Annotated in this window: 106 protein-coding genes and 4 tRNA genes (2 of these 110 cut by a window edge); 53 read left to right on the forward strand and 57 right to left on the reverse strand. The window is 59.2% G+C overall.

Annotated elements, in window-relative coordinates:
* The 5 genes from msrP to P3G59_RS24545 form a co-directional block, all read right to left on the reverse strand.
* Nucleotides 1–188, reverse strand: partial view of a protein-methionine-sulfoxide reductase catalytic subunit MsrP gene (gene msrP / locus P3G59_RS24525; protein WP_277759306.1) — the start only. It extends 826 nt beyond the left edge of the window; 188 of the gene's 1,014 nt are visible here — the first part of the coding sequence; its start codon is at nt 186–188; its stop codon lies beyond the left edge, outside the window.
* A 63-nt stretch (nt 189–251) separates the two neighbouring features.
* Nucleotides 252–1,109: a CDP-diacylglycerol--serine O-phosphatidyltransferase gene (gene pssA, locus P3G59_RS24530; RefSeq protein WP_277759307.1), complete on the reverse strand. Its 858-nt coding sequence runs from the start codon at nt 1,107–1,109 to the stop codon at nt 252–254.
* Nucleotides 1,110–1,257: 148 nt separating this feature from the next.
* Nucleotides 1,258–2,274, reverse strand: coding sequence for a ketol-acid reductoisomerase (gene ilvC / locus P3G59_RS24535; RefSeq protein WP_277759308.1), 1,017 nt, complete (start codon nt 2,272–2,274; stop codon nt 1,258–1,260).
* Nucleotides 2,275–2,322: 48 nt separating this feature from the next.
* A complete protein-coding gene (ilvN, locus tag P3G59_RS24540) occupies nt 2,323–2,814 on the reverse strand; it encodes an acetolactate synthase small subunit (protein WP_003176102.1) in 492 nt (163 codons plus the stop codon).
* Between the two features lie 2 nt (nt 2,815–2,816).
* Complete coding sequence (locus P3G59_RS24545) at nt 2,817–4,541, reverse strand: acetolactate synthase 3 large subunit (protein WP_277759309.1); 1,725 nt, start codon at nt 4,539–4,541, stop codon at nt 2,817–2,819.
* 399 nt (nt 4,542–4,940) lie between these two features.
* Here P3G59_RS24545 and P3G59_RS24550 point away from each other — a divergent pair, with 399 nt between their 5' ends.
* Nucleotides 4,941–5,357, forward strand: a complete 417-nt coding sequence (locus tag P3G59_RS24550; RefSeq protein WP_277759310.1) for a DUF4124 domain-containing protein — start codon at nt 4,941–4,943, stop codon at nt 5,355–5,357.
* Between the two features lie 110 nt (nt 5,358–5,467).
* On the opposite strand, the gene P3G59_RS24555 is transcribed toward P3G59_RS24550, so the two are convergent.
* Genes P3G59_RS24555 through mrcB form a run of 3 tightly spaced genes read right to left on the reverse strand, consistent with a single transcriptional unit; the run spans nt 5,468 to nt 8,893 of the window.
* Entirely contained in the window at nt 5,468–5,803 is a 336-nt protein-coding gene (locus P3G59_RS24555) for a YqcC family protein (protein ID WP_201231345.1), read from the reverse strand.
* Nucleotides 5,803–6,552, reverse strand: coding sequence for a hypothetical protein (locus P3G59_RS24560; protein ID WP_277759311.1), 750 nt, complete (start codon nt 6,550–6,552; stop codon nt 5,803–5,805). Before P3G59_RS24560 ends, P3G59_RS24555 begins: the two co-directional genes overlap by 1 nt.
* 16 nt (nt 6,553–6,568) lie before the next feature.
* Entirely contained in the window at nt 6,569–8,893 is a 2,325-nt protein-coding gene (mrcB, locus tag P3G59_RS24565) for a penicillin-binding protein 1B (RefSeq protein ID WP_277759312.1), read from the reverse strand.
* 118 nt (nt 8,894–9,011) lie between these two features.
* On the opposite strand from mrcB, the gene P3G59_RS24570 reads away from it, so the two are divergent.
* From P3G59_RS24570 to P3G59_RS24585, 4 genes are all read left to right on the forward strand, one after another.
* On the forward strand, nt 9,012–10,568 hold the full coding sequence (locus P3G59_RS24570) for a bifunctional aminoglycoside phosphotransferase/ATP-binding protein (protein WP_277759313.1): 1,557 nt from the start codon (nt 9,012–9,014) through the stop codon (nt 10,566–10,568).
* A 90-nt stretch (nt 10,569–10,658) separates the two neighbouring features.
* The gene (locus P3G59_RS24575) at nt 10,659–11,003 is read left to right on the forward strand and encodes a pentapeptide repeat-containing protein (RefSeq protein WP_007909940.1); all 345 of its coding nucleotides are present in this window, start codon (nt 10,659–10,661) and stop codon (nt 11,001–11,003) included.
* Nucleotides 11,004–11,289: 286 nt separating this feature from the next.
* Nucleotides 11,290–11,562 carry a TfoX/Sxy family protein gene (locus P3G59_RS24580; protein ID WP_003228231.1) on the forward strand — a complete coding sequence of 91 codons (273 nt, stop codon included), beginning with the start codon at nt 11,290–11,292 and terminating at the stop codon, nt 11,560–11,562.
* A 16-nt stretch (nt 11,563–11,578) separates the two neighbouring features.
* Nucleotides 11,579–12,379, forward strand: a complete 801-nt coding sequence (locus P3G59_RS24585) for a cyclic nucleotide-binding domain-containing protein (protein WP_277759314.1) — start codon at nt 11,579–11,581, stop codon at nt 12,377–12,379.
* 227 nt (nt 12,380–12,606) lie between these two features.
* Here the strand turns inward: P3G59_RS24585 and P3G59_RS24590 are convergent, their stop codons facing one another.
* Genes P3G59_RS24590 through P3G59_RS24605 form a run of 4 tightly spaced genes read right to left on the reverse strand, consistent with a single transcriptional unit; the run spans nt 12,607 to nt 16,153 of the window.
* Nucleotides 12,607–13,458, reverse strand: a complete 852-nt coding sequence (locus P3G59_RS24590; protein WP_277759315.1) for a ChaN family lipoprotein — start codon at nt 13,456–13,458, stop codon at nt 12,607–12,609.
* Between the two features lie 21 nt (nt 13,459–13,479).
* The gene (locus P3G59_RS24595; RefSeq protein WP_277759316.1) at nt 13,480–14,247 is read right to left on the reverse strand and encodes a heme ABC transporter ATP-binding protein; all 768 of its coding nucleotides are present in this window, start codon (nt 14,245–14,247) and stop codon (nt 13,480–13,482) included.
* Entirely contained in the window at nt 14,247–15,230 is a 984-nt protein-coding gene (locus tag P3G59_RS24600; RefSeq protein ID WP_277762200.1) for an iron ABC transporter permease, read from the reverse strand. Before P3G59_RS24600 ends, P3G59_RS24595 begins: the two co-directional genes overlap by 1 nt.
* 50 nt (nt 15,231–15,280) lie before the next feature.
* Nucleotides 15,281–16,153, reverse strand: a complete 873-nt coding sequence (locus P3G59_RS24605) for an ABC transporter substrate-binding protein (RefSeq protein WP_277759317.1) — start codon at nt 16,151–16,153, stop codon at nt 15,281–15,283.
* Between the two features lie 166 nt (nt 16,154–16,319).
* Between P3G59_RS24605 and P3G59_RS24610 the strand changes: the two genes are divergently transcribed.
* Entirely contained in the window at nt 16,320–16,637 is a 318-nt protein-coding gene (locus P3G59_RS24610) for a Rieske (2Fe-2S) protein (RefSeq protein ID WP_277759318.1), read from the forward strand.
* On the opposite strand, the gene sfsA is transcribed toward P3G59_RS24610, so the two are convergent.
* Nucleotides 16,634–17,347 carry a DNA/RNA nuclease SfsA gene (gene sfsA / locus P3G59_RS24615; protein WP_277759319.1) on the reverse strand — a complete coding sequence of 238 codons (714 nt, stop codon included), beginning with the start codon at nt 17,345–17,347 and terminating at the stop codon, nt 16,634–16,636. The two genes, P3G59_RS24610 and sfsA, sit on opposite strands and share 4 nt — an antisense overlap.
* Entirely contained in the window at nt 17,347–18,519 is a 1,173-nt protein-coding gene (locus tag P3G59_RS24620) for a pyridoxal phosphate-dependent aminotransferase (RefSeq protein ID WP_003228248.1), read from the reverse strand. The genes sfsA and P3G59_RS24620 overlap by 1 nt, the downstream gene beginning before the upstream one ends.
* Before the next feature lie 334 nt (nt 18,520–18,853).
* Between P3G59_RS24620 and dksA the strand changes: the two genes are divergently transcribed.
* The 16 genes from dksA to P3G59_RS24700 all read left to right on the forward strand — a co-directional run bounded on the left by dksA (nt 18,854) and on the right by P3G59_RS24700 (nt 39,870).
* Nucleotides 18,854–19,297: an RNA polymerase-binding protein DksA gene (gene dksA / locus P3G59_RS24625; RefSeq protein ID WP_008080850.1), complete on the forward strand. Its 444-nt coding sequence runs from the start codon at nt 18,854–18,856 to the stop codon at nt 19,295–19,297.
* Between the two features lie 197 nt (nt 19,298–19,494).
* Nucleotides 19,495–20,391: a tRNA glutamyl-Q(34) synthetase GluQRS gene (gene gluQRS, locus P3G59_RS24630; protein WP_277759320.1), complete on the forward strand. Its 897-nt coding sequence runs from the start codon at nt 19,495–19,497 to the stop codon at nt 20,389–20,391.
* Between the two features lie 77 nt (nt 20,392–20,468).
* Nucleotides 20,469–20,645, forward strand: a complete 177-nt coding sequence (locus P3G59_RS24635) for a hypothetical protein (RefSeq protein WP_003176118.1) — start codon at nt 20,469–20,471, stop codon at nt 20,643–20,645.
* Complete coding sequence (locus tag P3G59_RS24640) at nt 20,629–23,583, forward strand: sensor histidine kinase (protein ID WP_178087436.1); 2,955 nt, start codon at nt 20,629–20,631, stop codon at nt 23,581–23,583. The genes P3G59_RS24635 and P3G59_RS24640 overlap by 17 nt, the downstream gene beginning before the upstream one ends.
* Before the next feature lie 22 nt (nt 23,584–23,605).
* Complete coding sequence (locus P3G59_RS24645) at nt 23,606–25,039, forward strand: sigma-54 dependent transcriptional regulator (protein ID WP_277759321.1); 1,434 nt, start codon at nt 23,606–23,608, stop codon at nt 25,037–25,039.
* Between the two features lie 733 nt (nt 25,040–25,772).
* Entirely contained in the window at nt 25,773–27,173 is a 1,401-nt protein-coding gene (locus tag P3G59_RS24650; protein ID WP_277759322.1) for a polynucleotide adenylyltransferase PcnB, read from the forward strand.
* Nucleotides 27,174–27,176: 3 nt separating this feature from the next.
* On the forward strand, nt 27,177–27,662 hold the full coding sequence (gene folK / locus P3G59_RS24655) for a 2-amino-4-hydroxy-6-hydroxymethyldihydropteridine diphosphokinase (RefSeq protein WP_277759323.1): 486 nt from the start codon (nt 27,177–27,179) through the stop codon (nt 27,660–27,662).
* A 396-nt stretch (nt 27,663–28,058) separates the two neighbouring features.
* Nucleotides 28,059–28,859, forward strand: coding sequence for a 3-methyl-2-oxobutanoate hydroxymethyltransferase (gene panB / locus P3G59_RS24660; protein ID WP_277759324.1), 801 nt, complete (start codon nt 28,059–28,061; stop codon nt 28,857–28,859).
* Nucleotides 28,856–29,716 (forward strand): pantoate--beta-alanine ligase, encoded by an 861-nt coding sequence (panC, locus tag P3G59_RS24665; protein WP_277759325.1) that lies wholly within the window; start codon nt 28,856–28,858, stop codon nt 29,714–29,716. Before panB ends, panC begins: the two co-directional genes overlap by 4 nt.
* Nucleotides 29,717–29,927: 211 nt before the next feature.
* Complete coding sequence (gene panD, locus P3G59_RS24670; RefSeq protein ID WP_003205654.1) at nt 29,928–30,308, forward strand: aspartate 1-decarboxylase; 381 nt, start codon at nt 29,928–29,930, stop codon at nt 30,306–30,308.
* Between the two features lie 231 nt (nt 30,309–30,539).
* The gene (gene pgi, locus P3G59_RS24675) at nt 30,540–32,204 is read left to right on the forward strand and encodes a glucose-6-phosphate isomerase (protein ID WP_277759326.1); all 1,665 of its coding nucleotides are present in this window, start codon (nt 30,540–30,542) and stop codon (nt 32,202–32,204) included.
* 228 nt (nt 32,205–32,432) lie between these two features.
* The gene (gene acs, locus P3G59_RS24680) at nt 32,433–34,370 is read left to right on the forward strand and encodes an acetate--CoA ligase (RefSeq protein WP_277759327.1); all 1,938 of its coding nucleotides are present in this window, start codon (nt 32,433–32,435) and stop codon (nt 34,368–34,370) included.
* Nucleotides 34,371–34,421: 51 nt separating this feature from the next.
* Nucleotides 34,422–35,294, forward strand: coding sequence for an oxygenase MpaB family protein (locus P3G59_RS24685; protein WP_277759328.1), 873 nt, complete (start codon nt 34,422–34,424; stop codon nt 35,292–35,294).
* Nucleotides 35,295–35,404: 110 nt separating this feature from the next.
* Nucleotides 35,405–36,421 (forward strand): class I SAM-dependent methyltransferase, encoded by a 1,017-nt coding sequence (locus P3G59_RS24690; RefSeq protein WP_277759329.1) that lies wholly within the window; start codon nt 35,405–35,407, stop codon nt 36,419–36,421.
* A 204-nt stretch (nt 36,422–36,625) separates the two neighbouring features.
* A complete protein-coding gene (locus tag P3G59_RS24695) occupies nt 36,626–39,574 on the forward strand; it encodes a DUF748 domain-containing protein (RefSeq protein ID WP_277759330.1) in 2,949 nt (982 codons plus the stop codon).
* Nucleotides 39,574–39,870 carry a DUF2845 domain-containing protein gene (locus P3G59_RS24700; protein ID WP_277762201.1) on the forward strand — a complete coding sequence of 99 codons (297 nt, stop codon included), beginning with the start codon at nt 39,574–39,576 and terminating at the stop codon, nt 39,868–39,870. Before P3G59_RS24695 ends, P3G59_RS24700 begins: the two co-directional genes overlap by 1 nt.
* A gap of 285 nt (nt 39,871–40,155) precedes the next feature.
* Here the strand turns inward: P3G59_RS24700 and P3G59_RS24705 are convergent, their stop codons facing one another.
* Together P3G59_RS24705 and P3G59_RS24710 are read right to left on the reverse strand one after the other, a co-directional pair.
* Nucleotides 40,156–40,512, reverse strand: coding sequence for a BON domain-containing protein (locus P3G59_RS24705; RefSeq protein WP_242207033.1), 357 nt, complete (start codon nt 40,510–40,512; stop codon nt 40,156–40,158).
* A gap of 296 nt (nt 40,513–40,808) precedes the next feature.
* A complete protein-coding gene (locus tag P3G59_RS24710; RefSeq protein WP_277759331.1) occupies nt 40,809–41,246 on the reverse strand; it encodes a pilin in 438 nt (145 codons plus the stop codon).
* A 225-nt stretch (nt 41,247–41,471) separates the two neighbouring features.
* Between P3G59_RS24710 and pilB the strand changes: the two genes are divergently transcribed.
* From pilB to yacG, 5 genes are read left to right on the forward strand one after another with little or no spacing between them, the layout of a single operon-like run.
* Complete coding sequence (gene pilB, locus P3G59_RS24715; protein WP_277759332.1) at nt 41,472–43,172, forward strand: type IV-A pilus assembly ATPase PilB; 1,701 nt, start codon at nt 41,472–41,474, stop codon at nt 43,170–43,172.
* Nucleotides 43,173–43,174: 2 nt separating this feature from the next.
* Nucleotides 43,175–44,392 (forward strand): type II secretion system F family protein, encoded by a 1,218-nt coding sequence (locus P3G59_RS24720; RefSeq protein WP_277759333.1) that lies wholly within the window; start codon nt 43,175–43,177, stop codon nt 44,390–44,392.
* A gap of 1 nt (nt 44,393) precedes the next feature.
* On the forward strand, nt 44,394–45,266 hold the full coding sequence (locus P3G59_RS24725; protein ID WP_277759334.1) for an A24 family peptidase: 873 nt from the start codon (nt 44,394–44,396) through the stop codon (nt 45,264–45,266).
* On the forward strand, nt 45,263–45,886 hold the full coding sequence (gene coaE / locus P3G59_RS24730) for a dephospho-CoA kinase (RefSeq protein WP_277759335.1): 624 nt from the start codon (nt 45,263–45,265) through the stop codon (nt 45,884–45,886). Before P3G59_RS24725 ends, coaE begins: the two co-directional genes overlap by 4 nt.
* Nucleotides 45,883–46,083, forward strand: a complete 201-nt coding sequence (gene yacG / locus P3G59_RS24735) for a DNA gyrase inhibitor YacG (RefSeq protein ID WP_007959585.1) — start codon at nt 45,883–45,885, stop codon at nt 46,081–46,083. The genes coaE and yacG overlap by 4 nt, the downstream gene beginning before the upstream one ends.
* A gap of 5 nt (nt 46,084–46,088) precedes the next feature.
* On the opposite strand, the gene P3G59_RS24740 is transcribed toward yacG, so the two are convergent.
* Nucleotides 46,089–46,304, reverse strand: coding sequence for a hypothetical protein (locus tag P3G59_RS24740; protein WP_277759336.1), 216 nt, complete (start codon nt 46,302–46,304; stop codon nt 46,089–46,091).
* 65 nt (nt 46,305–46,369) lie between these two features.
* Nucleotides 46,370–47,059: an energy-coupling factor ABC transporter permease gene (locus P3G59_RS24745; protein WP_277759337.1), complete on the reverse strand. Its 690-nt coding sequence runs from the start codon at nt 47,057–47,059 to the stop codon at nt 46,370–46,372.
* A 191-nt stretch (nt 47,060–47,250) separates the two neighbouring features.
* Here P3G59_RS24745 and P3G59_RS24750 point away from each other — a divergent pair, with 191 nt between their 5' ends.
* From P3G59_RS24750 to P3G59_RS24770, 5 genes are all read left to right on the forward strand, one after another.
* Nucleotides 47,251–47,877 carry a DUF1780 domain-containing protein gene (locus P3G59_RS24750; RefSeq protein WP_008078503.1) on the forward strand — a complete coding sequence of 209 codons (627 nt, stop codon included), beginning with the start codon at nt 47,251–47,253 and terminating at the stop codon, nt 47,875–47,877.
* Nucleotides 47,874–48,401 (forward strand): MOSC domain-containing protein, encoded by a 528-nt coding sequence (locus P3G59_RS24755; RefSeq protein ID WP_277759338.1) that lies wholly within the window; start codon nt 47,874–47,876, stop codon nt 48,399–48,401. The genes P3G59_RS24750 and P3G59_RS24755 overlap by 4 nt, the downstream gene beginning before the upstream one ends.
* A 51-nt stretch (nt 48,402–48,452) precedes the next feature.
* Complete coding sequence (locus P3G59_RS24760; RefSeq protein ID WP_003228304.1) at nt 48,453–48,626, forward strand: DUF3094 family protein; 174 nt, start codon at nt 48,453–48,455, stop codon at nt 48,624–48,626.
* Between the two features lie 63 nt (nt 48,627–48,689).
* Nucleotides 48,690–49,988, forward strand: a complete 1,299-nt coding sequence (locus P3G59_RS24765) for an NAD(P)/FAD-dependent oxidoreductase (protein WP_016986237.1) — start codon at nt 48,690–48,692, stop codon at nt 49,986–49,988.
* 283 nt (nt 49,989–50,271) lie between these two features.
* Entirely contained in the window at nt 50,272–50,679 is a 408-nt protein-coding gene (locus P3G59_RS24770; RefSeq protein WP_277759339.1) for an EF-hand domain-containing protein, read from the forward strand.
* Nucleotides 50,680–50,742: 63 nt separating this feature from the next.
* Here the strand turns inward: P3G59_RS24770 and P3G59_RS24775 are convergent, their stop codons facing one another.
* From P3G59_RS24775 to rluD, 8 genes are all read right to left on the reverse strand, one after another.
* On the reverse strand, nt 50,743–52,368 hold the full coding sequence (locus P3G59_RS24775) for a methyl-accepting chemotaxis protein (RefSeq protein ID WP_277759340.1): 1,626 nt from the start codon (nt 52,366–52,368) through the stop codon (nt 50,743–50,745).
* Nucleotides 52,369–52,532: 164 nt separating this feature from the next.
* Nucleotides 52,533–52,609, reverse strand: a tRNA-Pro gene (locus P3G59_RS24780).
* 97 nt (nt 52,610–52,706) lie between these two features.
* Nucleotides 52,707–52,782, reverse strand: a tRNA-Lys gene (locus P3G59_RS24785).
* Between the two features lie 5 nt (nt 52,783–52,787).
* A tRNA-Pro gene (locus tag P3G59_RS24790) sits at nt 52,788–52,864 on the reverse strand.
* 9 nt (nt 52,865–52,873) lie between these two features.
* Nucleotides 52,874–52,949: transfer RNA gene (locus P3G59_RS24795), tRNA-Asn, on the reverse strand.
* 297 nt (nt 52,950–53,246) lie between these two features.
* Nucleotides 53,247–55,811, reverse strand: coding sequence for an ATP-dependent chaperone ClpB (gene clpB, locus P3G59_RS24800; RefSeq protein WP_007909871.1), 2,565 nt, complete (start codon nt 55,809–55,811; stop codon nt 53,247–53,249).
* A gap of 263 nt (nt 55,812–56,074) precedes the next feature.
* Complete coding sequence (gene pgeF / locus P3G59_RS24805; protein WP_277759341.1) at nt 56,075–56,824, reverse strand: peptidoglycan editing factor PgeF; 750 nt, start codon at nt 56,822–56,824, stop codon at nt 56,075–56,077.
* Nucleotides 56,821–57,783, reverse strand: a complete 963-nt coding sequence (rluD, locus tag P3G59_RS24810) for a 23S rRNA pseudouridine(1911/1915/1917) synthase RluD (protein WP_122592797.1) — start codon at nt 57,781–57,783, stop codon at nt 56,821–56,823. The genes pgeF and rluD overlap by 4 nt, the downstream gene beginning before the upstream one ends.
* 151 nt (nt 57,784–57,934) lie before the next feature.
* Between rluD and P3G59_RS24815 the strand changes: the two genes are divergently transcribed.
* From P3G59_RS24815 to P3G59_RS24830, 4 genes are all read left to right on the forward strand, one after another.
* On the forward strand, nt 57,935–58,951 hold the full coding sequence (locus P3G59_RS24815; RefSeq protein WP_007909854.1) for an outer membrane protein assembly factor BamD: 1,017 nt from the start codon (nt 57,935–57,937) through the stop codon (nt 58,949–58,951).
* Between the two features lie 127 nt (nt 58,952–59,078).
* Nucleotides 59,079–59,321 (forward strand): PP0621 family protein, encoded by a 243-nt coding sequence (locus P3G59_RS24820; RefSeq protein WP_093434843.1) that lies wholly within the window; start codon nt 59,079–59,081, stop codon nt 59,319–59,321.
* The gene (locus tag P3G59_RS24825) at nt 59,311–60,900 is read left to right on the forward strand and encodes an ATP-binding protein (protein ID WP_277759342.1); all 1,590 of its coding nucleotides are present in this window, start codon (nt 59,311–59,313) and stop codon (nt 60,898–60,900) included. Before P3G59_RS24820 ends, P3G59_RS24825 begins: the two co-directional genes overlap by 11 nt.
* On the forward strand, nt 60,897–62,243 hold the full coding sequence (locus P3G59_RS24830; protein WP_277759343.1) for a sigma-54 dependent transcriptional regulator: 1,347 nt from the start codon (nt 60,897–60,899) through the stop codon (nt 62,241–62,243). Before P3G59_RS24825 ends, P3G59_RS24830 begins: the two co-directional genes overlap by 4 nt.
* A gap of 131 nt (nt 62,244–62,374) precedes the next feature.
* Here the strand turns inward: P3G59_RS24830 and thiO are convergent, their stop codons facing one another.
* The 7 genes from thiO to P3G59_RS24865 are packed head-to-tail and all read right to left on the reverse strand — an operon-like array spanning nt 62,375 to nt 69,139.
* Nucleotides 62,375–63,475 (reverse strand): glycine oxidase ThiO, encoded by a 1,101-nt coding sequence (thiO, locus tag P3G59_RS24835; RefSeq protein ID WP_277759344.1) that lies wholly within the window; start codon nt 63,473–63,475, stop codon nt 62,375–62,377.
* A gap of 56 nt (nt 63,476–63,531) precedes the next feature.
* A complete protein-coding gene (locus P3G59_RS24840; protein WP_277759345.1) occupies nt 63,532–63,933 on the reverse strand; it encodes a type IV pilin protein in 402 nt (133 codons plus the stop codon).
* Nucleotides 63,934–63,948: 15 nt separating this feature from the next.
* Nucleotides 63,949–67,032, reverse strand: coding sequence for a PilC/PilY family type IV pilus protein (locus tag P3G59_RS24845; protein ID WP_277759346.1), 3,084 nt, complete (start codon nt 67,030–67,032; stop codon nt 63,949–63,951).
* Nucleotides 67,019–67,498, reverse strand: coding sequence for a PilX N-terminal domain-containing pilus assembly protein (locus P3G59_RS24850; protein WP_277759347.1), 480 nt, complete (start codon nt 67,496–67,498; stop codon nt 67,019–67,021). Before P3G59_RS24850 ends, P3G59_RS24845 begins: the two co-directional genes overlap by 14 nt.
* An 11-nt stretch (nt 67,499–67,509) precedes the next feature.
* Complete coding sequence (locus P3G59_RS24855) at nt 67,510–68,223, reverse strand: prepilin-type N-terminal cleavage/methylation domain-containing protein (RefSeq protein WP_277759348.1); 714 nt, start codon at nt 68,221–68,223, stop codon at nt 67,510–67,512.
* Nucleotides 68,220–68,669, reverse strand: coding sequence for a type IV pilus modification protein PilV (gene pilV / locus P3G59_RS24860; protein ID WP_277759349.1), 450 nt, complete (start codon nt 68,667–68,669; stop codon nt 68,220–68,222). The genes P3G59_RS24855 and pilV overlap by 4 nt, the downstream gene beginning before the upstream one ends.
* Nucleotides 68,666–69,139, reverse strand: a complete 474-nt coding sequence (locus P3G59_RS24865) for a GspH/FimT family pseudopilin (protein ID WP_277759350.1) — start codon at nt 69,137–69,139, stop codon at nt 68,666–68,668. The genes pilV and P3G59_RS24865 overlap by 4 nt, the downstream gene beginning before the upstream one ends.
* 130 nt (nt 69,140–69,269) lie before the next feature.
* Here P3G59_RS24865 and P3G59_RS24870 point away from each other — a divergent pair, with 130 nt between their 5' ends.
* A complete protein-coding gene (locus tag P3G59_RS24870; RefSeq protein ID WP_277759351.1) occupies nt 69,270–69,824 on the forward strand; it encodes a GspH/FimT family pseudopilin in 555 nt (184 codons plus the stop codon).
* On the opposite strand, the gene ispH is transcribed toward P3G59_RS24870, so the two are convergent.
* The 6 genes from ispH to murJ form a co-directional block, all read right to left on the reverse strand.
* Nucleotides 69,796–70,740 (reverse strand): 4-hydroxy-3-methylbut-2-enyl diphosphate reductase, encoded by a 945-nt coding sequence (ispH, locus tag P3G59_RS24875; RefSeq protein ID WP_277759352.1) that lies wholly within the window; start codon nt 70,738–70,740, stop codon nt 69,796–69,798. The two genes, P3G59_RS24870 and ispH, sit on opposite strands and share 29 nt — an antisense overlap.
* A 151-nt stretch (nt 70,741–70,891) precedes the next feature.
* A complete protein-coding gene (fkpB, locus tag P3G59_RS24880) occupies nt 70,892–71,329 on the reverse strand; it encodes an FKBP-type peptidyl-prolyl cis-trans isomerase (RefSeq protein ID WP_277762202.1) in 438 nt (145 codons plus the stop codon).
* 7 nt (nt 71,330–71,336) lie between these two features.
* Nucleotides 71,337–71,849, reverse strand: a complete 513-nt coding sequence (lspA, locus tag P3G59_RS24885) for a signal peptidase II (RefSeq protein WP_007909836.1) — start codon at nt 71,847–71,849, stop codon at nt 71,337–71,339.
* Nucleotides 71,842–74,673 (reverse strand): isoleucine--tRNA ligase, encoded by a 2,832-nt coding sequence (gene ileS, locus P3G59_RS24890; protein WP_277759353.1) that lies wholly within the window; start codon nt 74,671–74,673, stop codon nt 71,842–71,844. Before ileS ends, lspA begins: the two co-directional genes overlap by 8 nt.
* 13 nt (nt 74,674–74,686) lie before the next feature.
* Nucleotides 74,687–75,625 carry a bifunctional riboflavin kinase/FAD synthetase gene (gene ribF, locus P3G59_RS24895; RefSeq protein ID WP_008078544.1) on the reverse strand — a complete coding sequence of 313 codons (939 nt, stop codon included), beginning with the start codon at nt 75,623–75,625 and terminating at the stop codon, nt 74,687–74,689.
* A 129-nt stretch (nt 75,626–75,754) separates the two neighbouring features.
* The gene (gene murJ / locus P3G59_RS24900; RefSeq protein ID WP_277759354.1) at nt 75,755–77,293 is read right to left on the reverse strand and encodes a murein biosynthesis integral membrane protein MurJ; all 1,539 of its coding nucleotides are present in this window, start codon (nt 77,291–77,293) and stop codon (nt 75,755–75,757) included.
* A gap of 252 nt (nt 77,294–77,545) precedes the next feature.
* On the opposite strand from murJ, the gene rpsT reads away from it, so the two are divergent.
* Nucleotides 77,546–77,818 carry a 30S ribosomal protein S20 gene (gene rpsT / locus P3G59_RS24905; RefSeq protein WP_003228351.1) on the forward strand — a complete coding sequence of 91 codons (273 nt, stop codon included), beginning with the start codon at nt 77,546–77,548 and terminating at the stop codon, nt 77,816–77,818.
* Between the two features lie 194 nt (nt 77,819–78,012).
* On the opposite strand, the gene P3G59_RS24910 is transcribed toward rpsT, so the two are convergent.
* The 5 genes from P3G59_RS24910 to rplU all read right to left on the reverse strand — a co-directional run bounded on the left by P3G59_RS24910 (nt 78,013) and on the right by rplU (nt 81,853).
* Nucleotides 78,013–78,480 (reverse strand): CreA family protein, encoded by a 468-nt coding sequence (locus tag P3G59_RS24910; protein WP_007909822.1) that lies wholly within the window; start codon nt 78,478–78,480, stop codon nt 78,013–78,015.
* Nucleotides 78,481–78,490: 10 nt separating this feature from the next.
* On the reverse strand, nt 78,491–79,609 hold the full coding sequence (gene proB, locus P3G59_RS24915) for a glutamate 5-kinase (protein ID WP_026000682.1): 1,119 nt from the start codon (nt 79,607–79,609) through the stop codon (nt 78,491–78,493).
* Nucleotides 79,610–79,829: 220 nt separating this feature from the next.
* Nucleotides 79,830–81,053 carry an Obg family GTPase CgtA gene (cgtA, locus tag P3G59_RS24920; protein WP_277759355.1) on the reverse strand — a complete coding sequence of 408 codons (1,224 nt, stop codon included), beginning with the start codon at nt 81,051–81,053 and terminating at the stop codon, nt 79,830–79,832.
* 193 nt (nt 81,054–81,246) lie between these two features.
* Nucleotides 81,247–81,504 (reverse strand): 50S ribosomal protein L27, encoded by a 258-nt coding sequence (gene rpmA / locus P3G59_RS24925; protein ID WP_007909818.1) that lies wholly within the window; start codon nt 81,502–81,504, stop codon nt 81,247–81,249.
* Nucleotides 81,505–81,538: 34 nt separating this feature from the next.
* Complete coding sequence (gene rplU, locus P3G59_RS24930; RefSeq protein WP_003176051.1) at nt 81,539–81,853, reverse strand: 50S ribosomal protein L21; 315 nt, start codon at nt 81,851–81,853, stop codon at nt 81,539–81,541.
* A 239-nt stretch (nt 81,854–82,092) separates the two neighbouring features.
* On the opposite strand from rplU, the gene P3G59_RS24935 reads away from it, so the two are divergent.
* The 3 genes from P3G59_RS24935 to P3G59_RS24945 all read left to right on the forward strand — a co-directional run bounded on the left by P3G59_RS24935 (nt 82,093) and on the right by P3G59_RS24945 (nt 84,012).
* Entirely contained in the window at nt 82,093–83,061 is a 969-nt protein-coding gene (locus tag P3G59_RS24935) for a polyprenyl synthetase family protein (RefSeq protein ID WP_277759356.1), read from the forward strand.
* A 145-nt stretch (nt 83,062–83,206) separates the two neighbouring features.
* Nucleotides 83,207–83,548, forward strand: coding sequence for a zinc ribbon domain-containing protein YjdM (locus P3G59_RS24940; protein WP_277759357.1), 342 nt, complete (start codon nt 83,207–83,209; stop codon nt 83,546–83,548).
* A 206-nt stretch (nt 83,549–83,754) separates the two neighbouring features.
* Entirely contained in the window at nt 83,755–84,012 is a 258-nt protein-coding gene (locus P3G59_RS24945) for a hypothetical protein (protein WP_064118734.1), read from the forward strand.
* A gap of 131 nt (nt 84,013–84,143) precedes the next feature.
* Here P3G59_RS24945 and P3G59_RS24950 read toward each other — a convergent pair whose 3' ends face one another.
* The 3 genes from P3G59_RS24950 to P3G59_RS24960 form a co-directional block, all read right to left on the reverse strand.
* A complete protein-coding gene (locus P3G59_RS24950; RefSeq protein ID WP_093098187.1) occupies nt 84,144–84,761 on the reverse strand; it encodes an FKBP-type peptidyl-prolyl cis-trans isomerase in 618 nt (205 codons plus the stop codon).
* 122 nt (nt 84,762–84,883) lie between these two features.
* Nucleotides 84,884–85,189, reverse strand: a complete 306-nt coding sequence (locus tag P3G59_RS24955; protein ID WP_008078563.1) for a DUF6482 family protein — start codon at nt 85,187–85,189, stop codon at nt 84,884–84,886.
* A gap of 135 nt (nt 85,190–85,324) precedes the next feature.
* Nucleotides 85,325–85,813, reverse strand: a complete 489-nt coding sequence (locus tag P3G59_RS24960) for a TIGR00645 family protein (RefSeq protein ID WP_123535368.1) — start codon at nt 85,811–85,813, stop codon at nt 85,325–85,327.
* A gap of 160 nt (nt 85,814–85,973) precedes the next feature.
* Here P3G59_RS24960 and P3G59_RS24965 point away from each other — a divergent pair, with 160 nt between their 5' ends.
* Nucleotides 85,974–87,803: a hypothetical protein gene (locus tag P3G59_RS24965; protein ID WP_277759358.1), complete on the forward strand. Its 1,830-nt coding sequence runs from the start codon at nt 85,974–85,976 to the stop codon at nt 87,801–87,803.
* Nucleotides 87,804–87,839: 36 nt separating this feature from the next.
* On the opposite strand, the gene P3G59_RS24970 is transcribed toward P3G59_RS24965, so the two are convergent.
* Together P3G59_RS24970 and P3G59_RS24975 are read right to left on the reverse strand one after the other, a co-directional pair.
* Nucleotides 87,840–88,154, reverse strand: a complete 315-nt coding sequence (locus P3G59_RS24970; protein ID WP_007909799.1) for a hypothetical protein — start codon at nt 88,152–88,154, stop codon at nt 87,840–87,842.
* Between the two features lie 312 nt (nt 88,155–88,466).
* Entirely contained in the window at nt 88,467–90,905 is a 2,439-nt protein-coding gene (locus P3G59_RS24975; RefSeq protein ID WP_277759359.1) for an ATP-binding protein, read from the reverse strand.
* A 301-nt stretch (nt 90,906–91,206) separates the two neighbouring features.
* On the opposite strand from P3G59_RS24975, the gene P3G59_RS24980 reads away from it, so the two are divergent.
* The 4 genes from P3G59_RS24980 (at nt 91,207) to P3G59_RS24995 (ending at nt 94,781) form a co-directional block, all read left to right on the forward strand.
* Nucleotides 91,207–91,695: a DUF3015 domain-containing protein gene (locus tag P3G59_RS24980; protein WP_007909797.1), complete on the forward strand. Its 489-nt coding sequence runs from the start codon at nt 91,207–91,209 to the stop codon at nt 91,693–91,695.
* 95 nt (nt 91,696–91,790) lie between these two features.
* Entirely contained in the window at nt 91,791–93,644 is a 1,854-nt protein-coding gene (locus P3G59_RS24985; RefSeq protein ID WP_277759360.1) for a DUF4105 domain-containing protein, read from the forward strand.
* A 214-nt stretch (nt 93,645–93,858) separates the two neighbouring features.
* Nucleotides 93,859–94,215, forward strand: coding sequence for a hypothetical protein (locus P3G59_RS24990; RefSeq protein ID WP_016986195.1), 357 nt, complete (start codon nt 93,859–93,861; stop codon nt 94,213–94,215).
* Nucleotides 94,216–94,286: 71 nt separating this feature from the next.
* Complete coding sequence (locus P3G59_RS24995; RefSeq protein WP_277759362.1) at nt 94,287–94,781, forward strand: GreA/GreB family elongation factor; 495 nt, start codon at nt 94,287–94,289, stop codon at nt 94,779–94,781.
* Here the strand turns inward: P3G59_RS24995 and gdhA are convergent.
* Both gdhA and ettA read right to left on the reverse strand, forming a co-directional pair.
* Nucleotides 94,778–96,115 (reverse strand): NADP-specific glutamate dehydrogenase, encoded by a 1,338-nt coding sequence (gdhA, locus tag P3G59_RS25000; RefSeq protein WP_277759363.1) that lies wholly within the window; start codon nt 96,113–96,115, stop codon nt 94,778–94,780. The genes P3G59_RS24995 and gdhA overlap by 4 nt on opposite strands.
* Nucleotides 96,116–96,462: 347 nt before the next feature.
* Nucleotides 96,463–98,127: an energy-dependent translational throttle protein EttA gene (ettA, locus tag P3G59_RS25005; protein WP_038361738.1), complete on the reverse strand. Its 1,665-nt coding sequence runs from the start codon at nt 98,125–98,127 to the stop codon at nt 96,463–96,465.
* A gap of 285 nt (nt 98,128–98,412) precedes the next feature.
* Here ettA and morA point away from each other — a divergent pair, with 285 nt between their 5' ends.
* The 5 genes from morA to P3G59_RS25030 all read left to right on the forward strand — a co-directional run bounded on the left by morA (nt 98,413) and on the right by P3G59_RS25030 (nt 106,938).
* The gene (morA, locus tag P3G59_RS25010) at nt 98,413–102,261 is read left to right on the forward strand and encodes a cyclic di-GMP receptor MorA (RefSeq protein ID WP_277759364.1); all 3,849 of its coding nucleotides are present in this window, start codon (nt 98,413–98,415) and stop codon (nt 102,259–102,261) included.
* A 253-nt stretch (nt 102,262–102,514) separates the two neighbouring features.
* Nucleotides 102,515–103,768: a serine hydroxymethyltransferase gene (gene glyA / locus P3G59_RS25015; protein WP_236428360.1), complete on the forward strand. Its 1,254-nt coding sequence runs from the start codon at nt 102,515–102,517 to the stop codon at nt 103,766–103,768.
* Nucleotides 103,769–104,104: 336 nt separating this feature from the next.
* The gene (locus tag P3G59_RS25020) at nt 104,105–105,418 is read left to right on the forward strand and encodes a C4-dicarboxylate transporter DctA (RefSeq protein ID WP_277759365.1); all 1,314 of its coding nucleotides are present in this window, start codon (nt 104,105–104,107) and stop codon (nt 105,416–105,418) included.
* Between the two features lie 85 nt (nt 105,419–105,503).
* Nucleotides 105,504–106,208 carry a FadR/GntR family transcriptional regulator gene (locus tag P3G59_RS25025; protein ID WP_277759366.1) on the forward strand — a complete coding sequence of 235 codons (705 nt, stop codon included), beginning with the start codon at nt 105,504–105,506 and terminating at the stop codon, nt 106,206–106,208.
* 19 nt (nt 106,209–106,227) lie between these two features.
* Nucleotides 106,228–106,938, forward strand: coding sequence for a GntR family transcriptional regulator (locus tag P3G59_RS25030; protein WP_277759367.1), 711 nt, complete (start codon nt 106,228–106,230; stop codon nt 106,936–106,938).
* Nucleotides 106,939–107,036: 98 nt separating this feature from the next.
* Here P3G59_RS25030 and yjiA read toward each other — a convergent pair whose 3' ends face one another.
* The 3 genes from yjiA to P3G59_RS25045 form a co-directional block, all read right to left on the reverse strand.
* Nucleotides 107,037–108,008, reverse strand: a complete 972-nt coding sequence (gene yjiA / locus P3G59_RS25035) for a GTPase (RefSeq protein WP_277759368.1) — start codon at nt 108,006–108,008, stop codon at nt 107,037–107,039.
* Nucleotides 108,009–108,171: 163 nt separating this feature from the next.
* Nucleotides 108,172–108,369, reverse strand: a complete 198-nt coding sequence (locus P3G59_RS25040) for a YbdD/YjiX family protein (protein WP_003228401.1) — start codon at nt 108,367–108,369, stop codon at nt 108,172–108,174.
* 15 nt (nt 108,370–108,384) lie between these two features.
* Nucleotides 108,385–110,451: a carbon starvation CstA family protein gene (locus P3G59_RS25045; protein ID WP_242206996.1), complete on the reverse strand. Its 2,067-nt coding sequence runs from the start codon at nt 110,449–110,451 to the stop codon at nt 108,385–108,387.
* Nucleotides 110,452–110,611: 160 nt separating this feature from the next.
* Between P3G59_RS25045 and P3G59_RS25050 the strand changes: the two genes are divergently transcribed.
* Nucleotides 110,612–110,980, forward strand: coding sequence for a PilZ domain-containing protein (locus P3G59_RS25050; protein WP_277759369.1), 369 nt, complete (start codon nt 110,612–110,614; stop codon nt 110,978–110,980).
* Nucleotides 110,981–111,089: 109 nt separating this feature from the next.
* Here the strand turns inward: P3G59_RS25050 and radA are convergent, their stop codons facing one another.
* From radA to katB, 3 genes are read right to left on the reverse strand one after another with little or no spacing between them, the layout of a single operon-like run.
* Nucleotides 111,090–112,457 (reverse strand): DNA repair protein RadA, encoded by a 1,368-nt coding sequence (gene radA, locus P3G59_RS25055; RefSeq protein WP_007909773.1) that lies wholly within the window; start codon nt 112,455–112,457, stop codon nt 111,090–111,092.
* A 45-nt stretch (nt 112,458–112,502) separates the two neighbouring features.
* Nucleotides 112,503–113,048, reverse strand: coding sequence for an ankyrin repeat domain-containing protein (locus P3G59_RS25060; protein ID WP_277759370.1), 546 nt, complete (start codon nt 113,046–113,048; stop codon nt 112,503–112,505).
* 59 nt (nt 113,049–113,107) lie between these two features.
* Nucleotides 113,108–114,649, reverse strand: a complete 1,542-nt coding sequence (gene katB, locus P3G59_RS25065; RefSeq protein ID WP_277759371.1) for a catalase KatB — start codon at nt 114,647–114,649, stop codon at nt 113,108–113,110.
* Between the two features lie 286 nt (nt 114,650–114,935).
* On the opposite strand from katB, the gene mscL reads away from it, so the two are divergent.
* Nucleotides 114,936–115,343, forward strand: partial view of a large-conductance mechanosensitive channel protein MscL gene (gene mscL / locus P3G59_RS25070; protein WP_007909770.1) — the 5' portion only. Its footprint extends 6 nt past the window's final position; the window shows 408 of its 414 coding nt (coding positions 1–408); its start codon is at nt 114,936–114,938; its stop codon lies off the right edge, out of view.

The following is a 115,343-nucleotide window of genomic DNA, read 5'->3' on the forward strand; positions in this document are numbered from 1 at the left end:
GCAGGCGCTTTACCGGGTTCGACATCGGCGTACCGCACGGCATCGTCGGCATTGGCCCAACGTGGCAGGCTACTGACGGCGATACCGGCAGCAGTGGCCCCGAGCAATTGGCGGCGAGAGAGATAGATGGACTCAGGCGTGACATCCGACTCATGGCAGTCGGACGCTTTGGGGACTTTGATCAGCATGGCAACTCCGCAGCTTTGGAGGACAGATGCACCAATAGACTGCGGAGTATGCGTGAAATTACATCACTCGGCTTTTTTGTGCCGACGAAGATGCAACAGGTACTGCACCGGGCCGGACGCCGCATAGGCGAGGAACACCAACAGCAGAATGCGCGGCGGGTCGCTGAACACAACCGCAAACACCAGCACTACCGCCAGGATCGCCACGAACGGTACGCGCCCTTTCAGATCCAGCTCTTTAAAGCTGTTGTATTTGATGTTGCTGACCATCAACATGCCGGCAGCCGCCACCATCAGCGCGACCAGGAACGACATCTTCGAACCCTGAATCCCATAATCGCTGAACGCCCAGACAATCCCCGCCACCACTCCGGCCGCTGCCGGACTGGCCAGACCAATGAAGTAACGTTTGTCAGCCGTGCCGACCTGCGTGTTGAAACGCGCCAGACGCAGCGCCGCGCCCGCCACATAGATGAAGGCGACCATCCAGCCAACCTTGCCCATGTCGCCCAATGCCCAACCGAACGCCAGCAATGCTGGTGCAACACCGAACGCGACCATGTCCGACAGCGAGTCGTACTCGGCGCCGAAGGCACTTTGCGTATTGGTCATGCGCGCGACACGGCCATCCAGGCCATCGAGCACCATGGCAACGAAAATAGCGATCGCGGCGAACGCGAAATACTTGCTCGCATTCGCCGAATCACCGGCGCTCGACGCCGCCTGGGCGCTCATCGAGTTGATGATGGAGTAAAACCCTGCGAACAGGTTCGCAGTGGTGAACAGATTCGGCAGCAGATAGATACCACGATGCCGGACTTTACGACCTTCTGCGTCGTGCCCTTCTTCGATGTGTTCATCGATGGGCAGCAGGCTTTCGGCGTCAGAAGCCTTGTTCGGCTCTTCGGGACGTTCGCTCATGGACATTACCTTGCAACGGTTTGGAGAAAATTCGACAGGTGCTTGAGGACGACAGTTCGGCCACAAACGCTGCAGCTTTATACCAGAACCACCGGCTCAAACGAAAAAACGCGGCCGAGGCCGCGTTTTTCGTACAAGGGACGACGACTTAGTTTTTGGCTTTGTCGACGATCTTGTTGGCACCGATCCACGGCATCATGGAGCGCAGTTGCTCGCCGATGATTTCGATGCCGTGAGCGGCGTTGTTACGACGCTTGGCGGTCATCGAAGGGTAGCCGGTTGCGCCTTCGCTGATGAACATTTTGGCGTATTCGCCGTCCTGAATACGTTTCAGGGCGTTGCGCATGGCCTGACGGGATTCGGCGTTGATCACTTCCGGACCAGTCACGTACTCGCCGTATTCAGCGTTGTTGGAGATCGAGTAGTTCATGTTGGCGATACCGCCTTCGTACATGAGGTCAACGATCAGCTTCAGTTCGTGCAGGCACTCGAAGTAGGCCATTTCCGGCGCGTAGCCAGCTTCAACCAGGGTCTCGAAACCGGCTTTTACCAGTTCAACGGTACCGCCGCACAGAACGGCTTGTTCGCCGAACAGGTCGGTTTCAGTCTCGTCCTTGAAGGTGGTTTCGATGATGCCGGTACGACCGCCACCAACGCCGGCAGCGTAGGACAGTGCAACGTTTTTGGCGTTGCCCGAGGCGTCCTGGTAGATCGCGATCAGGTCAGGGATACCGCCGCCCTTCACGAACTCGGAACGTACGGTGTGGCCTGGAGCTTTCGGCGCGATCATGATCACGTCGAGGTCGGCACGCGGCACAACCTGGTTGTAGTGGATCGCGAAGCCGTGGGAGAAGGCCAGGGTGGCGCCTTTCTTGATGTTCGGCTCGATTTCGTTCTTGTACAGCGAGGACTGGAACTCGTCCGGGGTCAGGATCATGACCAGGTCGGCAGAAGCAACAGCGGAAGCAACGTCGGTCACTTTCAGGCCGTGAGCTTCAGCTTTGGCAACAGTGGCCGAACCTTTACGCAGACCAACGGTAACGTCGACACCGGAGTCTTTCAGGTTGCACGCTTGGGCGTGGCCCTGGGAACCGTAACCAATGATGGCAACTTTCTTGCCCTGGATGATCGACAGGTCGCAGTCTTTATCGTAGAAAACTTTCATGAATTTCCCCTTTATATCCAGGCCGTTCAGGCCATTCGCTAATTTGGTTTAGATGCTGAGTACTTTGTCGCCGCGGGCAATACCGGTCACGCCGCTACGGACGGTTTCCAGAATCGATGCGGTGCCGATGGACTGAATGAAGCTGTCGAGCTTGTCGCTGGTACCGGTCAATTGAACGGTATACACGCTGGCACTGACATCGACGATCTGTCCACGGTAAATATCGGTGGTGCGTTTGATCTCGGCGCGCTGGGCGCCAGTGGCCTTGACCTTGACCAGCATCAGTTCGCGCTCGATGTGAGCACTTTCCGACAGGTCCACCAGCTTGACCACTTCGATCAGCTTGTTCAGGTTTTTGGTGATCTGCTCGATGACTTCATCGTGGCCAACGGTGGTCAGCGTCAGACGCGACAAAGTCGGGTCTTCAGTCGGCGCCACGGTCAGGCTTTCGATGTTGTAGTTGCGCTGTGAGAACAGGCCGACTACGCGAGACAAAGCGCCGGGTTCGTTTTCCAGAAGCAAGGAAATAATGTGCCGCATGATTAAGTACGCTCCGTCTTGCTCAGCCACATATCGCGCATCGAGCCGTCTTTGATCTGCATCGGATAGACGTGCTCGCTGGTGTCGACCGAAATATCGATCACCACCAGGCGATCCTTCATGGCGAACGCTTCTGCCATCTTCGACTTCAAATCTTTCGATTCGGTGATGCGTACGCCAACGTGACCGTAGGCTTCAGCCAACTTGACGAAGTCAGGCAACGATTCCATGTAGGAGTGCGAGTGACGGCTGCCGTAGCTCATGTCTTGCCACTGACGCACCATCCCCAGAACACCGTTGTTGAGGATGACGATTTTCACTGGCAAGCCATATTGCAGGCAGGTCGACAGTTCCTGGATGTTCATCTGGATACTGCCTTCACCGGTGACGCAGGCAACGTCGTCATCCGGGAAGCTCAACTTGATGCCCATGGCCGCCGGGAAACCGAAGCCCATGGTGCCCAGACCACCGGAGTTGATCCAGCGATTCGGCTTGTTGAACGTGTAGTACTGCGCCGCGAACATCTGGTGCTGGCCCACGTCGGAAGTGATGAAGGCATCGCCCTTGGTCACTTCGCAGAGGGTTTCGATCACGGTCTGCGGCTTGATCTTGCTGCCGTCGCCCTTTTCGTAAGGGAACAGGCCGCGATCGCCGCGCCATTCATCCACCTGCTTCCACCAACTGGCCACGGACTCCTTGTTCGGTGTCTCGCCGATTTCCTTGAGGATCGCGACCATTTCGGTCAGCACGCTCTCGACCGGACCCACGATCGGCACGTCGGCCTTGATGGTCTTGGAAATCGAAGCCGGGTCGATATCGATGTGGATGATCTTGGCGTTCGGGCAGAACTTCGCCGCGCCGTTGATCACGCGATCGTCGAAACGTGCGCCGACCGCGAGGATCACATCAGCATGGTGCATCGCCAGGTTGGCGGTGTAGCTGCCGTGCATGCCGAGCATGCCGATGAACTGACGATCAGTGCCCGGGAAACCGCCCAGCCCCATCAAGGTGTTGGTCACTGGCAGGTTGAGCATTTTTGCCAACTCGGTCAGCGGTGCGGAACCGTTGCCCAGAATGACGCCGCCACCTGAATAGAGCACTGGGCGCTTGGCCGCCAGGAGCATTTCTGCCGCCTTGCGGATTTGCCCCGAGTGACCGCGAACGGCCGGGCTGTAGGAACGCAGCTTGGCTTTCTTCGGGAAGATGTATTCGAACTTCTCGGCCGGGTTGGTCATGTCTTTCGGGATATCGACCACGACCGGGCCCGGACGACCGGATTGCGCCAGGTAGAAGGCTTTCTTCATGACTTCCGGGATTTCCGAAGCGTGTTTGATCATGAAGCTGTGCTTCACGATCGGCCGGGAGATACCGATCATGTCGGTTTCCTGGAACGCATCGGTGCCGACCATGGTGCTTGGCACCTGACCGGAAATGATCACCATTGGAATCGAGTCCATATAGGCGGTCGCGATACCGGTAATGGCGTTTGTGGCGCCAGGACCGGACGTCACCAATACCACGCCGGCTTTACCGGTGGCACGGGCATAACCGTCAGCCATATGGGTTGCCGCTTGTTCGTGACGAACCAGGATGTGAGTCACTTCCGGTTCTTTGAACAGGGCATCGTAAACATGCAGGAGAGCACCACCCGGGTACCCGTAGATATATTTGACGCCTTCGTCACGCAAAAAGCGGACGAGCATCTCACCGCCAGATAAAAGCTCCACGTTGTTCACCTCTAAAACGCCAGAATACCGTCCACAAAAAAGGGGCGGGTCTTAATAGGTTTACTTCTCGGCAGAGCATGAGCGACGGTAGTCGCCGACTACGTCAGCACTGACTGAGCAAGTATTGGGATCGTCCCAAGTGTTGCGGGCCTTTCCCACCCAGCGCGAGGTAACGCGTTGCGGGTGTAACAGGTCGGCGCGGATGTGCGCCTCATGATCTACCGAGTGGGTCTGCTTCTGGCAGTCCCTCTACAGCGGACTTTGGATTCTTCTGTTTCGCCCTCTCCAAGTCAAGCCGTCTATGTGGTTAATTGTGGGTAAGCACATGAGAACGCAAGAAAAAACCTGAAAACCGCTACTCTGTTAGTGTCAATTGCGCACTTTTGCCAAGGATTCAGCATGCGAACGCTCCTCCTCACTCTGCTGATCGGCCTCAGCCCATGGTGCATGGCCGCTCAAATCTACAAATGGGTCGACGCCCAGGGCGTCACGCACTTCGATGCGCAGCCGCCACCGGGTCAGCCGTCAACAACCTTGCAGACGCCCTCCTCGCCCGCGCCGAAACCGGCGGCCATGCCGGGCAGCGGCGTGCTGGGTGATCAGAAGGCTATCGATGACAAGGTGAGGAAACAGGTGGCTGACCAACAGGCGCAGCTCAAGCAGTTTTGCGAGCAGGCGCGGACGAACCTTGCGCAATTGCAGAACAATCCGCGTTTGAGGGAAGAGGTGGAGGGACAGTTGCGAAGGCTGGATGATGCGCAGCGGCAGGAACGCATCGCCGAAGCTCAGAAGCAGATTGCGCAGAATTGTGAATAGACGCCTGTAGGAGCTGCCGCAGGCTGCGATCTTTTGATTTTAAAGATCAAAAGATCGCAGCCTGCGGCAGCTCCTACATTGATCCGGTGTCCGTTCCAGAAAGGACTGGATCAGCGCGAGGCAGTGATCAGCAGATCAAACTCTTTGAGCAACACCTGAAGCTGACGATCCTTGCCCTGCAGATTGCGCTGGGCGAAGACCATTTCTGCCATTTCCTGAATACCCGAAGCATTCGGCAACGGCAGATCCTGTTCGAGGATCATCTTCATCCGTGGCAGGAAGATCCATTGCAGCCACTGCTCGAAGTCCAGGGTATCGACCGAAAACGGCTCGACACTGCTCAGCGCTTCGGCCGACGGCGAAACCTCATCCCACCAGCCTTGTGTGCGCAGCTCTCGCTCGATCAGCAACAACTGATCAGCGATTTTCGGGAAACGAGCATCCATCACAGCGAAACCTTGGCCTTCTGACGGGCCTGAGCGGCGCCGGCGGAATCGCCTTGTTTCTCACGGGCCTGAGCGATGATTTCCCACAGATTGGCTTGCAGGTCCGGGCGGCCGTTGGCCATGGTCAGCGCGCGGCGGGCAAACTGCTCGGCTTGCGGTGCGTCACCTTGAGCCATGCGCACCTGCGCCAGACGATAAAGCACTTGCGGCTCACGCGGGGCGACGCGCTGGGCACGCTCCAGGCTGGAGGAGGCGCCGTTGAGGTCGCCGCCGGCCTGTTGCTGTTGCGCGGTGGTCAGCAAAGCGAGCACCGGGCCGTCCAGTTGTTCGTCGGCCGACAGGCCGCCGCCACTGCTGGCGGAAGGAATCCCGCTCGGCGTCGATGGCATGCTGTAGCTGCCGGAGTTGATCGGCGCGGACTCAGCCGGCGAAGGATTATACGGCCCCGCCGTGATACCGCCGGATGCCGGGCCCGGCACGATGGGTGAAGCGCTGATCGGTGTCGACACGGCAGCGCCGCCACCCGGCACCATCACAACCACACCCGTATCGCCTTGTGGAATGGCCTGAGTCTGGCCCTGCGCAGGACGCTTGACCGTCGTTTGACGGAAACCGCCATTGGCCGAAATACGCTCGCTGTTGGACACCGCAGTACCGGAATCAACCACCGGGATCGAACCACGCTGTACGGTAGAGCAGCCGCTGAGCAAAGCCACGGCGGTCACCGCTGGAATCAACCACTTGTTCACTTGAAACCCTCTTTGCTTAATTCATCCAGCCCTTGACCCAATCCATCACCGACTCGCCGGAAGCAGGCGTTTCGCCCGCACACGCGGCGCCGGGTGGCGGTTCGCTGCCGCGAATATACGGCATCTGCACTGCCCCCGGGCAATTGGCATCGGAGCCCTGCCCGGTACGCGAATCGACCCACGCCTGCACGACGTTGTCCGGTTGCGGCATGTCCAGCGGTAGCGGATCGGCCTTGCGCATGAAACTGGTCCAGACCTGCAGCGCACCGGTCGCACCGGTAAATGGCGTCTTGCCGTTATCGTCGCGCCCCAGCCAGACCACCGCCAGCAGGTCCTGACTGAATCCGGCGAACCAGCTGTCACGCGAATCGTTACTGGTACCGGTCTTGCCCGCCAGCGTCAGCGTCTTGGGCAACACGTTGTAAACCGAGCTGCCGGTACCTTCACGCATCACGCGCTGCATGGCGTTCTGGATCAGATAAATGGACGCCGGATCGAAGCGCTGCTCAATCTGGAATGGATAACGCTTGAGCGGCTCACCCTCAGCAGTCAGAACACTGCGAATCCCGCGCATCGGCGTATTGAAACCACCGTTGGCCAGCGTCTGGTACATGGTCGCCACTTCGATCGGGGTCATGCCGCCCGCGCCGAGAAGCATCGACGGGAATGCCGGGAACTCACGCGTCACGCCCAGACGACCGAGGGTTTTCAACACATTCGGCACACCGACTTCCAGTCCCAGACGCGATGTCGACAGGTTGTAGGAATGCGCCAGCCCCTGATAAAGGAACACGGTGCCGTGGGAGCGGCGATCATAGTTCTGCGGTTTCCACACCTGCCCATTCGCGCCTTTGACCGACAACGGGTCGTCCGACAGCCAACTGGTCAGTGTGTACTGGCTCGGTTTCTCCAGCGCAGTCAGATACACCGCCGGCTTGATCAACGAGCCGATCGGTCGCACGGCATCCAGCGCACGGTTGAAACCGGCATAACTGGCCTGACGGCTGCCGATCATTGCCTGGACTTCGCCGGTCTCCGGATTGGTCACGACCATCGCCGCTTCGACATCATCGGAGCCTTTGCGCCCGGCCAGACGTTTAAAGGTATCGTTGACCGATGCTTCGGCCTTCATCTGCAGGATCGGGTCGAAACTGGTGAAGATGCGCAGGCCTTCTTCGGTCAAGTCTTCGTCGCGATAGTCTTCACGCAACTGACGTTTGACCAGATCGATAAAGCCCGGGAACGAGCTGTCGGCCAGTTTGCCGCGAGTGGTCACGCCCAATGGCATGTTCTTCGCTGCGGCCACTTGCTCGGCAGTGGCGACGCCTTGTTGCTCAAGCACGTCCAGCACCAGGTTACGCCTCTCCAGCGCGCGCTCCGGGTTGCGACGCGGGTTGTAGTAGGACGGGCCTTTGACCATGCCGACCAGCAACGCGACCTGATGCAGTTTCAGTTCGGACAATGGCTGACCGAAGAAGAACTGGCTGGCCAGACCGAAACCGTGCACCGCACGCTGGCCATCCTGCCCGACGAAGACTTCATTGAGGTAGGCCTCAAGGATTTCCTTCTTGTCGTAATGCAGCTCCAGCAGCATCGCCATCATGGCTTCGGTGAGCTTGCGGGTCAGGCTGCGTTCGTTGGTCAGGTAGAAGTTTTTCACCAACTGCTGGGTCAGCGTACTACCGCCCTGGGTCATCTTGCCGCCAGAAGTGTTGACCCAGACAGCGCGGGCAATCGACTTCGGCGACACGCCCCAGTGACTATAGAAATCACGATCTTCTACAGCGACCAGGGTTTCGAGCAGGTACGGCGGCACCTGATCGAGCTTGATCAGAATGCGGTCTTCGAGATTCTTTGGATAAATGCCGCCGATCATCAACGGCTCGAGGCGCACCACGGACAACTTCGAACCATTGGTCGCCGACAGTTCGGCGACGTAATCGCCGGAGAAACGCACGCGCACCGGCTGCGGTTTTTCCAGGCCTTCATAGAACTGGAAGCCACGGGTATTCAGATCGACCGTATTGCCACTGACGGCTGCGGCGCCGGGGCCATTGCTGACCGCCTCACGGCGATAGCCAAGGGCATCGAGTTCGGTCAGGAAATCGTCCTTGCTGAGCTTTTGTCCGACGAACAGCTCGAGCGGCCGCGCGTAGACCTTGGCCGGGATGGTCCAGCGCTTGCCGGAGAACTTCTCCTGCACCACGGCATCGAGGTAAACGGCGAAGCCGGCCAGCACGACAAGGCCGACCAGACTGAGTTTAATGGCCCAGCTCAACCACGGGCCAAGGCCCTTGGAAGGTGGTTTTTTCTTGGTACGGGGGGATCGAGTTCGAGTCATGGCGGCGGATTATACGCACTTTATTCATACTCAACAGGAGCGCTCCGAGGTTTGCGTCAGGCTGGCGAGCGGCCATAATGGCGGCCTCGAATTTCCCCCAGTCTCTGAAGGATCGCCCGTGAGCCAGTCACTGATCGCTGCCCTGCAAAACCCGGCCCTCTACCCGCACCCTGTCGAAGGGTTTCAGGTCATCGAAACCCATATCTCGTGGGTGATCCTCACCGGTCCCTTCGCTTATAAAGTGAAGAAGCCAGTGAATTTCGGCTTTCTCGACTTCACCGGCCTCGAGTCGCGCGCACATTTCTGCGCTGAAGAGCTGCGTCTGAACCAGCGTCTGACTGATGATTTGTATCTCGAAGTGTTGCCGGTGACCGGCAGCGTCGAAGCACCGCAACTCGGCGGTGAAGGCCCGGCGATCGAATATCTGCTGAAAATGCGCCAGTTCCCACAGACCGGTCTGCTCAGCACTCTGCAAGCCAACGGCGAACTGACCACCCAGCACATCGACGAGATGGCCGCGCAAATCGCCCGCTTCCACCTCACCGCGCCAAAAGTCCCGGCCGAACACGACGCCGGCACCCCGGACAGCGTGATGGCGCCGGTCTCGCAAAACTTCGAGCAAATCCTGCCGTTCCTCAGCGACAAAAACGATTTGCTGCAACTCGATGCACTGAAAGCCTGGGCCGAAAGCAGCTTCGAACGTCTCAAGCCATTGTTCGCCCAGCGCAAAACCGCAGGTTTTACCCGTGAATGCCACGGCGATATCCATCTGGGCAACGCCACCGTCATCGACGGTAAAGTGGTGATCTTCGACTGCATCGAGTTCAACGAACCGTTCCGTTTCACTGACGTCTGGGCCGACACCGGTTTCCTGGCGATGGACCTGGAAGACCGTGGCCTGAAATCCCTGGCGCGCCGCTTCATCAGCCAATACCTGGAATTGACCGGCGACTACCAAGGCCTGGAAGTGCTGAACTTCTATAAAGCCTACCGTGCACTGGTTCGCGCCAAGGTTGCGCTGTTCAGCATGCCCGCGGACGCGACGCCGGTGCAGCGCGCCACCACCCTGCGCCAGTATCGCAACTACGCCAACCTGGCCGAAAGCTACAGCACCATTCCTTCGCGCTTCATGGCCATCACCCACGGCGTTTCCGCTGTCGGCAAGAGCCACGTGGCCATGCGCCTGGTCGAAGCGCTGGGCGCGATCCGCCTGCGTTCCGATGTTGAACGCAAGCGCCTGTTCGGTGAGCAAACCGTCGCCAACGACGTACAGGCCGGCATCTATAGCGCCGACGCCAGCGCGGCGACTTACGCACGCCTGCATGAGATTGCTGAAATCATCTTGCACGCCGGTTTCCCGGTGGTGATCGATGCCACTTACCTCAAACGCGAGCAACGCGAAAACGCGGCGAAAATTGCTGAAGCCACCGGCACGCCATTCCTGATCCTCGACTGCAACGCACCGCAAGCGGTGATCGAGAGCTGGCTGGCGATTCGTCAGGCGGACAAACAGGATCCGTCCGACGCCACCCTGGCCGTGATCGAAGCGCAACAGGCCAACCGTGAACCGTTGACGCCGGAAGAAATCCTGCGCAGCAAACGCGTGCAGACCAATGAATCCGGCACGCTGGACACTGTGGTCGCGCAGATCCGTCAGCGCCTGCCAGGCCTGTAAGAAACTATTTCGGCCGTGAAGCCCTCGCTTGCTTCACGGCCGTCAAATAGTGGCACTATACTGGCGTCATAAAACCAACGGTGATATGACATGAGCCAGCCGAAACTTCTCGACACCCCGCTATATGCCTTGCTGCACAAAGACGACATCACAGGTTTCAACAAGGAGCGTCCGCAGGACGGCCCGATCGACATGGTCGGCGGCGATTTCCGTGGGCTCGATTTACGTGAACTGAACGCCGATGGCGTGGATTTCCGGGACGCGTACTTCCGTTCCGCCGATCTGCGTGGCATCGATTTCCGCAATGCGTCGCTGGAGGGCGCGAGCCTGGCTCACGCGCAGATTTCCGGGGCGTACTTCCCGCCGGAGCTGAGTGCCGACGAGATTCTGATGTCGATGAATTTTGGTACGCGCTTGCGTTATCGCACGCGCTGATCGCCTCATTATTCCCTGACACAACGCCGTCCCTGCAGGAGTGAGCCTGCTCGCGATAGCGGTTTAGAATTCAACACATGTGTGCCTGCAAGTCCGCTATCGCGAGCAGGCTCACTCCTACATTGATTTGTGTTCCCCCCTCCTCATCTGCGCTCGCAGCCCTTAAAAGCGCCCTTTCTTAGAAGCGTTTGCGTTGAATCCGACCAAACAACCACGCTTTTCCTACTGATGGCTACACTCCTGAGAAGCTCGCCCACGCACCATTCGGCCGTCGCAAGGAGGCTTGATGAATGATGAACTGCAACACCTGAAGAATCTTGGCAAGACGTCGGCGCAATGGCTGCATGCCGTGGGCATCCACAGCGCCTCGGACTTGCGTCGCCTGGGCGCGGTGGACGCCTACCGGGCCGTGCGTACCCGCGGGTTTCGCGCATCGAAGGTGTTGTTGTATGCGATTGAAGGCGCGCTGATGGATGTGCACTGGAACGACATCCCCGCCGAACGCAAGGACGCCCTGAACAAGCAGCTTGAAGCCATTTCCTCACGCCACAAGAACTGAACGGGCTTAGACCGTTATGTATTTACTGGGGGAACAATCGGCTTGGGCCGATGCCTTGATCAACCGTTTGCAGAGCTTGCCTGCACTGTGGTTACGCGACCTGACGCCTTGCGGGCCGCCTCTGGAGCTGGAAGCGTCGGATGATTTGCTCGCGCAGTTGCCCGCCGACCAGTTATTCCTGCTCAATGAGGGTGGGATCAGCGGCTGTATCGCCGCCCGCCCGCTGTTTTATTGGCAGGAAGGTGATTTGATCGGCCTTCAGCAAGGTGAGAACTGGGCTGATTGCCGTTTATGCAATGAAGGGGCATTGCGCTTGACGCCCTATCGGCGCAGTGAGGTTTTCCAGCATTTGTATGCCGATGCTCGTCGGGCAGACCAGTTTCTGGAGTATCTGCTGGGACAAATGGCAATCCTCGCCAATGCGGTCGCAGAACTGAAACCGCGCGAATTTCGCAGCACCAATGGTTTCAAACGGGTTGAAGCAGGTGCAACACTGATCAACCAAGGTGACGCGGCAGACCATGTATTTGTGATCATCGACGGGCATGCCGAAGCGTTTGTCGACGGGCAGAAAGTCGGAGACGTGCCCAAGGACGAGATTTTCGGTGCCATGGCCGTGTTCACCGGCGAGCCACGCAGTGCCACGGTCATCACCCGAGAACCGAGCACCATCATGCTGATTCCCGGTGAACAATTCTTGAGCATGACCCGCACCAATCCGAAGATCGCCCACAGCTTGATCGAGAGCATGGCGCGGCGGATCGGCCAATTGAATCGGCAGATCACACAAATACCCCCACCTGAAGGCCAGCGTTGAAACCCCGTGTTTACCGGGTGTTCCGGCCATTTACCAGACGAATTCAAAGAAACGGAAAAACAGTTGTTGACTCGGTAATGAGAATCGCTATGATTATCACAACTGATCGCGAGATCAGTCGATATTCTGAAAAGCCCTTGGTTCGGACTCTCAGATTATCTCCTCATCAGGCTAATCACGGTTATTTGACCCGGTTTTTACCGGGTCTTTTTTTGCCTGTGGAAACGTCATTTGCCGAACTGCTTGCGCATCTGTTCGCAGTAATCCTGCTTTGGGGTGGCGGGTGTGTACCAAACGTAATCGGCCATCCCGGCAGTCACCTCGCCGCCCTGCTCTGCCAGCATCAAAACCGTGGGCGCTTCAGTGGCGCCCAAATCCACAACATGTAACGGCACGCCAACGTCCTTGCGCGCATGCCACGCCCCGGCGAATAACACAGAAGGTTTCGCTGCAGCCAACAGGCGCTCGGCCATACGCCGATCACGTTGTTGCTGAACGGCGAGCATCGCCGGCATCTGTGATTCGGGCAGCAAGCCACAGTGAGAATCACCGATCTGCTCCAGTAGCATTTGCTTCACCGACTCCGCGTTACTGCGCGCACCACCAAGAACAGGAGGATTGCGATAGAAGGCACGGATTTCGCTATTTTCAAGATTGGCCGCCAGCAACGGATAAGGCTGCGCGAGGGCGAAACGCACGATCGGCCCGTAGAGATTCCAGTCCCAGCCATCCTGCCAGGCCAGTGCAGCGGGAAGATCAGTGGGTGGCGAGGCAGACTGGCGAACGGCGTCGATTTTGGCTTGCTGATCCGGTGTGAGCATTTCCAGCAACAGACTGCCTTGCGGTCTTTGCTCGCCGAGCGACTGCAAAATCCATAACTGCGCGGCGTGATGATCGGCGTTGTCATGCTGCTCGCCAATAATCACCCGTTCAGCTACAGCAAGCCGGTTGACCAACTCTTGCGCCGTCAGCACCTCTGCGCTGCGCAGGTCGCGAATCTCGCCATTGATCGGCGGTGGCGCAACCCCATGCTGACACCCCGCAAGCCACAACACCGCCAAAAGCCACAAACCACGCATGCCATCACCTCGATGATTCAATCAGCGGGCGATGATCAGCGGATGCCCGCGCTCCGGGTGCGGCTGCACCAACACTTCGAGACCGAATACGGCCTGGAGCGTGTCCGGTCGCAAAACCTGCTGCGGAGTATCCAGCGCCACCGGGCGCCCGCCTTCCAGCAGCAGAATGCGATCACAATAGCGCGCAGCCAGATTCAGATCATGCAGGATCACCAATACCGCGGCGCCACGATCGGCAAACTCGCGCACCGCCTGCAACGTGGTGTGCTGATGCAGCGGATCAAGCATTGACGTGGGTTCATCCAACAGTAACGTCTGCCCGGCCTGACCAGGCCAAAGCTGCGCCAGCACCCGCGCCAGATGCACGCGCTGACGCTCGCCACCGGACAGCGCCAGATAACTGCGGCCACTCAAGTGCCCGGCATCCGCCGCGGCCAAAGCGGCAGCGATGATTTCGTCATCACGCACCCGACCACTTTGCCAAGGCAAACGGCCCATGCCGACCACTTCTTCGACGCGAAAGGCAAAATCCAGCGTCGACACCTGAGGCAACACTGCCAGTCGTTGCGCACGCTGCGGGCCAGTCCAGTGACTCAACGCCTGCCCGTCGAGCGAAACCCCGCCCGTGCTCGCCGCCAACTCACCGCACAAGGCGCCCAGCAAGGTACTTTTGCCTGCACCGTTCGGCCCCAGCACACCGAGTACTTCACCCGGTTCAAGCTGCAGCGTGACATTGTTGAGCACAGTCTTGCGACCACGCTGAATGTGCAGATCGTTTGCACGCAACATCAGGCGCGCCCTCGTAACAACAGATAGAGGAAGAACGGCGCACCGATAAACGCGGTGACAATACCGATCGGCAATTCTGCCGGCGCCAGCGCCAAGCGCGCGACCAGATCAGCCAACAGCAGCAGGCTTGCCCCCGCCAATACCGATGCCGGCAGCAAGACTTTGTGGTCCGGCCCCGCCAGCAAGCGCACCAGATGCGGCACCACCAACCCGACAAAACCGATCATCCCGGCTGCTGCCACGGCCGCGCCAACACCCAATGCTGTGCAAAACACCAATTCACGCTTGAGCCGCTCGACATCAATCCCCAGATGCCCGGCCTCGGATTCGCCAAGCAGCAAGGCATTCAACGCTTTAGCCCGACGCGGCAACCACAGCGCGACACCGGCGCTGATGATCAGCAATGGCCACAGCCGCGCATAACTGGCGCCATTGAGGCTGCCAAGGTTCCAGAACGTCAGCGTGCGCAATGTCGCGTCATCCGCCAGATAAGTGAACAGGCCGACGGCCGAACTGGCCAGCGCCGTCAGGGCAATCCCCGCGAGCAACATGGTCGCGACATTGGTTTGGCCGTTGCGGCGCCCCAGTCGATAGACCAGCGCCGTCACCCCTAACCCACCGAGAAACGCGCAGACCGACAACAGATACGGTCCAAACCATTCCGGCAGGCCGCCAAAAAACGAGCCGCCGACAATCGCGATCGCCGCGCCCAATGCCGCACCGCTGGAAACACCGACCAGCCCCGGATCCGCCAGCGGGTTACGAAACAAGCCCTGCATTGCCACACCGGACAACGCCAGCACGCCGCCGACCGCCAGCCCGAGCAAGGTACGCGGCAAACGAATCTGCCCCAGGATCAGCTCCGCCTGCTCCAGCCCGCCTGGCGCCAATGGCACGCCGAGCATGCGTAACGCCGCGCGTAATGTGTCGAACAGCGGCAGGCTGACCGGCCCGAGTGCCAGCGACAGCCAGATCGCCAGCAAACACAGGAGCGTCAGGCCAATGAACAAGGCACGGGGTTTTACCAGTGTGGTCATTGGCCGCTCTGGGCCGGGTAGAAACCGTCAGACAGGGTTTTCAAGGCTGCCGGCAGTCGGGGTCCGAGTCCGCCAACCAGCAAGGTCGGATCCAGTTCCAGCACGCGCCCGGCCTTGGCCGCGCGGCTTGAATTGAGAATCGGGTTTTCCTTGAACAGCGCCGCTTTCGCCGCCTCACCAGTCAGCGCACGATCGGCGAATACCAGCACTTCAGGATCAAGGCTGGCGAGGGATTCCACGGAAAACGGCTTGTAACCCGTGTGAGTTGCCAGATTATGTCCGCCGGCCTGTTGCAGCAGCCAATCAGCGGCGGTGTCCTTGCCGGCGATCAACGGTTTGCCACCGGCATGCCCGAGCAACAGCAGCACACCCGGGGCTTTGTGTTTGGCCTGAGCTTCGGTAACCCGCGCCTTCTGTGCATCAAGCTGCTGTTGATAACGTTGCAGCAACTGCGCAGCCTGCGGCTCGGCGCTGAGCAACTGACCCAGGTGAGTCAGGTTTTTCTCCAGCGTCGGCAGATCCGGTTGCGCCGAGAACAGTTCAACCTGCACCTTGGCTGCCTTCACCTGCGCCAATACCGGCGGCGGCCCCATCTCTTCCGTGCCGATCAGAATGTCCGGACGCAGACTGAGAATGCCCTCAGCCGAAAGGCTGCGCTGATAACCAATGCTCGGCAGCGCTTTCAGCGACTCGGGATGCTGACTGGTGGTGTCGACGCCGACCAGTTTCGACTCGCCGCCCAACGCACTGACCCACTCCGACAATGCGCCGCCGGCACTGACCCAGCGTTGCGGCAAATCAGCCGCTGCCGCCTGGTGACTGACCAGAAGTCCGACACACAGCACGGCAATGCGGGTACTCAGGCGCATACACAGCTTCCTTGAATAAGGTTTTTCCCGGGCATCAGGATGGCAGGCCAAGTATCCTCGACATCTGCCAGCCGCCCTACGGACGAAGGCTGCCATTTGATAATTGTTTGCATTTAAACGTCAAGCTCGGACATATCCAGACACGAGCCGACACTAGAGGATAGTCATGAAGTTTCTCTGCGCGGGCGCCGATCTGGCTGAAGCGAAAAGCCGTGGTTTTGAGATCGACGGGAACAAACTGTTCGCCGTGCGCCGCAGCGGCCAGGCGTATGTCTACCTCAATCGCTGCCCGCATCGCGGGGTCGGGCTGGAATGGCAGCCCGACCAGTTTCTCGACCCGAGCAACAGCCTGATCCAGTGCGCCACCCACGGCGCACTGTTTTTGATCGAAGACGGAGAATGCGTGGCCGGGCCTTGTGCCGGGCAATCACTCACCGCCATCAATTGCCGCGAAGACGCGCAGGGGTTGTGGATCGATGTTTAACCGTTGAGCAGCACGTCGAGGCGTCGGTCGATGACCATTTCTTCATGGCTCAAACGCACACCGTACGCCAGCACCTCGACGCCACAAGCCACAGCTTCCCTCAATGCCTGGGCGTAGGCCGGATCGATTTCTTCGGCGGGTCGCACCGCGTCAATCTCGCTGAGATTGACGCAATACAACTGCACCGCCCGTATCCCGTCCCGCGCCAGATGCGCCAATTCCCGCAGATGCTTGGCGCCGCGCTGGGTCACGGCATCGGGAAACGCCGCCACAGCTGTACCGTCGAAACCCAGGGTGACGCTTTTCACCTCTACATAGGCCGGGCCGCTGGGGTATTCGAGGCGGAAGTCGATACGGCTCTTTTCCTGCCCGTACGCGACTTCACGCTTCAATGCGGTAAAGCCGTTCAACTCGGTGATAACGCCCGCCTGCAGCGCCTCTTCAACCAGACCGTTGGCCCGTGCCGTATTCACACAAAACAAGCGGCCTTGCGGGGTTTCACCAACTTCCCACGTACCGGGCAATTTGCGTTTCGGATCGTTGGAGCGACTGAACCACACCTGCCCGCCCTCGACCTGACAATTGAGCATCGAGCCGGTGTTCGGGCAGTGAATGGTCAGCAACTCGCCGCTAACGGTTTCGATATCGGCGAGAAAACGCTTGTAACGACGAATCAGACGCGCTTCTTCAAGCGCTGGATAAAAGCGCATCAGCCTTGCCAGCTCTTCAAGCCACGCGCGATTCGTTCCACCGCTTCTTGTAAGCGAGGGAGGTTTTGCGTGTAGGCAAAACGCACATGATGGCTGGCCTGATAACGTCCGAAATCCAGACCCGGGGTGAAGGCAACGTGTTCGGTTTCGAGAAAATGCCGGCAGAACGCGAAGGCATCGCCGCCGAACTGGCTGATATCCGCGTAAAGATAGAACGCGCCTTCAGGCTCTACGGCGATGTTGAAACCCAACTCACGCAACGCCGGCAGGAGGAAGTCGCGGCGACGGCCGAATTCGGCGCGGCGCTCTTCCAGAATAGCGATGGTGTCCGGCTCGAAACAGGCCAGCGCCGCGTACTGGGCCATGCTCGGCGCACTGATGTAAAGATTCTGCGCCAGTTTCTCCAGCTCACTGACGGCGGCATCCGGCGCCACCAGCCAGCCAAGTCGCCAGCCGGTCATACCGAAGTATTTGGAGAAACTGTTCAACACGAAGGCGCTGTCATCAACTTCCAATACGCTCGCCGCATCGGTGCCGTAAGTCAGGCCGTGGTAGATCTCGTCCACCACCAGATGACCATGGCGAGCCTTGATGGCTGTGGATAACCCGGCCAGTTCGTCACGGGTCAGGATGGTGCCGGTCGGATTGGCCGGCGAAGCGACCAATGCACCGACGCTGTCGTGATCCCAATGCCGTGCGACCAGATCCGGGGTCAGTTGATAACGCACCTCCGGCCCCACCGGCACCAGTTGCGCCGCGCCTTCGACCAGTCGCAGAAAGTGCCGGTTACACGGGTAGCCCGGATCCGCCAGCAGCCAGTGTTTACCTGGATCGACCAGCAACGCGCTGGCCAGCAACAGCGCGCCGGAACCGCCCGGCGTGATCAGAATCCGCCGCGGATCGATGTTCAGGCCATAGCGCGATTGATAAAACCCGGAAATGGCTTCGCGCAGCTCGGGAATGCCACGTGCGGCGGTGTAACGGGTCTTGCCCGCCGTCAGCGCAGCCTGGCCGGCACGGATGATCGGCTCGGCCGTGGTGAAGTCTGGCTCGCCGATTTCCAGGTGGATCACGTCATGACCTTCAGCCTGTAACTCATTGGCCCGCGCCAGCAGCGCCATCACATGGAACGGTTCGATCGCACGACTGCGCGCACTGTAAGGCTGAGCCATTGGTTTTCCTTCGGCAGGGAAAAAGAGACGATTCTACCCATCTGCCGGAACGAGCGAGAACCCGCAGCGGTCACAGCCTCAAGAACGCTGGACTGTAACGATACGCACGTACGCTCCAGGATTGACTAAAATCAGTGATTGAACAGGTCTTCAACACCACCAGACACGGCTTGCCAAACATTTGCAAGCGCCACCCGCCGGGGCCTCGACATCCGGGAGTAGCGCAGGCTGAATTGATCTGGTAAGTTCGCCCGCTTGCAGCCGCAGGGCCGGCAGGTGTCGGTGATGGAGCAATCCTGCGCAATGGATTACAAGAGTAGAGGCGGTCCATTTCATGCCCACCCAAGCAAAGCAACAGCAGAATCAGACGATCAGCGGTTTCGAACCTTATGTTCCGGCCAAAGGTGAGGAGTACATGGGCGCCCCGATGCGCGCGCACTTCACCAAGGTCCTGAACAAGTGGAAACAGGAGTTGATGCAGGAAGTCGACCGCACCGTTGACCACATGAAGGACGAAGCTGCCAATTTCCCGGATCCGGCCGACCGTGCCAGCCAGGAAGAAGAATTCGCCCTCGAGCTGCGCGCCCGCGACCGCGAACGCAAGCTGATCAAGAAAATCGACAAGACACTGCAACTGATCGAAGACGAAGAGTACGGTTGGTGTGATTCGTGCGGCGTCGAGATCGGCGTAAAACGCCTTGAAGCACGCCCTACAGCCGACATGTGCGTCGACTGCAAGACACTGGCGGAAATCAAGGAAAAGCAGGTCGGCAAGTAATCTCGACCTGAACGAAAAACGGAGCGTGCGAACGCTCCGTTTTTGTTTCTGCCTTTTGCCTTATATCCCCTGTGGGAGCGAGCTTGCTCGCGAAAGGGCCAGATGCCTCAACATTCATGTAGCAGACACACCGCCTTCGCGAGCAAGCTCGCTCCCACAGGTGTTGTGTACACGCTCTGAAAAAGTACTGTTGCCCCATGACTGCCAAAAAATCCCCCGCCTACATCGGCCGCTTCGCCCCAACCCCCAGTGGCCACTTGCACTTCGGCTCGCTGGTTGCCGCCCTCGCCTCCTACCTCGATGCCCGTTCGGTCGGCGGTCGCTGGCTGGTGCGCATGGAAGATCTCGATCCGCCCCGTGAAGAACCCGGTGCGCAAGCCGCGATCCTCAAGGCGCTGGAGAGCTATGGCTTCGAATGGGATGGCGACATGGTGCGCCAGAGCGATCGACATGACGCCTACGCCGATGTGCTCAACAGCCTGTTCAATCATGGTCTGGCCTACGCTTGCACCTGCTCGCGCAAACAGCTCGAAGCGTACAACGGCATCTATCCGGGCCTGTGCCGCAATGCCGGCCATGATCAGCAAGATGCGGCGATCCGCCTGCGCGTGCCGGAACTGGAATACCACTTCGTCGACCGCGTACAGGGCGAATACCGCCAGCATCTGGGCCGCGACGTCGGCGATTTCGTGATCCGCCGCCGCGATGGCCTCTATGCCTATCAATTGGCCGTGGTCCTAGACGATGCCTGGCAAGGCATCACCGACATCGTCCGCGGTGCCGACCTGCTCGATTCGACCCCGCGCCAGCTTTACCTGCAAGAACTGTTGGGCCTGCGCCAACCGCGTTACCTGCACCTGCCGCTGATCACCCAGCCGGACGGCAACAAGCTCGGCAAGTCATACCGCTCGCCGCCGCTGGAGGTCGATCAAGCGACCCCGTTGTTGCTGCGAGCCCTGCGCGCACTGGGGCAAAACCCCGGCACCGAACTGGCCCACGCCTCACCACAAGAACTGCTCAACTGGGGCAGCGCACACTGGGATGCCACGAAGATCCCGCGCACACTGACGCTGCCCGAAGCGCAACTGCTATGACGACACTTGCAGTCGTGCGCCCATCCGTTACCATCGCCGCACGTTTTCGGGCACGCGCATAAAAAAGAGAGGCCGGGATGTACATCTATCGCTTGGTCCTGCTTTTAGTCGTGGGGATCTACCTGTTTTCCCCCGCCATCATGGATTGGTGGATCGACGCTACGGGCGCCTGGTATCGCCCCTATCTGCTCTGGCTGATCCTGATTGTCGTGACCTTCATCCTGCAGAGCCAAAAAGATGCCGATGAGCTTTAGCCTGACCCAGATGATCCTGATCAGCGCCGCATACCTGGCGGTGCTGTTCGGCGTTGCCTGGATCAGCGAACGGGGCATGATCCCGCGCGCGATCATTCGCCACCCGTTGACCTACACTTTGTCGTTGGGGGTTTATGCCAGTGCCTGGGCGTTTTACGGCACGGTCGGCCTCGCCTATCAGTACGGCTACGGCTTTCTGTCCAGTTATCTCGGCGTGTCCGGCGCGTTTCTGCTGGCCCCGGTATTGCTCTATCCGATCCTGAAAATCACCCGCACCTATCAACTGTCGTCGCTGGCGGATCTGTTCGCGTTCCGCTTCCGCAGTACCTGGGCGGGCGCGCTGACCACGATCTTCATGCTGATCGGCGTGCTACCGCTGCTGGCCTTGCAGATTCAGGCCGTCGCCGACTCCATCGGCATCCTCACCGGTGAACCGATCCAGAGCCGAGTGGCATTGGCTTTCTGCGCGCTGATCATCCTGTTCACGATTTTCTTCGGTTCCCGACATATCGCCACCCGTGAAAAGCACGAAGGGCTGGTGTTCGCGATTGCCTTTGAATCGGTGATCAAACTGGTCGCCCTCGGCGGCGTTGGTCTGTATGCGCTGTACGGCGTGTTCGACGGCCCGCAGCAACTTGAGCTGTGGCTGCTGCAAAACCAGACCGCTCTCGCCGCGCTGCACACGCCATTGCAGGAAGGCCCTTGGCGCACGTTGCTGTTGGTGTTCTTCGCCTCGGCGATCGTTATGCCGCACATGTATCACATGACTTTTACCGAGAACCTCAATCCGCGGTCTCTGGTGAGTGCGAGCTGGGGTTTGCCGCTGTTCCTGCTGCTGATGAGTCTGGCGGTACCGCTGATCCTGTGGGCCGGCCTCAAGCTCGGCGCAACGACCAATCCGGAATACTTCACCCTCGGCATCGGCATCGCCGCCAACAGCAAACCGCTGGCCTTGCTCGCCTATGTCGGCGGTTTATCGGCGGCCAGCGGGCTGATCATCGTCACCACGCTGGCGCTGTCGGGCATGGCGCTGAACCACTTGGTGCTGCCGCTTTATCAGCCTCCGGCCGAAGGCAATATCTACCGCTGGCTGAAGTGGACACGCCGGGCGCTGATCGTCGCGATCATCATGGCCGGTTTCGGTTTCTACCTGATGCTCGGTGCCGAACAGGATCTGGCCAACCTCGGCATCGTCGCGTTTGTCGCCACGTTGCAATTCCTGCCCGGCGTGTTGTCGGTGCTGTACTGGCCGACGGCCAACCGTCGCGGTTTCATCGCGGGTCTGCTGGCGGGGATTCTGGTCTGGGTGGTGACCATGCTGTTGCCGCTGGTCGGCAATCTGCAGGGTTTCTACATCCCGCTGCTGAACATGATTTATGTGCTCGACGACACCAGTTGGCACATGGCCGCAATCGCCTCGCTCGCCGCCAACGTCTTGATGTTCACTTTGATTTCGCTGTTCACTAACGCCAGCCCCGAAGAGGCCAGCGCCGCCGAAGCCTGCGCTGTGGATAACGTTCGTCGCCCACAGCGCCGCGAACTGCACGCTGCCTCGCCGCAGGAATTCGCCACCCAACTGGCCAAACCGCTGGGCGCCAAGGCTGCACAAAAAGAAGTCGAGCAAGCGCTGCGTGACCTTTATCTGCCCTTCGACGAACGCCGCCCTTATGCCCTGCGTCGTTTGCGTGACCGGATCGAAGCCAACCTCTCCGGCCTGATGGGCCCGAGTGTGGCGCAAGATATGGTCGAAACCTTCCTGCCGTACAAGGCCGGTGGCGAAAACTACGTGACCGAAGACATCCATTTCATCGAAAGCCGCCTCGAGGATTACCACTCGCGTCTCACAGGTCTGGCCGCTGAACTCGATGCGCTGCGCCGTTATCACCGCCAGACCCTGCAAGAACTGCCGATGGGCGTCTGTTCGCTGGCCAAGGATCAAGAGATCCTGATGTGGAACAAGGCCATGGAAGAACTCACCGGGATCGCCGCGCAGCGCGTGGTCGGCTCGCGCCTGAGCACCATTGGCGAGCCGTGGAAGGAATTGCTGCAGGGTTTCATCAATCTGCCCGACGAGCATTTGCACAAACAGCACCTGGCCCTCGACGGCCAGACCCGCTGGCTGAACCTGCACAAAGCCGCCATCGATGAACCGCTCGCACCGGGCAACAGTGGCCTGGTATTACTGGTCGAGGATTTGACCGAAACCCAGATGCTCGAAGACAAACTGGTGCACTCGGAACGCCTGGCCAGCATCGGTCGCCTCGCGGCCGGTGTAGCCCACGAAATCGGCAACCCGATCACCGGCATCGCCTGTCTGGCGCAGAACCTGCGCGAAGAACGCGAAGACGACGGCGAACTGACGGAAATCAGCGGGCAGATTCTTGAACAGACCAAACGGGTGTCACGCATCGTCCAGTCACTGATGAGCTTTGCTCACGCCGGCAGCCATCAGCACAGCGATGAACCCGTGTGTCTGGCCGAAGTCGCCCAGGACGCCATCGGCCTGCTGGCGCTGAACCGACGCAACTTCGAAGTGCAGTTCTACAACCTGTGCGATCCCGATCACTGGGTCGAAGGTGACCCGCAGCGGCTCGCCCAGGTCCTGATCAATCTGCTCTCCAACGCCCGCGACGCCTCGCCGCCGCACAGTGCGGTTCGGGTCAAGAGCGAAGCCGGCGAACACACGGTCGATCTGATCGTGGAGGACGAAGGCAGCGGTATTCCGAAGAACATCATGGACCGATTGTTCGAACCCTTCTTCACCACCAAGGATCCTGGCGAAGGCACCGGTCTGGGCCTTGCACTGGTCTATTCCATCGTTGAAGAGCATTATGGACAAATCACCATCGACAGCCCGGCTGATGTACAAAGCCAACGCGGCACCCGTATCCGGGTGACCTTACCGCGTCATGTCGAAGCGACGTCCGCTGTGAACTGAGACCGTCGAGAGTATCGAATCAATGCCGCACATTTTGATCGTCGAAGACGAAACAATTATCCGCTCCGCCTTGCGCCGCCTGCTGGAACGCAATCAGTACCAGGTCAGCGAAGCCGGTTCAGTGCAGGAAGCACAAGAACGCTTCACCATTCCTACGTTCGACCTGATCGTCAGCGATCTGCGCTTGCCGGGCGCGCCGGGCACCGAGCTGATCAAGCTCGGCCAGGGCACACCGGTGCTGATCATGACCAGCTACGCCAGCCTGCGTTCGGCGGTCGACTCGATGAAGATGGGCGCGGTGGACTACATCGCCAAGCCTTTCGACCACGATGAAATGCTTCAGGCTGTCGCGCGGATCCTGCGTGATCGCCAATCGGCACCGGCTGCCGGCGAAGCGGTTGCCAGCAAACCGGCCAATGGCAGCGGCAAATCCGCCGTCGACAATAGCAACGGCGAAATCGGCATCATCGGCTCCTGCCCGCCGATGCAGGATCTGTACAGCAAGATCCGCAAAGTCGCGCCGACCGATTCCAACGTGTTGATCCAGGGCGAGTCCGGCACCGGTAAGGAACTGGTGGCCCGCGCCCTGCACAACCTGTCGAAACGCGCCAAGGCGCCGATGATCTCGGTGAACTGCGCAGCCATTCCGGAAAGCCTGATCGAATCCGAACTGTTCGGCCACGAAAAAGGTGCGTTTACCGGTGCCAGCGCCGGTCGCGCCGGTCTGGTTGAAGCGGCGGACGGCGGCACGCTGTTCCTCGACGAAATCGGTGAGCTGCCACTGGAAGCTCAGGCCCGCCTGTTGCGCGTATTGCAGGAAGGCGAGATTCGCCGGGTCGGCTCGGTGCAGTCGCAGAAAGTCGATGTGCGCTTGATCGCCGCGACCCACCGCGATCTCAAGAGCCTGGCAAAAATCGGCCAGTTCCGTGAAGACCTTTATTACCGTCTGCACGTGATCGCGTTGAAACTGCCGGCGCTGCGCGAGCGCGGCGCTGACGTCAACGAAATCGCCACTGCTTTTCTCGCTCGCCAGAGTGCGCGCATCAACCGTACCGACCTGAAATTTGCTGCGGATGCCGAACAGGCGATCCGTCATTATTCCTGGCCAGGTAACGTGCGTGAGCTGGAGAACGCGGTCGAGCGCGCAGTGATTCTGAGCGAAAGCCCGGAAATCTCCGCCGATCTGCTGGGCATCGACATCGAGTTGAGCGATCTGGAAGACGACGAGTTCATCGGTCTGCCGCCACAGGCGGGTAACGCCAGCAATAGCAGCCACGAGCCGACCGAAGACCTGTCACTGGAAGACTACTTCCAGCACTTCGTTCTCGAGCATCAGGACCACATGACTGAAACCGAACTGGCGCGCAAACTGGGCGTCAGCCGTAAATGCCTGTGGGAACGCCGTCAGCGCTTGGGCATTCCGCGGCGCAAGACCGGGGTCGCCAGCGAGAGCTGAACGTTACCTGTCGAGTGTGCGGGTAACGCTTGAACCGGTTAAAAAACTGTTACCTCAGTTCTTTCACGTAACAGAAGCCGGGGTTATCGGTAACGAAACCCCGGCTTTTTTTCGCCCCGAGAAAACGGTTATATCGACCTAACCCCTTGTTTTATTGGGTTTCGCAAAAGTTGGCACGCCCCCTGCTATATGTTTGGTACAAGAACAATAACAAGCAATGCACAAGACAATAAAAATAAGACGAATCGACTCACGCACAATAAAAACAAGACGGCGAGAGGCGCAGCTAACTGATTCTTTTGGAGAGGCGTTGTATTTGGGGCTTGCCCCACGACCAGGCCGAGAACAACAAAAACTGTCCTAAGACAGAGCCTGTACTGGTTGGATCGAGAGATCACTGCAATTCAGCGACCAAAGCAATCCGTTTGCTCTTGGCTCCCGATTGGGAGGGTCACGAAGGAAACACTTCGTGGCGAGGGCACTCAACAAAAACAAGAAGCCCGAATCAATAATAAAAAGAGCACGCAACTACTTCTTGGGGAGCTTCGGCTCCCCTTGTAGTTTCTCCTCCCGGCAAAATCCTCCCTTTTTATCGCGCGCGATGCCTGTAGCCTGCGGCTTGCAGCTCAAATCGGCCGTGTCCTACACCATCCCCCGACTAAATGCTAGAATCTGCGCCCATCATGCGGTCATTCTTTGGTATGGCCGAACATTCCTTCAAACAGTGCATCCCATGCTGAAGAAGTTGTTCCAGTCATTCCGAACTCCCGTGCGTCGTACGCAACACATCCGCAGCACCCCTGAAGTGCTCAACAGCGGCCAACATTCGCTGCAGAAAACGCAATTCAGCCGCTATGCGGTGAATATCGTCGAACGCCTGCAAGGTGCCGGTTACCAGGCTTATCTGGTCGGCGGTTGCGTGCGTGACATGTTGCTGGGCATCACGCCCAAGGACTTCGACGTCGCCACCAGCGCCACCCCTGAGCAAGTCCGTGCCGAATTCCGCAATGCGCGGATCATCGGTCGCCGCTTCAAACTGGTGCACATCCATTTCGGTCGCGAAATCATCGAAGTCGCAACCTTCCGCGCCAATCACCCGGTCAACGAAGACGACGAAGACAGCAACCAGTCTTCGCGTAACGAAAGCGGGCGGATTCTGCGCGACAACGTTTACGGCACTCTGGAGGAAGACGCGCAACGCCGCGACTTCACCATCAACGCCCTGTATTACGATCCGGTCAGCGAGCGCATCCTCGATTACGCCAATGGCGTACACGACATCCGCAATCACCTGATCCGCCTGATCGGCGATCCGAAGCAGCGCTATCAGGAAGACCCGGTGCGCATGCTGCGTGCCGTGCGTTTTGCCGCCAAGCTCAACTTCGGCATCGAGAAGCACACCGTGCAGCCGATCCGTGAACTGGCGCCGATGCTGCGCGAGATCCCGTCGGCGCGTCTGTTTGAAGAAGTGCTCAAGCTGTTCCTCTCCGGACACGGCGCGATCACCTTCGAAATGCTGGTCGATCTGCAGTTGTTCGCCCCGTTGTTCCCGGCCAGTGCCGATGCGCTGGAACACAACCCGGAGTACACCCACACGCTGATCAGCGAAGCGCTGACCAACACCGACCTGCGCATCAAGCAGAACAAACCGGTGACCCCGGCGTTCCTGTTTGCCGCGCTGTTGTGGCCGGCTTTGCCGGCTCGCGTGCTGCGTCTGCAAGAACGTGGCATGCCGCCGATTCCGGCCATGCAGGAAGGCGCGCACGAACTGATCGCCGAACAGTGCCAGCGCATTGCGATTCCGAAGCGTTTTACCATGCCGATCCGCGAGATCTGGGACATGCAGGAGCGGCTGCCACGCCGCAGCGGCAAACGTGCCGATCTGTTGCTCGATAACCCGCGTTTCCGTGCCGGTTACGACTTCCTGCTGCTGCGTGAAAGCGCTGGCGAGGAAACGGATGGCCTGGGCGAATGGTGGACGGACTATCAGGACGCCAACGACAGCGAGCGTCGCGACATGATCCGCGACCTCAGCGGCAAGGGCGATGATGCCAGTGGCGCGCCGCGCAAACGTCGCCGCAGCAGCGGCTCCAAGCGCAAGCGCGCCGGGGCTCCGAGCGCATCGAGCGAGTAACGCATGGAACGCATCTACATCGGCCTGGGCAGCAACCTCGCTGACCCTGCCGAACAACTGCGCAGCGCCGTCGAGGCGCTGGGGCGATTGCCGCAGACGACCCTCGCCGGTGTTTCCGCCTTCTATCAAAGCGATTCGTTGTTGCCCGGCCAGCCGCGTTACACCAACGCGGTAGCCGCGCTCGACAGCACGCTTGCCCCGCTGCAATTGCTGGATGCGCTGCAGGCGATCGAAAATGATCAGGGCCGCGAACGCCTTGAGCGCTGGGGCCCGCGTACGCTGGATCTGGACATTCTGCTGTTCGGCGATCGACTGATCGACGAGCCACGCCTGAAAGTCCCGCATTACCAGATTCAGGAACGCGCATTCGTGCTCTACCCCCTCGCCGAACTGGCCCCGCAAGATTTGCGTCTTGCCGATGGCCGCACCTTGTCCGATCTGCTGGCAGCCTGCCCGTTCGTCGGCCTGGAACGCCTCCCCCACGCCTGACACAAATCCCCTGTAGGAGCTGTCGAGTGAAACGAGGCTGCGATCTTTTGATCTTTCAAATCAAGATCAAAAGATCGCAGCGTTGCGCAGCTCCTACAAAATGCAGCGTTCAACATTCAATTTTTGTCGGACAAAAATCCGGCGAATCAGCCCCGCCGCAGCGCTGAATCGCATCAGTAACGCCGGTAACACTCCCCTCGTAACAATGCGGTAACACACGCAATTGACTTCCTGTTGGCTCATCACGACTATAGGCGTCCCGCTGCCGCCAACCCGGCACATACGGGCGCAATCCAGGCCTTATAAGCACGACAAAAGAGCGTGCGCCTGAGTAGATGAAGAATCACGCGCGTTACTCGCAGTAGTTTCCAGAGCGCCTGAACGAGGATTTTTTACATGCCAGCCATCACCCTGACCACGCTCCAGAAACTCAAGCAGGAAGGCCAAAAGATCACCATGCTGACCTGCTATGACGCGACCTTCGCCCACGCCTGTAACGAGGCCGGTGTCGAAGTGCTGCTGGTGGGCGACTCCCTCGGCATGGTCTTGCAAGGTCACGACAGCACGTTGCCGGTGACCACCGCAGAAATGGCCTACCACACCGCCTGCGTCAAACGCGGCAACACCAATGCCCTGATCCTCGCCGATTTGCCGTTCATGGCCAACGCCACCCTCGAGCAAACCCTGAGCAACAGCGCCATATTGATGCAGGCCGGCGCGCACATGGTCAAAGTCGAAGGTCAGTTGTGGCTGGCCGAATCGATCCGTCTGCTCGCCGAACGCGGTGTGCCGGTGTGCGCGCACATGGGCCTGACCCCGCAAGCGGTGAACATTCTCGGTGGCTATAAAGTGCAGGGCCGTAACGAGAACCAGGCACGGCAGATGCGCGCGGATGCGATTTCGCTGGAACAGGCCGGTGCGGCGATGCTGCTGCTGGAATGCGTGCCGAGCGAACTGGCTGCAGAAATCAGCCAGGCGGTAAAAATTCCGGTCATCGGGATTGGCGCCGGTAATGCCGTTGACGGCCAGGTATTGGTGCTGCATGACATGCTCGGCCTGTCGATCACTGGCCACGTGCCGAAGTTCGTGAAGAACTTCATGCACGGCCAGGACAGCATCCAGTCTGCGCTGAAGGCCTATGTCAGCGAAGTCAAAGCCACCACGTTCCCTGGTATCGAACACGGATTCTCTGCATGAACACCGTTAAAACCGTACGCGAACTGCGCGCCGCTGTTGCACGCGCTCGCAGCGAAGGCAAGCGCATCGGCTTCGTGCCGACCATGGGCAATCTGCACAGCGGTCACGTTGCCCTGATCACCAAAGCCACCCAACGCGTGGATTTCGTGGTCGCGAGCATTTTCGTCAACCCGCTGCAATTCGGCGCCGGCGAAGACCTCGACAAGTACCCGCGCACCTTGGCGGCGGATCAGGAAAAACTGCTCGAAGCCGGTTGCTCTCTACTGTTCGCGCCAACTGTCGAAGAAATGTACCCCGACGGCATGGCCGGACAGACTCGCGTCAGCGTGCCGCAGTTGTCCGAAGGCCTGTGCGGCGCCAGCCGTCCGGGGCACTTCGAAGGTGTCGCGACTGTCGTCAGCAAACTGTTCAACATGGTCCAGCCGGATCTGGCGATTTTCGGCCAGAAGGATTACCAGCAACTGGCGGTGATCCGCGCGCTGGTGCACGACTTGAACATGCCGATCCAGATCATCGGCGAGCCGACCGTGCGTGCCGCCGACGGCCTGGCGCTGTCGTCGCGCAATGGCTTCCTCAGCGAAGAACAGCGCGCGGTGGCCCCGGTGGTTTATCGCAGCCTGAGCGCGATCGCAGAATCGATCGAGCAAGGTGAGCGCGACTTCCCGGCACTGATCAGTGCTCAGCTGCAGCAGCTGGAAGCGGCAGGGCTGCGTCCGGATTACCTGGAAATCCGCCATGCGCTGACCTTGCGGCCGGCGGTGGCTGAAGACCGTGATCTGGTGATTCTGGTGGCAGCGTTTCTCGGCACCACGCGGTTGATCGACAACCTGCACCTGAACCTCGATACCCCGGTTTAACCAACACCGCAATATCCCCTGTGGGAGCGAGCCTGCTCGCGAATGCGGTGTGTCATTCAGCACAAATGTTGACTGACACACCGCATTCGCGAGCAGGCTCGCTCCCACAGTGGTTTTCGGTGTTATGAGAATTGCATTTCAAGCCTTATTGCCGCCCCCAAAGCCTTCGGGCACACTGCCCGCCGTTCGATTCCAACCCGGGAACACCCTCATGCACGCGATCATGCTCAAGGCCAAACTGCACCGCGCCGAAGTCACTCATGCGGTGCTCGATTACGAAGGTTCGTGCGCCATCGATGGCGAGTGGCTGGACTTGTCCGGCATCCGTGAATACGAGCAGATCCAGATTTATAACGTCGACAACGGCGAGCGTTTCACCACCTACGCGATTCGTGGCGAAGAAGGCTCGCGGATGATCTCCGTCAACGGCGCCGCTGCGCACAAGGCCAAGGTTGGCGACCGCGTGATCATTTGTGCCTACGCCCATTACAGCGAAGCCGAGCTGGTCAATTTCAAGCCGCGCATGCTCTACATGGCACCGGGCAATGAGTTGAGCCACACCAGCAACGCCATCCCGGTTCAGCTCGCCTGATCGCGAAATCGCCCCGCTCCCCCTCCGTTTGTCGGCCAGTTCCCGGTCTCGATGTTAAAAAAGTACAGGGATCTGGTCAGACAAAGTCAAGACAGAACGCAGCGCGAGGTTTACTGTATTCGCCCTGTGTCCAGAAATCGTGTCGACGCAGTTGATCCCATGCCCAAACATGGCGTGCCGGGTCTGTTCAGTGTTCAAAAGGCCGTTCAAGTAAAAAGGAAAACCGCAGCGATGGCGTACTACCGCACTCCTCATGACGTTACCGCTCTGCCTGCCTGGCAAGCGTTGAAAGATCACCGCCAAGCCATGCAGGATTTCAGCATGCGCGAAGCGTTCAACGCCGATCCGCAGCGCTTCAATCAGTTCACCCTCAGCAGCTGCGGACTGTTTCTCGATTATTCGAAGAATTTGATCAACGCCCAGACCCGCAATCTGCTGGTGGGTCTGGCCAATGAAGTCGACCTGAAGGGCGCAATCAAAGCGTTGTTCGACGGCGAAATCGTCAACTCCTCCGAAGGCCGCCCGGCGCTGCACACTGCCCTGCGCCGCCCGGTAGGCGATAAGCTGTCGGTCAATGGCGTCAACGTGATGCCGGAAGTCCACAAGGTTCTCAACCAGATTACCGATCTGGTCGGCCGCATTCATGACGGTCTGTGGCGTGGCTACACCGAAAAGCCGATCACCGACGTGGTGAACATCGGCATCGGTGGCTCGTTCCTCGGCCCTGAGCTGGTTTCCGAAGCGTTGCTGTCGTACGCGCAGAAAGGTGTGCGTTGCCATTATCTGGCGAACATCGACGGCAGCGAATTCCACGAGCTGACGCAAAAGCTGCGCGCCGAAACCACGTTGTTCATCGTTTCGTCGAAGTCGTTCAACACCCTCGAAACCCTGAAGAACGCCCAGGCTGCGCGCGCCTGGTACCTGGCGCAGGGCGGTTCCGAGGCCGAGCTGTATCGTCACTTCATCGCCGTATCGAGCAACAACGCCGCGGCCGTGGCGTTCGGTATTCGCGAAGAGAACATCTTCCCGATGTGGGACTGGGTCGGCGGTCGTTACTCGCTGTGGTCGGCCATCGGTTTGCCGATCGCCCTGGCCATCGGCATGTCCAACTTCAAGGAATTGCTCTCCGGTGCCTACACCATGGACCAGCACTTCCAGACCGCGCCGTTCGAACAGAACATGCCGGTGCTGCTGGCTCTGCTCGGGGTGTGGTACGGCAACTTCTGGGGCGCGCAAAGCCACGCGATCCTGCCGTACGACCACTACCTGCGCAACATCACCAAGCACTTGCAACAGCTGGACATGGAATCCAACGGCAAGAGCGTGCGTCAGGACGGCACGCCGGTGTCGACCGATACCGGTCCGGTGATCTGGGGCGGCGTCGGCTGCAACGGCCAGCACGCTTACCACCAGTTGCTGCACCAAGGCACCCAACTGATCCCGGCCGACTTCATCGTGCCGATCGTCAGCTTCAATCCGGTCTCCGACCACCATCAGTGGCTGTACGCCAACTGCTTGTCGCAGAGCCAGGCGCTGATGCTCGGCAAGACCCTGCCGGAAGCCGAGCAAGAGTTGCGCGACAAGGGCATGAGCGAAGAGCAGGTGCACGCACTCGCGCCGCACAAGGTGATCCCGGGCAACCGTCCGAGCAACACCATCGTGGTTGAACGCATCAGCCCGCGTCGTCTTGGCGCATTGGTCGCCATGTATGAACACAAAGTGTTCGTGCAGAGCGTGGTCTGGGGCATCAACGCTTTCGACCAGTGGGGCGTGGAATTGGGCAAGGAATTGGGCAAAGGCGTTTACAACCGTCTGGTCGGCAGCGATGAAACCACCGCTGATGACCCTTCCACCCAGGGCCTGATCAACTACTTCCGCGGTCGTCACCGCGGGTGATAGGCTGAAGGGGCGGTTTGCCTGCCCCTACAGCTTGCAACATCGACAGTTCCACGGCACCGGGCCAATCGCAGAATCGGTGGCGTACGCGATCCCTGTAGGAGCTGCCGAAGGCTGCGATCTTTTGATCTTGATCTAAAAAACAGGATCAAAAGATCGCAGCCTTCGGCAGCTCCTACGAGGGTCGTACAGCTCCCCTCTTGTCGCACACAAGAATAAGGAACCGTCATGTTCGATATCAGCACGTTCCCCAAAGCCGATGCCGTCCGCCGGGCTGCGCAATTGAGTCAGGAAGACTATCGGCGCCTGTACCGCGAATCCATTGAACACCCCACAGCCTTCTGGGCCGAACAGGCCACGCGCTTTCTCGACTGGAGCACGCCGTGGCAGACCGTTCAACGCTATGACCTGAAAACCGGTGAAGCCGCCTGGTTTGTCGGAGGCAAGCTGAACGTCAGCTACAACTGCATCGACCGCCACCTGGAAAAGCGTGGCGATCAGACTGCCCTGCTCTGGGAAGGCGACGACCCGGCCGAATCGGCACAAATCACTTACAAAAAACTCCATCACCATGTCTGCCGCCTGGCCAACGTGTTGAAAAGCCGTGGCGTAAAGAAAGGTGACCGGGTGTGCATCTACATGCCGATGATCCCCGAAGCCGCCTACGCCATGCTTGCCTGTGCACGAATCGGCGCGATCCATTCGGTGGTATTTGGTGGCTTCTCTCCGGATTCCCTGCGCGACCGCATTCTCGACGCCGACTGCCGCACGGTGATCACGGCTGACGAAGGCGTACGCGGCGGCAAGTTCGTGCCGCTCAAGCAGAACGTCGACAAAGCCCTGCAAAGTTGCCCGGACGTCAGCACCGTCGTGGTGGTCGAGCGCAGCCAAGGCCACGTCGATTGGGTCGAGGGCCGCGATCTCTGGTATCACCAGGCCGTGCGCGATGTCAGCGACGATTGCCCACCGGAACCGATGGACGCCGAAGATCCGCTGTTCATCCTCTACACCTCGGGCAGCACCGGCAAACCCAAAGGCGTGCTGCACACCACTGGCGGCTACCTGCTGCAAGCGGCAATGACCTTCAAGTACGTGCTCGATTACCGCGATGGCGAAGTGTTCTGGTGCACCGCCGACGTCGGTTGGGTCACCGGCCACAGCTACATCGTCTATGGCCCGCTGGCCAACGGCGCGACCACGTTGATGTTCGAAGGTGTGCCGAGCTACCCGAGCAGCGCACGATTCTGGCAGGTGATCGATAAACACAAGGTCAACATTTTCTATACCGCTCCGACGGCTCTTCGCGCGTTGATGCGTGAAGGTGCCGAACCGTTGAAGGAAACGTCGCGCGTCAGCCTCAGATTACTTGGCAGCGTCGGTGAGCCGATTAACCCGGAAGCGTGGGAATGGTATTTCAATGTGGTCGGCGAACAGCGCTGTCCCATCGTCGATACCTGGTGGCAGACCGAAACCGGCGGCATCATGCTCAGCCCGCTGGTCAGCGCACAGCGGATCAAACCGGGCTGCGCCACCCAGCCGATGTTTGGCGTGCAACCGGTGTTGCTCGATGAGCACGGCAAGGAAATCAAAGGCGCCGGCAGTGGCGTGCTGGCGATCAAGTCGAGTTGGCCGGCGCAGATCCGCAGCGTCTATGGCGACCCACAGCGGATGGTCGACACCTATTTCAAACCTTACCCCGGCTATTACTTCACCGGCGACGGCGCGCGCCGCGATGAGGACGGCGATTACTGGATCACCGGGCGCATCGATGACGTGATCAACGTCTCCGGCCACCGCATTGGCACGGCTGAAGTGGAAAGCGCATTGGTGCTCCACGACAGCATCGCCGAAGCCGCCGTGGTCGGTTACCCGCACGACGTCAAAGGTCAGGGCATCTACGCATTCGTCACGCCCATGAACGGCGCCGAACCGAATGACGAATTGAAGAAAGAACTGCTGGCCCACGTCAGCAAGGAAATCGGCAGCTTCGCCAAACCGGACCTGATCCAGTGGGCGCCGGCCTTGCCGAAAACCCGCTCAGGCAAGATCATGCGGCGCATTCTGCGCAAGATCGCCTGCAACGAACTCGACAGCCTCGGCGACACCTCGACCCTGGCCGATCCGAGCGTGGTGCAAGGCCTGATCGACAAGCGCCTCAATCAGTAACGCTGCGGGCGCGTACAACTGGCCGCGCCCGCCCTTCTTCACTGAGTGCTCATGGAATTCATCCGTAGTCGCATCGAACAGCAACTCATGAGCCTGACCGGGCTGTCCCTCGGTCAACTCGATCTGGAAAACCCCAAGGGCGATCCCGGTCTGTTTGGCCCCGACTCGATCAGTTGGCAGGTCCACGGTGATTTCAGCAGCATGTTGATCGGTGGTATCAGCGCGCTGTTGCTGCAAGCTTTGCATCCGCTGGCGTTGGCCGGAGTTTGGGATCACTCGAACTTTCGTGAAGACATGCTCGGTCGCTTGCGGCGCACCAGCCAGTTTGTTTCCGGCACCACCTTCGGATCGCGGCGGGATGCCGACTGGCTGATCGAGAAGGTACGCACCATTCATCTGCAAGTGGTCGGCACCGCGCCGGACGGCCGGCCTTACGCCGCCAGCGATCCGGATTTGTTGACCTGGGTGCACGTGGCCGAAGTCAGCAATTTTCTCGCGGCGCATTTGCGTTATCGCAATCCGCAGTTGTCGGGGGCGGATCAGGATCGTTATTACACGGAAATCGCCGTAATTGCCGAACGCCTCGGCGCGCGGGATGTGCCGAAATCAAGGCAAGCCATCGCCGCCTATCTGCAACGCATGCGCCCGCAGTTGCTGTGCGATGAGCGCAGCCGTGAGGTTTTGCGCTTGTTGCTCGACGCACCGGCGCCGAGTGTTCTGGCGCGACCGTTTGGCGATCTGATGATGAAGGCCGGCATCGATCTGCTGCCGGACTGGGCCAGCGACATGCTTGATGTCCATCAGAGTTCGCTGCAACGCCAGTTGATTCGCGCCAGCGTCAAACGCAGCGCACCGATGCTGCGCTGGGCGATGCGCAATGGTTCGGTGCAACGAGCGAAACGCCGGATGGGACTGCTTCGCTGACGCTCAGAGCTGCAAGCTGCAAGTTTTGAGCTTGAGGCTTGAAGCTTGGAGCTTGCAGCTCAGTAACTGCTAAACTCCCGCGCCCCAATTCTCTCCAGCAAGGCGCCCGCATGTCTTCCTTGAATCAGGCGCTGCGCGCCGCCCTCGATCAACGCCAGGACTTGCTCACTGTGCTGCACAGCCAGGGCACCGATTGCTATCGGCTGTTCCACGGCAGCCAGGAAGGCGCCGGCGGCCTGACTATCGACCGCTATGGCCCGCAACTGCTGGTACAAAGCTTTCACCAGACGCTGGAACGTGACGACCTGCTGCAACTGCACGCCCTGGTCAATCAGGCCCTGGGCCTGGAAACCCTGCTGGTCTACAACGACCGCTCCCGTGGCAACTCGCGTATCGACCGCGAAGACACAGTCTACAAAGCCGAAGACGCTGCGCTGGTTGATATGGTCGGTCACGAATGGGGCCTGAATTACCGCGTACGCGGCCGCCACGCCGGGCAAGATCCGCTGCTGTTCCTCGACCTGCGCAACACGCGTGGCTGGGTCAAGGATCACGCCAAGGGCAAATCCGTGCTCAACCTGTTTGCCTACACCTGCGGCGTCGGTCTCAGTGCAGCTGCCGGTGGCGCGAGTGAAGTGTGCAACCTGGATTTCGCCGAAGGCAATCTGGCGGTCGGACGCGAAAACGGTCTGCTTAACCCGCAGTTGCCGGAGATGGAGTTCATTCAGTCGGACTACTTCCCGGCCATTCGCCAACTCGCAGGGCTGCCGATCAGCCAGCGACGCGGGCAGAAACTGCCGAGCTACCAGCGCCTCGACCAGCGTCAATACGATCTGGTCTTGCTTGATCCGCCCGCCTGGGCCAAGAGCGCATTCGGCACCGTCGACCTGCTGCGCGACTATCAGAGCCTGCTCAAACCAGCCTTGCTGACTACCGCCGACAACGGCGTGCTGATCTGCTGCAACAACCTGGCGAAAGTCAGCATGGACGACTGGCGCGAGCAGGTCCTGTGCTGCGCCGAGAAGGCCGGACGGCCGGTGCGTGAGTGGAGCGTGATGACGCCGGGGGCCGATTTCCCGTCCATGGACCAGCAACCGCCGCTGAAAACCCTGATCCTGCAACTCTGAAATCCCCCTCTGTAGGAGCTGCCGCAGGCTGCGATCTTTTGACTTTATCTTTTTTAAAAACAGGATCAAAAGATCGCAGCCTTCGGCAGCTCCTACATGGGCTCCGATAAGTTCCTACAGAACAATCTGAACAATCCTGTAGCACGGCTGTTACTTCGGAACCAGAATCGCGTGCCATACTCCAAGGCACTCCGATTCAGACAGATGAAGCCGCACATGCCCAAAGGATTGATTCGCGCGATTGGCGCCTTGTTGACTGCTCTGGCCCTCTACAGCCTGCTGGGGTTTCTGATTTTGCCGGGCATCGCCCTGCGTGTGGCCAATCAGCAGCTGGCCCATTACGCGACGGTGCCTGCGCATATCCAGCGTATCGAGCTCAACCCGTTCAGCCTTGAAGTCACCCTGTGGGGGCTGGTCATCGGCGAGCCCGGCAAGGAACAGATCGGCTTCGATCGCCTGTATGCCGACCTGCAAATCGACAGCCTGTGGACCAAAGCCCTGCATCTGGCAAACATCGAGCTGGACAAGCCGAAGAGCGAAATCCTCTTCGCCAAAGACGGCAAGCTCAACCTGCTGGGCCTGTTCAATGTGCCGGCCAGTGAGCCAACACCGGCCGACCCGAATGCCAAACCCTTCCCGCTGCGCATCGACAACATCAAACTGGCCAGCGGCGTCGTGCACTTTCAGGACATGCGCCCGAGCGAACCCATCGAGTTTCTCTACGACGATCTCAGCTTCGAACTGAAAAACCTCAGCACCTTGCCCGAAGACAGCGCCGACATGACCCTGGTCGCCATCGGCCCGACCGGTGGCCGGATCGACTGGAGCGGCAATTTCAGCCTGATCCCGTTCACCTCCGAAGGCACCCTGAAAGTCACCGACGGCAAGATGAAAGCCTTCTGGCCCTACGTGCGTGACTCAGTGCCCTTGGTGCTTGAAGACGGCGTGATCAGTCTCAGCAGCGAATACAAACTCAACCTGTCGAAGGAAACCGAACTGCAGTTGAACAATGTCGCGGTGAGCATCGCGCCATTCGCCATCAAAGCCCCGGACGGCCGACCACTGGCCAGGCTCGAACGTCTCGACGTCAGCGAAACCTCGGTGGATCTGGCCAAGCAACAAGTCGTAGTCGGCAAGATCCGCAGCAACAAACTGGAAACCTGGGCGGCGCTCGAAGCTGACGGCCAACTGGACTGGCAGAAACTGTTCGCCAGCCAACCGTCGAAACCGGCCGCCAAAGCCGCCGCGAAACCGGCAAACACGCCAGCCGCTGCCGACTCGCCGAAAACCCCAGCGGCGCCGAGCAAACCGTGGCAAGTACTGCTTAAAGATGTGCAATTGCGTAACTACACCGTGCATCTGGCCGACCGCTCGGCCGAACCGGCCGTTGCCCTGGATATCACCCCGCTCAACGTCGATCTGCAGGATTTCGACAGCCTCAACGGCTCGCCCTTCAAGCTCAAGCTCGACAGCGGCGTGGGCAAGCAAGGCAAGATCACGGCCGACGGCACCGTCAATCTCGCCCCGGTCAACGCTCAGCTCAACGTGAAAACCCAGGACATCGACCTGCGTGTCGCGCAGTCCTACATCAATCCGTTCATTCGCCTGGAACTGCGCAGCGGCATGCTCGCCAGTGACCTGAAGGTCAACCTCAAGAGCACCGAACCGCTGGCGCTCAGCGTGACCGGCCGCGCGCAGATCGATCAACTGCACACGCTCGACACCCTGAAAACCCGCGATTTCCTCAAGTGGCAGCAGGTGGTGGTCGAAGGCCTGAATTATCAGCACGGCGACAGCCTGTCGATCGACAAGATCAACCTGTTCCAGCCGTACGCGCGATTCATGATCAACGATGATCGCACCACCAACATTGATGATCTGCTGATCCCGCAGCCCGCTGACAGCGGCACCAAACCCACAGCGGCGAAACCGGCCAGCAATGAAAAAGCGCTGGGCATTCACATCGGCGGTATCGCCATCAACGACGGCTCGGCCAACTTCGCCGACTTCAGCCTGACACCGAACTTCGCCACGGCCGTGCAGCAACTCAACGGCCAGATCGGCACCATCGACAGCCGTCAGGCAAAACCGGCCAGCGTCGACATCAAAGGCAAGGTCGACCGCTACGCACCGGTGACCATCAAGGGCGCGGTCAATCCCTTCGACCCGATGGCCAGCCTCGACATCGCCACCAGTTTCAAACGCGTCGAGCTGACGACGTTGACGCCCTACTCCGGCAAATTCGCCGGGTACCGCATCCGCAAGGGTCGGCTCAACCTCGACCTGCATTACCTGATCACCAAGGGCCAGCTCAAAGCCGAAAACAAAGTGGTGGTCGAACAATTGCAGCTCGGCGAAAAAGTCGACAGCCCGGATGCCGTGAGCCTGCCGCTGAAACTGGCGATTGCCTTGCTCAAGGACGTCGACGGCAAGATCTCCATCGAGTTGCCGGTCACCGGCGACTTGAACAACCCGCAGTTCAGCGTGATGCCGATTGTCTGGCAGACCCTGCGCAACCTGATCGTCAAAGCCGCGGCCGCGCCTTTCAAAATGATTGGCGGGCTGATCAGTGGCGGCGGTTCGGAAGACCTCGGCACCGTGTCGTTTGCACCGGGCTCAAGCGATTTGAGCAAGGATGCCGAAGCCGCGCTGGTCAAACTGTCCCAGGCACTGAAGGAACGTCCGGCACTGCGCCTGGAAATCGAAGGCACAGCCGCCAAAAGCAGTGACGGCCCGTTGCTCGCCGAGCAGCGTCTGGAACGTGAATATCAATACAACTACTACAAGATGCTCCAGCGTCGCGGCGATAAAGTCCCGGCGCAAGCGTCGTTGCTGCAAGTGCCGGACAGCGAGAAAGGTCCACTGCTCGAAGGCATTTACCGTACTCGTCTGAAAACCCAGCCACCGGCGGAATGGAAGGACCTGGGCAAGGAAGAACGCACGGCGAAGATGCGCGAAGGGGTCATCCAGTTCTGGAGTGGCAGCGATGTGTTGCTGCGTCAATTGGGTCAGGACCGTGCCAGCAGCATCAAGGATTACCTCGTCGATAAAGGCCAACTGGCAGACGACCGCGTTTACTTCATCGACGCCAACCTTGGCGAGGCCGAAAGCGATGGCCGCGTGGTCACGCAAATGCATCTGGATGCCGAATGATGAAACTGCATTGGCTGGCCTTGATCGCAATGACCTTCGCGGCCAGTCACGCCTCGGCGTCCGATACGCTGCGCTGTGGCAGCCAGTTGATCAGTCTCGGCGACCGTTCAAGCGAGGTGCTGCAGAAATGCGGTGAACCGGTCAGCCGAGATGCACTGGGCTACAAGCGCAGCGCCAATCGACGCGAAGAGTTTCAGGTCGAGGAATGGACCTACGGCCCGAGCAACGGCATGTACCAATACCTGCGCTTTGAAGGCAATCGACTGCGGCAGATCACCAGCAAACGCGGTAACTAGACCACTCACTTATCCCATGTGGGAGCGAGCCTGCTCGCGAAGGCGTCAGGTCAGTCAACGCCGTTGTGACTGATATACCGCTTTCGCGAGCAAGCTCGCTCCCACAATTGTTTTGTGATGCCATTTAATTCTTTTGTCCCTGAAATAGAACAGGCCCCGACACAAGTGCCGGGGCCCGTAATGGTCACATCCGTGTAACCGTTCGCATGAACTCTAAAGTTGCGGCAGACGTATTGCTCGGCCCGTCTGTCGCGCCTTCTCCCGGTCCAGGCGAGAAGTCATGCCTTACTCGGCTTTCAGGCCGTCAGCGGAGACCGCTTTGACGCCTTTGATTTTCTTGGTGATAGCGACAGCGGTCGCTTTCTGAGATTCGGTAACGGCTACAGTCGACGACAGGGAAACCACACCTTTGTTGGTTTCTACTTTGATGTCAGTGCCTGGGATACCTTTTTCGGTGACCAGGTCGCTTTTGACTTTGGTGGTGATCCAGGTATCGGAAGTAGTTTCTTTAGCCTTGGTCATTTCACCGGCGGCCAGAGTCATTGGAGCCTGGGTAGCCTGAGTCGACTGTGCGAATGCACCGGAAGCCATGGTCAGGGTCAGCGCGGTAGCAGCAGCGGCAGTGATAGCGAACTTCTTCATACGAGTAACTCCTGTTTTTCTGGAAAGTCTGCTGGTTGTCTTGTCAGCAGGGTTACCAAGATAGTTGCGAACGCTGTGCCAACTTTTCCCTCACGACAAATTTCTTATAAATCAATTACTTACGATCATCGCAAATTTCCGGAATCATGCAATTTGCATGACGCACGCAATATTCACATGCAAGTTGCGGCTTTTTGGAAAGTTCCTAAGGCGCTGAAATTATTGAGACTTTTATTTTCACCAAATAAAGAAAAATGCCCTGCGTGGCAGGGCATTCGGTCGCAACACGCTAGCAATCACGTGCCGCTGGCGGTACAGCCTTTTGGCGAATAATCCGCGTTAACAGTAGTGGCACAGGTCCACAAGCCAGAGGTATTACCGGTAGCTGCGCCCGAACGAGTGAGCGTGATGGTTTTGCCCAGTACCGGTCCCGGAGCGTTGAGCAGCGTGCAACTGATGCTGCCTGCGCCCGTCGCCGCTGTGCCTGTAACCGCCACCGTACAGTTGGAGGTGGTGGTTGTACCGCCATTCACAGCCGTTATATCCGGAGCGGTACCTTGGTTGATGGTGTCCTCGAACGGCACCTTCATTGCACTGATCTCCGCCAGCCCCGCCGTCACCTTCGACCGCGCCTGATACTTGGAATACTGCGGCAAGGCGATGGTCGCCAGAATCCCGATGATCGCCACCACGATCAACAGCTCGATCAGAGTAAAACCTTGTTGTTTTTTCATAGACACGCTCCATGCATGAGTCGAAATCTCATGATCTGAAAGGGACGCAGCATAGGCCATGCCAATGCCTTCGGGCCCAGCCCATGGGGCCCGAACCGCCTACAACGCCATTTCCTACAACCTGCAACCGCACTATCTGACACTTTTTGTCACCTGCACCCGCCGTGTTTGGCGCTGTCACTTGACTAGGCTATAAGTCATGAACTGCAAGTGTGCGGAATTCCCATGAATGACATCGCTCTGAGCGGTCTGGCCAAGCAATTGGTGCAGGCTGAACTGCTGACAGAAAAAAGTGCCCAGCAAGCCTGGCAACAGGCCCAGCGTAATCGCCTGTCGCTGGTCAGCTATCTGGTGCAGAACAAACTGGTCAAGAGCTGGCAAGTGGCCGAGATTGCCAGCGAGCATTTCGGCATGGCGTTCCTCGATCTCAATTGCCTCGACAAGGAAACCCAGCCCAAGGGCCTGGTCAGCGAAAAACTTGTGCGTCAGCACCATGCCCTGCCCTTGTGGCGACGTGGCAACAAGCTGTTCGTCGGCATCTCCGACCCGAGCAATCATCAAGCGATCAACGACATTCAGTTCAGCACCGGACTGAGCACCGAAGCCATTCTGGTCGAGGACGACAAGCTCACCGATGCCATCGAGAAGTTCTTCGACACCCACACCAGTGGCCTGGAAGACATGGCCGATGTCGATCTCGACGGCCTCGATGTCGAATCCATCGACGACAGCAAGCAGGACGCCATCGGTGGCCTCGATGCCGACGATGCGCCGGTGGTGCGTTTCGTTCACAAGATGCTGCTCGACGCGATCAAGAGTGGCTCTTCCGACTTGCACTTCGAGCCTTACGAGAAAAACTATCGGGTGCGGATGCGCACCGACGGCATCCTGCGTGAGGTGGCCAAGCCACCGATTCAACTGGCCGGGCGCATCGCCGCGCGCCTGAAAGTCATGGCCAGCCTCGATATCTCGGAACGGCGCAAACCGCAGGACGGGCGGATCAAGATGCGTCTGTCGAAGAGCAAGTCGATCGATTTCCGCGTCAACACCTTGCCGACCCTGTGGGGCGAAAAAGTGGTGATCCGGATTCTCGACCCGTCCAGCGCGCAGATCGGTATCGACGCCCTCGGCTATGAGCCCGAGCAGAAGGATCTGTACATGGCCGCGCTCAAGCAGCCACAGGGCATGATTCTGGTCACCGGCCCCACCGGGTCGGGTAAAACCGTGTCGCTCTACACCGGCCTGAATATCCTCAATACCGTCGACATCAACATCTCCACCGCCGAAGACCCGGTGGAGATCAACATGGAAGGCATCAACCAGGTCAACGTCAATCCCAAACAAGGACTCGACTTTGCTCAGGCGCTGCGCTCGTTTCTGCGCCAGGACCCGGACGTGATCATGGTCGGCGAGATTCGTGATCTGGAGACTGCAGAGATTGCGATCAAGGCTGCGCAGACCGGCCACCTGGTGCTCTCGACCCTGCACACCAACAGCGCCGCGGAAACCCTGACGCGCCTGCACAATATGGGCATTCCCGGCTTCAACATTGCCACCTCGGTCAGCCTGATCATCGCCCAGCGCCTGGCGCGCAAACTGTGCAGCCACTGCAAGAAACCCATCGAAATCCCACGCGAAACCTTGATCAAGGAAGGTTTCCCCGAGGAACGCATCGGCCATTTCACGATCTACGAGCCGGTCGGTTGCGATCACTGCAACGGCGGCTACAAAGGACGCGTGGGGATATATGAAGTGGTGAAGAACACACCAGAGCTGCAACGTTTGATCATGGCCGAAGGCAACTCGCTGGAAATCGACCTGCAGATGCGCCGCGACGGCTTTGACGACCTGCGCACCTCCGGGCTGCACAAGGCCATGCAAGGCATCACCAGCCTTGAAGAAATCAACCGGGTCACCAAGGACTGAACATGGCGGTCAAGGCAGCGAAAATCAGTATTTATGCCTGGGAAGGTACGGACAGGAAAGGCAGCAAAGTCACCGGTGAACTCAGCGGACAGAATCCGGCACTGATCAAGGCACAACTGCGTAAACAAGGGATCAATCCCGGCAAGGTGCGCAAAAAATCCGCGTCGTTGTTGATTTTTGGCAAACGCATAAAGGCCCAGGACATCGCTCTGTTCACCCGGCAAATGGCGACCATGATGAAGGCCGGTGTGCCGCTGCTGCAGTCGTTCGACATCATTGGTGAAGGCTTTGAAAACCCGGCCATGCGCAAGCTGGTGGACGAGGTCAAACAGGAGGTCGCGGCCGGTAACAGCTTCGCCACAGCCCTGCGCAAGAAACCGCAATATTTCGACGAGCTGTATTGCAACCTGGTCGATGCGGGCGAGCAGTCCGGCGCCCTCGACACGTTGCTGGAACGGGTCGCGACCTATAAGGAAAAAAGCGAACGGCTAAAGGCCAAGATCAAAAAAGCCATGACCTACCCCACCGCCGTGGTGCTGGTGGCGGCAGTCGTGACCGGAATTCTGCTGGTCAAAGTGGTGCCGCAGTTTCAGTCGGTGTTTTCCGGTTTCGGCGCTGAGCTGCCGGCCTTCACCCTGATGGTGATCAGCCTGTCGGAATTCATGCAGCAATGGTGGTGGGCGGTTCTCGGTGCGCTGGTCGCGGCGATCTTCGGTACCCGCCATGCACTGAAAAAATCTCCGGCGTTACGCGATCGCAAAGACACCTGGCTGTTGAAAGTGCCCCTGGTTGGCACGCTGATGTACAAGTCCGCCGTGGCGCGATTCGCTCGAACCCTGTCGACCACATTCGCTGCCGGTGTGCCGCTGGTGGAAGCGCTCGACTCAGTGGCCGGCGCCACCGGCAATGTGGTGTTCAAGCGTGCCGTGCTGCGCATTCGCCAGGACGTCTCCACCGGCATGCAGTTGAATTTTTCGATGCGCAGCACCGGGGTCTTTCCCAACATGGCCGTGCAGATGACCGCGATCGGCGAAGAGTCCGGCGCGCTGGACGAGATGCTCGACAAGGTCGCGGGGTTTTACGAAGAGGAAGTGGATAACATGGTCGACAACCTCACCAGCCTTATGGAGCCATTCATCATGGTGGTGCTGGGGGTGATCGTCGGTGGGCTGGTCGTGGCCATGTACCTGCCGATTTTTCAACTCGGCTCAGCGATCTGACATGCCTATCGACGAACTGTTTGCCCTGTATCCGCTGGCCTTTGTCTTCACCGCCCTGCTGCTTGGTCTGGTGGTCGGCAGTTTCCTTAACGTGCTGGTCTGGCGCCTGCCGAAAATGCTCGAACGCGACTGGCGTCAACAGGCCCGTGATGTGCTCGGTTTGACCGGCGAGACGCCGCTGCCCACCTACAACCTGATGATGCCGCACTCCGAATGCCCGCATTGCGCCCACCGGATCCGTCCGTGGGAAAACATTCCTCTGCTCAGTTATCTGTGGCTGCGTGGGCGTTGTTCAGCGTGCGCGGCGCCCATCAGCAAACGCTATCCGTTGACCGAACTGATCTGTGGATTGCTCTCGGCCTTCATCGCCTGGCACTTCGGTTTCGGTTGGCCGGCGTGCGTGCTGATCTTCCTCACCTGGGGTTTGCTGGCGATGAGCCTGATCGACACCGAACATCAACTGTTGCCCGATGTGCTGGTGCTGCCGTTGCTGTGGCTGGGGTTGATCGTCAACAGCTTCGGCGTGTTCGTGCCGTTGCACGATGCACTGTGGGGCGCGGTGGCCGGTTACATGGCGCTGTGGTCGGTGTTCTGGCTGTTCAAACTGCTGACCGGCAAGGACGGCATCGGCCATGGTGATTTCAAGCTGTTGGCGCTGCTCGGCGCCTGGGGCGGCTGGCAGATTTTGCCGCTGACGATTCTGCTGTCATCATTGGTCGGCGCCATTATCGGGGTGATTTTTCTGCGTTTGCGCGAGCAGAAAACCTCGACGCCGATCCCCTTCGGCCCCTATCTGGCAATTGCCGGCTGGATTGCCTTGCTCTGGGGTGGTCAAATAACCGACTTCTATTGGCAGTCTGTCGGTTTGAAATGAATACCCCTGTGGAAAAACCCTGGATTCTCGGCCTTACCGGCGGCATCGGCAGCGGCAAGAGCGCGGCGGCTCAGCACTTCATTGATCTGGGTATCCACGTGGTGGATGCCGATCACGCGGCGCGTTGGGTGGTTGAACCCGGGCGTCCGGCGCTGGCGCAGATTGCCGAGCACTTCGGCCCCGGCGTGCTGCAGGCCGATGGCACGCTGGACCGCGCAGCCCTGCGCAAACTGATCTTCGAATTGCCGGAGCAACGTCGCTGGCTCGAAGCGCTGCTGCATCCGTTGATCGCCGAAGAAATCGCCCATCACCTGGCGCTGGCAAAATCGCCTTACGCGATTCTGGTTTCGCCACTGCTGATCGAGTCCGGGCAATACGCGATGACCCAGCGCATCCTGGTGATCGACGCACCGCAACAATTGCAGATCGAACGCACCTTGCAGCGTGACCAGACCAGCGAGCAGCAGGTTCAGGCGATCCTCAAGGCTCAGTCGAGCCGCGAAGACCGTGTGAGCCGCGCCGACGACGTGGTGGTCAACGACCGCGACCTCGCCTGGCTGCACAGCGAAGTCGAGCGTCTGCATCACTTTTACCTGACTTTATCCGGAGGCCAAGCATGAGCCAGATCCCCACCGTTGAATGCCCGACCTGTGGCGCCCCCGTAGAATTCACCCCGGAAAACAAGTTTCGGCCGTTCTGCTCCGATCGCTGCAAACTGATCGACCTCGGCGCCTGGGCGTCGGAAGAACACAAGATTCCGGTCGCACCGGATGCCGAGGACGAACTGTTTTCCGGCGACTTCGACCCGCGCCACTGATCCTCTCAGGGCCGCATAAAGCCGTAGTCCTGATCGTCGTCGAGGTTTTCCGCCAAAAAACGCAACTCGTCGGCCAGGTCTTCGGCGTTGCGCACAGCCTTGCTCTGCTGCACCACGGCACTGAGCAAGGCGCGCAAACTCAACCCCGGGTCAAAGCCCACCTTCTGCGCCATGTCCAGACTCTGCCGGGTTTCCTGCCTTGCCCATTCGTAAACACTCATGCCGCCGCTCCTGAAGAGATTTGCGCGAGCATGAAATTTCCCGCGGCGGGCGGGTTTGATGTGGATCAAGACTTGGGGTCGTCATCCTTCCACGGCGCCGAAAGGTAACGCGTGCGGTTGAAGGTCTCCAGCCATTCCGGACTGAATACCACCAGCGCACTGATGATCATGCCGTTGATGAACGCTTCGGGGAAAATGATCAGCCACAAGTAACCGATGAAGTCTTCCAGCCACTCCGGCATGGCGAAGAGACCGTCGTACCACAGCAGGGTCAGGCTCAGAATCAGGCATAACAGGGCTGAAAGCGCAGCCGCGAAGAATCCGGAGCAGAAGATGTAGACGAACGGGTTACGCGGCTGCGCGCGCTCGACGAGGATCGCTACACATTCAGTGATCAACACCGGTAACAGAATCAGCAGCGAACCATTGACCCCAACGGCCAGCAGATCCTGGCGGCCCAACAACACCAGGCCAGTCTGCGCCACCAGGCCACCGACAATCGCCAGCGGCCAATCCAGCAACAGGGTTACCGCCGTCATGCCGATAAAGTGATAAGACACGCCCGTGTCAAAATCCCTGCGCACCAGCCACAACAGAAACAACGCGAATACGGTGCCGAACAACAGATGCTGACGCCGACTGTCGCTGAACAACTCGACCCACGGCGCACGCACGATCGCCCAGAGCAGCACAGGCACATAAATCAGCCAGCCGAGCGTCAGGCTCGTTGTCGAAAGCAGTTCAGCTCCAATCATGGCCTTCACCTTTCCAACGACACATCCCCTGTAGGAGCTGCCGAAGGCTGCGATCCTTTGACGTTAAAAGAACAAGAGCAAAAGATCGCAGCCTTCGGCAGCTCCTACAAGTGCGCGATGACGCGGCGGTTTGTAAGCATCCGCCAAGCAAAGCTTTCTGCTTGTCGCATTTGAACGCTAAGCTTGGGCTTATGGATGACTCAGATTATTTACGCCTGCTGACCATCGCGGCCGAGCAGGCCAACGCCTTTCTGTCCAATGCCCGCAAATGGGAGCGTGAGCGTTGGGTCTGCCAACGCCTGCTGCAAGGCCTGAACATTCCCTACCGCGCCGACGAATTCGCGCCGGCTGGCGAACCGCCGGATGTGCTGTTTCGCGATGCCAATTTCGAGGTGTTCTTCGTACTCGACGAGGGGCGCCGACTAAACGACGAATGGCGCGACGAACTGCAGCGCCGCCGCAGCGCCTTTTCCCTCAGCCAACTGGTGCGCCGCGAAGCCAAGCCCAAGCGCATCCCGGCCAATGAATTCCTGATGCGACTGGCGCCGACCTTGCGCAAAAAAGCCCACAACTACAAGGAACGCGGTATGGATCTGGGTGAACTGGACATCATTGCTTTCGCCAGCCTCAAGCGTGAAGTGCTCGACCTGAACAGCCATTTCCCGCCGCCGACCGAATATCTGCGTCAAGGCTGGCGCTCGCTGTCGCTGGTCGGCCCGACCTTCGCTCGCGTGCTGTTCGCCCACCCGGATGCGCCGGACTTTCTGCGCAGCAACCTCGGTCGCAGCATCGTCTTCGACGTCGGGATCAGCCTGTGACGCCGCTGCAGCAATTGATCGCCGATGTACCGCAAACCGGCCGTGTGCGCTGGATCGGCGTGCGTCCCGAATCCCGTGGGCCGATGATCGAACTGGATGCGGTGGAAGCGCGGCTGGAAGCAGGACTGACTGGTGACCACGCCCGCCCCGGTGTGCGTAACGCGCGGCAGGTGACGCTGATCCAGTGGGAACATCTGGCGGTGATCAGCGCATTGATGGGCCGCCCCGACGATCATCCGGTCAGGCCTGAAGACTTGCGGCGCAATCTCGTTATCAGCGGTATCAATTTGTTTAGCCTCAAGGGGCGGCGCTTTCGCATCGGTCAGGCCATATTAGAAACCACGGGCTGGTGCCAGCCTTGCGCACGCCTGCAGAACAACCTCGGCCCCGGCACCTTCCAGGCGGTGCGCGGGCATGGCGGAATTACCGCGCGGGTGTTACAAAGCGGGATCATTCGCCTCGAAGACATAGTGAGCGTCGAACCGGTTCCGGACAGCGGCTATGCTGCGTTCAACCCCGGATAAAAACCGCTGTAGCTTCTGCCCATTCAGCAACGTCTACCTGACGAGGCAAATATGACCAGCCGCCTGAACCCCGAAGACCAGAAACATGTCGAAGAGTACCTGCAACTGTCCCAACACCGAGTCGAGCGCCGGCCTTTCCGGCCGTGGATGCTCCTCGTGCTGGTGCTGGCAGTGACCATTGGTCTGGGCCTGTTGAGCCGACTTATCAGTTACCTGACGCTATGAGCTGCCTCGCGCTCGCTTGGGTAACGGCACCGATTTCCTTTAAAAACCTTGCGAGTTATCCCCATGTCCCATCGTATTGTTATTGTCGGCGGCGGCGCCGGCGGTCTGGAGTTGGCTACCCGTCTGGGTAAGACTCTGGGCAAGCGCGGCACGGCCAGTGTGATGCTGGTCGACGCGAACCTGACGCACATCTGGAAGCCATTGCTGCACGAAGTGGCCGCCGGATCGCTGAACTCTTCCGAAGACGAACTCAACTATGTTGCCCAGGCAAAATGGAACCACTTCGAGTTCCAGCTGGGGCGCATGAGCGGGCTTGATCGTGCGCAGAAGAAAATCCAGCTGGCGGCAACCTACGACGAAAACGGCGTAGAACTGGTGCCTGCGCGTGAAGTGCAGTACGACTCGCTGGTCATCAGTGTCGGCAGCACCACCAACGATTTCGGCACGCAGGGCGCGGCGCAGCACTGCCTGTTCCTCGACACGCGCAAACAGGCCGAGCGCTTCCACCAGCAATTGCTTAATCACTATCTGCGTGCACACGCCGGGCAAACCGATGTGGTCGAGCAGATCAGCGTGGCGATTGTCGGTGCCGGCGCCACAGGCGTTGAACTGGCGGCAGAACTGCACAACGCCGCCCATGAACTGGCGGCCTATGGCCTGGACCGAATCAAACCGGAAAACATGCACATTACCCTGATCGAAGCCGGCCCACGGGTATTGCCAGCCCTGCCCGAGCGTATCAGCGGGCCGGTGCACAAAACCCTGGAAAAGCTCGGGGTCAACGTGATGACCAACGCCTCGGTCAGCGAAGTGACCGCCGACAGCCTGATCACCGCCGACGGCAACGAGATCAAGGCCAGCCTGAAAGTCTGGGCTGCAGGTATTCGTGCACCGGGTTTCCTCAAGGACATCGACGGCCTGGAAACCAACCGCATCAATCAACTGCAAGTGCTGCCAACGCTGCAAACCACCCGCGACGAAAACATCTTCGCCTTCGGTGACTGCGCGGCCTGCCCGCAACCAGGCACCGATCGCAACGTACCGCCACGTGCACAAGCGGCGCATCAACAGGCGTCACTGCTGGCCAAGTCGCTGAAGTTGCGCATCGAAGGCAAAACCCTGCCGGAGTACAAGTACACCGACTACGGCTCGCTGATCTCGCTGTCGCGTTTTTCGGCTGTGGGTAACTTGATGGGCAACCTGACCGGCAGCGTGATGCTCGAAGGCTGGCTGGCGCGGATGTTTTACGTGTCGCTGTACCGCATGCACCAGATGGCGCTGTACGGGCCGTTCCGCACGGCGATGTTGATGCTGGGCAGCAAGATTGGCCGTGGCACCGAACCGCGTCTGAAACTGCATTGATGCAATACCGGTAGGAGCTGCGGCACGCTGCGATCTTTTGATCTGGTTTGATGAATCAAGATCAAAAGATCGCAGCGTGCCGCAGCTCCTACAGGGTTTCGTGTCTTGAAAATATGTGTCTGACTGTATCCCGCCACACCTTTCCCACCTTCGCTTACAAACTCCCCCACTGCGCGACACAGACGCGATACACCGCCACCGCTTAATGGCCACACCCGAGCAACACCTGCTCAGGCAATCGTCCTTAACGTGTGGTTGCACAGCGCAGCCCAGGAGAATGTAAATGTCCGGTACTTCGACCCTCGGTAAAAAATCCATTGGCCTGATCGGCGCCGCGCTGGCGGGTGGCCTGATGCTGTCTGGTTCGGTGTTTGCCGCCCAGCCACTGGCGCAGGGGTACATGGTCGCGTCGGCGGAAACCTCTGTGAAAGCACCGGAAGGCAAATGCGGTGAAGGCAAATGTGGCGATGCCTCGATGGCCAAAACGGACAGCGACGGTGACGGCAAGGTCTCGCGCGCCGAATTCCTGAAAGTCGCGCCGAAGTCCGACTTCGACAAGATCGACACTAACCATGACGGTTTCATCGACGAGCAAGAGGCCTACAACAACGTGAAGGCCAACTTTGAAGCCAATGGCAAGAAGATGCCGAAGGGCCTGTTCGAGCACCTGAAAGATCAAGACGGCGCCTGATCGGCAGTAAAAAACCAGCCGCGCTTCTCCTGCGAGAAACGCGGCTTTTTCACGTCCGCCGGTTTACAACTGGAAGCGCCGGACCATGCCCTGCAGGGCGTTGGCCAGTTGCGACAACTCATGGCTGGAGGCACTCGTCTGGTCGGCACCGGCAGCTGACCTTGCGGACAAATCACGAATGTTCACCAGGTTGCGGTCCACTTCGCGGGCAACTTGCGCCTGTTCTTCGGCGGCGCTGGCGATCACCAGATTACGCTCATGGATCTGATGGACCGAGGCGGTAATGGTTTGCAGCGCCTCACCGGCGCGCTCAGCCAACGCCAGGGTGGTCGTGGCACGCGCGGTACTGGCCTGCATCGAGTCCAGCGCCAGGCTCGAACCGCTGCGCATGCCCTGGACCATCTGCTCGATCTCCTGAGTCGATTGCTGCGTGCGATAAGCCAGAGCGCGGACTTCATCGGCCACTACGGCGAAACCTCGTCCGCTCTCGCCGGCGCGTGCTGCTTCAATCGCCGCATTGAGCGCCAGCAGATTGGTCTGCTCGGCGATTGCCCGAATCACGTCGAGTACTTTGCCGATGTCCTGCGATTGGTTGGCCAGTGATTGCACCAACTCGCCGGTCTGTTGCACATCGCTCGCCAGGGCGTTGATGGCCGTGGCGGTCTCACTGACACGCACCTGCCCCAGATGCGCCGACTCGCTGGACTGACGGGTCGCGTCAGAGGTCGACACTGCATTGCGTGCGACCTCTTCCACCGCGGCCGTCATCTGATTGACCGCAGTCGCGGCTTGTTCGATTTCGTTGTTCTGCTGTTGCAGCCCCTGCGTACTGTCGAGTGTCACCGCATTGAGTTCATCGGCAGCCGTCGCCAGTTGCGTGGCCGAGCCGCTGATGCCTTGCAGCGTCTCACGCAGATTCTGTTGCATGGTCGCCAAGGCTTTGAGCAAGCGGCTGACTTCATCGTTGCCATGAGTTTCGATCGGCCGGGTCAGATCACCCCGCGCCACACTTTCTGCTGCACTCACTGCACTGCTCAGCGGTCGCACGATGCTGCGGGTGAGCATCATCGCCAGTGCCACCGTGGCCAGCGCGGCCAACGCAATGAACAAACTGACAATCGTGCGCGAGTTTTCGTAGTGCGCAGCGGACTTCTGGCTTTCAGCCGCGACCTGTTTGGCGAACAGGTCCGCCAGGTCGTTGAGTTGTTTGCCGGATCCATCGACCACCGTCTTCATGTCGACCAACAGCAATTTGGTCAGCTCATCGCGCTTGCCTTGCTCGGCGAGGGCGAAGGATTGCGCGATGCCGCTGCGATACGCGGCGAAGGTTTTTTTGAACTGGTCGTATAACTGCTGGCCTTCCGGAGTGTTGACCAGTTTGTCGTAGGCGGCGATTTTCTCGCTCAGTTCCTTGTCGCGGGTGGCCATCTGGCTGCGGTAAGTGGCGATATTGTTCGCATCCTGGTCCAGCGCCATGCGCAACGAGATGGTGCGAATGCGCAGCATGATCTCGCGAATCTCGTCGCCGCCACGAATGCTCGGCAACCACTGATTTTCTACCGCAACTTCACTGTCGCGGATACTCGACATCTGTCCCAGCGCAAACACGCCGAGCAAGGCGACCAACAGCGCAATCAGGGCAAATCCCAAGGCAGCCCGGGGAGCAATATTCAACTGACGAAGCAACATGACGCACGCCCTTATTCTTGTATTGGCCAGATTCAAGGGGCGAAAGCCGTGGCAGTCCCCTCGTGTTAGCGGGCTATCGGCCAGTTGTACGATGACTTGAAGGGAATTGTCTTTTCAAGGGACAAAAAAAATCCCCGTATCTTTCGATACGAGGATTTTTAATATGGTCGGGGTAAGGGGATTCGAACTCCTGACATCCTGCTCCCAAAGCAGGCGCGCTACCGGACTGCGCTATACCCCGGTAAAAAAAAGGCGACCTTTCAAAGATCGCCTTCTTCGATCAGCGCTTTTGGCCTCTGATCTTAAGATTCGATCCCAGCGCTAACTGGTTTCAAAAATGGTGGGTCGTGTGGGATTCGAACCTACGACCAATTGGTTAAAAGCCAACTGCTCTACCAACTGAGCTAACGACCCAAAAATGGTCGGGGTAAGGGGATTCGAACTCCTGACATCCTGCTCCCAAAGCAGGCGCGCTACCGGACTGCGCTATACCCCGGTTTGAAATTGGCTCCGTGACCAGGACTCGAACCTGGGACCCAATGATTAACAGTCATTTGCTCTACCGACTGAGCTATCACGGAACTACATATTTCAATTTACAACGGTGAAACTTACTGCTTCCAGTCACTCGTTCGCATCGCTGCGTTCGTGTGTCTGAGGCGCGCTATTCTACAACCTAGAACACCTCTGTCAACCCCCTAAATTGCTTTCAAGTTAATGATTTGCAACTTATTTCAGATTTCAACTCAGTGAGCTGAGACCGTCTTGGCGACTGACTGCGGGGCGCACTTTACAAGCCTTTTCCTTTGAGTTCAACAGCCTAACGAAAAAAAAGGCCCCACAAGGTGGGGCCTGCCAATTTTCATTGGCCTTTGGACTTAATTGAAAACGATTTCGTCGTTCTCAACCACGCCGGTTGCCGTGTCGCCTGGCATGAAGTGACCCGAAAGGATCAATTGCGCCAGCGGGTTTTCGATCCAGCGCTGGATTGCCCGTTTCAAAGGACGTGCGCCATACACCGGGTCGTAACCGACAGCGATCAGCTTATCCATCGCTTCCGGGCTCAGTTCCAGCTTCAGCTCACGCTCAGCCAGACGCGTACGCAGACGGCCCAACTGGATTTCGGTAATGCCCGCAATCTGATCCCGCGCCAGTGGCTCGAAGATCACCACTTCGTCGACACGGTTGATGAACTCCGGACGGAAGTGCGACGTCAGCGCATCCATCACCGCAGCACGCTGCGCCTCACGATCACCGACCAGTTCCTGGATCTGCACAGAGCCGAGGTTCGAGGTCATGACGATCACGGTATTGCGGAAGTCCACCGTACGGCCATGGCTGTCGGTCAGGCGACCATCTTCAAGCACTTGCAGCAAGATGTTGAACACATCCGGGTGCGCCTTCTCGACCTCGTCCAGCAAGATCACCGAATAAGGCTTGCGACGCACAGCCTCGGTCAGGTAACCGCCCTCTTCATAGCCGACGTATCCCGGTGGCGCACCGATCAGACGAGCCACGGAATGTTTCTCCATGAACTCGGACATGTCGATCCGCACCATCGCCTCTTCGGTATCAAAGAGGAATTCCGCCAGCGCCTTGCACAGCTCGGTTTTACCGACACCGGTCGGGCCGAGGAACATGAACGAGCCGCTCGGACGATTCGGATCCGACAGCCCGGCACGCGAACGCCGTACCGCGTTGGCGACGGCGACCACCGCCTCTTCCTGGCCGATGACCCGTTTGTGCAACAGGCTTTCCATCTTCATCAGCTTGTCGCGCTCGCCTTCGAGCATTTTCGACACCGGAATGCCAGTCCACTTCGAGACGACTTCGGCGATCTCTTCTTCAGTCACCTTGCTGCGCAGTAGCTGGTTTTCGCTCTTGCCGTGCTGATCGACCATTTGCAGGCTGCGTTCCAGATCCGGGATCACCCCGTACTGCAACTCGGCCATGCGGTTCAGATCGCCTTTACGACGAGCCGCTTCCAGCTCCTGACGCGACTGTTCGATCTTCTGCTGAATCTGTGCAGAACCCTGCACCTCGGCTTTCTCCGAGTTCCAGATTTCTTCCAGATCCGAGTACTCGCGCTCCAGACGGACAATTTCTTCCTGGAGTTTTTCCAGACGTTTCATTGCCGCTTCGTCGCTTTCTTTCTTCAGCGCCTGGGACTCCACCTTCAACTGAATCAGGCGACGCTCCAGACGATCGAGCACTTCCGGCTTGGAATCGATTTCCATGCGGATACGGCTCGCGGCCTCGTCGATCAGGTCGATGGCCTTGTCCGGCAACTGCCGGTCAGTGATGTAGCGATGGCTGAGCTTGGCCGCGGCGATGATCGCGCCGTCGGTGATCGCCACTTTATGGTGAACCTCGTAACGCTCTTTGAGGCCCCGCAGGATGGCGATGGTGTCTTCCTCACTCGGCTCATCCACCAGGACTTTCTGGAAGCGTCGCTCAAGCGCGGCGTCCTTCTCTATATATTGGCGATACTCGTTGAGCGTGGTCGCGCCAACGCAGTGCAACTCGCCGCGAGCCAGCGCCGGCTTGAGCATGTTGCCGGCATCCATCGAGCCTTCGCCTTTACCGGCGCCGACCATGGTGTGCAGCTCGTCGATAAACAGAATGATCTGCCCTTCCTGCTTCGACAGCTCGTTAAGTAGCGATTTCAGGCGCTCTTCGAACTCACCGCGATACTTGGCACCGGCAATCAGCGCGCCCATGTCCAGCGAGAGCAGACGCTTGCCTTTGAGGCCGTCCGGCACTTCGCCATTGATGATGCGCTGCGCCAGACCTTCGGCAATCGCGGTTTTACCCACGCCAGGTTCGCCGATCAGCACCGGATTGTTCTTGGTGCGGCGTTGCAGAACCTGAATGGTGCGACGAATTTCGTCGTCACGGCCGATCACCGGGTCAAGCTTGCCGTCTTCGGCGCGTTTGGTCAGGTCGACGGTGTATTTATCCAGCGCCTGGCGCGACTCTTCGTGGTTGGCGTCATTCACCGCTTCGCCGCCACGCAGGTTGTTGATCGCGTTTTCCAGGGCTTTCTTGCTCACGCCCTGGCCGAGCAACAACTTGCCGAGCTTGCTGTTCTCGTCCATCGCAGCGAGCAGCACCAGTTCGCTGGAAATGAACTGGTCGCCCTTCTGCTGGGCCAGACGATCGGCCTGGTTGAGCAGGCGCGCCAGATCCTGCGACATGTTGACGTCGCCGGTCGGGTTCTGGATTTTCGGTAATTGATCGAGCTCTTTGGTCAGCTCTTTTCGCAAGCTGTTGACGTCGAAGCCCACCTGCATCAGCAAAGGTTTGATCGAACCACCCTGCTGTTCAAGCATGGCTTGCATCAAGTGCGCCGGCTCGATGGCCGGATGATCGTGGCCGACGGCCAACGACTGGGCGTCGGACAAGGCCAACTGTAATTTGCTGGTTAAACGGTCTATACGCATAAGTCACCTTCCTTTTGAGCAGGCCGGACCTAAAAACCGTCCTGAATAAAGAAACCTGCCAGATACCGCTATAGATGCGGTCGATTCTGCAAGATTCAAGCGTCAGAGGATTGATTCAGGTCAGGCAAGTCTAGCGGGCGCCCAGCTTCGCAAATACGATCCTCTTTTGACGAGTGGCTGTTTTCGTCAGGCAAGGCGCCGCGACGAGTCATAGCCCGCTATGGCGAGAAGCGGCAACGCAGCATGACGAAAAACAGACGCCGTCAAAAAGGAATCGTATTTGTGAGGCTGGGCGCCTCAAGCCAGATAAGGGAGGCGAAGCGACCCGTGCGCGGGGCACGGCGATAAGAGAAGAAGCGTGGGTCGGTCACGGTGCAGAAACCGCCACCATAAACAGCAGTGACACCTCGAACCGCCAGACGCAGGCGCGCCAGCTTATAGATGTCAGCCATGAACTTGCCGGCATTGCTGCTCGGTACAAAGGCATCGGCTGCTGCAGACAACTGATTGATGAAGACTTCCCGCACTTCCGGGCCGACTTCAAAGGCTTTCGGGCCGATGGCGGGCCCCAGCCAGACCAGCACGTCTTCTGCCGGGACATCGAGGCTGTCGAGCGTCGCTTCCAGCACACCTGCCGCCAGACCACGCCAACCGGCGTGCGCAGCGGCAACGCGAGTACCCGCACGATCGCAGAACAATGCCGGCAAGCAATCCGCCGTCATCGCCGCACAGGCGATACCGGGCGTTGCCGTCCAACTGGCATCTGCGGTCGCAACAATGCCCGGATCGGCATGCGCCACGGCAATCCCGTGCACTTGCTGCAACCAGGCAGGCTGTATAGAGAAGTGATCGGTCAGCCGCCGTCGGTTCTCGGCAACCGCCTCAGGCCGATCATCGACATGATCGCCCAGATTGAGGCTGTCGAACGGCGCCACGCTGACACCGCCCTCGCGGGTGGTGACGCAGGCTTTGACGCTGGCCGGCGCGGGCCAGTCCGGCGTCAGCCAGTTCATCCGATGAAGGCCTCGCGATCCTGCTTGAGCAGGGTCAGCAGCCAGACGAAATCTTCTGGCAGCGGCGATTCCCAGCTCATGCGCACACCGGTCGTCGGATGATCCAGCTCAAGGAAACGCGCGTGCAGGGCCTGACGCGGGAAATGCTTGAGGGACTCAACCATCGTCGGGTTTGCCGCCGGCGGAATGCGGAAACGACCGCCGTACGCCGGATCGCCGACCAACGGGAAGTTGATGTGCGACATGTGTACGCGAATCTGGTGAGTACGACCGGTTTCCAGTTTCACCCGTACGTGGGTGTGGGAACGGAAGCGCTCCAGCACACGGTAGTGGCTGACGGCAGGCTTGCCACCTTCCATCACCGCCATGCGCTGGCGCTGCTGGCCGTGACGACCGATCGGGGCGTTGATCTTGCCACCGGCGGTCACGACACCGATCACGATGCACTCATAGATGCGGCTGACGCTGCGGCTCTGCAGTTGAGTCACCAGCTTGGTCTGCGCCTGAATGGTCTTGGCCACCACCATCAGACCGGTGGTGTCCTTGTCCAGACGATGCACGATACCGGCGCGCGGGACATTGATGATGTCCGGCACGTGGTGCAGCAAGGCGTTGAGCAAGGTGCCATCGGCGTGACCGGCAGCCGGGTGTACCACCAGGCCCGCAGGCTTGTTGATCACCAGAATGTCGTCGTCTTCATAGACGATGTCGAGCTCGATGTCCTGGGCGATCCATTCACCCTGGGCTTCCTGCTCGGCAGTCAACTCAAGTATGGCACCACCGTGCACGATGTCGCGAGGACGGATGACCGCCCCGTCCACAGTCAGGCGACCTTCTTTGATCCAGGCGGAAAGGCGCGAGCGAGAGTGCTCAGCGAAGAGTTGGGCAGCGACTTGATCGAGGCGTTGGCCGCCCAATTCGGACGGCACCTCTGCGCGAAGTTCAATTTTATCGGACATGCTCTGACTGTGCGTCGGCACAGCTTTTGGTTTCGGCTGCGCGCTTGTGGTTAAATACGGCGTCTTTTGCCCCGAGGCTTTTCAACGGGGCGCTCATCATAACAGGACGGCCCCGCCCAAGACAGCGGCCGTCATAGGGACGCAAGCCGCCATGCAAGTGAAACACCTGCTGCTGATCGCCATCCTCGCATTGACCGCTGCTTGCTCATCGAAGGAAGTCGTAGACGAAAACCTCAGCGAAGCCGAGCTGTATCAGCAGGCTCAGACTGACCTGGACAACAACAGCTACACCAGCGCCACAGCCAAGCTGAAGGCTCTGGAGTCGCGTTATCCGTTCGGTCGCTACGCCGATCAGGCACAGCTGGAGCTGATCTACGCCAACTATAAGAACGCCGAGCCGGAAGCTGCAAAATCCGCCGCCGAGCGTTTCATTCGTTTGCATCCGCAGCACCCGAACGTGGATTACGCCTACTACCTGAAAGGTCTGACTTCTTTCGACCAGGACGTCGGCCTGCTGGCGCGCTTCCTGCCGCTGGACATGACCAAGCGTGACCCGGGCGCCGCCCGCGACTCGTACAACGAGTTCGCCCAGCTGACCAGCCGCTACCCCAACAGCCGCTACGCGCCGGACGCCAAGCAGCGCATGATCTACCTGCGCAACCTGCTGGCCGCCTACGAAATCCACGTGGCCGACTACTACCTGACCCGTCAGGCGTATGTAGCCGCTGCCAACCGTGGCCGTTACGTAGTGGAAAACTTTCAGGAAACCCCATCGGTCGGCGACGGCCTGGCGGTGATGACTGAAGCCTATCAGCGTCTGCACCTGGACGAACTGGCGGCCACCAGCCTGGAAACCCTGAAGCTCAACTACCCGAACCACCCGAGCCTGCAGGACGGTCAGTTCGTGCCACGGGTTGCCGAAGCCGACAACCGTTCGTTCCTGAGCAAGGCGACGCTGGGTCTGATCGAGTCGCGTCCACCGCTGCCGCCGGGCGAAACCCGCGCCAACCAGGACGTGCAGAAGCAGTTCCAGGACGCGAAAGACGCGATCCCGAACGAGCTCAAGCCTAAAGACGAAAACGGCGACGTGATCGAAGAGCCGGAACCAGAATCGAGCAACACCGACCGCTCGTGGTTCAGCTACATGACTTTCGGCGTGTTCGACTGATCACACCGGTTGCACTGAAAAAGGGAGATCTGCGGATCTCCCTTTTTTATTGCCGCACGTTAATAGGCTGTGCGCTTGTCGGGAGCTTGGCTAAACTGCCGGATCATCAGTCGGAAAGCCGCTCATCATGCTTCGTTTATTGTTCTGGATCGTCGTGATTTTCGCCGCAATATGGTTGTGGCGTAAATTCAAGGCGCCTGCCGCGTCCAATCAATCCAATCGTGCCCCGCGCGAGCAGGACGCGCCGCCGATGGTGCGTTGCGCCCACTGCGGTGTGCATTTGCCGCGTGATCGCGCATTGAGTGTGCAACAACAGTGGTATTGCAGCCAGGCTCACCTTGAGCAAGGCCCGGGTACCCGTGATCGCTGAGGCCACCCACGCCGACAGCAAACAGGCGCAGCGCCTGCTGCGCCTTTATCATCTCTACCGCTTAAGCATCGGCATCACGCTGGTGCTGCTGATCTCCAGCAACATGGACAATCGCCTGCTGACGTCGGCCAATGACGAATTGCTGCGCGGTGGCAGTTGGCTGTACCTCGTTCTCAACATTCTGCTCGTGGTCTTTCTTGAAAATACCCGACGCCCGGCCCAGTTGTTCAGCCTGGCGCTGGTCGATGTGCTGTTGCTCTGCGCTCTGTTCTATGCGGCCGGTGGCGTGGCCAGTGCTCTCGGCAACTTGCTGATTGTCTCGGTGGCGATCAGCAATACCTTGCTGCGTCGTCGAATTGGTCTGTTGATCGCCGCGATCGGCGCTCTGGGCATCGTCGCCTTGAGCTTTCTGCTGAGTTTCAGCCACCCCCTGAGCGCCAATGAATACTTGCAGGCCGGCACCCTCGGCGCGCTGTGCTTTGCCGCCTCGCTGTTGGTGCAAGGCTTGATTCGGCGCCTGGAGGTCAGCGAAACCTTGGCCGAGCAACGCGCCAGCGAAGTGGTGGGGCTCGAAGCCCTCAACGCGCTGATCCTGCAACGCATGCGCACCGGCATTCTGGTGCTCGACGAGGAGCGTCGGGTGCAACTGGCCAACCACAGCGCGCAAACCCTGCTCGCGCAATCGCATCTTCAGGGACATCTGATCGATGACTATTCGACGGCGCTGGTTGATCGCCTGCAACTGTGGATGAATAACCCGACCCTGCGCCCACAGAGCCTGAAAATCCCCGGCAACGGCCTGGAGCTGCAACCGAGTTTCATCGCCCTCGAACAAAGCCCAAACCAGCAAACCCTGGTGTTTCTCGAAGACCTCGCGCAAATCGCCCAACAGGCTCAGCAACTGAAACTCGCTGCGCTGGGGCGACTGACCGCTGGCATCTCCCATGAGATCCGCAATCCACTGGGAGCCATCAGTCACGCCGCACAGCTATTGGCTGAATCCGAGGAACTCGACAGCGCGGACCGGCGTCTGACACAGATCATTCAAGACCACTCCCAGCGCATGAACCGAGTCATCGAAAACGTCCTGCAACTGTCCCGCCGCCAACAGAGCGCCCCGCAACGGCTGGATCTCAAGCCGTGGCTGGAAAACTTCGTTGCTGAAAGCCGCGAACAGGCCAGCGAGCGCCAGCAGATTCACCTGCGAGTCAATTCGGGGGATTTCACCACGTTGATGGACCCCAACCAGCTCACGCAAATTCTCGACAACCTGTTACGCAACGGCTGGCGCCACAGCGCCCTGCTGCACGATCAGGCGCAAGTCTGGCTGGCCCTGTTCATCGACCCCGACAGCCAGCTGGCGGTCCTCGAAGTGCAGGACAACGGCCCCGGCGTGCCTGCCGATGAACAGACGCATCTGTTCGAACCGTTCTTCACCACCAGCAGCCAGGGCACCGGCCTTGGGCTTTATCTGTCCCGTGAGCTGTGCGAAAGCAACCAAGCGCGCCTAGACTTTCAATCACGCCAAGGCGGCGGCTGCTTTCGCATCACCTTTGCTCACGGACGGAAACAAAGTTGAATACGAGCCCACGGCAAAAAATCCTCATCGTCGACGACGAACCGGACATCCGCGAACTCCTGGAAATCACCCTGGGACGGATGAAACTCGACACCTTCAGCGCGCGCAATCTGGCTGAAGCCCAGACGCTGCTGAACCGCGAGAGCTTCGACCTGTGCCTGACCGACATGCGCCTGCCCGACGGTACGGGACTGGAACTGGTGCAGCACATTCAGCAACGTTATCCACAACTGCCCGTCGCGATGATCACCGCCTATGGCAGTCTGGAAACGGCCATCAACGCGTTGAAGGCCGGTGCTTTCGACTTTCTCACCAAACCGGTGGACCTCACCCGCCTGCGCGAACTGGTCGGCACGGCTTTGCGCATGCCGGCGGCAGGAGGCAGCTTTACAACGATTGACCGACGCTTGCTGGGCGATTCGCCGCCGATGCGCAGTCTGCGCAAGCAAATCGACAAACTCGCTCGCAGTCAGGCACCGGTGTACATCAGTGGCGAGTCGGGCAGTGGCAAGGAACTGGTCGCCCGCCTGATTCATGAGCAGGGGCCGCGCGCCAGCCAGCCGTTCGTGCCGGTCAACTGCGGGGCAATCCCCTCGGAGCTGATGGAAAGCGAGTTTTTCGGCCATCGTAAAGGCAGTTTCACGGGCGCGGTCGAGGACAAGCCCGGGCTGTTTCAGGCAGCCAATGGCGGCACGTTGTTTCTTGATGAAGTGGCGGACTTGCCGTTGTCGATGCAAGTCAAACTGCTGCGGGCGATTCAGGAAAAAGCCGTGCGCAGTGTCGGCGGACAGCAGGAAAGCGTGGTCGATGTGCGGATCCTTTGTGCTACGCACAAGGATCTCGATGCAGAGGTCGCGGCCGAACGCTTTCGTCAGGACCTTTATTACCGCTTGAACGTCATCGAACTGCGCGTGCCGCCCCTGCGCGAGCGCCGTGATGACATTGAAGTGCTTGCGGCCAATATGCTGAAGCGTCTGGCCAAGGACACCGGCCAACCGCCAGCTCGCTTGCATCCGCAGGCTCTGGAAGCGCTGAAGAACTACCGGTTTCCGGGCAATGTGCGGGAGTTGGAGAACGTGCTCGAACGGGCGCACACCTTGTGTGAAAACCGGACGATCGAGGCGCAGGATTTGCGTCTGAGTGAAGGCAACTGCGCGGCGGATGGCGGGATTGCCGATCTGACGCAGATCGACAATCTGGAAGATTATCTGGAGAACGTCGAGAGGAAGCTGATTCTGCAGGCGCTGGAGGAGACACGCTGGAATCGTACGGCGGCGGCGCAGCGCTTGAGTCTTTCGTTCAGGTCGATGCGCTATCGGCTGAAGAAATTGGGCCTGGATTGAGGGCCCCATCGCGAGCAGACTCACTCCTACATTGGATCCTCGTTTAATTCACATATTGTGAACACCCGAGATCCCTGTAGGAGTGAGCCTGCTCGCGAAAGCGATCTGCCAGGCTACAGAGAAATATCTGACTAAATGCGGCCTTCCGGTGCATACGGCGCCGGATCAATAATCGGCGCCCTTCCCAGCATCACATCGGCAAACAACTGACACGACGCCGGCGCCAGCACTAACCCATTGCGGTAATGCCCGCAGTTCAGCCACAACCCGTCAAACCCCGGCACCTGGCCAATATACGGAATGCCCTCCGGCGAACCCGGACGCAACCCCGCCCAGTGCCCGACCACTTCGGCAGCCGCCAGCGCTGGCAATAATTCCACCGCCGAAGCCTTGAGACTTTCCAGTGCTACCTCGGTCGGCGTCTTGTCGTAGCCTTCGTGCTCCAGTGTACTGCCAATCAGAATGTGGCCGTCGCGACGGGGAATCGCATAACGCCCCTTGGCCAGCACCATGCTCGGCAGGAAATCCGCCGCACATTTATAGAGAATCATCTGGCCTTTGACTGGCTCGACCGGCAGTATCAGGTCCAGCGTCTTGAGCAGATCACCGCTCCACGCCCCGGCAGTCAGCACGACCTGATCACCGTTGATCACACCCTTCGACGTCTCGACGCCAACAACTCGCCCGTTCTCGCGAATAAACCCGCTGACTTCGCACTGTTCGTGAATCGTCACGTTCGGTAGCGCCTGCAAGGCCGCTTTCAGCGACTTCACCAGACGCGGATTGCGCACGTTGGCGACATCAGCCATATGGATTGCCCGCGAAAACCCACCGCCGAGCACCGGCACCGCATCGTGCGCTGCCGAGATATCCACAGCCCGCAGCGGACGATTTTCTCGCCTGGCCCAGGCCAGCGCTTCAGCTTCGTCGTCCAGGTCCAGCCAGTACAGGCCAGTGGTGTGAACCTCAGGATCGACCCCGGTATCGGCAAACAAACGCTCGCCGAGCTGTGGATAAAAATCCTGCGACCAGTGCGCCAGCGCGGTGACTGCCGGGCTGTAGCGCCACGGATACAGCGGCGAAACGATACCGCCGCCCGCCCAAGACGACTCCTGGCCGAGGTTCGAACGATCCAGCAGCACCACGCTGCGCACTTCAGAGGCGAGATTGTAGGCGGTCAGCAGGCCAATCACCCCGCCACCGACAATCACCACTTGCTGTTGCCTGGTCATGTTTGATCCAACCGTAAAAAAGACAATGGGCGCAAAAGGCACCCGAAAAAAGCGCCTCAGCGGCCCCAGCAATCCTTGGTGGTCAGCCCGGTGGTCGCGTTGTTCATGCTTCGGACACCGGTGTTGGTCAGGGTGAAATCCCCGCACTTGTCGGTGGCCATCGACGTACCCGTTTTACGGGTGGCGGTCAGCAGGAAGGTCTGGTCAGCGATGGTCGGGGTGAGGGTGTAGAAGTCATTGCCCGTGCTGAGCCCGGTGATGCCGGTGTAGACATTGTTCTTGGTGTAGAACCGTTCGAGGGTTTGCGCCTGCTCCGAGAGCAGCGACACCACTTCGGCACGCCGGCCCTTTTTCAGGTACTCGGTATAGCTCGGTGCGGCGATGGTGATGACGATCCCGATGATCGCAATCACGATCATGATTTCGATCAGGGTAAAGCCTCGGTTGGATCTGCGCATGCCTCAAACTCTCGCTTACTGTATTTGTCGCCACATGATACGACGGCTGCCACCGCCGGACTTTTCCACCAGCGTGGTAATGCCACCGCTGGAGTCATTCACAATCTTGCGCGTGGCACCGTTGACGATGGCATTCAGGGTTGGAATGCCGCCGGTGAACACCACACCACTGGAAATCGTGTCGTTGCTGTCGACTACGCCATCGGCATTGGTGTCGAGCACCGCGTAGTTGAGCATCTTACCGCTGAACGCATCGAGTTCGACCAACTTGCCGGTGCCGAAACTGGAACAGGGATCGGTCGTGTCGACGCTCGCCGTGGTGAAGATGATCCGCCCCAGCACCAGACTGGCCTGATTGATCACCCGCTCGCCGGTCAGGGCGTTGTTATACACCAACGGCAGATACCAGCCCTTTTCTCCCGGATAGGTCGTGTCGTTTTGCGTCGTCGTCACGAACTGCCCGGAACTGCCGGAAAAAACTCCGGTAACCGCCTGTGCCTGCAGACTGCTGACGGTGAGCTGGCCCGAACCTCCGTCGGCATCCCACACCGAATAGAACGCCTGCTGATCCTTGTTGGTCTTGTCGGCGGTTTCGTTGAACTTGCCGGTGCCGACAAAAATCTGTTTGCCACCGAGCGCGTTGTCCGCCAGCAGCGGTTGCGCGGTAATCGGTTGAGTCGCCCCGCCCGCCGTGGTGAATAACGGCTTGCCGGAAAACGCTACACCCCAACTGTCCGTCGACGTCGCACTCAAGTCGAACTTCCACAAACGCCCTTTCAAGTCACCGCCATAGGCAGCCTGCACGACGTTCTGTGAGTTGACCTTGAGTTTTACCGAGGACAACCCGTTGGTGGTTTCCGTACTGTCGATGACGATTTTCCTGATCAGCGAACCGTCTCGTACGTCCAGCACATACAACGCTGCGACCCCGGAATTGCTCCCGTAACCATTGGCGATAAAGGCTGCCCAGCGACCGTCGGCCAAGCGTGCCACTTCCGGGCGGGCGTAGGCATAACCCAGATCATTGAATGCGTTGGCGGTACTGGCAGTGACGGGTGCACTGACCTCCCACAACGCGCGTAAAACATTGCCCGCCGAAGCGTCGAACAGTTGCAGCGCATAAAAAGTCTTGCCGCCCGCGCCGGTACCGCCAATGGCCAGCGTTTTCCAGGCACTGTTTAGCTGGGCGTCAAACACACCGACCTGACCGTCGACGAGAAACTTGTGGCTGACGCCGTTGATGTAGGTCGGATCAGCAATCAGCCGTAACGACGGCAACACACTGGATGGCATGTAGGCGTAGCGTCGGGTGCCGTTGGCCGAGTTGATGACATTGACGAAACCATCGTTGGCGTTCACCACCAGGCTGGCGTTCATGTTTGCCGCTTTGGTCGTCAGGTAAGCGCTATAGGTGCTGTCACCGGCAAGGTCGGAAGCAGTCTTGTCTGTGGGTGAGGCCAGCACCAGCGGTGAGTTGATGATGTCGCCGAGTAACACGCTGCGCACCTTGAGCCCGGTTTTGTTGGTGCCTTTGCTCCACTCCACCAGATCGTTGCCGGTGATGCCGGTGGGCAAACCTTGGCTGAGTGTCGTCTGTTGCGCGGTGGCGAAGTTGCCGTAGGCAAGCGTCACGGCGGCATTGCTCGCGGTATTCCACGATTGATAAGTCGGTGCAGTAGCTCCCGGCACGATGGTCGTGTCGGTGGTCCAGAGTGCTGTCGAGGTGTTCACCGCCCCGGCTGAGGTGAAGCCGAAAGATTTGATCGTGCCGCGCCAGTCCTTGGGGTCGTAACCGGTCTGAAAGTAACTGGTGCCGCTGGCCAGTGTGGTCCCGCTGGTCACGCCACTGCCGCCCGAACCGGCCTTGGAGGTGATGTCGCTCAACGCGGACGACAAGGCCGCGTTGAGGCCAGTACTGTCGGTCGCCTGGTAATACTTGCCCTGCCCATAACTGGCGGCATCGGACAGCATGTCGTTGTCGGCGGTGAACCCCACCGTGTAGGTATTCATGTTCTGCTTGGGAAAATCCACCGCGTTCCAGCTCTTGCCCGCCGCATCGGTACCAGACGAACGCATGTCGATGTCGAAGGCAAACTTGGCAATGTCATCCAGATACAGCGTGTCCCCTTCGTTGTCGCCATTGAGGTTGTTACCGTCGTTGTTGACGCCATCCCAGTTTGGCAAACGGCTGCCGCCCAACGGGTCATTCGTCGGGAAGGTTCGGTCGAAGGTGGGCAGACCGTCGGTGATCACCACACCGTAGTTTTTCTGACAGCGGTACTGAATCGGGCTGGTGTAGGTACTGGGCGTGCTGTTGTAGTACGGCGCCATGCCGCGCATGTAGCGGGTGATTTCGTAATAGGTTTCCGCCAACGGCGTGTTGGCCACGGCGCTCAAGCCGTTGATCGAGGAGACCAGCGCGTTGTAGTTGCTGTCGGCCTGTGCCTGAGTCACGCTGCCGCTGACCGGCGACAGATCGCTGATCGAACGGGCGATGAAACCGCCATTCCCCGAGTTGTTGCTGGTGGCCGGGTTGAACGTCGACAAGCCGATACGCAACGTGCGGTTGCTGCTGACCAATGCCGTGGAGACGTTGCGCGCGACGTTGATGCGGTAGTCGTTGGGAATCGCCCCGGTGGTGAAATCACGCGTGCCGGTGTTGATGGCCAGGCCAACCACATAGGAAATGTAATCCCCGGAATAACGCGTGTTGCCGCTGCCCACCGGGTCCGGCAGTTTCAGGCACAACGGCGCCAGACTGTTGTTGTAGAACGCATAGGCACCACCGGAACAGCCTGATGTTGGCAGGCTCGACAGAAAGATCGTGTCGCCACTGATCGCCGTCGAACTCAGGCACAAGCCAAGCAAAGCGTTGCATTGCCGCGCCGGCGTGCGATCAGCCGTCGGGTCGAATCCAGCCGCATAAATGATGCTGTTCATGCTCCCCGAGTCGTCGATCAGCAGCATGACGTTGGGTGGCACCGCCGCCGCACTCAACAGCGGCGAATCAGACGGCGTAAACGCGTAGGCCGGCGTCGCCAGATACAAGCTCAGCAACATGCCGAGCAACAGCGATCCACAGCGCTCAATACTTCGCATAGACACTCTCCACCACACTGCGCGAAGTGCCGGCGATACCCACGGCGGTGACCCGATACAACGTCGCCGAAGTGTTACTCGGTACGTTCACTGCCGTGAGCGTGGTGCCAATATTCTGCACACCATAGAAACCATTACCGGAAGCGATCCAGGTCACACCCGACGTTGAATTCAGCCCCGCCGCACTGACCACCGATGACTCCGCCGGCGGTGCGCATTGCGTCGTGCCGCTGCACACCGCCAAGGTGTAGGTATCGAGTTGAACCGCACTCTCCCCCACTCGCAACGCCGCCTCGGCCGTTTGAAACGACTGATTACGCAAACTCACGCTGCCGGCCATTTTTTCCTGCAGGTTGGCGCTCTGCATCGACGACAGGCCAATCAACGTCAGCAACAACAAAAACACCAGACTGACCAGTAGCGCCATGCCGCGCTGCGCCTGACGGGTATGGAAAGCAATCCTCATCGTCGCGCCCCTCACTGCAGGCGGTTGCGCAAAGCGGCAACCACATTGAAGGTTTGACTGGCTACCCGGTTGCCCGGATCAGCGAGGGTCAGGCTCAGGCGCACACTGCGGATGCGTGCCGGGTCGCTGGGGTTGGCGCTGTAAGTCGAGGCGGCGACATCCGTCGCGGAACTGGCCAGACCGAACATCACGGTGAACGCACTGACGTTGTTCACCAGCACCTGTTGGGACGGCGTACCGCTGCCAGTGCCCATAAGAATCTGATTGTTGCTGAAGCTGTAGATCAGACGCCGGATCGGAAACGCGATCTGCCCGCTCGCCGCAGATCGCAAGCCGGTATACGCCGTCGCACTGTTGCGGCAATCGGAGAGCACCGTCCAGGTCGGCGTCCCCCCGCCGTTGCCAATGTCAGCGGTGACCAGCGTCAGTTTCAGATTGGCGTTGTCCCAACTGATCGGCGTGACCTGCGCAGCGTAGAAGTCGCCCGCAGTGCTCGAATCGGTAATGGTGCCAAGACAGCCGAACATCCCGACCATGCGAATTTCCTGGATCATTTTGCTCAAAACGAACCGCGCGTCTTCCTGCATCGCAGCGGCGCTGTTCTGGCTGACGTAGGTATTTTTCGCCGCAATGAAGATCTGCACCACGCCCAACACCACGATGAGACCCAGTGCCAGAGCGATGAGCATTTCGATCAGGCCGAAACCACGCTGAAAACGCCTCATGGTGTGGCCACCGGATCGACTGCGGCGCGACTGCTCAGCACGAAACTGCGTTGAGCGCTGGCAGTGTTGGCTGCCCGCGCATCGCTCCAGTTGATCGTGATGGTGTACACCCGCTGACTGAGGGTGATGGTGCCGGTCGCGGTCGGTCCACCGAAATTGATGATATTGGTCGAGAAGTCGTAGAGATCCTGATCTCGCGCAACGCTCAAGTTGCCCGAGGTCGGCGGGGTGACGGTGTAGTCGGCGCCGGAGTTGGCGCGGATGCGGTCCATCATGTCGTAGGCGATGAAACTGGCCTGACTGGTCATCCTTGAACTGTCGGTGTACTTCAGCGCATTGAGTTGCACCGCCGCCGCGCCTAGCAGCCCGACCGTCAGAATCAGCAACGCGACCAGCACCTCGATCAGCGTCATACCCTGCTGTACGTGTTGACTCCCTGCCCTCATCCGCAAGTTCCACCCAATTGAATTCGTCCGTTCAAACACACGTTCAGCGTCCTGCTTTGCGTCCCCAACGTGTAACTGATGGTCACCGCCGTCGACGGCGCTGCCAGGCCGCCGAGGTTGTTGAAATCCAGTGCGGTCACTCCTGAGGGTAGCGTCAGAGTCGCGCCGCTGCTCATCGCGGGAACAACCCGCAACACATTGGCCGGGGTGCCAGTACTGTCGTAGACCGACAGTTCACCGGTCCAGACGCTGCCGCCAGCGGTCGGGCGCAGGCGCAGGGTAGTGCCACGATCAATGGCTTCGAGTCTGGCGAAATTGATCGCCCGTTGCAGGTCGCCCATTTCGGTGTCGGCCTTGCTGCCCTGTATCGAACGGGTAAACGCCGGCACTGCCAGGGTGATCAGGATCACGAAGATCGCTACCGCGACCAACAACTCGATCAGCGTGAAACCTTTTGTACGAAGATCCATCGATGCCCTCCGTTGCCGTCGGCTATACCTGCTTCTACACGCTAGAACATTCAACCGGCCCGCGTCGGTTGATTTGCCCTGCCCGGCGCACGGAGCGCGCCGTTCATCACACTCCACGGAGGGAGTTTTCATGCCGCAACAGGGTTTCAGCCTGGTCGAACTGCTTATGGGACTGGCGATTGGCGCAATTGTTCTGCTGCTGGTCAGTCCGGCGTTTGCGACGCTCAAAGAATCGAATCATCGGGATCAGGCGGCGCAAGCCTTGCTCGATGGCCTTCGTAACGCTCGCACCATGGCCATCACGCGCAATCAGAGCGTGGTGATTCATGGCATCAACGGCGACTGGAGTCAGGGCTGGCGGATCATTCTGGATATCAGCGGCAAGGGGCCGAAAGACAGCAGCAATCCACTGCTACAAGAAAGTGTCAGTGACACAGGGGTGCCGATTGTCGGCAATTGGTCGGTGAGTCGTTACGTTCGTTTCAGCAGTCTGGGGCAACCACTGATGCCCGGGCGGGCGTTTCAGGCAGGGACACTCCATGTCTGCTCGGCTCGCGAGCCGGTCAGCCAGCGCCAGATAGTGCTGGCGGCGACCGGTCGCGTGCGTCTGGCCAGCGAAAAAGCCGAACAGGCGCTGTGTCAAAAAACCAAAAGCGTCAGATCGAACGCACGCGCAGCTCTTTAGGCATCGAGAAGGTGATGTTCTCTTCACGCCCGGCCAGTTCATCGGCACCGGTGGCGCCCCAGGCCTGCAATTGCTGAATCACGCCGCGCACCAGCACTTCCGGCGCGGAGGCACCGGCGGTGATGCCAATACGTTCGACGCCCTCGAACCAGCTCTGCTGCAAGTCTTCGGCACCGTCGATCAGGTAGGCCGGCGTGGCCATGCGTTCAGCGAGTTCACGCAGACGGTTGGAGTTGGAACTGTTCGGACTGCCGACCACCAGCACCACATCGCACTCGTCGGCCAATTGCTTGACCGCGTCCTGACGGTTTTGTGTGGCGTAGCAGATGTCGTCCTTGCGCGGGCCACCGATGGCCGGGAAGCGCGTGCGCAAGGCATCGATGACGCGACTGGTGTCGTCCATCGACAGCGTCGTCTGAGTAACGAAAGCCAGTTTTTCCGGGTTGTGCACCTGCAACTCGGCCACGTCTTTCTCGTCTTCGACGAGGTAGATCGCGCCGCCATTGCTGGCGTCGTATTGGCCCATGGTGCCTTCGACTTCCGGGTGACCGGCGTGGCCGATCAGGATGCACTCGCGACCGTCGCGGCTGTATTTCGCCACTTCGATGTGCACCTTGGTCACCAGTGGGCAAGTGGCGTCGAACACTTTCAGGCCACGGCCGGCGGCTTCGTTACGCACGGCTTGAGAGACGCCATGGGCACTGAAGATCACGATGACATCGTCCGGCACCTGATCCAGCTCTTCGACGAAGATCGCCCCGCGACTGCGCAGGTCTTCAACGACGAACTTGTTGTGCACCACTTCATGGCGCACGTAGATCGGCGGCCCGAAGACTTCCAGGGCGCGGTTGACGATTTCGATCGCCCGGTCCACGCCGGCGCAGAAGCCACGGGGGTTGGCGAGTTTGATTTGCATGCTGTGCCTCGTGTCTTGCGCGCGAAAACAATGAATAACTACTGTGGGAGCGAGCTCGCTCGCGAAGGGGGCATCACCTTCAACATCTCTGTTAGCTGACACACCGCTTTCGCGAGCAAGCTCGCTCCCACATTTGACCTTATACAGTCAGTTACAGCGCTTTGACGGAAATGATTTCCACGTCAAAGGTCAGCGTCTTGCCCGACAGCGGGTGGTTGAAGTCGATGGTCACTTGCGTGTCATCAAACTCTTTAACCACGCCTGGCAGCTCAGTATTGGCCGCATCGTTGAAGATCACCAGCAAACCCGGCGACAGCTCCATGTCGACGAACTGCGAACGCGCAATGATCTGCACGTTCTGCGGGTTCGGCTGGCCGAAGGCGTTTTCCGGCTCGACGGTCAGTGTACGCTTGTCGCCGGCCTTGAAGCCGAACAGCGCCGCTTCGAAACCCGGTAGCAGGTTGCCGTCGCCGACCTTGAAGGTCGCCGGGGCTTTGTCGAAGGTGCTGTCGACCGTGTCGCCGTTCTCCAGGCGCAATGCAAAGTGCAAGGTGACTTCCGTGTTCTGGCCGATGCGTTGCTCAGCCAATACCTGTTCAGTCATGAACGGCTTCTCCGGTTTTTTTACTTTTGAACATATCCAGTGCCAGCATCACCGCACCAACGGTAATCGCGCTGTCGGCGAAGTTGAACGCCGGGAAGTACCAGCGGTTCTGCCAGTGCACCAGAATGAAATCGATCACATGGCCCAAGGCAATGCGGTCATACAGATTGCCCAGCGCGCCGCCCAATACCAGCGCCAGCGCGACGGCCAGCCAGGTCTCGTTGCGGCCCAGACGCTTGAGCCAGACTACCAGCACCGCACTGACCACAATCGCAATCAGGGCGAACAGCCAGCGCTGCCAGCCGGAGCTGTCAGCCAGGAAGCTGAAGGCAGCGCCGGTGTTGTAGGCCAGGGTCCAGCTGAAGTAATCGGGAATGATCACGATCTGCTGGAACATTTCGAGCTTGCCTTCAAAGTAGAACTTGCTGGCCTGGTCAATGACCAGCACCAGCAAACTCAACCAGAGCCAGCTCAACCGTCCAAAACGGCCAACGGCATTAGGCATAGTGACGAACCTCGCCAGCGCCGCTGATGTTGTCGACGCAACGGCCGCAGATTTCCGGATGTTCCGGGTTCACACCGACATCTTCACGGCAGTGCCAGCAACGGGCGCACTTCGGGAAGGCCGATTTGACGATTTTCAGTTTCAGGCCGCTGACTTCAGTCACCACCGCGTCGGCCGGAGCCTGTACAAACGGTGCAACGCTGGCCGTCGAAGTGATCAGGACAAAGCGCAGTTCGTTGCTCAGCTTGGCCAGGTCGGCGCTCAGCGCGTCCTCGGCGTACAGCGTCACTTCGGCTTGCAGGTTGCCACCGACCGCTTTCGCTGCGCGCTGGATTTCCATTTCTTTGTTGACCGCTACCTTGACCGCCATTACGCGTTCCCAGTAGTCGCGGCCCAGCTCAACGTCGGCCGGCAGTTCGGTCAGACCTTCGTACCAGGTGTTGAGCATTACCGATTCGTTACGCTCGCCCGGCAGGTATTCCCACAGTTCGTCGGCGGTGAAGGCGAGGATCGGCGCGATCCAGCGCACCAGCGCTTCGGAGATGTGGAACAGCGCGGTTTGCGCCGAGCGGCGGGCCTTGCTGTTGGCGCCAGTGGTGTACTGACGGTCCTTGATGATGTCGAGGTAGAAACCGCCCAGCTCCTGCACGCAGAAGTTGTGGATCTTCGAGTAGACGTTCCAGAAACGGTATTCGCCGTAGTGCTCTTGCAGCTCGCGTTGCAGCAGCAAGGTACGGTCGACCGCCCAACGATCCAGCGCGAGCATTTCTTCGGCCGGCAGGATGTCGGTGGCCGGGTTGAAGCCGGTCAGGTTCGAGAGCAGGAAACGCGCGGTGTTACGGATACGCCGGTAGGCGTCCGCACTGCGTTGCAGGATCTGGTCGGAAACCGCCATTTCACCGGAGTAGTCGGTCGACGCGACCCACAGACGCATGATGTCCGCGCCCAGGGTGTCGTTGACTTTCTGCGGCGCGATCACGTTGCCCAGCGATTTGGACATCTTGCGGCCGGCTTCGTCGACGGTGAAACCGTGGGTCAGCAGTTCGCGGTACGGCGCGTGATTGTCGATGGCGCAACCGGTCAGCAGCGACGAGTGGAACCAGCCACGGTGTTGGTCGGAACCTTCCAGGTACAGATCGGCGCGCGGGCCGCTCTCGTGACCCATCGGGTGCGAACCGCGCAGGACGTGCCAGTGCGTGGTGCCCGAATCGAACCAGACGTCGAGGGTGTCGCTGATCTTGTCGTACAGCGGCGCTTCGTCACCGAGCAGTTCGGCAGCGTCCATCTTGAACCAGGCTTCGATGCCTTCGACTTCAACGCGTTTGGCCACTTCTTCCATCAGTTCGACGGTACGTGGGTGCAGCTCGCCGCTTTCCTTGTTGAGGAAGAACGGGATCGGCACGCCCCAGTTGCGCTGACGCGAGATGCACCAGTCCGGACGGTTGGCAATCATCGAGTGCAGGCGCGCCTGGCCCCAGGCCGGCACGAACTTGGTGTCTTCGATGGCTTTGAGCGAGCGTACACGCAGGGTGTCGCCGCTGGTTGGCTGTTTGTCCATGCCGATGAACCACTGCGCGGTGGCGCGGTAGATCAGCGGGGTCTTGTGGCGCCAGCAGTGCATGTAGCTGTGTTCGATGACGGTGGTGTGCATCAGCGCACCGACTTCGGTCAGCTTGTCGACGATCGCCGGGTTGGCCTTCCAGATGAACTGGCCGCCAAAGAATTCCAGCGACGGCACGTAAACGCCGTTGCTCTGCACCGGGTTGAGGATGTCGTCGTTGACCATGCCGTATTTCTTGCAGGTCACGAAGTCGTCCACGCCGTAGGCCGGAGCGGAGTGAACCACGCCGGTGCCAGCGCCCAGTTCAACGTAGTCAGCCAGATACACCGGCGACAGTCGGTCGTAGAACGGGTGACGGAAGTTGATCAGTTCCAGCTCTTTACCGGTGGTGGTAGCGATGACCGAACCTTCAACGCCGTAGCGCGCCAGGCAGGCTTCGACCAGCTCTTCAGCCAGCACCAGCAGCTTGTCGCCGATGTCGACGAGGGCGTAGTTGAATTCCGGGTGAACGTTCAGCGCCTGGTTGGCCGGGATGGTCCACGGGGTGGTGGTCCAGATCACGATCGACGCCGGTTTGCTCAGCGACGGCAGGCCGAACGCGGCAGCCAGTCGGGCTTCGTCAGCGATCGGGAAAGCCACGTCGATGGTCGAGGACTTCTTGTTCTCGTACTCGACTTCCGCTTCAGCCAGAGCCGAACCGCAGTCAAAGCACCAGTTCACAGGCTTGAGGCCCTTGAACACAAAACCGCCCTTGACGATTTCAGCGAGGGCGCGGATTTCACCGGCCTCGTTCTTGAAATCCATGGTCTTGTACGGGTTGGCGAAGTCGCCCAGCACGCCGAGACGGATGAATTCGGACTTCTGCCCTTCGATCTGCTCGGTGGCGTAGGCACGGCACAGTTCGCGGGTCTTGTCCGCGCCCAGGTTCTTGCCGTGGGTCACTTCAACCTTGTGCTCGATCGGCAGGCCGTGGCAGTCCCAACCCGGGACATACGGCGCGTCGAAGCCCGACAGGGTCTTCGAGCGGATGATCATGTCCTTGAGAATCTTGTTCAGTGCGTGACCGATGTGGATCGTGCCGTTGGCATACGGAGGGCCGTCGTGCAGAACGAACTTCGGACGATCCTTGCCAATCTCGCGCAACTTTCCGTACAGGCCAATACTGTCCCAGCGCTGCAGGATCTGCGGTTCGCGCTGTGGCAGGCCGGCCTTCATTGGGAAGGCGGTGTCCGGAAGGTTAAGCGTGGCTTTATAGTCGGTCATTTAAGGCTCTTCATTAGCGATGGGCGCTAGGTGCGGCTAGTGCACGGGCGGTGGCGACATCCGCATTGATCGCCGTTTTCAATGCCTCCAGAGAGGCGAAGCGCTGCTCTTCACGCAGCTTTTGGTGGAAAACCACCGTCAAACGCCGGTCATACAGATCGCCGGCAAAATCTAAAAGATGGACTTCAAGGTGGGCCTTGCCATCACCTTGCACCGTGGGCCGCACGCCGATGTTGGCGACGCCGGGCCAGGTCTTGCCGTCGATATCTACGTCCACCAGGTACACCCCGGTGAACGGCACGCGACGACGCTTGAGTTGAATATTGGCCGTGGGCGTACCCAGTTGCCGCGCCAGCTTCTGGCCGTGCAGCACGCGACCGGCGATGCGGTACGGGCGGCCGAGCAAACGTTCGGCCAGCGCAAAATCGGCAGCGGCCAAGGCATTACGCACCTGTGTGCTGCTGACGCGAATGCCGTCCAGTTCGACGGTTTGCGCCGCTTCCACGGTAAAACCGTGCATCTGCCCGGCCTGCAGCAGGAAGTCGAAATCGCCGAGACGGTCGCAGCCGAAGCGGAAATCGTCACCGACCTCCAGATGCTGTACGCCAAGGCCATCAACGAGGATGGTGTCGACGAACTCACTGGCGCTGAGCTTGCTCAAGCGCTGGTTGAACGCCAGGCACAAGACCCGGTCAACGCCTTCGGCAGCCAGCAGTTGCAGCTTGTCGCGCAACCTTGCGAGACGCGCCGGCGCCGTCTCGGGGGCAAAGAACTCCCGTGGCTGCGGCTCGAAAATCACCACGCAGCTGGGTACGCCCAACTCGAGCGCACGCTCACGCAGTCGGGCCAGGATAGCCTGGTGACCACGGTGAACACCGTCAAAGTTGCCAATAGTGGCGACGCAGCCCCGATGCTGGGGGCGCAAGTTGTGGAGGCCTCGAACCAGCTGCATAACGCGCTTCTTGCTCATAAAGTGGTCGATTATAACCACACCCGACGGTCGACGACAGGCAACACCGTAACGCAAAGTGAACGAGCCGACAAAACTGCCGGCCCGCGCCCATCCATAAAGGGTAAAACCTCAGCTCAAGGCCTTGCGATTGAAGTCGCGCAGGCGGAAACCGAGCAGCAGCAACATACCGAAATAAGCGACCACGCCCGCCGCGACCAATGCGCCCAGACGCAGAAAGCGCTCAAGCATGTGCCCCTGATCCCAGGCCGGCATGAAGTGCATGCCAATCAGCAACACTGCCGACATCACCGCCACCGCGACCACCAGCTTGAAGCCGAACCTGGCCCAACCCGGTTGCGGCTGATACATCTGCTGCTTGCGCAGTTGATAGAACAGCAGCCCGGCGTTGAGGCAGGCACCGGCACTGATCGCCAGGGCCAGACCGGCGTGAGCCAGCGGGCCAATCAATACCAGGTTAAACAGCTGCGTAACCACTAGAGTGAAAATTGCGATTTTCACTGGGGTACGGATGTTCTGTTGCGCATAAAAGCCCGGCGCCAACACTTTGATTACGATAATCCCGAGCAAACCGACAGAATAAGCAATCAGCGCACGCTGAGTCATTTCGGCGTCAAAGCCACTGAACTGACCATACTGGAACAGTGAAACAGTCAGCGGCTCGGCGAGAATCCCCAGCGCCAGCGAGCACGGCAGCACCAGCACGAAGCACAGGCGCAGGCCCCAATCGAGAATCCGTGAATACTCGTGGCGATCTTTGCTCGCGTAAGTTTTCGCCAGTGTCGGCAACAGAATCGTACCCAATGCCACCCCCAGCACACCGGATGGCAACTCCATCAGGCGGTCGGCGTAATACATCCACGACACCGAGCCTGCCACCAGAAACGAGGCGAAAATTGTGTTGATGATCAGCGAAATCTGGCTGACCGACACACCGAGGATCGCCGGCAGCATTTGCTTCATTACCCGCCAAACGCCGCTGTCACGCAGATTCAGGCGCGGCAGTACCAGCATGCCGATCTTTTTCAGGTGCGGCAGTTGATAGAGCAACTGCGCCAGACCACCGACCAGCACCGCCCAGCCGAGGGCCATGACCGGTGGATCGAAGTACGGCGTGAGAAACAGCGAAAACACGATCATGCTGACGTTAAGCAGAGTCGGCACGAAGGCGGGCACCGAGAAACGGTTCCAGGTATTGAGGATTGCCCCGGCCAGCGAGGACAGGGAGATCAGCAATATATAAGGGAACGTCACCCGCAACAGATCAGAGGTGAGCTGGAATTTTTCCGGCGTGTCGGTGAAACCCGGGGCCGTGGCCCAGATCACCCAGGGCGCGGCAATCATGCCCAGCGCCGTGACGATCGCCAGTACCAGTGTCAGCAAACCCGACACATAGGCAATGAAGGTACGGGTCGCCTCTTCGCCCTGCTGACTTTTGTATTCGGCAAGAATCGGCACAAAAGCCTGAGAGAAAGCACCTTCGGCGAAGATCCTGCGCAGCAGATTAGGCAATTTGAAGGCAATGAAGAAGGCATCCGTCGCCATCCCGGCGCCGAATGTACGGGCAATCAGCGTGTCACGAACAAAACCCAGAATCCGGGAAAGCATCGTGATAGAGCTGACGGCGGCCAACGATTTGAGCAGATTCATTGAGGGAATTTGTGCCTGTCGATAAACAGCAGGCGAACAAAGCGCCTACTTGTGCGATACTCCGCGCCGCAGCAGCACAGAGCCAAAGCTCGCGAGTTTACAGGTCAAGCGCCGGAAATAAATATCCCGCCTCTTTATACCTACCACTTAGCGGAACGTTTCAAGTGCCCTTGACAAGACTTCAACTCATCGGCATGATTCGCGGCCTATTTTGTTTGCTATTTCCTAAAAAGTCTTTCGAGGAGCTCGACGGTGGCCAACTCACCTTCCGCCAAAAAACGTGCAAAACAGGCTGAGAAGCGTCGCAGCCACAACGCCAGCCTGCGTTCCATGGTTCGCACCTACATCAAGAATGTAGTTAAAGCCATCGACGCAAAAGACGCTGAAAAAGCTCAAGCTGCATACGTTCTGGCTGTGCCAGTTATCGACCGTATGGCCGATAAAGGCATCATCCACAAGAACAAGGCTGCTCGCCATAAGAGCCGTCTGAATGGCCACGTCAAAGCACTGAAAGAAGCTGCTTAATCCGACGTAGTCATTAAAAAACCGACCTTAGGGTCGGTTTTTTATTGCCTGTGATTTAGTAAATCCAGCGCAAAAATGTAGGAGCGAGCCTGCTCCGGGCGGCGTTCCGACGATAGCTGCATGTCAGTCGGTGTATATATTGACCGGCATACCGCTATCGCAAGCAGACTCACTCCTACAGTTGTTCTACGGTGTTATTGCTGGACGGGCACCCACGGCAGGATCGGGATCGCGGTCACGGCATTCTGCGGACTGCCCTCGATCAAGCGATCGCTGTAGACCAGATACACCAACGTGTTGCGCTTCTTGTCGAGGAAACGCACCACCTGCATGGTCTTGAACACCAGCGAAGTGCGCTCCTTGAACACCTCATCGCCATCCTTCAGATCACCCTTGAACTTGATCGGACCCACCTGGCGACAGGCGATCGAAGCTTCGGCGCGATCCTCAGCCAGACCGAGACCACCCTTCACACCGCCAGTCTTGGCGCGCGACAGGTAGCAGGTCACCCCTTCGACTTTGGGATCATCGAAAGCCTCGACCACAATGCGGTCGTTCGGACCGACGAACTTGAACACCGTCGACACCTGACCGATTTCCTCGGCCGAGGCCAGCAATGGCATTGCCATCAGCAAGCCCAACAATCCTTTCGCTAAACGCATCGAGTTTTCCTTAAACCAGAATCAGGTTGTCACGGTGAACCAGTTCCGGCTCCGCCATGTAACCGAGCAAACCGACAATCGCATCCGACGATTGACCGATGATTTTTTGTGCTTCCAGCGCGCTGTAGTTGGCCAGGCCACGGGCAATCTCACGACCGTCAGGCGCCACACAGACCACCATTTCGCCGCGACGGAAACTGCCCTGCACCAACTTCACACCGACAGGCAGCAGACTTTTGTTGCCCTTGGACAACGCCGACACCGCCCCCTCGTCCAGCACCAGGGTGCCGCGAGTTTGCAGATGCCCGGCCAGCCATTGTTTGCGCGCCGCGAGCATGCCGCGCTCAGGCGACAGCAGCGTGCCGATGCGCTCGCCCGCCTTGAGGCGATCAAGCACTCGCTCAAGACGCCCACCGACAATAATAGTGTGCGCACCGGAACGTGCAGCCAATCGAGCCGCACGCAACTTGGTCTGCATGCCGCCGCGACCCAGCGCACCACCCGTACCACCCGCCACCGCATCAAGGCTCGGATCATCGGCGCGCGCTTCGTAAATCAGCTGCGCATCAGGGTTGTTGCGTGGATCGGCGTCGAACATGCCGTCGCGATCGGTAAGGATCACCAGCAGATCCGCCTCGACCAGATTCGCCACCAGCGCCGCCAGCGTGTCGTTGTCGCCGAAGCGGATTTCGTCAGTGACCACGGTGTCGTTTTCATTGATCACCGGGATGACTTTCAGCTCGACCAGTGCGCGCAGGGTACTGCGGGCATTCAGGTAACGCTTGCGATCGGACAGGTCGTCGTGCGTCAGGAGAATCTGTGCAGTGTGCCGGCCATGCTCGGCGAAGCTCGATTCCCACGCCTGCACCAGACCCATCTGACCAATTGCAGCGGCCGCCTGGAGCTCGTGCATCGCACTGGGTCGTGCGGTCCAGCCCAAACGACTCATGCCGGCCGCCACTGCCCCGGAGGACACCAGCACCAACTCGACGCCAGCCTCATGCAAGGCCACCATCTGCTCGACCCAGACACTCATTGCCGCGCGATCCAGCCCTTTGCCATCAGCTGTCAGCAAAGCGCTGCCGATCTTCACGACCCAACGCTGCGCACCTGTCACCTTGCTCCGCATCATCTTCAACCTTAGCTTGAGGGCAGCGCGACCCAGCGCCGCCCATGACGTTATTTGTGACTCGCGATTTCCAGATACTAAAACGCCGCTCGATTGAGCGGCGCCTTAGAAAAACGGCTTGCAGCGATGATAACACCGCCCCGAGATGAAGACTCAGCACACACCAGCGATCTTCTGAAGGTCAAAAGATCGCAGCTTGCGGCAGCTCCTGCCCAACGAATCAGTCGCGCACGTAAATGATTTCCGGACCGTCTTCGTCATCCACATCTTCTTCGTCCCAATCATCGTCACCGATGTCATGGACCGACTTCACGCCGCTGCGACGCAGGGCACGCTTGTCGTCCAGCGCCTGCAGTTGCGCGCGCGCCTCATCTTCGATGCGCTGATCGAGGTCAGCCAGCTCTTCCTTGTACGCCGGGTCGGCAGCAAGGCGATCGGCGCGGTCTTCCATGTAACGCATGATGTCATGGCACAGACGCTCGGTACCGATCTTGGCAATCGCCGAAATCACGTAAACCGGACCGGTCCACTCGAGGCGATCAACGATTTCCTTGACGCGCTCTTCGTGATCCTCTTCAAGGATCTGGTCGCACTTGTTCAGCACCAGCCAACGATCACGCTCAGCCAGGGACGGGCTGAACTTGATCAGCTCGTTGACGATCACTTCCGCCGCGTCCGGTGCACTGGAATCATCCAGCGGCGCCATGTCGACGAGGTGCAGCAACAGACGCGTACGCGCCAAGTGCTTGAGGAAACGAATACCCAGGCCAGCACCGTCGGAAGCGCCTTCGATCAGACCCGGAATGTCGGCAATTACGAAGCTCTTCCAGCGATCAACGCTGACCACACCGAGGTTCGGCACCAGCGTGGTGAACGGGTAGTCGGCGACTTTCGGCTTGGCGGCCGACACGGAACGGATAAAGGTACTTTTACCGGCATTCGGCAAGCCCAGCAGACCGACGTCGGCCAGCACTTTCATCTCCAGCTTCAGGTCGCGCTGCTCACCCGGCTTGCCCGGCGTGGTCTGACGCGGTGCACGGTTGGTACTGGATTTGAAACGGGTGTTACCCAGCCCGTGCCAGCCACCCTGTACAACCATCAGCTTCTGACCCGCTTTGGTCAGGTCGCCGATGACTTCCTGGGTCGCGGAGTCGATCACCGTGGTGCCGACCGGCACGCGCAGGATCAGGTCTTCACCCTTCTTGCCGGTGCAGTCGGTGCTGCCACCGTTGGAGCCACGCTCGGCATCGAAGTGCCGGGTGTAACGGTAGTCGACCAGGGTGTTGAGGTTTTCGTCAGCCATCATGTAGATGGAACCGCCGTCACCACCATCACCACCGTTCGGGCCACCGTTTTCGATGAACTTTTCCCGACGGAAACTCATGGCGCCATTGCCGCCGTCACCAGCCTTTACGCGAATCGATACTTCATCAACAAACTTCATAACCAACGCCTCTCGCCATACGGACGAGCCGAAAAACAATCAAGACATAAGACTCTTGCAAAAATGAGCGCAGCGACCCCAAAACACGACCCGCATCGCACGCCGACAGCCCATACAAACAGTTTTGCAAGAGACTCACCCCACAAACGAAAAAGCCCCGTCGCAAGACAGGGCTCTTCCAGCGATCTCGCGATTAAGCCGCGATTACGCTCACGTAACGGCGGTTGAAAGCGCCTTTTACTTCAAACTTGATCACGCCTTCGATTTTCGCGAAGAGGGTGTGATCTTTACCCATGCCAACGCCGTAGCCAGCGTGGAATTGGGTGCCGCGCTGACGCACGATGATGTTGCCGGCCTTGATGACCTGGCCGCCATACATCTTCACGCCAAGGCGTTTGGCTTCTGAGTCGCGACCGTTACGGGTACTACCACCAGCTTTTTTGTGTGCCATGAGTCAATTCTCCTAGTGAGGAATTAGGCTGAAATTAAGCCTGAATACCGGTGATTTTGATCTCGGTGTACCACTGGCGGTGGCCCATACGCTTCATGTGGTGCTTACGGCGACGGAACTTGATGATGCGGACTTTATCGTGACGACCTTGGGAGATCACTTCAGCCACAACGGTAGCGCCAGCAACAACTGGAGCGCCGATATTCACGTCGTCGCCATTGGCAACCAACAGAACGCGATCAAAGGTAACGGATTCGCCGGTAGCGATTTCCAGTTTTTCGATCTTCAGGTATTCACCTGGGGCGACTTTGTACTGCTTGCCGCCAGTAACGATTACTGCATAAGACATGGTATTTCTCCGATAATCCTGCTCACCCAGCTCTTTATAGGAAGAGGTATTGGCTGGCATGGCTGCATAAGGCTGGAAGGCCCGTTGCAATTGCGTAAGGCAGGTGCTGCCCAGGAAGTTCAGGGTGCGCGATTGTACGCAAGGCGCGGCAGGCTTGCAAGTAGCCGTCCATCGCGCCTTGACAGGTCTGGACGGGGGTCCTAGCATGCCGCGCAACCCTTCTGGAGCGACTCTCGCTGATGCAACCCCAAGCTTTCTACCGCGCGGTGGCGGACGATTTTAGCGCCGTCGACGGCATCATCAAGAAGCAGCTGACTTCCCGAGTACCGCTGGTATCGAAAATCGGCGATTACATCACCTCGGCCGGCGGCAAACGTCTGCGTCCTTTATTAGTGTTGCTGTGTGGCAAGGCCCTCGGTCGCGAAGGCGACGACATGCGTCTGCTGGCCGCCACCATCGAATTCCTGCACACCGCCACTCTGCTGCATGACGACGTCGTCGACATGTCCGGCATGCGCCGTGGCCGTTCGACCGCCAACGCCATGTGGGGCAACGCCCCGAGCGTGCTGGTCGGCGACTTCCTGTATTCGCGCTCGTTCGAAATGATGGTCGAACTGGGCTCGATGCCGGTGATGAAGATCCTTTCCCAGGCCACGCGCATCATCGCTGAAGGCGAAGTGTTGCAGTTGTCCAAGGTGCGCGACGCCAGCACCACCGAAGAAACCTACATGGAAGTCATCCGCGGCAAAACCGCGATGCTCTTCGAGGCCTCGACCCACAGTGCTGCGGCACTGGCCGGTGCTACCGCCGAACAGAGCGAAGCGCTGCGCACATTTGGTGATCACCTCGGGGTGGCGTTCCAGCTGGTCGACGACCTGCTCGACTACAAGGGCGACGCCGAAACCCTGGGCAAGAACGTCGGTGACGATCTGGCCGAAGGCAAGCCGACCCTGCCGCTGATCTACACCATGCGCGAAGGCACGCCGGAACAGGCTGCACTGGTGCGCCAGGCGATCCAGAAAGGCGGGATCGAAGACCTGGAAAGCATCCGCATCGCGGTGGAAGCCTCCGGTTCGCTGGAGTACACCGCGCAATTGGCCCGTGATTACGTGGCCCGTGCGATCAAGTGCCTCGATGCACTGCCGGCCAGTGAATATCGGGATGCCTTGATTGAACTGAGTGAGTTTGCGGTCGCCCGTACTCACTGATATCGCTGAAGCAAGATCAAGAGATCGCAGCCTTCGGCAGCTCCTACAGGGCTGTCGGGGCTGCGATTTTTTGCTTTTGGCGCCACGAACAGATAAACCCTATATAATGTGCGACTTTTAGCGATCCACATCCCAAGGAGCCTTAGTGAGCACGTTGCCACCCTGCCCGAAATGCAATTCCGAATACACCTACGAAGACGGTACCCAACTGGTGTGCCCGGAGTGCGCCCACGAGTGGTCCGCCAGCGGCGAAGCCGAAGCGGCGGCCGATGATGCCGTGAAGAAAGATTCGGTCGGCAACGTCCTCCAGGATGGCGACACCATCACCGTGATCAAGGACCTCAAGGTCAAGGGCACTTCGCTGGTGGTCAAGGTCGGCACCAAGGTCAAGAACATCCGCCTGTGCGATGGCGATCACGACATCGACTGCAAGATCGACGGTATCGGCCCGATGAAGCTCAAATCCGAGTTCGTCAGAAAGGTCTGATTCTGTTGTCATCCATCCCGCGCCAGCCGTGGGATGGAGCTTCGCCCTCCCCGCTTCGCCTCGATAAAACCACGCAATAGCCAAACGCCAGCCGTTTTGACCTTACGCAATCTTTACCCGGAAAAATTCAGAATCTGCCAATAGGCGCTTGCTATTTAGATAATAAGAATTATTCTCATCAAACACCTTCAATGGAGATGAGAACCATGACTTATTTGATCGACGCGTGGCTGGATCGCCCACACCCATACCTCAGAATCCTCCATCGGGAGACCGGTGAAGTCTGTGCGGTGCTTGAAGAAGAAGCCTTGCATGAACTGCAGGATCAGGGGGATCTTGACGTCAGCAGCCTGAATTCCAGTGAGCCGCTGGTGCTCAAGGAACTGGTGCGCAATCTGTTCCTGTTCTGCTACGCCCGGGCCTTGCGCCCTTCGCATGAACTGCATCACAAGATAGAACTATGAAACACGGTAAAACTGTAGGAGTGAGCCTGCTCGCGAATACTGATCAACAGCCAACACTTTTGTTGGCTGTCACACCGCCATCGCGAGCAGGCTCACTCCTGGATTAGCCCGCCATCAAGGCAGGCCAGGTCTTACAGAACGTCCAGCAGCTCGACGTCGAATACCAGAACGCTGTGCGGCGGGATGCTGCCAACGCCTTGAGCGCCGTAAGCCAGTTCGCTCGGCACGTACAGACGCCATTTGCTGCCGGCATTCATCAGTTGCAGGGCTTCGGTCCAACCGGCGATCACGCCGCCAACCGGGAATTCTGCAGGCTGACCACGCTCGTAGGAGCTGTCGAATACAGTGCCGTCGATCAGGGTGCCGTGGTAGTGCGTACGCACCTGGTCTTCACGGGTCGGCTTGGCGCCGTCGCCCTGAGTCAGCACTTCGAATTGCAGGCCGGAAGCCAGAGTGGTGATGCCGTCACGCTTGGCGTTTTCAGCCAGGAAGGCCAGGCCTTCGCCAGCAGCGGCTTCAGCTTTGGCGGCCGCTTCGGCTTGCATGATCTCGCGGATCACTTTGAAGCTGGCGGACATTTCTTCCTGGCCAACACGGCTTTCCTTACCGGCGAACGCGTCGGTCAGGCCAGCCAGGATCGCGTCCAGGCTCACGCCCGGTGGCGGGTTGTCGCGCAGCTGGTCACCCAACTGACGGCCGATGCCGTAGCTGACGCGGGTTTCGTCGGTGGACAGATTTACTTCGGACATGACACTGCTCCGCTGTGCGGACGGCCACAAGACTTGCCGTGCGTGCACAGCGCGTCCCGGCGCGCCCGGAACCAAAAGGGCGAGCAGACTAGCACAGATGTTCCAGCGATGGGACGCAGCGCCTACAGGGCTGAACGCCAGGCCAGCGGCACTTTCAGGCTTTCCTCGCCACTGGCACCCAAACCGCACATCTCATCGTGTACCGAGGTGTGTACGAGGTTGAACGGCAGCACCGGAAAGGCATGCAGCAAATCCCGGGCATGCTCCACTGAACGCAGTGTCAGCATGTTGCCCTTGAGATCGCTCAACGGATACGCCGCGCCATGCATCCGCGCTTCGAGCAGGTAAATCCCGCCTTCCATGGAGATCAGGTTCAGCTCATCAACCTTCCTGGCGATGGCAAACGCATTCAACTCTTGCAGGTTCATGAACACACCTCACGCAGTGGCGAGCCAAGACCTCTACAGGGATATGCCCGCGCGCACCAAAGCACAAGCCACAAACGACACCGCCCGTCTGTTTCGCAACAGACGGGCGGTGTTTTTGCATTGATCAAAGATTGATCAGTGCTTGGTGACCTTGTCCAGGTAACCCATGGCGAACGCCGAGACGACGAAGGTCATGTGGATGATCACGTACCACATCAAGTGCTCGGGATCGACGTTCTTGGCATCCATGAAGATGCGCAGCAAGTGGATCGAGGAGATCGCCACGATCGAAGCCGCGACTTTCATCTTCAGCGAAGAAGAGTCCATGGTGCCCAGCCAGCTGAGCTTTTCCTTGCCTTCATCGATGTTCAGTTCAGAGACGAAGTTCTCGTAGCCGGAAATCATCACCATCACCAGCAGGCCGCCGACCAGCGCCATATCGATCAGCGACAGCAGCACCAGAATCAGTTCCGATTCGGCCATCGAGAACACGCCGGGCAGGATGTGGAAAACCTCCTGGAAAAATTTCAGTGCCAGCGCCAGCAGCCCGAGGGACAGGCCGATATAGATCGGCGCCAGCAGCCAGCGCGAGGCGTACATTGCATTTTCGATAAAGCGTTCCATTGAATCTCACACAGGGGGGCTGGAAATGGCGGCGAGTATACCAGTCCCCCATGACAGCCAGAAACTGCCCGAAAATCCGCTACCTGCGCGTGTGGGTGTTTTTTTTCTGCTAGTGTCCAAACCATTGACAGCCCAGTGACTGTAGACAGGACGTGTGGAAATGGATGTGCGATTACCGATAACGACGGCCGGAATCTGCCTTGCTCTGTTGATCAGCGGTTGCTCGCCCGGCGACGAGAAACACGCCGCCAGCCTTGAAGAAAAAACGGCAAAGTTCGAACAGTCACTGGACGCCATCACCGATCCAAAACTCAAGGACGCCATCACTGAACTCGGCGGCTCGCTGCTGCTGCTCGAACGGGCGCAGATCAAACTCAACGACAATCCACCGCGCACCGAATACGGTGAAGACGCCCTCGCCGTGCTCAGGCACTACCCTGCCCCGCAGACGTTGGTCGATACCTTCATCAATGGCCTGTTCGTGCTGCACAAGGACGCCAGCTCCGATTACCTCACTGATCTGCAACCGGTGTTCCCGTTCAACCTGAACATTCCCGGCGGTTTCCTGTTCCCCCATGGCGTGGAATGGCAGTCGGTGACCTTGAGCAACAAACGCGTGATCGCTTATCAGCCGGAATGGTCGGAAACCGATCCGGGCATTCAGCTCAGCCCTTCCAGCTCCAACGTCACCAACCCCGATGACCTGACCGTGACCTATCCGTTCATTGATGGGCTGAACGTGGACAAGAAGTCCCTGCCGCAACCGGTCAGCCTGCAAGGCCGGATCGAAGTCATCGCACCGCGGCGCCTGTACAGCTTCGACCTGACGCAAAAAGACGTCGGCCAGACCCGCACCAACGACAATCTCAGCGTCAAACTGCTGAAGCTTGAAAACAACTACGCCGAGGTCGAATTCAGCAACAACCTGCCACTGGCCGCGGAAGTCGCCGATGCCCAGCTCAATCCGCTCATCGTTCAGGCCCGGGACAAGACCGGGCAGTATCTGGTCCGCGCCGGCTCGATAAACGAAAGTCCGGAGCAAGTGTCCTTCTACCAGAAACAACTGGCGTACCTGCAACAGCAGAAAGGCTGGAGCGACACGCTGGAAAAACAGCTCACACAAGAGCAGCAGGATTTCGAGCAGAAACACCCGCGTCGCTACAACAAGGTCTATTTCAATGGCCCGATCGAAACCCTTGAAGTCAGCGTGCTGGATTTTTCCTCGGCGACCGTGACGCGCAAAGCGCTGGATCTGCCGATTCGTACGTTCAATCAGCACACGACGGAGAAAGCCATCCAGCCGCTGGATCCGTCAGTGACGGTGTACGACGATCTGGCGGTCAACTGGCTCAAGGGCGCGAGCCTGACCGAAGAACAATTGAAGGCGGGGATCCGCATCCATCAATCCGTGGAAGAACCAAGCGCTGCACGCATTGAGTTTTCCCATCGCCGTACATTCAATGACGAATTGCTGGGCGATGACTTCAGTCCGGGCGTCAGCCCTGTGACGTTCTTCACCGAAAAGCGCAGTGGCAAGCTCGATGAACCGATCGAACTGCCACCCGAGGCGTATCAAGTCGATCCACTTCGCGCGACGATCACTTACGACTTGAATCTGTTCCCGGAAACCCCGGCAATTGCTGTCGGCTCCATGCCGTTGTTTCTCGCCACAGTGGCCAAACAGGCATACGACGCCAAGTCATTGCCCAAAGGCCTGGAGATCAAGAACAACCAACTGGTGGTGGATCTGAAGCTGTTCCCGCCCAACGAGTGGCGCTTCTTCGTCAAAGACGACAGCGGCAATTATCTCAAGCAGATCCTTTCGGTCAGCCACGATGCGAGCGCAGAAGGCCCGGCGTTGTTGGGCGTGCATTACTTTTATGGCCACCCCACCCAAGTGGAAACCTATCAGCGAACCGACCTCGCCACCGTGCAATACGGCTTTGAGGTCAAACTCGACAAGGCGCAGCAGCCTGATGCTGCCCCTTGAAGAGCAAGATCAACCGATCACAGCCTGCGCCAGCGCCTAGAGGGCGCGGCCACGGCCACCGTTGATCTGCCGCAGCTGAGCTTGCAGGTGCAGACTCCAGATCTGCGGATCGTCGGCCAGTTCGTAGCCATGCAGGGTCAGACTTTCGACAATGGTGTCGAGTATCGATTCGGCGGCGACCGGCCCATGAAACGGGCCCTGGGCTTTGATGGCGGAAGGTTGTTCACCGGCCATGCCGGCCGCGAAGAGTAGCGTCCACATGCCGTTATCGCCGGCCAACGGCTTGATCGCGCATTCGATACGGGTCACAAGACCCAGGCATTGACGGGTGAGGCAGAGGTTGCGCGACATGGCGGCGACCCTCGGTGAAGCCGGTATTCAGCCCCCACGGGAGGACTGGCTCGATCCAGTGATACTGTCGATATCCTTGAGCTGAGGATAGAAGAAAAGTCCGCTGCGCAAGCCGAATGGAACCAGAAGGCGCCGAATGGTCATTGTGTGAATATTGGCGTCAGAGTTGTGGCGAATTTTCGATGAATTCACACAAAACAAATGTGGGAGCGAGCCTGCTCGCGAATGCGGAGCGTCAGGCAACTTATTCGTCGTCTGATACAGCGCTTTCGCGAGCAGGCTCGCTCCCACAGTTTTTGACCGCGTTAAAGCTTAAGCCGGTTTGGCCTCGGCCAGCGCTTCCTGGGCCAACTCCTTCTCGGCTTCCTTGAGGTCTTCTTCGCTGATCATCTCAGCGATGTCGCGCAAGCGCTCGACCACCCGTGCGTTGATACTGCCTTCGGGGAATTCGCCATCGGCATTCGGCTCACCGGCCGGCTCGCCCACCAACAAGCTCAACGCCTCGTCGGCCTGACGCACTGCGTAGACGTGGAACTGCCCGGCACGCACCGCCGCCAGGACTTTCTCATCCAGCATCAGCGTGGCGACGTTGGCCTGCGGAATGATTGCGCCCTGCTCGCCGGTCAGCCCGCGTGCCTCACAGAGACGGAAGAAGCCTTCGATCTTCTCGTTGACCCCACCGACGGCCTGCACTTCGCCAAACTGGTTGATCGATCCGGTGATCGCAAAGCACTGCTTGAGCGGGGTTTTCGACAGCGCCGAAATCAGCGTGCACGCTTCGCCCAGCGACGCACTGTCGCCATCGACGTAACCGTACGACTGCTCGAGCGCGATGCTCGCGGAAATCGCCAGCGGGAATTCCTGAGCGTAACGGCTGCCCAGATACCCGGTGAGGATCATCACGCCCTTGGAGTGAATCGGCTGACCAAGGTTGACCTCGCGCTCGATGTCGACAATGCCGCTGCCGCCCGGGTACACCGTGGCGGAAATCCGCGCCGGTACACCGAACGCCGAATCACCGACTTCAAGTACGGTCAAACCATTGCACTTGCCGACTGCCGCGCCATCGGTGTCGATCAGGATGATCCCGGCGAGCATATCGTCGAGAATCCGCGCCGACACACGCCCGGTGCGCGTGGCTTTGGCTTTCAGCGCACGTTCGATATGCCCGGCATCGGTCATTTCGTCGCCGGCCAGATGACGGATGAAATCCGCTTCGCTGACCAGTTGGAACAGATCACCGATGCGTGCCGACAAACGCCCCTGATGCTCGGCCAGCCGTGCACTGTAAGTCGCCAGACGCGCCACCGCATCGGCGGTCAGCGGGGCCATGCCTTCTTCCGACGTGCGGGTTTTCAGCAGTTGGGCAAATTGCTCCAGGCTCTCGTCGACCATCGGGATGTCTTCGTCGAAATCGACCAGAACGCGGAACATCTCCTGGAAGTCCGGATCGAGGTCCTGCAGCGTGTAATACAGCGACCGCGCACCGATGATGATAACTTTGACCTGCAGCGGAATGTGCTGCGGGTTGAGGGTCACCGTGGCGAAGCGGCCCATCTCGCCCAGCGGCGATTCCATTTTCAGCTTGCGCGATTGCAGGGCGCGTTTCAGCGCGTCCCACACGAACGGCTCGCCAAGCATTTTCTCTGCTTCAAGAATAAGGAAACCGCCGTTGGCGCGGTGCAAGGCGCCCGGACGCAACTGACGATAGGTGGTGTAGAGCGCGCCCTGATCGGTGGTGTATTCGATACGGCCGAACAGGTTTTCGTAAGTCGGGTGTGGCTCGAAAACGACTGGCGCCCCGCCGCTGGAAGGATGACCGACCACCAGGCTGGGTGCGTACTGCTCTTCCAGCAGTTTGCGCGCGACGGCGTCGGTCTTGCTGTCGTCGACCAGTTGCTCGACCACGGTTTTCAGCAAGTAGACCTGCATGGCTTGCAGGTAACCGCAGACCGCAGCGTTCTCGGCGTATTTCTCCGACAGCGGCGACAGCAATGGCTGCAGCGCCAACGTGATGGTTTCTTCGTTGAGCGAACGCAGTTGATTGTTCGACTCGCGCTTCCATTGCGGCAGGCTGGCGAGTTCTTCGTTCAGGCGCTCTTCGAGGCCGGAGATGTCTTCGTGAAAACGCTCGCGATCGGCTTCCGGCAACTGGGCGAATTCGGCTTCGTCCAGCGCTTTACCGTCAAGCATCGGCGTGAAGGCAACGTTGCTGCTGTCGCGGTACAGGGCGACGTCTTTTTCCAGGGCCAGACGCTCGATAACGTCGAGGGCCTTGTCATAGCGCTGGTTGAAGCCGCGGTCGATGGCGCTTTTCTTTTGTTGGTAGGACGGATGCTCGAACACCGCTGGAAACGTTGCCAGCAGGTTGTCGATCAAGCCGTTGATGTCACCGATAAAGACGCCGGCAGTGCCTGAAGGCAATTCCAGGGCTCGCGGCTCGCGTGGCTCGTCGAAATTATTGACGTAGACCCAGTCGGCCGGGGTCTGCAGGCGTTTGCCTTCAGCCTTCAGGTAGCGTTTGACGAACGAGAAACGGCCGGTGCCGGGCTCGCCCATGACGAAAACGTTGTAACCGGGGCGTGGCATGGCCACACCGAACTGCAAGGCTTCGACCGCGCGTTCCTGGCCGAGCACACCGCGAAAGGGCTCCAGATCATTGGTGGTAGTGAAGCTGAACTGTTCAGCGGAAAACGGACGGGTCAGCGCTTCAGGCGCAAGACGCAAGCTGGCAGCAACAGGATCAGGCATCGGGCTTCCTTAACAATCAGGCGGGGCAGATAGCGGCATTCTGGCGCCGCCCGTGCCCCACTGGCAAGGCGCGCCATGTGACAAAGCATAGACAACCGGCCAGCCCGGCGGCGCGCCCCCTGAAACCGGGGTTATGACCGAATCTTTTGTAAAAAATCACGGAACCCTCGGAACATGCCTAAACTCCAAAATGCGCGGCTGGAACTAATACCGGCCCACTGGCTTCGTTTTGATCTGTTTCGTACAGAGCTTGGGGGGCCAGAACCCTGTCCATTGGTATGCACACAAAGAGAAAAAAGCTATGAAACGGATTCTTCTCGGTACTCTCTTCACCGCTGTATCCATCAACGCAATGGCGCAAGCTCCAGGCGGCCCGGATTGCGGTTGGGGCAACATGCTGTTCGAAGGTCAGCGTGGCACCCCGGCGCACTTCCTCGCTTCCACCACCAACGGCACCTCCGGTAACGCTACCTTCGGTATGACCTCCGGCACCAACGGCTGCTCGACCAATGCATCGCTGACCTACGGCGGCAAATCCTGGTTTGCCATGAATGGCATGATGAACGAGCTGTCCGAAGACATGGCCAAAGGCAACGGCGAAGCGCTGACGACTTATGCCGTGGTACTGGGCGTGGCGCCGGAAGACCGTGCGCATTTCGCTGCCGTGACTCACGAGCACTTCCAGCAGATCTTCAGCAAGGCTGACGTGACCGCTGAAGACGTGCATACCAACACCCTGGCCGTACTGAAATCGGATCCTCGTCTGGCCAAGTACGCAACTCAGGCTTAAGCTCGACCCCGCCCGCTTCCTTCGGGAAGCGGGTTTTATTTTTTCGGCCCGTCCCTCTTTGGGTCTTTATTTCTTTCCTGTTCAAGTTGCCGACTATGCTCAAACGCCTTGCCTGGCTGGCGCTCTGTGTCTGCGCCCCGCTGTCCGCCGCGCCAACCATCGACCCTCAACGTTTGCAGCAACTGGCCAACGACCGCTTCTGGATTTCCCTCGGTCACTACGAAACCGCCAAGCTCGGCGGCTGGCGCAGCTATGTCAGTGACAAAAAATTCTTTCTCGCACCGGATGGCAACGAACATCCCGACCGCGAACTCGCAGCCACCGTGCAAGCGCTGTATGCCCCGGCCAGCCTCGGCGAGCAACATGCGCAATGCGTTTATCCAGCCCGTACCCGCTGGCTGAAGGCGCAATTGAACCTGACCGACCTACCGGCGCCCGAGTGCGCCGAGTACAAAAAGTGGATCAAGGACGTCTCGCCGCACAGCGCGGTGATGATCTTCCCGGCGGCTTACTTGAACAGTCCGTCATCGATGTTCGGCCACACCCTGCTGCGTATCGATCAGGCCGATGTGCAGGCCGACAAGACCTCGCTGCTCAGTTACGCGATCAACTTCGGCGCCTACATCGAAGGCTCGGACAACAGCATTCTGTATGCCTGGAAAGGTTTGATGGGCGGTTACCCGGGGTTATTCGCACTGGTGCCGTATCAGGAAAAACTCTCCGAGTACCGCAGCCTGGAAAACCGCGACCTGTGGGAATACCGGCTCAATCTGACTCAGGAAGAAACCGCGCGCATGGTCGAGCATGTGTGGGAGCTGAAGCAGATCCAGTTCGACTATTTCTTCTTCGACGAAAACTGTTCGTACCGCCTGCTTGAGCTGTTACAAGTCGCACGGCCGAGCCTGCGCCTGACCGAACAGTTCCCGCTGACCGCGATCCCCACCGACACCGTCAAAGCGGTGAAGGAGGCCGGATTGGTGGAAAGCATCGAATATCGCCCGTCCCGCGAGCGCGAACTGCTCAGCCGTGCCGAGCCATTGAACAGTGACGAACAGCAGTGGGTGCTGAACGTCAGCGCCGATCAGCAGCAGTTGCAGAATCCGGCTTTCAAAGCCCTGCCCCGCGATCGCCAAGCGTTGATCATCGATGCGGCGTATCGTCTGGAGCGCTACCGCGCCAACGGCCAGGAACGTGATCCACAACGGGCGCAACGCAGTTTCGAGCTGCTGCGGGCGATCAACAAGAACCCCGCGCCAGAGCTGGAAATCCCCCAACCGGGGCTGCCTGAAGACGGCCACGAATCACGCACATGGCAGGCCGGGCTCGGCACCCGTGGCGACCGCGCGTTCGGCGAATACGGCTTGCGCATGGCCTATCACGATCTCAATGACAACGCCGAAAGCTTCCCGCTCGGCGCGCAGATCGAGATCCTGCAGATGAAGTTGCGCCAGTACGAAGGCAATCACTGGCAGTTCCAGCAACTGGATCTGGCGACCATTCGTTCGCTGACGCCGCGCAATGAGCTGCTGCAGCCGCTGTCATGGCAAGTCACCGGTGGACTTGAGCGGGTGCCGGGCAAGCATGATGACGAGACGCTGGTCAGCCACGTCAACGGTGGCGGCGGTGGCACCTGGGCGCTGGGCGACGATGTGCTGGGCTTTGCCCTCGGCACCGTGCGCGTCGAGCACAACAATGATTTCGCCGAGTTCGTCTCCCCGGCCGGCGGATTCAATACTGGCGTGTTGTGGAAAAACCCGCTGGGCAATCTCAGCCTGGAAGCCAAGGGTGATTACTTCTTCAATGGCGAAGTACGTCGCAGCCTGAGCCTGAATCAGCAGTGGGAGTTGTCGCGCAACCTCGGGTTACGCTTGAGTGCGCAGCGTGAGTTCAGCCATCTCGCCACGCCGGAAACGGAAGTCATGCTTGAGGTGAAGTGGTATCACTACTAATCCCGAACAAGCCCTCCCTGTAGGAGTGAGCCTGCTCGCGATAGCAATTCGTCAGCCATTGTTGCGGTGACTGACACACCGCTATCGCGAGCAGGCTCACTCCTACAAGGGAATCGTAGCGCTCAACGAATTACTCACATGCCTTTCACCAACGCCCGACGAATCCCCTTCTAGACTTTCCCCATAAGCCGGACAACCGGCGCGGGAGAGTGCGATGTGGCGGTGTGCGGGTTTGCTGGGTGTTGTGTTGTTGCTGGGCGGTTGCCAGACCACCCACGAAGATTTGATTGCCAAGGGTTATCCACCGGCCTTCGCCGACGGTTTTGATGACGGTTGCATCAGCGGTCGCCAGGCGGCGGGTTCGATCAGCGGCGAGTTTCGCAAGAACGTGCCGCGCTATCTCAAGGACAAGCAATACGCCGAAGGCTGGACCGATGGCTTCCGTCAGTGTCAGGCGATGCTGGAAAACAAGGGTCGCGAAGAGTATCGCAACGAACACTGGGACGAGCGCGAACGGGCCTGGCAGCAGCAGAAGGATCAGGACGCCGGACGGGCTTATCGCTCGCAATAGGTCGTTGCCAGACATCCAGTGAAACCAAATGCCGGTGACCATGGCCCAAACGCTATGAACGGGAGGACAGCATGAGTCGCGCATTCGTCAACGAAGACAACGCCGCCGCGCAGGCCGATCAGCCGGTCGAACGGCAGGTCAGCACGCAGCCCAATTACGTCACGCCGCAAGGGCTGGCGCAGTTGCAGGCGAAAGTCGCCGAACTGCAAACCCTGCATGCTGAACAATCAGCCAGAGGCGAGCAGGTCGACAAGCAACGCCTGGCGGATCTGGAACGGGATCTGCGTTACTTCAATCAACGCCTGAGCAGTGCGCAAGTGGCCGTCGCTGCCACCTCCACGGACAAGGTGCAAATCGGCAGTTGGGTGACTTACGCCGACGAACACAACACTGAGCGCCGGGTACAACTGGTCGGCGAAGATCAGGCTGATGCAAACAAAGACCTGATCAATTGGGGTTCACCGCTGGGCCGGGCGCTGCTTGGCGCGCGACTCAACGACGAGGTGCTGTGGCAGCGCCCCGCCGGTGATCAAGTGATTGAAGTGATCCGTATCGAACCGGCTTAAACCACGCCCTGCGCCAGCATCGCGTCGGCGACTTTGACGAAGCCGGCGATGTTGGCGCCTTTGACGTAATTGATCCGCCCGTTCTCTTCGCCGTAATGCACGCAAGCGTGGTGGATCGACTGCATGATCGCGTGCAACTTGCTGTCCACCTCACCCGCCGTCCACAGCAGGCGCATGGCGTTCTGCGACATTTCCAGACCACTCACCGCGACCCCGCCAGCGTTGGACGCCTTGCCTGGAGCAAACAGAATGCCGGCCTCGATAAAGATATCCACAGCCTCGAGCGTGGTCGGCATGTTCGCGCCTTCAGCGACGCATACGCAGCCATTGCGCAACAGCGTGCGCGCGGCTTCGGCGTCGAGTTCGTTCTGCGTGGCGCACGGCAACGCGATGTCGCACGGCAGCGACCACGGCAGTTGGCCGGCGCGGAACTCCAGACTGTAAGCCGTCGCCAATTCACTGATACGCCCGCGTTTGACGTTTTTCAGTTCCAGCAACGCCAGCCATTGTTCTTCACTCAGGCCCGCTTCGCAGTACAGCGTGCCTTCGGAGTCGGACAGCGAAATCACCTTGCCGCCAAGGTCCATGACTTTACGTGCGGCATATTGCGCAACGTTGCCGGAACCGGAGATCGCCACGCGCTTGCCTTCAACGCCCTGCCCGCGGCGCTTGAGCATTTCTTCAGCGAAATACACGCAACCGAAACCGGTGGCTTCCGGACGAATCAGACTGCCGCCATAGGTCATGCCTTTGCCGGTCAGCACGCTGGTGAACTGGTTGCTCAGGCGCTTGTACTGGCCGAACAGGAAGCCGATTTCACGCGCACCGACGCCGATATCACCGGCCGGCACGTCAACGTCCGAACCGATGTGGCGGTACAACTCGCTCATGAACGCCTGGCAGAAGCGCATCACTTCAGCGTCGCTCTTGCCCTTCGGATCGAAGTCGGAGCCGCCCTTGCCGCCGCCCATGGGCAGCGAGGTCAGGGAGTTCTTGAAGGTCTGCTCGAAGGCGAGGAATTTCAGCACGCCGAGGTTCACCGACGGATGGAAACGCAAGCCGCCCTTGTACGGACCGATAGCGCTGTTCATCTGGATGCGGAAACCGCGATTGACCTGCACTTTGCCCTGATCGTCGACCCACGACACACGAAACACCACCGCGCGTTCCGGCTCGCAGATACGTTCCAGAATCCCCGAGGTCAGGTAATGCGGATTGGCTTCGAGAAACGGCCACAGACTGCGCAGGACTTCTTCGACGGCCTGGTGAAATTCGGGTTGATCCGGGTCGCGTTTTTTCAGTCGGGCAAGGAAGGATTCGACGGATTCGATCATGGGAAAGTCTCGGCAAATTTATTGTCGTTGGAGGAGATTGGGCCGGACTGTAGCAAACGAATTGCGCACTGGAACAGAGCAAAATGTCGCAGTTATGAAATTAAATGGTGCACAGGATATAAATCGGCTCGTTTTTTGGCCTTATTTCGCACCTGAATGGGGAGTCGAAATACAAATGATGCACCAACAGTTACACCGCTTTCGCGAGCAGGCTCGCTCCCACATTTGCAATGCATTCCCCTGTGGGAGCGAGCCTGCTCGCGAATGCTGCGACTCGATCTCACTGAAGAAAAAAGGCAAAAAAAACGGAGCCCGAAGGCTCCGCTTTTTCATGCAACCAGCCGATATCAGGCCAGTTTCTTGTGACGTACCCGGTGTGGCTGGGCAGCCGCTTCGCCAAGACGCTTTTTGCGATCCGCTTCGTACTCGGTGTAGTTACCTTCGAAGAACACCGCTTGCGAGTCGTCTTCGTACGCCAGGATGTGTGTCGCCACACGGTCAAGGAACCACCGATCGTGAGAGATCACAATGGCGGCGCCCGGGAAGTCCAGCAGGGCTTCTTCCAGCGAACGCAGGGTTTCAACGTCGAGGTCGTTGGACGGTTCGTCGAGCAGCAGGACGTTGCCGCCCTCCTTCAGGGTCAGCGCCAGGTGCAGACGACCGCGCTCACCACCGGACAGGTCCTTGACGAACTTCTGCTGATCGCCGCCCTTGAAGTTGAAACGACCGACGTAGGTGCGCGACGGGATCTCGTAGTTGCCGATGCGGATCTGGTCGGAACCGTCGGAGATTTGCTGGAATACAGTCTTGCTGCCATCCAGGTCGTCACGGCTCTGATCGACGCAGGCCAGTTGCACGGTTTCGCCGACTTCGATGCTGCCCGAATCCGGGGTTTCCTTGCCCATCAGCATGCGGAACAGGGTCGATTTACCGGCACCGTTACCACCGATCACGCCGACAATGGCGCCCTTGGGCATCGAGAACGACAGGTTGTCGATCAGCACGCGATCGCCGTAGCCCTTGGTGACGTTCTTGAATTCGATGACCTTGTCGCCCAGGCGTGGGCCGGCCGGGATGTAGATCTCGTTGGTTTCGCTGCGCTTCTGGAATTCCTGCGATTGCATTTCTTCGAAGCGTTGCAGACGTGCCTTGGATTTCGACTGGCGGGCTTTCGCGCCTTTGCGCACCCATTCCAGTTCTTCTTTCATGGCTTTTTCGTGCGCCGACTGCTGCTTGGATTCCGCAGCCAGTCGATCGGACTTGGCTTCAAGCCAACCCGAGTAGTTGCCTTCGTACGGGATGCCCGCGCCGCGGTCGAGTTCCAGAATCCAGCCGGCGACGTTGTCGAGGAAGTACCGGTCGTGCGTGATCGCAACCACGGTGCCCGGGAAGTCGTGCAGGAAGTGCTCCAGCCACGCTACCGAATCGGCGTCCAAGTGGTTGGTCGGTTCGTCGAGCAGCAGCATGTCCGGCGCGGACAGCAGCAGACGGCACAGGGCCACACGACGTTTTTCACCACCGGACAGGTGTTCTACTTTCGCGTCCCACGCCGGCAGACGCAGCGCATCGGCAGCGACTTCCAGTTGGCGCTCAAGGTTGTGACCGTCGCTGGCCTGCAGGATCGCTTCGAGCTTGGCTTGTTCGGCGGCCAGTTTGTCGAAGTCGGCATCCGGATCGGCGTAAGCGGCGTAGACCTCGTCCAGACGCGCTTGCGCATCCTTGATCACGCTAACGGCTTCCTCGACCACTTCACGCACGGTCTTGGTCGGATCAAGTTGTGGCTCTTGTGGCAGATAACCGATGTTCAGGTCCGGCATCGGACGGGCTTCGCCCTCGAACTCGGTGTCGACGCCGGCCATGATTTTCAGCAGCGTGGACTTACCCGAACCGTTGAGGCCGAGCACGCCGATTTTGGCGCCGGGGAAGAAGGACAGCGAAATGTTTTTGAGAATTTCCCGCTTCGGCGGAACAACTTTGCCCAGCCGATGCATGGTGAAGACGTATTGAGCCATGGAGAACCTTGGGTCAGTGACAGATGAATGATTGCAGCGCAGGCGAAGCCCGGCCAGACCATGCGCGTCGTTCACTTGATGGTTATCAATGCGTGCGCGCTGAAAAAGTCTGAGTCTAGGAGCTGGAACGCTCCCGCGTAACCGGCAAAGCTACCTGAATGACCGGTGGCAGTCCAGCCGTGCGGGGCTGGCACTTCGCCACGACTCAAGGCATGCTAGCCGCCCTTCGGGCGTCCGGCTTATAGTGCACGTCGCGCCAGTCCAGCCAAATCGCAGGATCACAGCTTGTCCAATGTCACTCCGCCAGCTTCTGTGAGCAGCACCCCACCGGCGCCCGGCTCGTCCCTGCGCGGTACATTAAAGGGTGCGCTGGCGACGCTTGTGCTTTTGTTGCTCGCATTGCTGTTCTGGCAACTGCTCGATCAACTACGAGAAACCCAGAAAAACCAGCGCCAGTACACCATCGATTACACCGCCGACCTCGCCTCGCAGGTCAGCCTGAACATGGCGCTGAACGCGCAAATCGCCCTCAATCTGTTACCGATCGTCGAACAACCGCAATCAGCCGACGAACAGCAGGCGCTGCTGCGCAAGCTCCAGCGATCGCTACCCGATCTGCGTAGCCTGGCGTTGCTCAGCCCCTCCGGGCGGATCATCAGCGACAGCGCCGTAGACAGCCACGACGCCGACTACCTGACCGAACTGGTCCGCCGCAGCCGCGCCCAGGCACATTATTTCAGTAACGCCGACGATGGCTCGGTGGTGCATCTGTTGCTGCATCAGGCCAGCGGCAGCACGCGCGGTTATTGGGCGTTACGCCTGACCCCGACCTTCTTCGACTCGCTGACCAAACAGGGTGACACCGGCCTGCGCCCATTGTGGCTGGTGGAAAACCGCGTCAATCATCAGATCATCCGTCGCGACGAAGCGCTGCCCTCGGCCAAGCCCGGCGTGCTGACCCCGGACGATCTGGCCAATACCGTGCTGACCGTACCGCTGAGCAGCAGCGACTGGCAGTTGCGTGGCCTGTTCGACCGGCAACGCGTGCTCGAAGAATTGCTCCCTGCGTTTATCGGCAAATGTCTGTTGGGCCTGGCGTTCTCGATGTTGCCGGTGATCGCGCTGTTGAACATGCGGCGCCGCCAGCGCCAGTTGCATGAGGGTCGCCGACGCTATCAGGACATTTTCGAAGGCACTGGCGTGGCCTTGTGTGTGCTGGATCTGTCCGGCCTGAAGCAGGTCTTCGACAAGGCGCAGATCCAGACCAGCGACCAGCTCAAGGCCTGGCTCGACCAACCGCAGCAACGCCAGCAACTGCTACAGGAATTGCGCGTCACCGAGGTCAACCAGGTCGCGTTGCAACTGCTCAACGTCAACTCTTGCGAGCACGCCTGGCAACTGTTGATCGATGGCCACCCACACCGGCAGTGCGCCATCGGCAATCAAGTCCTCGACGCCGTCCTGCAGCAACAAAAGCAGCTGGAACTGGAAATCAAACTGCCGGACATCAATGGCCGCGACCAGCACCTGTGGATGGTGTTGCGCCTGCCGACCGAGCAGCACGACTACAAAGCGGTGATCCTCAGCATCAATGACATCACCAGTCGCAAGCTGATCGAACTGTCGCTGCTCGAGCGCGAGGGGTTCTGGTCGGACGTGGTGCGCACCGTGCCGGATCATCTGTACGTGCAGGACGTGATCAGCCAGCGGATGATTTTCAGCAACCACCACCTCGGCCAGACTCTCGGTTACAACCGTACCGAACTGCACCAGATGGGCGAGTATTTCTGGGAAATCCTCCTGCATCCGGAAGATGCCGATTACTACCATCGCTCGCGCCAGTTGCAGCGCCACGCGGGTTACAGCCAGTTGCTGCAGTGTCAGTTGCGTTTCCGCCATCGCGACGGCAAATGGCGGCGTTTCGACATTCGCGAACAGGCCTTGGCCCGCGATAAACACGATCAGGTCACGCGGATCATCGGCGTGGCCAAGGACATTACCGAGCAGATCGAAGCCAGCGAGTCCCTGCGCGACAGCGAGCAGCGCTATCGCATGCTCGCCGAAAGTATCAGCGACGTGATTTTCTCCACCGACAGCAAACTCTCGCTGAACTACGTCAGCCCGTCGGTGCAAGCCGTGCTGGGTTATGACGCCGAGTGGATTTTCCAGAACGGCTGGCAATCGACCATCGCCAACCCGCAGCAACTGAGTGGCATCTACACGCTGATGGATCGGGTCAGCAAGGCGCTGGACAAACCCGAGCAACTGGCCGTGCTGCGCAGTCAGGTGCAGACGCAATTGTTCCTGTTCGATTGTCTGCGCGCCGATGGCCGCAAGATCCCGATCGAACTGCGCCTGGTGCTGGTGTGGGACGAGCACGGCGCGTTTGAGGGCGTGCTCGGTGTCGGTCGCGATATCAGCCAGCAGCGCCGCGCCGAGAAAGACCTGCGCATGGCCGCCACGGTATTCGAGCACTCGACCTCGGCGATTCTGATCACCGACCCGGCCGGTTACATCGTGCAGGCCAACGAAGCCTTCAGCCGCGTCAGTGGTTACGCGGTGAGCGAAGTGCTTGATCAGTTGCCGAACATGCTCACCGTCGACGAGCAACAAGACGCGCACCTGCGCTATGTGCTCAAACAACTGCATCAGCACAACACCTGGGAAGGCGAAGTCTGGCTCAAGCGGCGTAACGGCGAGCATTACCCGGCGTGGGTCGGCATCACCGCGGTACTCGACGACGAGGGCGACCTCGCCAGTTACGTGTGCTTCTTCAGCGACATCAGCGAACGCAAGGCCAGCGAGCAGCGCATTCACCGCCTCGCCTACTACGACGCCCTGACACATTTGCCGAACCGCACGCTGTTCCAGGATCGCCTGCACACGGCGCTGCAATCAGCTGAACGACAGAAGTCGTGGGTGGTGCTGATGTTCCTCGACCTCGACCGTTTCAAACCGATCAACGACTCGCTCGGCCACGCCGCCGGCGACCGCATGCTGAAAGACATGGCCACGCGCCTGCTGACCTGCGTCGACGATGACGACACCGTGGCGCGTATGGGCGGCGACGAGTTCACCTTGCTGTTGCAACACCGTTCCAGCCGCGAAATGGCGCTGAACCGGGCAATTCATGTCGCCGAACAGATTCTCGGCAGTCTGGTGCGGCCGTTTGTATTGGAAGGCCGCGAGTTCTTTGTCACTGCGAGTATCGGCATCGCCCTGAGTCCGCAGGACGGCAACGAACTCAGCCAGTTGATGAAGAACGCCGACACCGCGATGTACCACGCCAAGGAACGCGGCAAGAACAACTTCCAGTTCTATCAGGCGGACATGAACGCCAGTGCCCTGGAGCGTCTGGAACTGGAAAGCGACTTGCGCCACGCTCTGGAGCAGAACGAATTCGTCCTGTATTACCAGCCGCAATTCAGCGGCGACGGCAAGCGTCTGACCGGCGCCGAAGCGCTGTTGCGCTGGCGTCATCCGCGTCGCGGGCTGGTGCCGCCGGGGGACTTCATTCCTGTGCTGGAAGAACTCGGTCTGGTGGTGGACGTTGGCGACTGGGTGATCAGCGAGGCCTGCCGCCAACTGAAGACCTGGCACCAGAACCGTGTGCGCGTGCCGAAGGTCTCGGTGAACATCTCCGCGCGGCAGTTCTCCGATGGCCAACTCGGCACGCGGATCGCCACGATCCTGCGCGAAACCGGCCTGCCGCCGGCATGCCTGGAGCTGGAGCTGACCGAAAGTATCCTGATGCGCGAAGTCAGCGAGGCGATGCAGATTCTCGCCGGGCTGAAAAACCTTGGCTTGAGCATTGCGGTCGATGACTTCGGCACCGGTTACTCATCGCTGAACTACCTCAAGCAATTCCCGATCGACGTGCTGAAGATCGACCGCACGTTTGTCGATGGTTTGCCGTCGGGTGAGCAGGACGCGCAGATCGCCCGGGCAATCATCGCCATGGCGCACAGCCTGAATCTGGCGGTGATCGCCGAGGGCGTGGAAACCCATGAACAGCTGGACTTCCTGCGTGAGCATGGTTGCGACGAGGTTCAGGGGTATCTGTTCGGACGGCCGATGCCGGCAGGGCGGTTTGAGGCGCAGTTCAGCAATGATGCGCTCTTCATGTTCGACTGAAGATCTGCGCAGTGGCCGAAAAGATCGCAGCCTTCGGCAGCTCCTACAGGGATTGATGTCGATCACAGTATTCGGGATCAGCTCCGATTACTGTAGGAGCTGCCGCAGGCTGCGATCTTTTCAGGCCGGCACAATCACCATCTATCCGCGCATGAACGCCACTTGTCTGCGACATGATGTCGTTTCATATGCCATCCAAAACCCATTGGGTTAGAATGCCCCCCTTTTCTGCCCCCGATCCTTGAGGACCGCCATGTTCAGCCGTGATTTGACTATTGCCAAGTACGACGCCGACCTTTTTGCCGCCATGGAGCAAGAAGCTCAGCGCCAGGAAGAACACATTGAGCTGATCGCTTCGGAAAACTACACCAGCCCAGCGGTGATGGAAGCTCAAGGCTCGGTCCTGACCAACAAGTACGCTGAAGGCTATCCAGGCAAGCGTTACTACGGTGGTTGCGAGTACGTCGACATCGTTGAGCAACTGGCCATCGACCGTGCCAAAGAGCTGTTCGGCGCCGATTACGCCAACGTTCAGCCACACGCCGGTTCGCAAGCCAACGCTGCTGTTTACCTGGCCCTGCTGCAAGGTGGCGACACTATTCTGGGCATGAGCCTGGCTCACGGCGGTCACCTGACCCACGGTGCCAGCGTTTCCTCCTCCGGCAAACTGTACAACGCTGTGCAGTACGGCATCGACGCCAACGGCCTGATCGACTACGACGAAGTCGAGCGTCTGGCGGTTGAGCACAAGCCGAAAATGATCGTGGCCGGTTTCTCTGCCTACTCGCAGATTCTCGACTTCCCACGCTTCCGCGCTATCGCTGACAAAGTCGGCGCCTACCTGTTCGTCGACATGGCTCACGTAGCCGGTCTGGTTGCCGCTGGCGTTTACCCGAACCCGGTGCCTTTCGCTGACGTCGTGACCACCACCACGCACAAGACCCTGCGCGGTCCACGTGGCGGCCTGATCCTGGCGCGCGCCAACGCCGAGATCGAGAAGAAGCTCAACTCCGCGGTATTCCCGGGCGCCCAGGGTGGCCCGCTGGAGCACGTGATCGCTGCCAAGGCGATCTGCTTCAAGGAAGCGCTGCAGCCTGAGTTCAAGGCCTACCAGGAACAAGTGGTGTTGAATGCCCAGGCCATGGCCGAAGTGTTCATCGAGCGCGGTTTCGACGTGGTTTCCGGTGGCACCAAGAACCACCTGTTCCTGCTGTCGCTGATCAAGCAGGACATCTCCGGTAAAGACGCTGACGCCGCTCTGGGCAAAGCCTTCATCACCGTGAACAAGAACTCCGTGCCAAACGATCCACGCTCGCCGTTCGTCACTTCCGGCCTGCGTTTCGGTACCCCGGCTGTGACCACTCGCGGCTTCAAGCAAGCCGAGTGCAAAGAGCTGGCCGGCTGGATCTGCGACATCCTGGCTGACCTGAACAACGAAGCGGTGATCGACGCCGTTCGTGAGAAAGTCAAAGCCATCTGCAAGAAACTGCCGGTATACGGCGCTTAATCGCCACGTTAAATCCGCAGCATGAAAAACCGGCCAAGTGATTGGCCGGTTTTTTTTCGCCCCTGATTTCCCGTGTAGGAGCTGCCGAAGGCTGCGATCTTTTGATCTGGATCTTAAAAACAAGATCAAAAGATCGCGGCCTTCGGCAGCTCCTACGCGATTATGGCCACCGGTCAGACCGGTCATGCCAATTTCAATGTTTTCACTTGTCATCCCGAAAAAACCGAGCGTAGACTGCGCCTGCACTGGACATACCGGTAAGACCACAATAATTAAGTTCTGAATCTGATGCGCTCCAGGCGCACGGCAGCCAGGACACCGACCAGGATTCCTCCCATGCTCAGATGGTGCTCGCGTTCAATCTTCCTCCAAGTGGTTCTCGGACTGATGCTCGGCATCGTCTGCGGGCTGACCCTTCCTGAATACTCGGCCCAGCTCAAACCGCTCGGCGACGGTTTCATCAAACTGATCAAGATGCTCATCGGCCTCATCGTGTTCTGCGTGGTGGTCAGCGGCATCAGCGGCGCGGGCGATCTGAAGAAGGTCGGACGCATCGGCCTCAAATCGGTGATCTACTTCGAAGTGTTGACCACCATCGCGCTGGTGATCGGTCTGGTGTTCGCCTTCAGTACCGGCATCGGCAGCGGCGCGAATATCCATCTGGAGCAACTGTCCGCCGCCGACATGGGCGATATCGCCGAACGCGGCCAGCACATGCACACCACCACACAGTTCCTGATGGACCTGATCCCGACCTCGGTGATCGGAGCCTTCGCTGACAACAACATCCTGCAGGTGCTGCTGTTCTCGGTGTTGTTTGGCAGCGCCTTGAATCTGGTCGGCGAAGCCGCTTCCGGGATCTCCCGACTGATCAACGAACTGAGCCATGTGATCTTCCGCATCATGGGCATGATCGTGCGTCTGGCGCCGATCGGCGTGTTCGGCGCCATCGCCTTCACCACCAGCAAATATGGCCTCGACTCCCTGCAGCATCTGGGCAGCCTGGTCGGTTTGTTCTACCTGACCTGCATCGCTTTCGTCAGCGTGATTCTCGGTCTGGTGATGCGCGCCTCCGGCCTGCGCATGTGGCCATTGCTCAAGTACCTGCGTGAAGAATTGCTGATCGTGATGGGCACCGCCTCATCCGACGCAGTGTTGCCACAGATCATGCGCAAACTCGAACACCTCGGCATCGGCAGCTCGACGGTCGGCCTGGTGATCCCGACCGGGTACTCATTCAACCTCGACGGTTTTTCGATCTACCTGACCCTGGCCATCGTCTTCATCGCCAACGCCACCGGCACGCCGCTGGCCATGACCGACCTGCTGACGATTCTGCTGGTGTCGCTGATCACCTCTAAAGGTGCCCACGGCATTCCCGGTTCGGCGCTGGTGATTCTGGCGGCAACATTGACGGCAATTCCGGCGATCCCGGTGGTCGGTCTGGTTCTTGTGCTGGCGGTGGATTGGTTCATGGGCATCGGCCGGGCACTGACCAACCTGATCGGTAACTGTGTCGCCACGGTCGCGATCGCCCGTTGGGAAAAAGACATCGACGTACAACGCGCCAACAAAGTACTCAGCGGTCAGCAGGGCTACACCTTTCAACCGCGTAAACCAGCAACTCCGGCGCACCAGCAGGAGTTCTGATTTAACCCTGCAGGAGCTGCCGCAGGCTGCGATCTTTTGATCTTGAGTCTGCGGCGATCTCCCACAGGCAAATGGAGCTAGACAAGTGATTACCACATCAACCGTCGTCAACTCAGTCGTAGAGAAACTTCGCGCCGCATTGGCCCGTGGCCAGTGGCGCTCCGGCGACATGCTGCCGGGTCAGCGCGAACTGGCCGAACAACTGGGCATCAGCCGCCCAAGCCTGCGCGAAGCGGTCATCGTCCTGGAAACCCTCGGTCTGGTGCGCTCGATGCCGGGCAAAGGCGTGGTCGTACTCGACGCGCACATCGGCGACAGCCAGAGCCATGACAGCGCGGTCGCCGGCGCCAGCCTCGAAGACGTACTGCAACTGCGTTACACCCTTGAGCCGTTCATCGTTGGCCTGGTTGCACAGTCGATCAGCAGCAAGGAAGTCGGCCAATTGCGCCTGACGTTGATGGACATGCGCGAGGCCCTCGAGGCCGGTGACAGTGACGCCGGGGTCAGCGCCTACATCGCCTTTCACGAAGAGTTGTTCACGCTGACGTCGAATCCGATCTTCCAGAGCGTGGTGCAGCAAACCAGCAACGCCCTCAAGCAAAGCGCCGAGGTGCTGCGCAATTCTCCGGAACATCTGGCCGAACGCCTCGAAGAAAACGAAGCCGTGGTGCGCGCCATCCGCAGCAAAAACAGCGCCCAGGCCAGCGCCGAAATGCGTCGGCACATTCTGCGCGAAGGCCAGCGCATGGGCATTGAGCTGAACATCCCGGAAGACAACTTGAGTCGCTGATTTCTATTGGAGACAGGCCATGAACAGTTTCGCTTCACCCTCGCATGCTCAACCGACTGCCACGCCCCTGCCCTTCTCCCGGCTGCGGACGCCGGTGGAGGATTTGTATCCGCGACTGTTCGACGCGATTCTCGAGCAGCGCATCGATGCCGACAGCCGTTTTACCGAGGACAGTCTGAAGGACATGTTCAGCGCCAGCCGCGCCGATGTGCGGCGGGTACTGACACAACTTTCGCATGAGCAGGTCGTGGTACTGCGCGCCAATCATCGCCCGCGTGTCGCGGCGCCTGATCGGGAACAGACGCGACAGACCCTGCATGCACGGCGACTGACTGAGACCACGCTGGTGCGTCTGGCATGCCAGCGTCCGCAGGCTGACGGTTTGAAACGGCTGCGCGGGTTGATTGAGCGTGAGCGTCAGGCGGTTGAGCAGGATCGGCGCGGCGCGGCGATTCGCTTGTCGGGGGAGTTTCACCTGACGTTGGCGAAAATGGCGGGAAATGCACCGTTGGCGCATTTTCTCGGCAGTCTGGTGCCGCTGACGTCATTGGCGATTGCGCGATGTGAGTTCCAGACGCTTAGCTGTTGCGCATGGCAGGAGCATTTGGCACTGGTTGAGGCGGTGGAACATCGGGATGTTTCCAAAGCAGGCATCCTGATGAATCAACATCTGGATCATCTTGAGCAGACCTTGCTGGGTTCAGACCTTGAGCATTGTGCTGTCGGTTAAATGGCTATCGCGAGCAGGCTCACTCCTACATTTGAAATGCGTTCCCCTGTAGGAGTGAGCCCGCTCGCGATAGCGTCATGATTGACGCCGCAAAAACATCAGCCTGCAACAACCTTGGCAAACCCCGCCCGGATTTTCTCTTCCGGCAAATCATCAGCAATAAACACAATCACGCTTTCCCGCGCCTCACCCTCGGCCCATTCAGTGTCCCAGTCAAAGCCATAAAGCTTCAGCACGCCCTGAAACACCAGGCGCCGATCTTCACCAGCAATGCTCAGCACGCCTTTGTAACGCAGCAATTGCTTGCCATGGTCTTCGAGCAATTCATTCATGAACTCGCTGAGCTGATCGATATCCAGCGGCTGATCGGTGCGCAGCACCAGGCTGGAAATGCGATCAATCGACGGCGCCTTGCTCACTGGGCGAAGGCTCAATCCGCCGCCAAGATCGGCATTGAGGTTGAAGCCACGCACATCCAGCAGCTCAGCCAGATCAATGTTGCCATGCTCGACCACTCGCACTGGCGCACGACGGTTGATCCGCGTCAGGCGTTCGCTCAGCGCGGTGAACGTCGCTTCGTCGACCAGATCGGTCTTGCTCACCAGCAAGCGGTCGGCGAAACCAATCTGCGCCTGGGCGATGGTCTGGGTCAGGTGCACGTCTGCGTGCGCGGCATCGACCAAGGTGATGATGCCGTCGAGCAAGTAACGCTCGCGCAGTTCTTCGTCAATGAAGAAGGTCTGTGCCACCGGGGCCGGATCGGCCAGACCGGTGCACTCGATGACCAGGCGATCAAAGGCGATTTCGCCGCTGTCCAGCCGCTCAAGCAGCAGGTAAAGCGCTTTGGTCAGGTCGGTGTGAATGGTGCAGCAGACACAGCCGTTGGCCAGGGTCATGACCTGCACCGGTTCGTCACCCAACAGCTGAGTGTCGATACCGGCGTCGCTGAATTCGTTTTCGATCACGGCGATTTTCAGACCGTGCTCGGCTTTGAGGATATGGCGCAGCAAAGTGGTCTTGCCGGCGCCGAGGAAACCGCTGAGTACCGTGACCGGGATGGGAGAGGACAAAACTCGATCTCCTTTACAAAATGAATGAACAACACAAAAACAAATGTGGGAGCGAGCTTGCTCGCGAAAGCGGTGTGTCAGTCACCCATGTATCAACTGACACTCCGTATTCGCGAGCAGGCTCGCTCCCACAGGGGGATTACCTCAACCGCAGGCTGTCAGCTCAACAGCACTTCGGCCCACCCTTGCCACCGTAACGGGCTTCCTGACGTTCACGGAAGAACATCTCGTAGCTCATCACCGGTTTGTCCGGGTGCTTGGTTTGCATATGCTCGACGTAGGTGTCGTAGTCGGGCATGCCGACCATCAGGCGCGCGGCCTGACCGAGGTATTTACCGAGGCGACTCAGGTCATTGAACATGGTGCAATCCTCTGGTTACGCGTCCGGCAGGGCCTGAAATGGCGATTCTTTATCCGTACGCTCTTTTTTGCCCCAGGCGGCGATGCCGACCTTGAGTGCGTAGAACAGGATGCTGAAGACCACGAACAGGAACAGCGCGGTAAGCGTTGCGTTGGTGTAGGCGTTGAAGATCACGTGCTGCATCTGCTCGACGCTTTTTGCCGGTGCCAGCACCTGACCATTGGCCAGCGCATCGCTGTATTTCTTCGCCAGCGACAGGAAGCCGATCGCCGGGTTGGCATCGAACAGCTTGATGAAACCGGCAGTCGTGGTGCAGATCAACAGCCAGGCGGCTGGCAGCAGGGTGACCCAAATGTAGCGCTGACGCTTCATTTTGATCAGGACCACGGTGCCGAGCATCAGCGCAATACCGGCCAGCATCTGGTTGGAGATACCGAACAGCGGCCACAGGGTGTTGATGCCGCCCAGTGGATCGATCACGCCTTGATACAGCAACCAGCCCCACATCGCCACACAACCGGCGGTGGCGATCAGGTTGGCGGTCCACGATTCGGTACGTCTCAGTGCCGGAACGAAGGAGCCGAGCAGATCCTGCAGCATGAAACGTCCGGCACGGGTACCGGCGTCGACAGCCGTGAGGATGAACAGCGCTTCGAACAGGATCGCGAAGTGGTACCAGAACGCCATGGTGTTTTCACCCGGCAGGACACTGTGCAGGATCTGCGCGATACCGACCGCCAGGGTCGGCGCACCACCGGCACGGGCCAGGATGGTGGTTTCGCCAATGTCATGCGCCACTGCTTGCAACGCTTCCGGCGTGATCGCGAAGCCCCAACTGGAAACCACTTGCGCAACCGAGGCCACATCACTGCCGACCACGGCGGCCGGGCTGTTCATGGCGAAGTACACGCCAGGCTCGATCACCGAAGCGGCGACCATGGCCATGATGGCGACGAATGACTCCATCAGCATGCCGCCGTAACCGATGTAACGGGCGTTGGTTTCGTTATCCAACAGCTTCGGCGTGGTGCCCGAAGAAATCAGCGCGTGGAAACCGGAAACCGCACCGCACGCAATAGTGATGAACAGGAACGGGAACAGACCGCCCTTCCAGACTGGTCCAGTGCCGTCGACGAACTGGGTCAGCGCGGGCATTTTCAGCTCGGGCATGGTCACCAGAATGCCGATCGCCAGGGCGATGATGGTGCCGATCTTGAGGAACGTGGACAGATAGTCACGCGGTGCCAGAATCAGCCACACCGGCAGCGAAGCCGCGACGAAACCGTAGCCGACCAGCATCCAGGTAATCTGCACGCCAGTGAAGGTGAACGCCTTGGCCCACACCGGATCAGCGGCAATCTGCCCACCCAGCCAGATCGAACCGAGCAGCAGCAACACGCCGACCACGGAAATTTCGCCGATGCGGCCCGGGCGGATGTAGCGCATATAAATGCCCATGAACATCGCGATCGGGATGGTCGCCATCACGGTGAAGATACCCCACGGGCTCTCCGCCAGCGCCTTGACCACGATCAGCGCCAGCACCGCGAGGATGATGATCATGATCAGGAAGCAGCCGAACAGGGCGATGGTGCCGGGAATCCGGCCCATTTCTTCACGCACCATGTCGCCCAGGGATCGGCCGTTGCGCCGGGTCGACATGAACAGGACCATGAAGTCTTGTACTGCGCCCGCCAGCACCACGCCGGCAATCAGCCAGAGCGTGCCGGGCAAGTAGCCCATCTGCGCCGCCAATACCGGGCCGACCAGAGGTCCGGCGCCAGCGATCGCCGCGAAGTGGTGACCGAAAAGAATGTGTTTGTTGGTCGGCACATAGTCCAGACCATCGTTGTTGAGCACGGCGGGGGTGGCCCGACGCGGATCGAGTTGCATCACATTGTTAGCGATGAACAGGCTGTAGTAACGGTACGCAACCAGATAAATGGCCACGGCTGCGACCACGATCCACAAGGCGTTGATCGCCTCGCCTCGGCGCAATGCCACTACGCCCAGGGCGCACGCTCCTACGATTGCCAGCACTAGCCAGGGTAAGTGGCGTAGCAGGCTATTATTATTTTTCATTTTATTATTCCAGCCAGGGTGGACAAGAAAGACAGCCACCCCGAGTTTAGCGCTTACGGCGCCAAAGGCCATACCCCGACGTTGGTCTATCCGGCGCGTCTACGCTGGCACGCTTGAACAATGCGGGTCTATAGTCAGCGAACCTTCGGAGGATTGCGCCATGAGCGAGCACCCAGCCAACCGTCGTCGCTTCAAACGTATTGCGTTCGATGCCAGAACCGAGCTGAGTCAGGGCGAGTACATCTGGCCGGTCAAGCTGATCGACCTGTCGCTCAAAGGATTGCTGATCGAGCGGCCGGAGCCGTGGCTTGGGGATAAGGAAGAGGATTTTTTCGTCGACATTCATCTGAGCGATGACGTGAATATTCAGATGGATGTGCATCTGGCCCATGAGGATCACGGGCAACTGGGGTTTGTCTGCCGGCATATCAGCCTGGAATCGATCCAGCGCTTGCGGCGGTTGATCGAGCTGAATCTGGCTGACGAAGCCGAACTGGAACGCGAACTGGGTGCCCTGATCGAAATCTGATCATAGACTGCTGAAGCCCTGTAGGAGCTGCCGCAGGCTGCGATCTTTTGACGTTGTTTTCAAGATCAAAAGATCGCAGCCTGCGGCAGCTCCTACAGGGAATGTCTGGTTATTCAAAAAGGGCGTCGAGGGCCTGTTCGAGGCGGGTGACGGCGATGATCTGCAAGCCTGGCGGGGATTCCTTTGGCGCATTGCCTTTGGGCACGATCGCGCGCTTGAAGCCATGCTTGGCCGCTTCCTTCAAACGCTCCTGACCGCTTGGCACGGGGCGAACTTCTCCAGACAATCCGACCTCGCCAAACACCAGCAGATCATGCGGCAACGGTCGATTGCGCAAACTCGACATGACCGCCGCCATCAGCGCCAGGTCAGACGCCGTCTCCAGCACCTTCACCCCACCGACCACATTGAGGAACACATCCTGATCGTGAGTCGGAATTCCACCGTGGCGATGCAAAACCGCGAGCAACATCGCCAAACGGTTCTGATCCAGGCCCAACGTCACCCGTCGCGGGTTGGCCAGATGGCTGTCATCGACCAGCGCCTGCACTTCCACCAGCATCGGGCGGGTGCCTTCCCATGTCGCCATGACCACACTGCCCGGTACTTCTTCCTGCGCGCGAGTGAGAAAAATCGCCGAAGGGTTGGAGACTTCTTTCAAACCCTTGTCGGTCATGCCAAAAACACCCAACTCGTTGACCGCACCGAAACGGTTTTTCACCGCACGCAACAAACGCAGACGTCCATCGGACTCGCCTTCGAAATAAAGCACGGTGTCGACCATGTGTTCGAGCACGCGGGGGCCGGCCAGCGCGCCTTCCTTGGTGACGTGGCCGACGAGGAAAATCGCCGTGCCGCTCTGCTTGGCGTAACGCACCAGCAGCGCTGCACTTTCCCGCACCTGAGAGACGCCACCGGGTGCCGATTGCAACTGTTCGGTGAAGATCGTCTGGATCGAGTCGATCACCATCACCTTGGGCTTTTCCTGACGGGCCGTGGCGATGATGGTTTCGATGCAGGTTTCGGTCATCACCCGCAGTTGATCCTGCGGCAAGCCGAGGCGGCGCGCGCGCATGGCTACTTGCTGTTGGGATTCTTCACCGGTGACGTAAAGCGCTGGCATGCTCTTGGCGAGGTTGCACAGGGTCTGCAACAGGATCGTCGATTTGCCGATCCCCGGATCACCACCGATCAGGACCACCGAGCCATCGACCAGCCCCCCGCCGAGTACGCGATCCAGCTCACCCGAAGCGGTGGAGAAGCGCGGAATCTCTTCGATGCTGACTTCGGCCAGTGTCTTTATCTGAGCCTGCTGCCCGGCCCAGCCGGTGCGGCCGGTCGGTGCCGTGGCGCCACCGCTTTCGATCATGGTCTCGGTCAGGGTGTTCCAGGCACCGCACTCACCGCACTGGCCGGCCCACTTGGGAAAGGTTGCGCCGCACTCGGTGCAGCCGTACATGCGCTTGGCCTTGGCCATCAGAACCCCCGACAAAAACCGCGATGATAACGCACGTGCTGCCGATCAGCGCGGCGCAGCACTACGGATTTCGCCACTGGCCAGACGCGCGGCGCTATTGCCCAACGGATCTTCGGCATTCAGGTCAGCGCCCCTGGCCTTCAGCGCATCGAGCAATTCAAGACGCTTGAACAGCCCGGCGTACATGGCCGCCGTCTGTCCGGCGCCGTTGCGCTGATCGGGGCTGCAATCGGTGGCCATCAAACGCCGGGCGATCTGTAATTCACCTTTGAAAATCGCCCCCATCAGCGCCGTGTTGCCGCGTTGGTCCTGGGCACAGGCATCGGCGCCGGCAGCGAGCAAACGTTCCACCGCCGGTGCCTGGCCGTGATAAGCCGCCAGAATCAGCGCGGTGTAACCCTTGCTGTCGCGGGTGTCGAGGGAATAACCCGACTCGATGAACGTATCGAGCATCGGCACATCACCGCGCCGGGCCGCGTCGAAGTAGTAGTCCTGCAACTGGGCTTTGATCGCATCGGGACTCTGCTCGACCGGTGCCGCCCATGCCCCGAGAGACAGGCAACCGGCTAACAGTAAAAGACAGATTCGCATCAGCAGTCTCCTTGAACGGAACGGGGCCTGACTCAGGCCCCGTGTGCGCTACGTCGTTATCAGTCGACCAGTTTGGCCGCCAACGCCTTGACCCGGCTCAGGTCCCCTTTGGCCACTTCCGTGACGCCGGTGCCGTATTCCGGATCAGCCTTATAAAGGAAGGACAGGATGATGTGCTTGCTCTCGTCATCGGTGCTGGCCAACGAGCCACCGAAGCTGTCGATCAGGTCCCGGCGCTCTTTCTTGCTGAACGAGCGATACAGATCGCCGGCCTGCTTGAAGTTCTGCTCACGCTGGATCTTCGCTTGTTGAGTGCTACCCGACAGCGGCAACTGGCTGTAACGCGCGTTTGGCGTCTCGTCACGGGGTTGCAGACGGCTTGGCTGATAGTTCACACCGCTGTTGCTGGCGCCGAAGTTCATCGCACCGTCCTGATTGCCATTATTCACGGCAACTTTCGCTGCATTGATCGGCAATTGCAGGGCATTGGCACCCAGGCGATACATTTGCGTATCGGCATAAGAGAACACTCGGCCTTGCAATAAACGGTCTTCGGAAGGCTCGATACCCGGGACAATATTCGCCGGTGCCATCGCTACTTGTTCGGTTTCCTGGAAGACATTTGCCGGATTACGGTTCAACACCATTTGTCCAACTTTTCGTTCAGGAATACCTGGCCAGATCTTGGTGGCGTCCAATGGATCAAAATCAAACTTGGACAAATCTTGTGGTTTCAACACTTGAATGTACAAGTCCCATTTCGGGAAGTTACCTTTATTAATATTGCTCACCAGATCATTGGTCATATGACTGTAGTCTTGACCCTGAACTTTGGCGACCTGTTCCGGAGTCAGATTTTTAAGTCCCTGCAAACTCTTCCAGTGAAACTTGACGTAGTGAACTTCACCCTTGGCGTTGATCAACTTGTAAGCGTGTACACCGTTACCGTCCATTTCCCGATAACTGGCTGGAGTTCCCGAGTTCGAATACAACTCGGTCAACGTACGGGTGGCTTCCGGCACATGGGAGAAGAAGTCGAATCGGCGCGAATCGTCATCAAGGTTCGTCCGCGGGTCCGGCTTGAACGCGTGCACCATATCGGGAAACTTGATCGCGTCACGGATGAAAAAGGTCGGGAAATTGTTGCCCACCAGGTCCCAGTTGCCGTCGGCCGTGTAGAACTTGGTGGCGAAACCCCGTGGATCTCGCAAGGTTTCCGGCGAGTGATTGCCGTGCACCACGGCAGAGAAGCGCACGAATACCGGCGTGCTCTGGCCGGCGGCAAACACCTTGGCCTTGCTCAGGTCGCTGAGATCGTCAGTCACCGTGAAGGTGCCATGGGCACCGGTACCGCGTGCGTGAACCACGCGCTCGGGAATACGCTCGCGATCAAAGCGCTGCAGCTTCTGAATCAGTTGTACATCCTGCAGCAGCACCGGGCCGCTGGCGCCGGCGGTCTGCGAGTTCTGATTGTCGCCGACCGCTGCACCGTTATCGCGGGTCAGCGGCGCTGCGTTAACGGAAAAGGTCAGCAGGCTCGCGGTGAGTACACCGAGCGTGCGGCGACGGGGAAAAGCCCCCAGTCCAAGTGCGGAGTTCATATCAGGATCCTCTGGTTGTTTTGGGGCGCATCCAGATGCGCCAAGCCAAGGCTAGAGGCCTGCGGCGTCGAACATAAATAGAAAGAACGTAACACCGTGATTGATAAAATTGGCTTCCTGATCAGCGAGTTACGGGATATTTCGCGCGCGATTGATGGCACTTTGCAAACTAATCGTCGATTGATGTGTCGATAAAAACGGGCATTGTAAGAAGGTGTTTCGCGCAGGACGCGTTTTGCTGATTTACACTGCGTACACCAAACTCATCTGTAACAAGGAAATAACTATGGGCGTGCTAAGCGAGTTCAAGGCCTTCGCGGTCAAAGGCAATGTGGTCGACATGGCCGTCGGTATCATCATCGGTGCCGCCTTCGGCAAAATCGTTTCGTCGTTTGTCGGTGACGTGATCATGCCGCCAATCGGCCTGTTGATCGGTGGGGTGGACTTCAGTGATTTAGCCATCACGCTCAAAGCCGCCGAGGGCAATGCGCCCGCGGTCATGCTGGCCTATGGCAAGTTCATCCAGAGCGTTCTGGACTTCGTGATCGTCGCTTTCGCGATCTTCATGGGCGTCAAAGCCATCAACCGCCTCAAACGCGAAGAAGCCGTGGCGCCAACCCTGCCACCGGTTCCGACCAAGGAAGAAGAGTTGCTGGGCGAGATCCGCGACTTGCTCAAGGCCCAGAACACCCGG

Origin of the sequence: Pseudomonas sp. A34-9, assembly GCF_029543085.1 — a bacterium.
Lineage (GTDB): Bacteria > Pseudomonadota > Gammaproteobacteria > Pseudomonadales > Pseudomonadaceae > Aquipseudomonas.

Bases quoted from the DNA above. Each gene is read 5' to 3' on its own strand.
- P3G59_RS24990 (WP_016986195.1), top strand. From the start codon at position 93,859: ATGTGGCGGTGTGCGGGTTTGCTGGGTGTTGTGTTGTTGCTGGGCGGT.
- panC (WP_277759325.1), top strand. From the start codon at position 28,856: ATGAACACCGTTAAAACCGTACGCGAACTGCGCGCCGCTGTTGCACGC.
- P3G59_RS25045 (WP_242206996.1), bottom strand. From the start codon at position 110,451: ATGAAAAATAATAATAGCCTGCTACGCCACTTACCCTGGCTAGTGCTG.
- P3G59_RS25020 (WP_277759365.1), top strand. From the start codon at position 104,105: ATGCTCAGATGGTGCTCGCGTTCAATCTTCCTCCAAGTGGTTCTCGGA.
- P3G59_RS24995 (WP_277759362.1), top strand. From the start codon at position 94,287: ATGAGTCGCGCATTCGTCAACGAAGACAACGCCGCCGCGCAGGCCGAT.
- P3G59_RS24935 (WP_277759356.1), top strand. From the start codon at position 82,093: ATGCAACCCCAAGCTTTCTACCGCGCGGTGGCGGACGATTTTAGCGCC.
- P3G59_RS25040 (WP_003228401.1), bottom strand. From the start codon at position 108,369: ATGTTCAATGACCTGAGTCGCCTCGGTAAATACCTCGGTCAGGCCGCG.
- P3G59_RS24970 (WP_007909799.1), bottom strand. From the start codon at position 88,154: ATGTCGCGCAACCTCTGCCTCACCCGTCAATGCCTGGGTCTTGTGACC.
- P3G59_RS24950 (WP_093098187.1), bottom strand. From the start codon at position 84,761: ATGTCCGAAGTAAATCTGTCCACCGACGAAACCCGCGTCAGCTACGGC.
- ispH (WP_277759352.1), bottom strand. From the start codon at position 70,740: ATGCAAATCAAACTCGCCAACCCCCGTGGCTTCTGCGCCGGCGTGGAC.
- P3G59_RS24850 (WP_277759347.1), bottom strand. From the start codon at position 67,498: ATGAGGATTGCTTTCCATACCCGTCAGGCGCAGCGCGGCATGGCGCTA.
- clpB (WP_007909871.1), bottom strand. From the start codon at position 55,811: ATGCGTATAGACCGTTTAACCAGCAAATTACAGTTGGCCTTGTCCGAC.
- P3G59_RS24700 (WP_277762201.1), top strand. From the start codon at position 39,574: ATGAAACTGCATTGGCTGGCCTTGATCGCAATGACCTTCGCGGCCAGT.
- thiO (WP_277759344.1), bottom strand. From the start codon at position 63,475: ATGACCAGGCAACAGCAAGTGGTGATTGTCGGTGGCGGGGTGATTGGC.
- radA (WP_007909773.1), bottom strand. From the start codon at position 112,457: ATGGCCAAGGCCAAGCGCATGTACGGCTGCACCGAGTGCGGCGCAACC.
- P3G59_RS24955 (WP_008078563.1), bottom strand. From the start codon at position 85,189: ATGAACCTGCAAGAGTTGAATGCGTTTGCCATCGCCAGGAAGGTTGAT.
- P3G59_RS24590 (WP_277759315.1), bottom strand. From the start codon at position 13,458: ATGCGTGGTTTGTGGCTTTTGGCGGTGTTGTGGCTTGCGGGGTGTCAG.
- ilvC (WP_277759308.1), bottom strand. From the start codon at position 2,274: ATGAAAGTTTTCTACGATAAAGACTGCGACCTGTCGATCATCCAGGGC.
- glyA (WP_236428360.1), top strand. From the start codon at position 102,515: ATGTTCAGCCGTGATTTGACTATTGCCAAGTACGACGCCGACCTTTTT.
- P3G59_RS24595 (WP_277759316.1), bottom strand. From the start codon at position 14,247: ATGTTGCGTGCAAACGATCTGCACATTCAGCGTGGTCGCAAGACTGTG.
- P3G59_RS24775 (WP_277759340.1), bottom strand. From the start codon at position 52,368: ATGTTGCTTCGTCAGTTGAATATTGCTCCCCGGGCTGCCTTGGGATTT.
- P3G59_RS24690 (WP_277759329.1), top strand. From the start codon at position 35,405: ATGTCTTCCTTGAATCAGGCGCTGCGCGCCGCCCTCGATCAACGCCAG.
- sfsA (WP_277759319.1), bottom strand. From the start codon at position 17,347: ATGCGCTTTTATCCAGCGCTTGAAGAAGCGCGTCTGATTCGTCGTTAC.
- P3G59_RS24865 (WP_277759350.1), bottom strand. From the start codon at position 69,139: ATGGATCTTCGTACAAAAGGTTTCACGCTGATCGAGTTGTTGGTCGCG.
- ilvN (WP_003176102.1), bottom strand. From the start codon at position 2,814: ATGCGGCACATTATTTCCTTGCTTCTGGAAAACGAACCCGGCGCTTTG.
- yacG (WP_007959585.1), top strand. From the start codon at position 45,883: ATGAGCCAGATCCCCACCGTTGAATGCCCGACCTGTGGCGCCCCCGTA.
- P3G59_RS24855 (WP_277759348.1), bottom strand. From the start codon at position 68,223: ATGAGGCGTTTTCAGCGTGGTTTCGGCCTGATCGAAATGCTCATCGCT.
- P3G59_RS24985 (WP_277759360.1), top strand. From the start codon at position 91,791: ATGCTCAAACGCCTTGCCTGGCTGGCGCTCTGTGTCTGCGCCCCGCTG.
- P3G59_RS24650 (WP_277759322.1), top strand. From the start codon at position 25,773: ATGCTGAAGAAGTTGTTCCAGTCATTCCGAACTCCCGTGCGTCGTACG.
- P3G59_RS24750 (WP_008078503.1), top strand. From the start codon at position 47,251: ATGGATGACTCAGATTATTTACGCCTGCTGACCATCGCGGCCGAGCAG.
- P3G59_RS24605 (WP_277759317.1), bottom strand. From the start codon at position 16,153: ATGCGCCTGAGTACCCGCATTGCCGTGCTGTGTGTCGGACTTCTGGTC.
- P3G59_RS25060 (WP_277759370.1), bottom strand. From the start codon at position 113,048: ATGCGAATCTGTCTTTTACTGTTAGCCGGTTGCCTGTCTCTCGGGGCA.
- P3G59_RS24910 (WP_007909822.1), bottom strand. From the start codon at position 78,480: ATGCGTTTAGCGAAAGGATTGTTGGGCTTGCTGATGGCAATGCCATTG.
- P3G59_RS24770 (WP_277759339.1), top strand. From the start codon at position 50,272: ATGTCCGGTACTTCGACCCTCGGTAAAAAATCCATTGGCCTGATCGGC.
- P3G59_RS24820 (WP_093434843.1), top strand. From the start codon at position 59,079: ATGCTTCGTTTATTGTTCTGGATCGTCGTGATTTTCGCCGCAATATGG.
- folK (WP_277759323.1), top strand. From the start codon at position 27,177: ATGGAACGCATCTACATCGGCCTGGGCAGCAACCTCGCTGACCCTGCC.
- P3G59_RS24710 (WP_277759331.1), bottom strand. From the start codon at position 41,246: ATGAAAAAACAACAAGGTTTTACTCTGATCGAGCTGTTGATCGTGGTG.
- proB (WP_026000682.1), bottom strand. From the start codon at position 79,609: ATGCGGAGCAAGGTGACAGGTGCGCAGCGTTGGGTCGTGAAGATCGGC.
- rpmA (WP_007909818.1), bottom strand. From the start codon at position 81,504: ATGGCACACAAAAAAGCTGGTGGTAGTACCCGTAACGGTCGCGACTCA.
- P3G59_RS24815 (WP_007909854.1), top strand. From the start codon at position 57,935: ATGCAAGTGAAACACCTGCTGCTGATCGCCATCCTCGCATTGACCGCT.
- mrcB (WP_277759312.1), bottom strand. From the start codon at position 8,893: ATGACTCGAACTCGATCCCCCCGTACCAAGAAAAAACCACCTTCCAAG.
- P3G59_RS24575 (WP_007909940.1), top strand. From the start codon at position 10,659: ATGAGCCAGCCGAAACTTCTCGACACCCCGCTATATGCCTTGCTGCAC.
- pilB (WP_277759332.1), top strand. From the start codon at position 41,472: ATGAATGACATCGCTCTGAGCGGTCTGGCCAAGCAATTGGTGCAGGCT.
- P3G59_RS24585 (WP_277759314.1), top strand. From the start codon at position 11,579: ATGTATTTACTGGGGGAACAATCGGCTTGGGCCGATGCCTTGATCAAC.
- rplU (WP_003176051.1), bottom strand. From the start codon at position 81,853: ATGTCTTATGCAGTAATCGTTACTGGCGGCAAGCAGTACAAAGTCGCC.
- P3G59_RS24705 (WP_242207033.1), bottom strand. From the start codon at position 40,512: ATGAAGAAGTTCGCTATCACTGCCGCTGCTGCTACCGCGCTGACCCTG.
- coaE (WP_277759335.1), top strand. From the start codon at position 45,263: ATGAATACCCCTGTGGAAAAACCCTGGATTCTCGGCCTTACCGGCGGC.
- P3G59_RS24980 (WP_007909797.1), top strand. From the start codon at position 91,207: ATGAAACGGATTCTTCTCGGTACTCTCTTCACCGCTGTATCCATCAAC.
- P3G59_RS24840 (WP_277759345.1), bottom strand. From the start codon at position 63,933: ATGCGCAGATCCAACCGAGGCTTTACCCTGATCGAAATCATGATCGTG.
- P3G59_RS24960 (WP_123535368.1), bottom strand. From the start codon at position 85,813: ATGGAACGCTTTATCGAAAATGCAATGTACGCCTCGCGCTGGCTGCTG.
- pgeF (WP_277759341.1), bottom strand. From the start codon at position 56,824: ATGAACTGGCTGACGCCGGACTGGCCCGCGCCGGCCAGCGTCAAAGCC.
- P3G59_RS24645 (WP_277759321.1), top strand. From the start codon at position 23,606: ATGCCGCACATTTTGATCGTCGAAGACGAAACAATTATCCGCTCCGCC.
- murJ (WP_277759354.1), bottom strand. From the start codon at position 77,293: ATGAATCTGCTCAAATCGTTGGCCGCCGTCAGCTCTATCACGATGCTT.
- P3G59_RS24845 (WP_277759346.1), bottom strand. From the start codon at position 67,032: ATGCGAAGTATTGAGCGCTGTGGATCGCTGTTGCTCGGCATGTTGCTG.
- ettA (WP_038361738.1), bottom strand. From the start codon at position 98,127: ATGGCTCAATACGTCTTCACCATGCATCGGCTGGGCAAAGTTGTTCCG.
- panB (WP_277759324.1), top strand. From the start codon at position 28,059: ATGCCAGCCATCACCCTGACCACGCTCCAGAAACTCAAGCAGGAAGGC.
- P3G59_RS24640 (WP_178087436.1), top strand. From the start codon at position 20,629: ATGCCGATGAGCTTTAGCCTGACCCAGATGATCCTGATCAGCGCCGCA.
- panD (WP_003205654.1), top strand. From the start codon at position 29,928: ATGCACGCGATCATGCTCAAGGCCAAACTGCACCGCGCCGAAGTCACT.
- P3G59_RS24685 (WP_277759328.1), top strand. From the start codon at position 34,422: ATGGAATTCATCCGTAGTCGCATCGAACAGCAACTCATGAGCCTGACC.
- P3G59_RS24550 (WP_277759310.1), top strand. From the start codon at position 4,941: ATGCGAACGCTCCTCCTCACTCTGCTGATCGGCCTCAGCCCATGGTGC.
- P3G59_RS24580 (WP_003228231.1), top strand. From the start codon at position 11,290: ATGAATGATGAACTGCAACACCTGAAGAATCTTGGCAAGACGTCGGCG.
- P3G59_RS24765 (WP_016986237.1), top strand. From the start codon at position 48,690: ATGTCCCATCGTATTGTTATTGTCGGCGGCGGCGCCGGCGGTCTGGAG.
- P3G59_RS24870 (WP_277759351.1), top strand. From the start codon at position 69,270: ATGCCGCAACAGGGTTTCAGCCTGGTCGAACTGCTTATGGGACTGGCG.
- ileS (WP_277759353.1), bottom strand. From the start codon at position 74,673: ATGACCGACTATAAAGCCACGCTTAACCTTCCGGACACCGCCTTCCCA.
- dksA (WP_008080850.1), top strand. From the start codon at position 18,854: ATGCCCACCCAAGCAAAGCAACAGCAGAATCAGACGATCAGCGGTTTC.
- lspA (WP_007909836.1), bottom strand. From the start codon at position 71,849: ATGCCTAATGCCGTTGGCCGTTTTGGACGGTTGAGCTGGCTCTGGTTG.
- P3G59_RS25030 (WP_277759367.1), top strand. From the start codon at position 106,228: ATGAACAGTTTCGCTTCACCCTCGCATGCTCAACCGACTGCCACGCCC.
- P3G59_RS24720 (WP_277759333.1), top strand. From the start codon at position 43,175: ATGGCGGTCAAGGCAGCGAAAATCAGTATTTATGCCTGGGAAGGTACG.
- pssA (WP_277759307.1), bottom strand. From the start codon at position 1,109: ATGAGCGAACGTCCCGAAGAGCCGAACAAGGCTTCTGACGCCGAAAGC.
- P3G59_RS24760 (WP_003228304.1), top strand. From the start codon at position 48,453: ATGACCAGCCGCCTGAACCCCGAAGACCAGAAACATGTCGAAGAGTAC.
- P3G59_RS24725 (WP_277759334.1), top strand. From the start codon at position 44,394: ATGCCTATCGACGAACTGTTTGCCCTGTATCCGCTGGCCTTTGTCTTC.
- P3G59_RS24555 (WP_201231345.1), bottom strand. From the start codon at position 5,803: ATGGATGCTCGTTTCCCGAAAATCGCTGATCAGTTGTTGCTGATCGAG.
- P3G59_RS24965 (WP_277759358.1), top strand. From the start codon at position 85,974: ATGGATGTGCGATTACCGATAACGACGGCCGGAATCTGCCTTGCTCTG.
- gdhA (WP_277759363.1), bottom strand. From the start codon at position 96,115: ATGATCGAATCCGTCGAATCCTTCCTTGCCCGACTGAAAAAACGCGAC.
- pilV (WP_277759349.1), bottom strand. From the start codon at position 68,669: ATGAGGGCAGGGAGTCAACACGTACAGCAGGGTATGACGCTGATCGAG.
- cgtA (WP_277759355.1), bottom strand. From the start codon at position 81,053: ATGAAGTTTGTTGATGAAGTATCGATTCGCGTAAAGGCTGGTGACGGC.
- P3G59_RS24695 (WP_277759330.1), top strand. From the start codon at position 36,626: ATGAAGCCGCACATGCCCAAAGGATTGATTCGCGCGATTGGCGCCTTG.
- P3G59_RS24740 (WP_277759336.1), bottom strand. From the start codon at position 46,304: ATGAGTGTTTACGAATGGGCAAGGCAGGAAACCCGGCAGAGTCTGGAC.
- P3G59_RS25050 (WP_277759369.1), top strand. From the start codon at position 110,612: ATGAGCGAGCACCCAGCCAACCGTCGTCGCTTCAAACGTATTGCGTTC.
- P3G59_RS24945 (WP_064118734.1), top strand. From the start codon at position 83,755: ATGACTTATTTGATCGACGCGTGGCTGGATCGCCCACACCCATACCTC.
- pgi (WP_277759326.1), top strand. From the start codon at position 30,540: ATGGCGTACTACCGCACTCCTCATGACGTTACCGCTCTGCCTGCCTGG.
- gluQRS (WP_277759320.1), top strand. From the start codon at position 19,495: ATGACTGCCAAAAAATCCCCCGCCTACATCGGCCGCTTCGCCCCAACC.
- katB (WP_277759371.1), bottom strand. From the start codon at position 114,649: ATGAACTCCGCACTTGGACTGGGGGCTTTTCCCCGTCGCCGCACGCTC.
- P3G59_RS24610 (WP_277759318.1), top strand. From the start codon at position 16,320: ATGAAGTTTCTCTGCGCGGGCGCCGATCTGGCTGAAGCGAAAAGCCGT.
- P3G59_RS24620 (WP_003228248.1), bottom strand. From the start codon at position 18,519: ATGGCTCAGCCTTACAGTGCGCGCAGTCGTGCGATCGAACCGTTCCAT.
- acs (WP_277759327.1), top strand. From the start codon at position 32,433: ATGTTCGATATCAGCACGTTCCCCAAAGCCGATGCCGTCCGCCGGGCT.
- P3G59_RS24975 (WP_277759359.1), bottom strand. From the start codon at position 90,905: ATGCCTGATCCTGTTGCTGCCAGCTTGCGTCTTGCGCCTGAAGCGCTG.
- P3G59_RS24745 (WP_277759337.1), bottom strand. From the start codon at position 47,059: ATGATTGGAGCTGAACTGCTTTCGACAACGAGCCTGACGCTCGGCTGG.
- P3G59_RS24635 (WP_003176118.1), top strand. From the start codon at position 20,469: ATGTACATCTATCGCTTGGTCCTGCTTTTAGTCGTGGGGATCTACCTG.
- ribF (WP_008078544.1), bottom strand. From the start codon at position 75,625: ATGCAGCTGGTTCGAGGCCTCCACAACTTGCGCCCCCAGCATCGGGGC.
- rluD (WP_122592797.1), bottom strand. From the start codon at position 57,783: ATGTCCGATAAAATTGAACTTCGCGCAGAGGTGCCGTCCGAATTGGGC.